The organism is Pseudomonas putida (genome assembly GCF_004357765.1).
GTDB classification, from domain to species: domain Bacteria; phylum Pseudomonadota; class Gammaproteobacteria; order Pseudomonadales; family Pseudomonadaceae; genus Aquipseudomonas; species Aquipseudomonas putida_U.
Genome location: NZ_SMTE01000007.1, coordinates 1 through 113,596, shown reverse-complemented (window position 1 = coordinate 113,596; position 113,596 = coordinate 1). Strand labels below are relative to the sequence as shown.

The window sequence follows — 113,596 nt, the reverse complement described above, 5'->3', positions numbered from 1 at the left end:
AGAACAACCAGCGATACAACAGGAACGCCACCACCACCGCCAGCACCGGCCGCAGAATGCGGTAGGCCTTCGGGTTGGCACGTTTGAACTGCTTCACACGGGTGCTGATCTTGTTGCTGAAGCGCTTGCTCCAGGCATAGGCCTGGTTGATCCCGCCCACACGCTCGTCATCGGTGTTTTGCGGCGCAGTGGCACGACCGAGGAAAGCACTGACCTTGCGGTTGATTCGGGTCATCAACGGACTGCTCAGCGGTCGCTCGATGTCGCAGAACAGGATCACCCGGGTCACGTCGGTTTCGTTCTTCACCCAGTGCACGAAGGTTTCGTCGAACATCACGTCTTCGCCATCGCGCCAGGCATACGGCTGGCCATCGACGTAGATGCGGCAGGCGTCGGAGTTCGGTGTGGACAGGCCCAGGTGATAACGCAGAGAGCCTGCGAACGGGTCGCGGTGGGGGTTCAGGTGGCTTCCGCCAGGCAATAGGGCGAACATCGCCCCCTTTACATTGGGAATACCGCTGACCAGTTCGACGGTTTTCGGGCACAGCGCCTCAGCCGAAGGCAGTGGTTTGTCGTACCACTTGAGGTAGAAGCGCTTCCAGCCCTTCTTGAAGAAGGAGCCGAAGCCTGCGTCATTGTCCTTTTCCGCCGCGCGGATGTACCCCTCATCGAACAGGCGCATGGCCTCCTCGCGGATCACCTGCCAGTTGTCCTTGAGCACATCCAGCTCGGGGAAACGCTCACGGTCCAGATAGGGCTTGGACGGCACGCCGGAAAACAGGTACATCAGGCTGTTATAAGGGGCGAACAGCGCCGAATGATTGACGAACTGGCGCAACACCGGCAGGCGGGCCTTGCCGCGCAGGTGCACGAACAGCACGCTGCCGAAGAACACCAGCAGGACACCCGCCTTGGCGACGAAGGAAAAGGTCATGCAACACTCCTTGGAAAGGAAGCAGGCCAGCGCCGCCGGCTCCCAGAAAAATCATCCGGCCATCATAAACCCATCCCGCCCCGGTAAAAACAACCTGGGCGGGATCTCACTGATGAAGATTTTGCAATGAACCCGGCCACCGAATGTTGCGCCGGATCAGCGCCACGGCTGATTACTGCTGGTTTTCCTGCTCGCTGAACAGATCGCTGAAGAGCATGCTCGACAGGTAACGCTCACCGGAATCCGGCAAGATTACGACGATCGTCTTACCCTGCATCTCCGGCTTTTCCGCCAGGCGCACCGCCGCTGCCATCGCTGCCCCGCAGGAAATACCGCACAGGATACCTTCCTCTTGCATCAGACGGATGGCCATGGCCTTGGCCTCGTCATCGGACACCGTCGCCACCTGGTCGACGATCGACAGGTCGAGGTTTTTCGGGATGAAGCCTGCGCCGATCCCCTGGATCTTGTGCGGGCTGGGGGTCAACTCCTGGCCGGCCAGGGTCTGGGTGATCAACGGCGAGCTCACCGGCTCCACCGCCACCGACAGGATCGGCTTGCCCTGGGTGTGCTTGATGTAGCGCGAAACGCCGGTGATGGTCCCGCCGGTGCCTACGCCCGCCACCAGTACATCGACCGCGCCATCGGTATCGTTCCAGATTTCCGGGCCGGTGGTCTGCTCGTGGATGGCCGGGTTGGCCGGGTTCTCGAACTGGCCCGGCAGGAAGTACTGCGCAGGGTCCGAAGCCACGATCTCATTGGCCTTCTCGATGGCGCCCTTCATGCCCTTGGCGGGCTCGGTCAATACCAGTTCGGCGCCCAGGGCCTTGAGCACCTTGCGTCGTTCCAGGCTCATCGAGGCCGGCATGGTCAGCATCAGTTTGTAGCCACGTGCGGCGGCGACGAAGGCCAAGCCAATGCCGGTGTTGCCGGAGGTCGGCTCGACGATGGTCATGCCCGGCTTGAGCCTGCCACTGCTCTCGGCGTCCCAGACCATGTTCGCGCCGATCCGGCATTTGACCGAATACCCGGGGTTGCGTCCCTCGATCTTGGCCAGGATGGTCACCCCACGCGGAGCGATGCGGTTGATCTGCACCAGCGGTGTATTGCCGATGGAGTGGGCGTTGTCTGCGTAGATACGGCTCATGGCAGGGTCCTTGAACATGAGAAGAAGCAGGGGAAAGACCTCAAGGGTAAGCCTGCCCCTTCAGCCCGTAAAGCCCCGAGAAGACCGTTCGAACTCCACCGAACGGCCGGCGGTCAACCGCTTGACCCGTTGTGGAGATTCCCCCGATGAAAGCTCGCTATCGCTGGCCGCTCGTCGGCCTGGCCGGCCTGATCGTGCTGCTGGTGGCCCTGCACCTGGCACTGCCTTATCTCGTGCGCGATTACCTGAACGACAAACTCGCCGACATGGGCGAGTATCGCGGCCAAGTCACCGACGTCGACCTGGCCTGGTGGCGCGGTGCTTACCAGATCAATGGCCTGCAGATCGTCAAGACCACTGGCAAGGTGCCCGTGCCACTGCTCGATGCGCCATTGATCGACCTGGCGGTGAGCTGGCACGCGCTGTGGTACGACAAGGCCGTGGTCGCTGAAGTGACCTTCGTGCGTCCCGAGTTGAACTTCGTCGACGGCGGCAACAAGCAAGCCTCGCAGACCGGTCAGGGCACAGACTGGCGTCAGCAGCTGGAAAAACTGCTGCCCATTACCCTCAACGAAGTGCGTATCGACGATGGCACCCTGACCTTCCGCAACTTCAACTCCAAACCGCCGGTCGACCTCAAGGCCACCCGACTGCAAGCGAGCATCCGCAACCTGACCAACGTGCGCGACGAGAAAGGGCGGCGCGACGCCAGCTTCGAAGCGACCGCCCTGCTGCTGGGCGACGCCAAGGTCGAGAGTCGGGCTACCTTCGACCCGTTCAGCGACTTCGACGATTTCGAATTCCGCCTGCGCGCCACGGGGATCGAGCTACGCCGACTCAACGACTTCGCCAGTGCCTACGGCAAGTTCGACTTCAACGCCGGGCATGGTGACGTGGTGATCGAGGCCCAGGCCGAACAGGGCCGGCTGACCGGTTACATCAAGCCGTTGCTGCGTGATGTCGACGTATTCGACTGGCAGCAGGATGTCGAGGAAAAGGACAAGGGTTTCTTCCGTTCGGTATGGGAAGCGCTGGTGGGGGCATCGGAAACAGTGCTGAAGAACCAGCCGAAGAACCAGTTCGCCACTCGGGTCGAACTCAGTGGCAGTGTGCACAATCAGGACATCAGCGCCTTCGAGGCGTTCTTGCAGATTCTGCGCAATGGCTTCATCCAGGCGTTCAATGCACGGTATGAGCAGCCCGCGCCGGATACCGATTAGACCCGCGTGACCCGGTATTCAGGGTCTGAATGCCGGGTCTGCGTTTTCAGCCGTCAAACCCCGCGTTATAGTCGGGGGCAAATCAACAAATAAGTTGTCTGTTCTGGCCCTTTCGCGGGACAAGCCCGCTCCCACAGCTTTCACCTCGGATTTCTGGAACGGTGATAGACCTGTGGGAGCGGGCTTGTCCCGCGAAAGGGCCGGGTCAGGCACCCCGCAGAGGAACCCCCCATGAAGTTCGAAGGCACCCGCGACTACGTCGCCACAGACGATCTGAAACTGGCGGTCAACGCGGCCATCACCCTCGAACGCCCACTGCTGGTCAAGGGCGAGCCGGGGACCGGCAAGACCATGCTCGCCGAGCAGCTCGCCGCTTCCTTTGGCGCCCGCCTTATCACCTGGCACATCAAGTCCACTACCAAGGCCCATCAAGGTCTTTACGAGTACGACGCGGTGAGCCGCCTGCGCGACTCGCAACTGGGCGTGGACAAAGTCCACGACGTGCGCAACTACCTGAAGAAAGGCAAGCTGTGGGAAGCCTTCGAGGCCGACGAGCGAGTCATCCTGCTGATCGACGAAATCGACAAGGCCGATATCGAGTTCCCCAACGACCTGTTGCAGGAACTCGACAAGATGGAGTTCTACGTCTACGAAATCGACGAGACCATCAAGGCCAAGCAACGTCCGATCATCATCATCACCTCCAACAATGAGAAGGAACTGCCCGACGCCTTCCTGCGCCGCTGCTTCTTCCACTACATCGCCTTCCCCGACCGCGAGACCCTGCAGCGCATCGTCGATGTGCACTACCCGAACATCAGCGAGTCGCTGGTCAGCGAAGCACTGGACGTGTTCTTCGATGTGCGCAAAGTGCCTGGGCTGAAGAAAAAGCCCTCCACCTCCGAACTGGTGGACTGGCTCAAGCTGCTGATGGCCGACAATATCGGCGAAGCCGTGCTGCGTGAACGCGACCCGACCAAGGCCATCCCGCCGTTGGCCGGTGCGCTGGTCAAGAACGAGCAGGACGTACAACTGCTCGAGCGCCTGGCCTTCATGAGCCGGCGCGGCAACCGCTGACAGGAGGCGGGCCATGTTGCTCAACCTGTTCAATGAAATGCGTGCGGCCAAAGTGCCGGTTTCGGTGCGCGAACTGCTCGACTTGCACCATGCCCTGCAAAAGCGCGTGGTGTTCGCCGACATGGACGAGTTCTACTACCTCGCCCGCGCCATTCTGGTGAAGGACGAACGCCATTTCGACAAGTTCGACCGGGCCTTCGCCGCCTACTTCAAAGGGCTGGAGAACCTCGACCGGCATATCGAGGCACTGATCCCTGAAGACTGGCTGCGCAAGGAGTTCGAGCGCTCGCTGAGCGACGAAGAACGCGCACAGATCCAGTCCCTGGGAGGTTTGGACAAGCTCATCGAAGCATTCAAGAAGCGCCTCGAAGAGCAGAAGGAACGTCACGCCGGCGGCAACAAGTGGATCGGCACCGGCGGCACCAGCCCGTTCGGTTCGGGCGGCTTCAACCCTGAGGGCATCCGCGTCGGCGATGCTGGCAAGCGCCAGGGCAAGGCTGTCAAGGTGTGGGATCAGCGCGAGTACAAGAACCTCGACGACCAGGTCGAACTCGGCACCCGCAACATCAAACTGGCGCTGCGCCGCTTGCGCAAATTCGCCCGCGAGGGCGCCGCCGAGGAGCTGGACATTGATGGCACCATCGACCACACCGCCCGTGACGCCGGGCTGCTGAACATCCAGATGCGTCCCGAACGGCGCAACACGGTCAAGCTGCTGTTGCTGTTCGACATCGGCGGCTCGATGGACGCTCACGTACGGGTCTGCGAAGAGCTGTTCTCGGCCTGCAAGACCGAGTTCAAGCATCTGGAGTACTACTACTTCCACAACTTCGTCTACGAGTCGGTCTGGAAGAACAACCTGCGCCGCACCTCAGAACGGTTTTCCACCTTCGACTTGCTGCACAAGTATGGGGATGACTACAAGGTGGTGTTCGTTGGCGACGCGGCAATGGCGCCCTACGAGATCACCCAGCCCGGCGGCAGTGTCGAACACTGGAACGAAGAGGCCGGGTATGTGTGGATGCAGCGCTTCATGGAGAAATTCAGGAAGATCATCTGGATCAACCCGTACCCGAAACAGGCTTGGGAATACACGGCCTCGACCCACTTGGTGCGCGATCTGATCGAAGACAGGATGTACCCGCTGACCCTGCAGGGGTTGGAAGATGGGATGCGCTACCTGTCCAAGTGACTGGAGGTTCTAGGTTGGTCTTGGGTTTTGCGGGGGTGCGGATATCGAGCGCCGCCGCGCGGGCGGCGCTCGATATCCGCCACACTGCAACACTCCAGCCGACCTCAGCGCCAGCTCTCTTTCACCGCCCGCCGCCGCCCACCGAGAATCACCCAGCCGATCCCCAGCAGCAGGCTCTCGACCACGAACGCCAGCACGAATCCAACACCGATGCCCCAGCCGATCGCCTCGGGCACCAGCAGGATCTGATAGCTGTAGCCCTTGAGCGTCTCTTCGCGCAATTGCGGGTCGGCCTGGGTCAGCACATGCCAGGTCCGGCTCAGCCACGAACCTTGCAACGCCTGCCACTCGTCCTCGAACAACTGGTTGCGCAGCAACAGACTCTCGATGCTGTTGGCATCGCTGATGAATACCGGGTCGTCACTGCTGCGGTAATGCCGCAGCAGTGCCTGCAGGTCGCCCTTGAAGAATCGTTCGGCAGTTTGCTTGAAACCATCGAGCGCCTGGCGCGACTCGAACAGGTGCGCCTCGACCCGCTGGCTGTAGTCGGTGATCAGCCCCGGGATCTGGATACCGGCCAGCAGGCCGAAGGTGAACAGCAGCAACCGCAGGTAACTTCTGAACATGCAGCATCCTTAGCTCTGGCCGTGGGCAACGCACTCCCCGTGCCGCCACAGGGCCCACTGGCCCGGCTCGTAGCGGTGCCAGGTCTCGTTCTCGGTGAGCGGCTCGGTGGCGATCACCGTGACCACGTCGTTGGGGGTGGTTTGCGTGTGGAAATCGACGATCAGGTCGACATCCTTCAAGCGCGCAGCGCCAAACGGGGCACGACGGGTGATGTGCACCAGTTTGCTCGTGCAGAAGCAGAACAGCCAGTCGCCGTCGCTGAGCAGGCAGTTGAAAACGCCTTTACTCCGGTAATGCGCACAAGCTTCGACCAATACCGGCAGCAGCTGTTCCACCTCGACGGGCTCGGGGAAAGCGGCGCGGATGCGGTTGAGCAGATCACAGAACGCCGCTTCGCTGTCGGTGTCGCCCACCGGCCGGTAGAAGGTCGTCTGGGCGGTGAAATCGGCCAGTTGGCCGTTGTGCGCGAAGCACCAGTTGCGGCCCCACATCTCGCGTACGAACGGATGCGTGTTGGACAGGCACACCCGACCGACGTTGGCCTGGCGGATGTGGCCGATGACCACCTCGCTCTTGATCGGGTAACGCTGTACCAGATTGGCGACTTCCGACTCGCTGCTCGCCGCCGGGTCCTGGAACAGACGCAGGCCGCGGCCTTCGTAGAAGCCGATGCCCCAGCCGTCACGGTGCGGGCCGGTACGCCCGCCGCGCTGCATCAGCCCGGTGAAGCTGAAGACGATATCGGTGGGGACGTTGGCGCTCATGCCCAGCAGTTCGCACATGGTGCTGACTCCGCTTACAAACGCGGCTCGACCCGGCCACCGACAGGCGCGGCTGCGGGCGGGTCGTCGCGGTAACGGTTGCGTGGCTCGGCGGCCAGCGGGGCGTCGACCAGCACCTGCTCATCCTCCTGCGCCCGGCGCGCTGCGGCAGCCTCGGCGTTGGCGCGGCGCTCGCGGGCGCGTTTCTCCAACGGCCAGCGCAGCAGCACGAACAGCAGGTACAGGGCAAAGGCGATCAGGCCGTACATGGCGAAGTCGGACACCGCACGCCAGGCGTTGTTGCCGACCTTGAAGGCAACGTCGAGCGTGGTGATGGCAAGGGCCGGCGCGAAGGCTTCCTTGACCGGGTCGACGATGGTCGGGGTCAGCAGCAATACCGCCACGATCACCCGCAGCGGTTCACGCAGCCAGCGCCACATCCAGCCGGTGAGTTTGAAGCTCACCCACAGGCAGCCCAGGGCGGCCACGAGGTACAGGCCCCAGGCCAGGGTATAGTCGTTCTCGGTCATGGTGTTCGTGCAAGCCAGGCAAAGAGAGGCCTATGATAAACACTTTTACGGGCGCAGGCAGTGTTTGCCTGCCCCCCGCCTACGAGATCACCGATGCCGACCAAGCCCCAGCCCCCCGTCGCCCGCCAGGAGCAGGCCGCCGATCCTTATGCCTGGCTGCAGCGCCGCGACAGCCCAGAGGTGCTCGAATACCTGCAGGCCGAGAACGCCTACCAGGAGGCCTGCCTGGCCGACCAGGCGGCCCTGCGCGAGCAATTGTTCGAGGAAATCAAGGGCCGTATCAAGGAAACCGACCTGTCGTTGCCCTCCCCGTGGGGGCCTTACCTCTATTACACCCGCACCACCGCTGGCGACGAATACCCGCGCCACTATCGCTGCCCGCGCCCAGCCGATGACTCGAACACGGTCGATGAAAGTCATGAACAGTTGCTGCTCGACCCCAACGTCCTGGCCAACGGCGGCTTCCTCGCCCTCGGTGCCTTCAACGTCAGCCCCGACCACCGACTGCTGGCCTACAGCCTGGATACCAGCGGCGACGAGATCTACACCCTCTACGTCAAGGACTTGGAAAACGGCAAGCTGACCACCCTGCCCTTCGACGACTGCGATGGCAGCATGACCTGGGCCAACGACAGCCAGACGCTGTTCTTCGCCGAACTGGATGACACCCACCGCCCCTGGCGCCTGCGTCGTCACACCCTGGGCGAAACCGGGGCCCACGACGTATTCGAGGAGCCGGACGGCCGTTTCTTCCTGCATTGCTATCGGACCAGCTCCGAACGCCAATTGGTGTTGCTGCTCAACAGCAAGACCACCAGCGAGGCCTGGGTACTCGACGCCCAGACCCCGCAAGCCGCGTTCGTCTGCCTGGCCCCCCGGGTCGAAGGCCATGAGTATTTCCCCGATCACGGTCAGCTCGAAGGCCAGTGGCGCTGGTTCATCCGCAGCAACCAGGCCGGTATTAATTTCGCCCTCTACCAGGCGCCCGCTGATCAGCCGCCGTCCCGCGAGCAGTGGCAGGTACTGGTCGCCCACCGCGACGATGTGATGCTCGAAGGTCTGAGCCTGAATGCCGAAGCCCTGACCCTGAGCCTGCGCGAGGGCGGCCTGCCGATCATCGAAGTACGTCCCGAGGGCCTGCCGGCGTACCGGGTCGAGCTGCCGGACGCGGCCTACAGCCTGTATGTCCAGGACAGCCTGGAGTTCGCCAGCCACCGTATCCGCCTGCGCTACGAAGCGCTCAATCGCCCGGCCCAGGTCCGTCAGCTGACATTGGCCACGGGAGAGCAGGCAGTACTCAAGCAAACCCCGGTACTCGGCCCCTTCGATGCCGACGACTATGTCAGCGAACGCCTCTGGGCCACCGCAGCGGACGGCACCCAGGTGCCGATCAGCCTGGTACGCCGACGCCAGGATGTCGGCCAGGCCGTGCCACTCTATCTTTATGGCTATGGCGCTTATGGCGAAAGCCTCGACCCGTGGTTCTCCCATGCCCGCCTGAGCCTGTTGGAGCGTGGCGTGGGCTTTGCCATCGCCCATGTACGCGGCGGCGGTGAACTGGGCGAGGCCTGGTACCGCGCCGGCAAGCAGGAGCACAAGCACAACAGCTTCGGCGATTTCATCGCCTGCGCCGAACACCTGATCGCCCAGGGCGTGACGAGCGCCGAGCGGCTGGCCATCAGCGGCGGCAGCGCCGGCGGCCTGCTGATGGGCGCGGTGCTCAACTTGCGCCCGGCGCTGTTCCGCTGCGCCATCGCCGAAGTGCCGTTCGTCGACGTGCTCAACACCATGCTCGATCCCGACCTGCCGTTGACCGTCACCGAATACGACGAATGGGGCAACCCCGAGGACCCTCAGGTGCATGCGCGCATCAAAGCCTACGCGCCATACGAGAACGTCAAGCACCAGGATTACCCGGCCATGCTGGTGGTGGCCGGCTACAACGACAGCCGTGTGCAGTACTGGGAAGCGGCCAAGTGGGTGGCACGCCTGCGCACCTGCAAAACCGACGACAATCTGTTGCTGCTCAAGACCGAGATGGGCGCAGGGCACGGTGGTATGAGCGGACGCTACCAGGGGCTGCGCGACGTGGCCCTGGAATATGCCTTCGTACTCAACGAGCTGGGTGTGGTGTAACGCCGTCAGTCATCGTCTTGGACCGGCGCTTTCGGCGGGTCCTGGTGCAAGCCAGGCAGAGGCTGGTCCCTGGGCGGCCCTGGGACCGGCATCGGCGGCAACAGCGGCGCTCCGGGCTGGCTGTCGTAGGCCTTGGGCGGCGTGCTCGGAGTGATCTGCGGGTAAGGCGTGGGCGTCGGAGTACCGGGTGCGCCCGGCACTGGCGTGGTGAGCCGTGGTGGCGTGGCCGCTGCCTGGGCAAATGAGACGCAAGCCACGAGCAACGCGGCGAGGATCGCACGAAACATCAGCAACCTCCTGTCGGTAACCTTCCTACAGGCTACGCCGATAATCACCTTTTCGCCTGTCCGACGGCCCGGCAAGCGCGCTAGACTCAAGCCATAACCGTCATCGCCTGAATACAACGAAGGAAACACCATGAGCTCGGCCTCCACTTCTGCCGCCACCGCCCGCCTCGACCGCATCCTCGCCGACGCCAAGCGCGACAAGGAAATGGGCTACCGCGACAAGGCGCTGAAAATGTACCCGCACGTCTGCGGCCGCTGCGCCCGCGAGTTTTCCGGCAAACGTCTGAGCGAGCTGACCGTGCACCATCGCGACCACAACCACGACAACAACCCGCAGGACGGTTCCAACTGGGAGCTGTTGTGCCTGTACTGCCACGACAACGAGCACTCGCGCTACACCGACCAGCAGTACTTCAGCGAAGGTTCCACCAGTACCCCGAGCATCGCCAAGGCCACCCACAACCCGTTCGCCGGCCTCGCTGGCCTGATGAAGAAAGACTAGCCGTCACCACAGCCCCCCGCTGGCGCCGGCCAGCCCGTATAATCGCGGTTTTTTCGTGAAGGGCCCCGGCACGTGGCAAACAAACGGTACAGCTGCATCGGCCTGTTCAACCCCAAGTCTGCAGAGAACGTCGGTTCGGTGATGCGCGCGGCGGGTTGCTACGGCGTCAACTCGGTGTTCTACACCGGCAAGCGCTATGAGCGGGCGCGTGACTTCGTCACCGACACCAAGCGCGTGCACTACGACATTCCGCTGATCGGCATCGACGATCTACAGCGCATCATTCCCTTGGGCTGCACGCCCGTCGCCGTGGAACTGGTCGAGGGCGCACGGGCCCTGCCCGAATATACCCACCCCGACCGTGCCATCTACATTTTCGGACCAGAGGACGGCACGTTGAGCGAAGAAGTGCGTGGGTGGTGCGAAGAGACGATCTACATCCCCACCGAGGGCTGCATGAACCTGGCGGCTACGGTGAACGTCGTGCTGTATGACCGGCTGGCCAAGGGTCTCAATACCCGCTCAGGGCCAAAGTTCAAGTAAACGAAAGCGGCCGACCCTTCGGTGTCGGTCCATCACCCGCCAAAAAATAGGGACCGCGTACCATTTGGCACGCCAAAGGAACGCCAGCGTCGCCCTGCAGGTCAGCTGCTTACACTTCACAAGGAGACCTCGCCATGCTGGATATCCATAGCGCTGCAACCTCGCGGGACCACAACGTCCATGGGCTGGAACGAGCAAGTTCACTGGCCGGGGGAGCCCTGATGATCAGCAAGGGGCTGCGCCACGGCGGCCTGCTGGGGCTGCTGCAAATCGCCGTGGGCGGCCTGGCTCTGGCCCGGGGCGTCAGTGGACATTGCTCGACCAAGGCTTGGTGGCAGCGCCATCGCCAGGAGTACAACGGTTTGAAAGCGGACATCGAGCGCAGTGCCGAGGAACTCAAAGCCTTGAAGGACAGCGCCAAGGCCGCGACCGAAGGGGTGACGGTGACCGGCAAGGACCCATTGCCGGGTATGTGATGGTTCAGTGCCTGTGCCCTACCGCAACACCTTGCTCTGCAACACCTCGGAGTGGCGCCCCAGCACGCTTTCGCTGATCTGCACGAACTCCTCGGTGCTGACGCTGGGCAGGCGCATCAGGGCCTGGGCCACATCGTCCAGCGAGCGCTTGGCCTGGGTATGGATACGGATTTCCTTGTCCAGCGCCTGCAACAGCAAGATGCCCCGCGCCACTTGGCCCGGGGTCGCCTGGGCGGCACGCAGTTCGGTGACTTTGGCGGCGCGCTTCTGCAGGCGCGCCTGCCACACCTCATAGCGGTCATCGCTGATGCCCCCTGCCCGGCGCAACAATTCGTTGGCGTAATAGTCGGTCAGGCTTTCGCCTAGCCAGTCGCTGCCAGTACGCGGGCGAATTTGCGCGAACAATTGCACCACTTCCCGCAGCAGAGGGCTGCTGCCGTTCTCGCTGACCATCGGCCTTGCACTGTGCAGGTACAAGGAACCATGCGCCGCCATTGCGCCGCGCCACATGCCGTCGCGCGCGCCAACCAGGAGCAGTTTCGGCGGATTGCGCGGGAATACAGCCTGCAAGTGCGGCCAGACGAAAGTGAGCAGGGTCAGGCTATCCATCCTTCGCATCCCCTGCCCCACCGGCGCCGCCACGGTGACGTCGGTATCACCCAGGCGCGCGCGACGGCTGCCCAGGTCGCCTGCCAGCATCCAGCCGGTCGGGCGGTCGAACAGCCGCGAGACGTTGTCGACGCGGAATTTGTCCTTGCCGATGCGTGGCCAGGAGGTTTCGATGCTCTTCCAATCGTCGGGCAGGTCGAAAGCCAGACGCGCTACCAACTCGGTGCCGTCCTGTTGATCGAGGCGTGCCGGTGGCACCAGTTGGTCGCCGAGGAACAGCGCCCAGTGCGGTGTGATGCGTGAGGAATAAGCGCCGCTGCGCAGGCGCTGGTCCAGCTGTACCCGGTAGCTGAGGCTGGTCTTGCCCGCTGCCGGGTGCCATACCCCACGCTCGCCCTTCTCTTGCCACTGGCCGTCGGCGAGAAAACCGCTGTAGGCCCCAGCCTTGCCCAGGTCGAAGTCCAGGCTGCGCACGGCACTGCCCTCGGACAGGGTCAGGCGGACTTCAGCCTGACCATTGGCCGGAAGCAGGCGCACTTGATAGTCCAGATCGACTTTCTTGGCCCAGGCCGGCGAACAGGCCACCAGGCAAAGGAGCAACAACCGCTGGCTACGACGCATTCAGAAACTCCTTGTTTCGCGCAGACGAAGTCCGCGCCGATCAGCTGGCGCGGAAAATCAGGTGGTCTTCCCAGTCGTCCTCGTCCACCTCATGTTCGCTGAGCATACGCCCCGACTGGGAAATACGCTGCTCATGCACTTGCGAACGATCGCCGCACACCAGGTGATGCCACGCCGGCAGGTCCTTGCCTTCGCTGACCAGGCGGTAGCCACAGGTGCTCGGTAACCACTTGAACTGGTCGGCCTTGCCGGGGGTGAGCTGAATGCAGTCCGGCACCTGGGCGAAACGGTTCGGATAGTCGCTGCACTGGCAACTCTGCAGGTCGAGCAGCTTGCAGGCGATGCGCGTGTAGTAAACGCTGTTGTCGTCCTCGTCCTCGAGCTTTTGCAAACAGCACAACCCGCAGCCGTCACACAGCGACTCCCATTCTTGCGGGTCGAGTTGTTCGAGGGTCTTGCGCCGCCAGAACGGCGCGCTGTCAGCGTTCATCACACGTATTTCCTGCGTCATCTTCAGGCCGCGGCGTGCGGCGGCGCCAGTCTAGAGCCTGGCCTGCGGCAACGCCAGACCGCTTGTCAGTGTCCGTCGGCGGCCCGCTTCCGAGTCAATAACCGCGCTCGAAGTCCACTTCCCCCCTTATCGCCTGCCCGGCCGCGAAGGCCTGCGCATTCTCGACGAACAACCGCACCATCGCCTGTGGCGAAGTCGGCGCCGAGCTGTGCCCGGTCAGCAGCAGGCCCCAGGCCGTCCAGAATGGGTGGCGCTGGGGCAGAGGTTCCTGGCGGCAGACGTCGATCACCGCCCCTGCCAGGTGCCCCTGCTTGAGTGCCTCGACCAGATCGGCGTCGACCACCGCCACCCCACGCCCGGCATTGATGAACAACGCGCTGGGGTTGAAGCACTTGAACAAGGCAGCATCGTAGAGGTCATGGGTGGCCGGGGTATCGGGCAGCAGATTGAGCACGTAGTCGACCTGGCCGACCAGACGCGGCAACGCCTCCAGCCCGGCCACCTCGACGAACGGCGCCAGCTCGCGGGCGCTGCTGGCCACGCCATACAGGGTGACGCCGAACGGCTGGAGGAACTGCGCCACGCGCTGGCCGATATCGCCGGTACCGACGATCAGTACCCTGCGCCCTTCCAGGCTGACGCCCGGTCGATCGTCCCAGCGTCGCTCCACCTGACTGACCAGACGCGACAGCACCTCGCGCTCATGACCGAGCATGTAGGTGAGCATGTACTCGGCCATCACCTGGCCAAAGATGCCCACGGCGCGGCTCAAGCGGTAATCGCGAGGCAGTCCTTGGGCCAGCAACGGGGTGATACCGGCCCAGGTCGACTGCATCCACTGGGGTTTGTGGCCTTGGCGCAGCAAGGTCGCCAGCAGGTCGGGCTGGCCAAGCCAGACCGGACATTGCGGCGCCAACTGCGCCAGTTCGGCGGAGTCGCCGCTGGTGAGGATTTCCAGGTCCGGTGCCGCCTCGCCCAGCAGGCGAGCGTAGTTGGCATGATCCTGTTCGACGATCAGAACGCGCATCGAGAAAACAACCTTGGCAGACACGACGACGGCCCGACACGCGGGCCGCCAGACAAAAGAGGTGATCCGCCGGGTCAGGCCGGATCGTTACGGCGCAGCAGCTCTTCGGGGAGGTGCTCGATGTAGTCGTCTTCCGGCGGCGGCATCTGCAGGTGGTAACCCTGCGTGTCGAGGTTCTCCAGCACCTTGGCGATGTCCTCGCGAGCCAGCTTGCGTTCGGGTGAGAGCACTAGATCGAAAGCATGGACAGGGGTGCCGAAGAACGGCAGCAAGCCTTCGGGCACGCGCTCCAGGCCCTCGGCCTTGAGCACGTAGAGGTACATCTCGTTCTTGCGGGGGCTCTTGTAGATCGAGCAAATACGTTTCATCGGGTCTCTCCGGCACCTGCCAGGTCATCGAGCAGGGCCTGGCCCATGCGCTCACGGCGCCAGCCGCGCAGCGAATCGGGCAGTTGGTAGGGGCCATTGGGATAGCCGCTCTTGAGCAGGGCTTCCAGGGCTTTCTTGCGTAGCATCAGCTCGGGGGCGATGCCCAAGCGCTCGCCTTCGGCCTGGCCGATGGCGCGCAGACGCTTGAGGATGCCGGAGGCTTCGATCGGCAGCGGCTCAGGCAACGCCTGCGGCCACTGCTCGGCAGGCAGGCTGGCGGCGTGCTTGATCAGCTTGAGCAGCGTCTCGCCGTCCTGGCGAATGGTGCGCGGGTGCATCTCGTCGATCTTGGCCAGAGCCGACAGGTTGTCCGGCTGGTACTTGGCCATGGGCCACAACGAGTGCTCCTTGAGGATGCGGTTGCGCGGTACGTCGCGGCTGCGTGCCTCGCGTTCGCGCCAGGCGCAGAGCTCGCGCAGCACTGCCAACTGTTGCGGTGCCAGCTTCCAGGCCAGCTTGACGTCGCGGTACAGGGTTTGTGGCTCGACTTCGCGGCGCAGGGCCGCGACCAGTTCGGCGCCATCCTCAAGTACCCAGGCGTATTTGTCATCGGACAGGCGCGGGCGCAGGGCAGTGAACAGTTCGGCCAGGTGCACGGCATCTTCGGCAGCGTAGCTGACCTGGGTATCGGACAGCGGGCGCTGCAACCAGTCGGAGCGGGTTTCGCCCTTGGGTAGCTCGATGCCCAGTACCTCCTGCACCAGGCGCGAATAGCCCATGGAGAACCCCAGGTTCAGGTAACCGCCCGCCAGTTGGGTATCGAACAACGGTTGCGGCAGTTTGCCGGTCAGGCGCAGCAGCACCTCGAGGTCTTCGCTGCAGGCATGCAGTACCTTGACCACACCGCTGTCTTCGAGCAAATCGGCCAGGGGCTGCCAGTTCCTGATGGTCAGCGGGTCGATAAGAAAGGCGCGCTGGCCGTCACCGACCTGCACCAGGCCGGCCTTGGGGTAGAAGGTATCGACCCGCATGAATTCGGTATCGAGCGCCACGAAGGGCAGGTCGTGCCAGGCACGGCAGTGTTCGGCCAGGCTCTGGTCGTCACGGATCCAGTGTATTTCGATGGCCACGAGGCTCTCCCACTATCATTGGCGCGCAGTATATACGGCGCAGCCACTGCGGGTGAAACCTGCGCCATCCCTTGCTTCGATAAACGGCATCCCTGCAGGCGGATGCCCCGCCCCGACACCTCAGCGATCGGCCGCCAGCCATGGCCGGCAACTGGCGAACATGTCCAACGAACGCTGGTAGACCTCGGTGCGCACCTGCAACAGCCCGAGCATCGAATGGAACAGGTTGTCCTGGGACAACGGCGCATCGCTCAGGCGAGCCAGGCAGCCGGTGTCCAGACCGAAGTCCTGTTGGTAACTGTCGGAAAACCAGGTCAACAGTGGCACATGCTTCTGCTGTTCCGGGGCCATCATGTAGGGGGTGCCGTGCAGGTACAGGTTGTACTCCCCCAGCGACTCGCCGTGGTCGGACAGGTAGATCATCGCCGTGTCGACCTTGTCCTGGTGACCGCGCAAGGTATCGATCAGCTTGGCCAGGAAGCTGTCGGTATAGGCCAGGGTATCGTCGTAGGCGTTGACGATCTCGTCCTGGCTGCACTGATCCAAGGCATTGCTGCGGCAGACCGGGGTGAACGGCTCGGCGCCAGCGGGATAGCGCTTGTAGTACTCGGGGCCATGGCTACCCATCTGGTGCAGCACCAGCACGGTGTCTTTGTCGAGGTTGTCGATCAATTCGCCCAAGCCCTGCAGGAGGATTTCGTCGTGGCACTCGCCGTCGCCGCACAGCGCCGGGTCCTTGAGGTTGCTGACATCGATGAACTGCACCCGGTCGCAAGTGCCTTTGCAACCGGACTGGTTGTCCCGCCACTGCACGGCCAGGCCGGCACGCTGGAGAATGTCGAGCAGGCCCTCGCGGTTCTTGGCTACCCGGGCGTCATAGTCCTTGCGACCCATGCCGGAGAACATGCAAGGCACCGATACAGCGGTCTCGGTGCCGCAGGAATGGACATCGGTGAATGCCAGCAGGCCTTGCTCCTGGGCCAGTTTGGGCGTGGTGTTGCGGGCATAGCCGAGCACGCCGAAGTTTTCCGCCCGCGCACTTTCACCCACCACCAGAACCGTCAACGACTTGCGTTCGTGGCGTTGCCAGGCGGCGTCGCGCCGGGCGTCCTCGCCATAGGCCTGGAACGGCCGGGCCGCCGTGCCCACGCGCTCGCTGACATAACTGAACGATGCACCGACGATGTTGCTGGGGGTGAGCATCAGGCGCAGTTCATGGTGATTGCGCAACAACGACGACAGCCCTTGATAGTTCACCAACGCCACTGCCCCCAGCGCGACCACGCAGGACGCGCTCACCACCAGCTTGCCCAGCAGCTCGCGGTGCCAGGCGCGGTAAGCGATAGGCGCCTTCCACAGCAACACCGAAGGCAATACACCGAGCAGCAGGATATAGGCGAAGAACTTGAATGATAATAAGTCCCGAACTTCCGCAACATTGGTTTCGGCAATATTGCGGAACATACCGGAATCAATCAGCACGCCGTATTGATTCATGAAATAAGCCACACCCGCGCCACTCATGAACAATAGGATCAGCACCGGCTTCAACACATATCGGAATGCCAATAAAGTGAGGATAAGGTTGAACGCGAACAGCATCATCACGGCGAACGCCAGGCTCAACCAGAGTCCGGTCAACCCGGCAGGCACGACCTGTTCCAAGTGTTGCCACAAGAACACGTTGAAGCCAATCAGCAGGTAAAGACTGGCCAACAGCGTGACCCATTCAGTCCGCAGGGATTTGAATTTGTGCATGGACATTCGCATTCGAGAGTGATTATCAACCCACGGAAAAACACGCACCGCGGAAAGTTGGGCGAACTCTAGAAAGCGTGCCATCAATATTTCGTGAAAAAGACGCCAACAAATTCGTGAGTGGCGTCTGGGTTGGATTAAATGTCGTTCATTCAGCCGGGCAGGCGCAGCTTGACGTAGCTGTCGCGGTCCATGTCGAGGACCTCGACGCACAGTTGCAGGTCCAGACCGGCCTGCGCCGGAATCGCCTCACGCAGCACGTCGAGCAGCCCCTCGGAAAGTTGTTTCTTCAGCGCCGGCGAACGCCCGCTGAGAATGGCCAGCCGCACATGAGCGAAGGCCCGCTGGACGGGCGCAGTGCCTACGCGAAACTGGCTGAAGGCTTGGGCGCGGCTCTTGATGTCCGCTTCATCGGCGAACTGGCCGCTGCCGACCAGGGCATGGTTCAGGCGCAACAGCAGAACGTCGACGTTCAGTTCGGGCAGGTTGTCGCTGTATTCCAGGTTCAGGTGGGGCATGGCGCGGGTTCCAGGCTCTGGGAGATGCGACAGCCTACCCCAGTCCCCCAGCTGCGCAAAGACGGCTATCCTCAAAGGTCAGGACACCTACCGACAACCCCTGACAGAGGTGAAGAAATGCCAGTTCCGCATGATTTGCTCGCTGACCTGCACGTTACCGCTGACCAGTTCCAGGCACTGATCGACAAGGACCCATCGCTGCATTTGCTGCACAAGGAATACAACGCCAAGGACAAGGAGGTGGTGGCCGCCGAAGGCAATGGCACCAGCGACGAAGCCGTCAATCGTCTGCGCAAGGAGCGGCTGCTGATCAAGGACAAGATCGAACGCATCATTCATCCGCCGAAGTCCTGATGGTCCTTCATTGAATTCACCGGTCCCCTCGCCCGCTTGCCGGCGAGGGGACCCACAGCTTCATCCTGCTACCGAAGCCTTGAGCGCCCCGTCCAGGTCCTCGATCAGATCCCGATAATCCTCGATCCCCACCGACAGCCGCAGCAGGTTCTCGCTGATGCCCATGGTCTGCTTCTGCGCCGGGCTCAGCGACACGTGCGACATGCTCCAGGAGTGGTTGATCATGCTCTCCACCCCGCCCAACGAATCGGCCAGGACGAAGATCTGCAGCGCCTCGACCAGGCGGTTGAGTGCCGCCCGATCGCCCTTGACCTTCATCGCCACGACCGCCCCGCCGCTGCGCATCTGCCGCTTGCACAAGGCATGCTGCGGGTGGCTCGGCAGCCCTGGGTAGTACACCTGCTCGATCTGCGCATGGCCTTCGAGGAAGCGTGCGACCTCCAGGGCATTGGCGCACTGGCGCTCCATGCGCACGTCAAGAGTCTTCAGCCCGCGTAAGGCCAGGTAGCAATCGAACGGCCCCTGCACCGCCCCCACCGCCATGCTGATACGGCGCAGACGGGCCAGCAGCGCGTCGTTGGCCGCGACCACCACGCCGCCGGTCAGGTCGGAATGACCGCCGATGTACTTGCTCGCCGAATGCATCACCAGGTCCACGCCCAAGCTGATCGGGCGCTGGTTCCAGGGCGAGCAGAAGGTGTTGTCGATGCACGTGAGAATGGAGCGGGCGCGCGCCAGGTCGCACACAGCCTTGATGTCGACCAGGTGCAGCAGCGGATTGGTCGGCGACTCGATCCAGATCAGTTGGGTTTCCGGCCTGATCGCGGCAGCGATGGCGTCGAGGTCATTGAGGTCGACATAGGTGGTAGTCAGGCCCGACGTGCGCCCACGGAAGTCTTCGAGGATGCGGAAGGTGCCGCCGTACACGCCGTTCATCACCACCACGTGGGCGTCCTTGGGCAGCAACTCGAGCACCGTGGCGGTGGCATTCACGCCCGAGGCGCAGGCCACCGCGCCAACGCCTTCCTCGAGTGACGCCACGCAGGTTTCATACGCATGCCGCGTAGGGTTGCCGACGCGGCTGTAGGAGTATTCCGGGCGATCGTCCAGGCCACGCTTGATGAACGAACTGGCGGTCACGATGGCAGGGAAGATCGCGTTGTCGGCGACGCTGAACTGCTCGCCGGCGTGAATGGTGCGGGTGGCGAACTGGCGCGGCTTGTCGGACATGGTCGGGCCCATTGGCAGGAGTGGATGTACAACTATCGCACACGCACGGGGCAGCGGGCCGGTGGAGGATATTTTTCTCCCGCTGGAGTAACCTGAAGAATATCTTTGCGACGACCAGCCCTCTCCATGGACCGTTTTGACCAGCATATCCTGACCCTGCTGCAGCGCGACGCTTCCCTTTCGCTCAAAGAACTGGCCGAGGCGGTCAACCTGTCCACCACGCCCTGCTGGAAGCGGGTCAAGCGCCTGGAGGAAGACGGCTACATTCTCGGCCGCGTGGCCTTGCTCGACCCGGCACGACTGGGCCTGGGCCTGACCGTGTTCGTCCAGCTCAAGACCCAGCGCCACGACAATGCCTGGCTGGAGCAGTTCGCCACGACGGTGCGCGGCTTCGAGGAAGTCATGGAGTTCTACCGTATGTCCGGCGACTGGGACTACATGCTGCGGGTGGTGGTGAGCGACATCGCCGCCTACGACCGCTTCTACAAGAAACTGATCACCAGCACTGAAGGGCTTTCCAACATCACCTCCAGTTTTGCCATGGAACAGATGAAATACACCACGGCGTTGCCGGTGCACCGGTCTTGAGCGGCGTTGAATGCTTCGCGGGTGAACCCGCGCCTCCCGGCAACGCAGGGTTTCCGGGAGGCGCGGCGGCCCGGGCAGCCGATCAATCAGCCGCCAGCACCGCCTCGATTCGATTCCCGACCTTGGCCTTCTCCAAGCGAATCGCCACGAACTTGGAAGTTGGCGTGTAGGTCCCGTCGCCATAGCTGTCCAGGGGCACCAGCGGGTTGGTCTCGGGATAGTAGGCCGCTGCCTGTCCGTCGGGAATGTCATAGGGCACCAGGCGGAAGCCCGACACCCGCCGCTCGACGCCATCCTCCCACAGCGACACCAGGTCCACATGCTCGCCCGGCTCGAAGCCCAGCCGGCGGATGTCCGCCTCGCTGACGAATACCACTTCACGCAGACCGAACACTCCACGGTAACGGTCGTCGAGGCCATACAGGGTGGTGTTGTACTGGTCATGTGAACGCATGGTCTGCAGGATCAGGTCCGGTTTGTCGCCGCGCGCCAGTACCTGGGCATTGACCAGTTCCTCGGGCAAGGCATGGGGCATGAAGCGGGCCTTGCCGGTGGCGGTGCGCCAGCTGCGTTCGGCGGCACTGTTGCCCAGATGGAAACCACCGGGATGTTGCAGACGCTGGTTGAAATCGCTGAAGCCTGGAATGACGTCGGCGATCATGTCGCGAATGCGGTCATAATCCGCCACCGCATATTCCCAGTCGATCGGCTGGTTACCCAGCGTGGCCTTGGCCATACCGGCAATGATCCAGGGCTCAGAGCGCATGTGCGCCGAACGCGGGCGCAGTTGCCCGTTGGAGATATGCACCATGCTGAACGTGTCTTCCACCGTCACCCCCTGCGGCCCTTCGGCCTGCAGGTCGATCTCGGTACGGCCCAGACATGGCAGGATCAACGCATCGCGGCCGGTGACCAGGTGCGAGCGGTTGAGTTTGGTGGAAATCTGCACGGTCAGCGCGCAGTTGCGCAGCGCCGCATGGGTTCGCGGGGTGTCCGGCGTGGCCTGGGCGAAGTTGCCGCCCAGACCGATGAAGACCTTGGCCCGCCCCTCCTCCATGGCCTTGATCGCCAATACCGCGTTATGCCCGTGGGCACGCGGCACACGGAACTGGAAGCGCTGCTCCAAGGCATCGAGCAGCGCCGCCTTGGGCTTCTCGTCGATGCCCATGGTGCGGTCGCCCTGCACGTTGCTGTGGCCGCGCACCGGTGACAGACCGGCCCCAGGCTTGCCGACGTTGCCGCGCAGCAACTGCAGGTTGACGATTTCCTGCACGGTCGGTACCGAATGGCGATGCTGGGTGACGCCCATGGCCCAGCACATGATGACGCGCTCGGCCTTGCGGTACATGCGCGCGGCCAGCTCGATCTCGGCCAGGGTCAGGCCCGACTGCTTGACGATATGCGCCCACGGGGTGGCATCCACCGCCGCCAGATAAGCATCGACGCCCGAGGTATGCTCAGCGATGAAGGCATGGTCGAACACTGCCGGCTCGCCCTTGGCCTGGGCCTCGCGCTCCCATTGCAAGAGGAACTTGGCCATGCCGCGCAGGGCCGCCATGTCGCCGCCAAGGGCCGGGCGGAAGTAAGCGCTGGTGGTCGGCTCGGAGCCGTTGCTGAGCATCTCCAGGGGATGCTGGGGGTGCTGGAAGCGCTCCAGGCCACGCTCCTTGAGCGGGTTGAAGCACACCACCTGAGCCCCGCGCTTGACCGCCTCGCGCAGGGGTTCGAGCATGCGTGGGTGGTTGGTGCCTGGGTTCTGACCGATGACGAAGATCGCGTCGGCCAGTTCCAGATCATGGAACACCACCGTGCCCTTGCCGACGCCGAGGGTTTCCGCCATGCCGGCACCGCTGGCCTCATGGCACATGTTCGAGCAGTCGGGGAAATTGTTGGTGCCATAGGCGCGCACGAACAACTGGTAGAGGAACGCGGCCTCGTTGCTGGCACGCCCGGAGGTGTAGAACTCGGCTTCGTCGGGCGAGTCGAGCGCGCGCAGATGGCCGGCGATCAGCTCGAATGCCTCTTGCCAGGAAGTCTCGACGTAGTGATCGGTGGCCGCGTCGTAACGCATGGGGTGGGTGAGACGACCCTGGTATTCGAGCCAGTAGTCGGTCTGGTCGCGCAGCGCGCTGACGCTGTACTTGGCGAAGAACGCCGGGTCCACCGAGCGACCGGTGGCTTCCCAGTTGACGGCTTTGGCGCCGTTCTCGCAGAACTTGACCATGTCGCTTTCCGGCGATTCGCCCCAGGCGCAGCCGGGGCAATCGAAGCCACCGTTCTGGTTGGTCTTGAGCATGGCCCGCAGGTTCTTGAAGGCATTGTCGCTGCCCAGCCAACTCTTGGTCACGCTCTTGAGTGCGCCCCAGCCGGCGGCAGGGCCCTTGTAGTCCCTGATGTGTTGGTCCTGGCTCATACGGTGGTGTCCTCACGCTCGGTGCTTTTATTCAGCCTATTGAGCGCGGGTGGAGGCCGTCCAATCGAAATACCTTACGGCGTGATAGGCGGTTTCGATCATGGGTTTTCAAAGTTTGTCATGGCATTTTCAGGGCCTGAGCGACCGAGCGCCGCCCAGGCGCTGCAAATCCTGCCTCAATCGATAGACGCCATTGATCAAGCAGTCGGAGAAAGCAATTTGACGGGTGTGGCCACAGGTTATAGCTTGGACCCAATGGTCCTGACCCCTACTCGAGCGAACACGTGGAACAGAACAGTGGCGCCCTGATCGACGGTTTCAACCGGAAAATCGACTACCTGCGGATGTCGGTCACGGATCGTTGCGACTTTCGCTGCGTCTACTGCATGGCCGAGGACATGCAGTTTCTGCCGCGCCAACAGATTCTCAGCCTCGAAGAACTGTTCCAAGTGGCCGAACGCTTCGTCGCCCTGGGCACCCGCAAGATCCGCCTGACCGGGGGCGAGCCCTTGGTGCGCCAGGGCATCGTCGATCTCTGTCAACGTATCGCCGCCCTACCGGGTCTGCGCGAACTGTGCATGACCAGCAATGGCTCGCAGCTCGACCGCCTGGCCCAGCCGCTGTTCGATGCCGGCCTCTCGCGCCTGAACATCAGTCTCGACAGCCTCGATGCCGAACGCTTCAAGCAGTTGACCCGCACCGGCGACCTCCACCAGGTGATCGCCGGCATCGACGCCGCTCGCCGCGCCGGCTTCCAGCGCACCAAACTCAACTGCGTGGTGCTCAAGGGCCGCAACGACCATGAACTGGTCGATCTGGTGCGCTTTGCCATCGACCGCGAACTGGACATCACCTTCATCGAAGAGATGCCCCTGGGTGTGATCAGCGAACATGAGCGCGGCGAGTCGTTCTGCTCCAGCGACGATGTTCGGGCGCGCCTGGCCGAGCAGTTCACCCTGATCGAATCGACCGAGTCTTCGCAAGGTCCGGCCCGTTACTGGCGGCTGGCCGAAGCCCCGCACATCCGCGTCGGCTTCATCTCACCGCACAGCCATAATTTCTGCGCCACCTGCAACCGCGTGCGCCTGACCGTCGAAGGCCGGCTCCTACTGTGCCTGGGCAACGAACATTCGATGGACCTCAAGCAGGTATTGCGGGCCCACCCAGGCGATGCCGAGCGGCTGGACAACGCCATCCGCGACTCCCTGCACCTCAAGCCCTACCGTCACCACTTCGAAGTCGGTGGCGACGTGCAGATCCTGCGCTTCATGAACATGACCGGCGGCTGACCGGCTGCCTCTGGAACACCATGATCGTCCACCCCCGCCCCGATGTGCTGCGCGTGCTGTTCACCCTCAAGGGGTCCATCGTCAAGCGCATCGCCCTGCGCTGTCTGATGATCACCTTGCTCGCGGCGCTGATCGTGCTGGTCGAGCGGCATTTCCCGGCATTCTTCTACCCGGTCAGCGCCACGCCGTTCACCTTGCTCGGGCTGTCGCTCTCGATCTTCATGAGCTTTCGCAACAACGCCTGCTACGACCGTTGGTGGGAAGGACGCAAGGCCTGGGGACAATTGATCATCGAAGTGCGCTCGTTCGCCCGCGAAAGCGTGGCGATCGCCGACCCACAGCAACGCCAGACGATACTGCGCGCCTTGTGCGGCTTTGCCCATGCGCTCAACGCACGCCTGCGTGGCGAGGACGAGCTGGCCGTGGCCCGGCCCTGGCTGGCCGAACCCTCTGCAATCGGTCCGCACAATGTCTGCGACGGCATCCTGCGCGACGTCGGCGCGCAGTGCTCGCGATTGGCCGAACAACAGTTGATCAGCGAATGGCGCTACACCCTGCTGGAACAACGCCTGGTGGGACTATCCCAGGTTCAGGCGACATGCGAGCGGATCAAAGGCACGCCATTGCCGTTTCCTTACACCCTGCTGCTGCACCGCACCATTTACATCTTCTGCCTGCTGCTGCCCTTCGCCCTGGCCGAGCCGCTCGGCTGGCTGGCGCCGCTGTTCACCACCATCGTCGGTTATACCTTCTTCGGGCTCGATGCCATCGGCAATGAGCTGGAGGACCCGTTCGGGCGAGACGAGAACGACCTGCCGACCGATGCCATGGTGCGCACCGTCGAACGGGATGTGCTGTCGGCGTTGGGAGAGGCGGCGCTGCCGCCGGCCTTGCAGCCGGTGGAGTATGTGTTGAGCTGAGCGGCGGCCCTTTCGCGGGCTTGCCCGCGAAAGGGCCGCTGCAATTCAACCCCGGCTGCCACAGGCTCCGATGGGCTTCAAGTGCTTGACGAAATTGCAAGGCCGATGCCGCGCATCAAGCTGTTCCGCAAGGATTCCTTCCCAGGCCGTGCGGCAGGCCCCGGTCGAGCCGGGCAGGCAGCACACCAGGGTGCCGTTGGCCATGCCAGCCAATGCCCGGCTCTGCACGGTGGAACTGCCGATATCGAGAATCGACAAGGCTCGAAACAGCTCGCCGAACCCATCGATACGTCGATCCAGCAAGCACTCCACCGCCTCCGGCGTGCTGTCGCGCCCCGTGAAACCGGTGCCACCGGTGATCAGCACGACCTGCACCTGGTCATCGGCAATCCAGGTAGCGACCTGGGCGCGGATCTTGTAGAGATCGTCCTTGAGCAGCGCGCGCGCCACTAGGCGGTGGCCGACTTCCAGCGAGCGGCTGGCCAACAGTTCACCGGAAGTGTCGTTGTCGTAGGTACGGGTGTCGCTGACGGTCAGCACGGCGATGTTGAGCGGTACGAAGACCGCATCAGGTTGGACGCGCACGGTGGAACTCCTTCAAGGGCATTGTCGCCACGCTAGGCCGATGGCCATGGGGCGTCCAATCGATATGACGTACCGACCGATCAATGACATCTATCGCAGAGCTGGGTTAAGGTCTGCACAACCAGACGCCAGGCATCTCCATGGACATCAAGCAGCTCAAGTTCCTCATCGCCCTCGACCAGACCCGCCACTTCGGCCAGGCCGCGGCGCTGTGCCACATCACCCAGCCGACGCTGTCGATGCGCCTGCGCAACCTGGAGGATGAACTGGACCTGGTACTGGTCAAGCGCGGCCAGCGCTTCGAGGGCTTCACCGAGGCCGGCGAGCGCATCCTGGCCTGGGCCCGCACCCTCCTCGCAGCCCACGATGGCCTGCAGGCCGAGGCCGCCAGCTGTCGTGGCCAGGTGGTCGGCAGCCTGCGCCTGGGCACGGTGCCGCTGGCCAGTTTCAATCCGATGCACCTGCTGTTGCCGCTGCGCGAAAAATACCCCGAATTGCAGTTTCAGCTCAGCTCCCACAGTACCGAACAGATCATTGATGGCCTGAGCCGCAATCAGCTCGACCTGGGTATCTGCTACCTCGACCAGGTCAATGCCAGCTTCTTCGAAGTGATCGAACTGGGTACCACCACCATGGGCCTGTTGCACGACACCCGGCACTTCTCCTTCGAGCAGGAGCAACTGCAATGGAACACCCTGACCGACATCCCGCTGGGGTTGCTGAGCAAGGGCATGCACTACCGGCAATCACTGGACCTGAGTTTCCGTAGCCGGGGTCTGGAGCCGCTTGCCGTGCTCGAAAGCGACTCCAGCTTCCAGCTGATCCAGGCCATCACCACCGGCGTCTGCTGCGCGGTGATGCCGCTGGACTGTGGCCTCGAAGACCTCAGCGAGCACCTGCGCATCATCCCCATTGCCGATGCCAGCATTCATAGCCAGGTCGGCCTGCTGTTGCGCCGCAGCGAGCCGCGTTCAGCCATCGCCGAGCAGTGTTTCGCCGAAGCCCGTACGCTGTTTCAGCCCGACTGATCGGCGGTCGCCTGGCGGTACTGGCGTGGCGTGAACCCGGTCAACTGCTTGAACTGACGGCTGAAGGCACTGTGGTCGGTGTAGCCGCAGCGCAGCGCCACCTCGGTGATCGGCAGGTCCGAGTGCAGAAGTCGATGGGCGTGCTCCAGGCGCGCCTTGTGGATCATCTGCCGAGGCGTGAGGTGAAACACCCGCTTGCAGTAGCGCTCCAGCTGAGCCACGGAGATTCCGGCGATACGCGTCAATTCGCCCATGCTGATCGGCTGGTGGAAGTGTTGGCGGATGTGCTCGTCCACCGCGGCCAGGCGCTGGTACGCCGGGTGACTGTCGGCGGCTGACTGCAGATCGACCGAGATACCTACCAAGCCAATGATCTCTCCTGCCGGGTCGCGCAGCGGTCGTTTGTGGGTGAGGCACCAGCCGGCCTCACGGCTGCCGTACAGGTGCAGTTCGAGCTGGTCCTCCAGTACCCGCCCCTCTTCCAACACTCGACGGTCCTGCTCGGTGTAACCAGGACCCAGCTGCGCCGGAAACACCTCTGCACTGGTCTTGCCCAGCAAGGGCTGCAGACGCTTGAGACCACAGCGCTGGACCAGGGTGGTGTTGGCCAGCACATAGCGGGCCTCGGCATCCTTGATGAAGATGGCCGCATTGGGGATGGCATCGAGGATCGGCAAGAGCAACGACACGCTGGCCAGCAACGCCTCCAGCGTGGTGGGACGTAGATGGTCGAGGGACTGGTATAGGGTTGCCAACGGGGGGTTGGTCATCAGCTTCATCTCGGGTGGCTGTCCTGGCCTATTCGCGGGCAAGCCCGCGAATAGGCCGGCACTAGGTATAGATCACTCAAACCCTTGCACGGTATGCCCTCCAGCCTATCTACCTACTTCCCCCAACCGCCAGTGTTTTTCGCAATTGTGCCGATTTCGTCACGCCCCCTGCCGAAAACCATCAAGAACACTGCCCCCTTGTCGGTTCACTCTATGCCCCACGCAAGCCGCCCAACACCGACGAGAGCGCGGCGCAGCAAACCGCAAAACGTGACATCAGACCTGCCTATCCAATAACCAACAAAAAGGCGAACCCATGTCAGGCAAATTCAAGAAACAGCTGTCATTGCTCGACCTCACCTTCATCGGCCTCGGCGCCATCTTCGGCTCCGGCTGGCTGTTCGCCGCCAGCCACGTCTCGGCCATCGCCGGTCCGGCGGGTATACTTTCGTGGTTCCTCGGCGGTTTCGCCGTGCTGTTGCTGGGCATCGTCTATTGCGAGCTCGGTGCCGCCCTGCCGCGTGCCGGTGGCGTAGTGCGTTACCCGGTATATTCGCACGGGCCGCTGCTCGGCTACCTGATGGGCTTCATCACCCTGATCGCCTTCTCCAGTCTGATCGCCATCGAAGTGGTCGCCTCGCGCCAGTACGCCGCAGCCTGGTTCCCCGGGCTGACCAAGGCTGGCTCCAGCGACCCCACCGTGCTCGGCTGGCTGGTGCAATTCGCCTTGCTGGGACTGTTCTTCTTCCTCAACTACCGCAGCGTGAAGACCTTCGCCAAGGCCAACAACCTGGTCAGCGTGTTCAAGTTCATCGTGCCGTTGCTGGTGATCGGCGTGCTGTTCACCTTCTTCAAGCCGGAAAACTTCACGGTCCAGGGCTTTGCCCCGTTCGGCCTGTCCGGCGTGGAAATGGCCGTGTCGGCCGGCGGCATCATCTTCGCCTACCTGGGCCTGACACCGATCATCTCGGTGGCCAGTGAGGTCAAGAACCCGCAACGCACCATTCCCATCGCGCTGATTCTCTCGGTACTGCTGTCCACCGCGATCTATGCCTTGCTGCAGTTGGCCTTCCTCGGCAGCGTACCGACCGAAATGCTCGCCAATGGCTGGGCGTCGGTGACCAAGGAGCTGGCCCTGCCTTACCGCGACATCGCCCTCGCCCTGGGCGTGGGTTGGTTGGCCTATCTGGTGGTGGCCGACGCGGTGATCTCGCCCAGCGGCTGCGGCAACATCTACATGAATGCTACCCCGCGCGTGGTGTATGGCTGGGCGCAGACCGGAACCTTCTTCAAGTACTTCACCCGCATCGATGCACAGTCGGGCATTCCGCGTCCGGCGCTGTGGCTGACCTTTGCCCTGGCGGTGTTCTGGACCCTGCCGTTCCCGTCCTGGGAAGCGCTGATCAACGTGGTCTCCGCCGCCCTGGTGCTGAGCTATGCCGTGGCCCCGGTCAGCGTCGCCGCACTGCGCCGCAACGCGCCCGACATGCCTCGCCCGTTCCGGGTCATGGGCATGGGTGTGCTGGGCCCGCTGTCGTTCATCATCGCTGCGCTGATCGTCTACTGGTCTGGCTGGAACACCGTGTCGTGGCTGCTGGCCCTGCAGATCCTGATGTTCGTGCTGTACCTGCTGTGCGCTCGCTTCGTGCCGACCCAACACCTGTCGCTGGCCCAGCAGGTGCGCTCGTCGGCCTGGCTGATCGGCTTCTACGCCGTGACCATCCTGCTCTCCTGGCTGGGCAGCTTCGGCGGCCTGGGCGTTCTCGGCCACCCGTTCGACACCCTGGCCGTGGCGGCCTGTGCCTTGGCCATCTACTACTGGGGCGCGGCGACAGGCGTGCCGGCACACCTGGTGCGCCTGGAGGGCGAAGATGAAAGCGAAGCCTCCAGTGACACCTATGCCGGCCGCCCCGCCACCGCTGCCTCCTGATTCTTCATTCAATGGACTCGCCCATGAAACAGATCCATGTCATCGACTCGCATACCGGCGGCGAACCGACCCGTTTGGTGATGAAAGGCTTCCCGGCACTGCACGGGCGGAGCATGGCCGAACAGCGCGACGAGCTGCGCGAACTGTACGACGCCTGGCGCCGCGCCTGCCTGCTGGAACCACGCGGCAACGATGTACTGGTGGGCGCCCTGTACTGCCCACCGGTGTCGGCGGATGCCACCTGCGGCGTGATCTTCTTCAATAACGCCGGCTACCTGAACATGTGCGGCCACGGCACCATCGGGCTGGTCGCCTCGCTGCAGCACCTGGGCCTGATCGAGCCCGGCGAGCACAAGATCGATACCCCGGTCGGCCAGGTCAGCGCCACCCTGCACGAAGACGGCTCAGTGACCGTCGGCAATGTGCCGTCCTACCGCTATCGCCAACACGTGGCGGTGGACGTCCCCGGCCATGGCGAGGTCAAGGGCGATATCGCCTGGGGCGGCAACTGGTTCTTCCTGGTGTCCGAGCACGGCCAACGTATCGAGCTGGCCAACCGCGAAGCCCTCACCGATTACACCTGGGCCATGCTCAAGGCCCTGGAAAGCCAGGGCATCACCGGCGAGAACGGTGCGCCGATCGACCATATCGAGCTATTCGCCGAAGACCCGCAGGCCGACAGCCGCAACTTCGTCATGTGCCCCGGCAAGGCCTACGACCGCTCGCCGTGCGGCACCGGGACCAGCGCCAAGCTTGCGTGCCTGGCCGCCGACGGCAAGCTCGCCGAAGGCCAGACCTGGGTCCAGGCGAGCATCACCGGTAGCCAGTTCCAGGGCCGCTACACCCGCGATGGCGAACGTATCCGCCCGTTCATCACCGGCCGCGCCTACATGACCGCCGACAGCCAGTTGCTGATCGACGAACAAGATCCCTTCGCCTGGGGCATCTGACCCGGCGTCTTCTCAACCCGAATACCGTTAGGAGTGACAACCATGACCCAGAATATCTTCACTGGCTGCATGCCCGCCTTGATGACGCCCTGCACCGCCGAGCGCAAGCCGGACTTCGACGCCTTGGTACGCAAGGGCCGCGAACTGATCGAGGCCGGCATGAGCGCCGTGGTCTACTGCGGCTCGATGGGCGATTGGCCGCTGCTGACCGAGGCCGAGCGCCAGGAAGGCGTGGCACGCCTGGTGGCTGCCGGCATTCCGACCATCGTCGGCACCGGTGCGGTGAACACCCGTGAGGCGGTATCGCATGCCGCACACGCAGCCCAGGTTGGCGCTGCGGGCTTGATGGTCATCCCCCGCGTGCTCAGCCGCGGCGCCTCGCTGATCGCCCAGAAGCACCATTTCTCGGCCATCCTCGCCGCTGCACCGAAGCTGCCGGCGGTGATCTACAACAGCCCCTACTATGGCTTCGCCACCCGCGCCGACCTGTTCTTCGAACTGCGTCGTGAATACCCGAACCTGATCGGCTTCAAGGAGTTCGGTGGTGGCGCCGACCTGCGCTATGCCGCTGAGCACATCACCTCCAAGGACGACGACGTGACCTTGATGGTCGGTGTCGACACCCAGGTGGTGCATGGTTTCGTCAACTGCAACGCCACCGGCGCCATCACCGGCATCGGCAACGCCCTGCCCCGTGAAGTGCTGCAATTGGTGAGCCTGAGCAAGCAGGCTGCCAAAGGCGATGCCAAGGCCCGTCGTCTGGCGCGCGAACTAGAATCGGCACTGGCGGTACTGTCGTCGTTCGATGAAGGCTGCGACCTGGTGCTGTACTACAAGCACCTGATGGTGCTCAACGGCGACCGCGAGTACAGCCTGCACTTCAACGAAACCGACGCGCTCACCGATGCCCAGCGCAACTATGCCGAGCAGCAGTACGCCCTGTTCCGCACCTGGTACGCCAGCTGGTCGGCAGAGCAGAACCTGGCCTGAGGCAAAAGCACAGGCTCTGTGGGAGCGGGCTTGCCCGCGAAGCAGACACCGCGATGGATGGCACGGGCCTCGCCCGTGTTCTCGGGACACATCGGGTCATCGAACCGCCATTCCCACAGGGTCCGCCTCAGCTTCTAGATCTTCACTTCCGAACTCAAAGGACGCTCCATGACCCTGACAGGCAACCTGCTGATCGGCCAGCGCAGCGTGACCGGCAATCAACCCTCGATCCGCGCCGTCGACCCGACCACCAACCAGCCACTGGAACCCGCCTACCCCGGCGCCAGCGGCGAACACGTGGCCGAGGCCTGCGCGCTGGCGTGGGCAGCTTTCGACAGCTACCGCGAAATCCCACTGGAGCAACGCGCCACCTTCCTCGAGACCATCGCCAGCGAAATCGAAGCGCTTGGCGATACCCTCATCGACCGCGCCGTCGCCGAAAGCGGCCTGCCCAAGGCGCGTATCCAAGGCGAACGCGGCCGCACCTGCACGCAGTTGCGTACCTTCGCCCGTGTGGTACGCGATGGCGAATGGCTCGACGTGCGGGTCGACAACGCCCAGCCGGAGCGCCAGCCCCTGCCCCGCGCCGACCTGCGCCAGCGGCAGGTGGCCCTGGGACCGGTGGCGGTATTCGGCGCCAGCAACTTTCCCCTGGCCTTTTCGGTGGCCGGCGGCGATACCGCTTCGGCCCTGGCGGCCGGCTGCCCGGTAGTGGTCAAGGCCCATGGCGCGCACCCGGGCACCAGCGAACTGGTCGGCCGGGCCGTGGCCCGTGCCGTGCAACGCTGCGGCCTGGCGGAAGGGGTATTTTCGCTCCTCTATGGCGCTGGCACCGCGATCGGCACGGCACTGGTCAGTGACCCACGGATCAAGGCCGTAGGCTTCACCGGCTCGCGCAGCGGCGGTATCGCCTTGAACCAGGTGGCCCAGACGCGGCCGGAGCCGATTCCGGTTTATGCCGAAATGAGCTCGATCAACCCCGTCTTCGTTTTCGACGCCGCACTGCACAACCGTGGCCCAGCTCTGGCGCAGAGCTTCGTCGCTTCGCTGACCCAAGGCGCCGGGCAGTTCTGCACCAACCCTGGCTTGGTCATCGCCCGCCAGGGCGCCGCCTTGCAGGGCTTTATCGAGGCCGCCGGCCAGCACCTGCGCCAGGCGCCCGCTCAAACCATGCTCACGCCCGGTATCTTCAGCGCCTATGAGGCCGGCGTCGCCGACCTGGCCGGCAACCCCAACGCCACGAGCGCAGCCAGTGGCCAGCCAGCGCACGGCCCGAACCAAGGCCAGGCGCAGTTGTTCACGACCCATGCCGACGCTTTTCTCGCCGACCCTGCGCTTCAGGCCGAGGTGTTCGGCGCCGCATCGCTGGTGGTGGCCTGCGCCAGCGATGAGCAAGTCCGCCAGGTGGCCGAGCACCTGGAGGGCCAGTTGACCGCCACGCTGCACCTGGACGAAGGCGATATCGAGCAGGCCCGCGGCCTGTTGCCGATACTGGAACGCAAGGCCGGGCGGCTCCTGGTCAACGGCTGGCCCACCGGCGTCGAAGTGTGCGATGCGATGGTCCACGGCGGGCCGTTCCCGGCCACCTCCGACGCCCGCAGCACCTCGGTGGGCACCGCAGCGATCCTGCGCTTCCTGCGTCCGGTGTGCTACCAGGATTTCCCCGATGCCCTGCTACCCACCGCCCTTCGACAGGACAACCCGCTGCACGTGCGGCGTCTGCTCGATGGCCAAAGGGAAGCCTGAACCATGGCCGATGCCCCGTTAGATACCGATGTCGCCGTGGTAGGCGCCGGCATTGTCGGCGTCGCCTGCGCCCTGCAACTGGCCCGTCAGGGACGTCGGGTACTGCTGATCGATCGCAATGAGCCTGGCCAGGGCGCGTCCTATGGCAACGCCGGACACCTGGCCACCGAGCAGGTGTTCCCGATCGCCGATCTGTCGATCCTCAAGCGCCTGCCACGCATGCTGCTCGACCCCATGGGCCCGCTGCGTCTGGACTGGAAATACCTGCCCAAGGCCATGCCCTGGTTCGTCCGGCTACTGCTCAACCTGCGCCCGGCGCCGTTCCAACGCAGCGTGGCAGGCATCCGCGCGCTGAACGAAGGCAGCCTTGGGGCTTGGCAGCAACTGCTCGAATCAATCGGGCACAGCGCATTGTTCAAGGAAGACGGCTCGCTGCTGGTATTCGAAAAGCCTGCGTCGCGCCCAGTGCTCGAGGCCCTGGCTGCGCGCATGCAAAGGCAGAATGTCGCGGTGGATCTGTGGTCGGCCGAGAGCGTGCGGGCAGCCGCCCCTCAGTTGAACCCGGCCTTGCTCGGCGGGCTGTTCTTCCCCGGCACCGGACACTTCATCGACCCGTACCGCGTCGTCTGCGAAGTGTTCGAGGCGGCCAAGGCCAGTGGGGTACGTTTCATCCGCGCCGAGGTCGACGGCGGCCAGCCCAACGCAGCCGGCGTCAGCCTCACCAGCAGCCAGGGCAGATTCCAGGCGCGCCAGGTGCTGGTCAGCTGTGGCGCTCATTCGGCACGACTGACGGCGGCGCTGACTGGTAAGCACGTGCCACTGGATACCGAGCGAGGCTATCACCTGATGTTGCCGGCTGAGCATCAGCGCTTGCCGTTCGCCGTCACGTCACTGGAGCGCAAGTTCATCATGACGCCGATGGCCGAGGGCCTGCGCCTGGCCGGCACGGTGGAGTTCGCTGGGTTGGACGCAGCGCCGAGCATGCAACGGGCTTGGCAGTTGCACCGATTGAGCACGGGGTTGTTCCGCGATGAACTGAGCACCGAGGGCGCAACGCCGTGGATGGGCTTCAGGCCGTCGCTGCCGGATTCTCTGCCAGTGATCGACCGGGTCTGTGATGGCCGTGTGCTGCTCGCGTTCGGGCATCAGCATCTGGGGCTGACCCAGGCGGCGGTGACGGCGCAATGGGTGGGGCGTTTGGCGGAGCAGTCCGCAGGGCCCGAGATGCAGGCCTACCGGCTGGATCGGTTTTGAGCGCGGGGCCGCTGTGCGGCCCCGAGCACCTCAGCGATAACGCTCGAGCCAGTGGGCGTAAGGTGCCGGCAAGGTCCAGGAAGCCTTTTCCACACCCAACTCCTTGGCTGCGAAATACGCCCAGTGCGGATCGGCCAGGTGTGCCCGGCCCACCGACACCAGATCGAGCTGGTTGGCCTGCAGCGCACCTTCTGCCAGTTGCGGGGTGCCAAAGCCCCAGGCCGAAGTCACCGGCAAGCCCGCTTCGCGGCGCACGCGCTCGGCAATCGGCCCCATGAATGCCGGGCCCCACGGGATGTTGGTGTCGGGGATGGTGAACCCGACACTGACGCTCAGCAGGTCAAGCCCGCCGGCCTTGAAGCGACGAGCCAGTTCGATCGACTCCTGCAGGGTCTGCTCGTCGCGACCGTCGTACTCCAACACACCGAAACGGGCAGTCAGCGGCAGGTTCTCTGGCCAGACTTCGCGCACGGCAGCGAGCGTTTCGAGGAGGAAGCGGCTGCGGTTGTCGAAGCTGCCACCGTAGGCATCGGTACGCTTGTTGGAGTGCTCGGAGAAAAAGCTCTGGCCCAGGTAACCATGGGCGAAATGCAGTTCGATCCATTCGAAACCGGCATCGCGGGCACGGCGTGCGGCATCGACGAAATCCTGTTTGACCCGGGCGATATCGTCCAAGGTCATCTCACGCGGCACTTTCGGCAGGTGGGCACCAAAGGCGATGGCCGAAGGCGCGATGGTGTCCCAGCCACGGGCATCGTCAGCGGCGATGTGGTCATCACCTTCCCAGGGACGATTGGCGCTGGCCTTGCGCCCGGCGTGGGCGATCTGGATGCCCGGTACCGAACCGGCAGCCTTGATGGCCTGCACCACGGGGACGAAGGCCTGGGCATGGGCATCGCTCCAGATGCCGGCGCAGCCGGGAGTGATGCGCCCTTCCGGCGCCACCGCAGTGGCCTCCACCACCAGCAACCCGGCACCGCCACGGGCCAGGCCGGCCAGGTGCACGTGGTGCCAATCGTTGATCATGCCGTCCTCGGCCATGTATTGGCACATCGGGGGAATGGCGATGCGGTTGCGCAGGGTGACGTCCTTGAGGGTGTAGGGTTCGAACAGTACGGACATGGGCAAGCTCCCGGTTGGCTTGAATACGATAGTTCGATCATAATCGAACTATGGCAATAATGGAAACCCTCGTTATCATGTCGACCATGCGAGCCTACAAACATCCCAATCCTGAAGACCTGCTACTCGAACGCGTGCTCTACGCCTTGAGCGACCCGGTGCGCCTGGGTATCGTCCGCCACCTGGCCGGCGTGACCGAGGCCAGCTGCGGCGAGCTGGACGGTGGTCGACCGAAGTCGAGCATGTCCCATCATTTTCGCGTGTTGCGTGACGCGGGGCTGGTGCATACCCGCAATGTCGGCACCACGCACATGAACTCCTTGCGCAGCGAAATGCTCGAGGAGCGCTTTCCGGGTTTGCTCGACTGCATTCTGCGTCAGCGCTGATGCCTGTTCCGGCCACGGCCAGCTCATCGATTTTCAGCCAACAAAAAAGCCACGAGGTCACCCCCGTGGCTTTCGATCACAACCGGTCGCCGCTTACAGCGCCATGTCGTTTTCAGGGTTGCTTTCAACCGGCTTGCTCAGATCGGTGCTGGTGCCGACGCTCTGGTCGATCACCGGCGGCTTCTGCAGCTGCAACACTTCGGCAGTGTAGTTCCACTCTTTCTGGGTGGCCGCTGCCGAGTCGTTCAGCTTGGTGCCGTAGCTCGGTACGATTTCCTTGATCTTGGCCTGCCACTCTGGAGTCGCGACCTTCTCCTTGAACACGGTTTCCAGCACGTTCAGCATGATCGGCGCGGCAGTCGAGGCACCTGGCGAAGCGCCCAGCAGGCCGGCGATGGTGCGGTCCTGCGAGGCCACCACTTCGGTACCCAGCTTCAGCACGCCGCCCTTCTCTGCGTCACGTTTGATGATCTGCACACGCTGGCCCGCCTGCCACAGCTTCCAGTCTTCCTTCTTGGCGTTCGGGAAGTAGGTGCGCAGCGCCTCGAAGCGGTCGTCATCCGATAGCATCAGCTGGCCGGCGAGGTACTCCACCAGCGGGTACTGGTCGATACCGACCTTGGTCATCGGCCACACGTTGTGCAGGGTGGTGCTGCCAAGCAGGTCGAAGTACGAACCGTTCTTCAGGAACTTGGTCGAGAAGGTGGCGAATGGCCCGAACAGAATCACGCGCTTGCCATCGAGCACGCGGGTATCGAGGTGCGGAACCGACATGGGTGGCGCACCGGTCGAGGCGATGCCGTAGGCTTTGGCCATGTGCTGCATGGCGATGGTCGGGTTCTCGGTGACCAGGAACGAGCCACCTACCGGGAAGCCTGCGTACTCCTTGGCTTCCGGAATGCCGGACTTCTGCAGCAGCTTCAGCGCGCCGCCACCGGCACCGATGAACAGGAACTTGGCGTCGGTGGCATGCTCGGTGCCATCCTTCAGGTTCTTGTACTCGACGTGCCAAGAGCCGTCTTCGTTGCGGCTGATGTCCTGCACTTCGCTGGAGAGCTTCAGGTCGAAGTTCTTTTGAGTCTGCAGGTGGCCGACGAACTGGCGGGTGATCTCACCGAAGTTGACGTCTGTGCCGATCGGCGTCCAGGTCACCGCGAGCTTCTGGTTCGGGTCGCGCCCTTCCATCATCAGCGGGACCCACTTGGCGATCTGCGCGTGGTCCTCGGAGTACTGCATCGGGCGGAACAGCGGGCTGGCCTGCAGCGCGTCGTAGCGCTTCTTGAGGAACTTGATGTTGTCGTCGCCCCACACGAAGCTCATGTGCGGAGTGGTGTTGATGAACGAGTGCGGGTTCTTCAACACGCCCTGGCGAACCTGCCAGGACCAGAACTGACGGGAAATCTGGAAGGCTTCGTTGATCTCGATGGCCTTGGAGATGTTGACGTTGCCGTCTTTGTCTTCCGGGGTGTAGTTCAGCTCGGCCAGCGCGGAGTGGCCGGTACCGGCGTTGTTCCAGCCGTTGGAGCTTTCTTCGGCGACGCCGTCCAGGCGCTCGACCATCTCCATCGACCAGCTCGGCTCCAGCTCGTGCAGCCACACGGCCAGGGTGGAGCTCATGATGCCGCCGCCGACCAGCAGCACATCGACTTTCTTGGTGTCTTCGGCATGCGCCTGCATGAAGCTTGCGGCGACAGCGAGGCCCAGCAAGGTTTTGCCAGCTTTCTTGAACATTGAAAAATCCAGTCAGTAGAACAGGTAGGTGGGCCTGTGGCTGGCCCAAGTGTTTCGTGTTCTTCCGCGCAGGCTTTTTGTGGTCATTGTTCAGCGGCTAGAGAACCAGAAAATGACTCAGGCTTTTGTCGAATTGACCTACAGCGCTGAATCGTTTCGGCGATTGTAACTGAAATGCCAGTACAAACAAATTGCCTGGCCGGGCGCAAGGCGACAGGTTGTCTCATGGCCACGTGCCACTTATCGGGCGATTGCAGTATTGATCAGTCGCCCCTACTATTGCGATCATTTCTCATTCGCACCAGCTATGCGCTTGCGCCGGATGCCCGCCGTGGTCTCGATACCTGAGTTGAACAGCTCCATTCACAGCCTCTACCAGAGCCATTCGGGCTGGTTGCTTGGGTTTCTCCAGCGGCGCCTCGGCAATCGCCCCGATGCCGCCGACCTGGTGCAGGACACATTCGTGCGCATCCTCCATCGACCGCGACAGTTCGACGGCCAGGCAGGTGAGCGCTCGTACCTGGCGACCATCGCCCGCGGCCTGTGCATCGACCATTGGCGCAGGCAGAAACTGGAGCAGGCCTGGCTGGAGCACCTGGCGTTGCAGTCCCCCGCCCTGCAGCCCTCCCCCGAACAACGTGCGCTGATCGTCGAGACCCTGCACGAGGTCGACGCCATGCTGCTGCGCCTGCCGTCCAAGGTCCGCCAGGCTTTCCTCCTGGCCCAGATCGACGGCCTGGGCTACCGCGATATCGCCGCGCATATCGGCGTGAGCGAACGGATGATCAAGAAGTACCTGGCCCAGGCGTTCCTGCATTGCGCCATCCTCGAGGCCGAACTCGACGGCCTGCTGGTGGAGTGACGCCATGACCCGCCAGCCCCCCACGCTCAGCCACGCAAGCCTCGAGCAAGCTGCTCACTGGTACGTGCAACTGCAAGACGAGCACGCCGATGCGCAAGTGCGCACGCAATGGCAACGCTGGCTCGACCAGCACGATGACCACCAGTTGGCCTGGCTGTACGTGCAACGGGTCGGCCAGCGCTTCGCTCCGTTGCAAGGCCCAGGCAACAGTGCCGGGCGAGTGCTGCGCGACCAGGATGCACGGCGCTTCAGCCGCCGCAGCGGGCTCAAGACCTTGCTGGTGCTGGGCGCCAGCTCGCTGCTGGGCTGGCACGCCTGGCGTGGGGCGCCGTTGTCGGGGTGGCGCGCGGACCTGGCCACGGGCATCGGTGAAACCCGAGAAACCCAACTGGCCGATGGCAGCCAGCTGTGGCTGGGCGCACAAAGCGCTGTCGACCTGGAGTTCTCGCCGCTGTCGCGGGTGGTGCACCTGCGCTTCGGTGACATCCTGGTGGAAACCGCACACGACCCTCGGCGGCCGTTCTTCGTCGAGACTACCCAAGGGCGCATGCAAGCCCTAGGGACCCGCTTCAGCGTGTTGCAGCAGGACGAGACCACCCAGCTGAATGTCTATGCCGGCGCCGTCGAGGTGTGTACTGCCCTCAGCGAGCAGCGCTGCGTGGTACAGGCCGGCCAGCAACTCGCGTTCAACGCCCGCGGCTTAGGTGCCATCGGCCCGGCACTTAGCGCGGGGGAGTCCTGGATTCACCGGCGGCTCAATGCCGAGGGCATGCCCCTGGCAGACTTGCTGCAGACCCTGGGGCGCTATCGGCATGGGCATCTTGGCTGGCACCCGGCAGTGGCGCAGCTGTCGGTGATGGGGGCGTTTCCCCTCGACGACACCGACCGTGCGCTGGCATTGCTGCAAGCGGCCTTGCCGATCCGGGTACAGCGATTGACGCCTTGGTGGGTCACTGTGGAGCCCGCGTGAACGGCGGTTCGAGAAAAAATAGCAAACGGCTGGTTCCCTTTTTCCCGTCTCGTTCGGTTTACCTCCCGTAAGCCACATCAACCCACCGTAACGATTCCAGGGATCCGCATGCCGACGCCTTTCCACCCCGCGTTTCGCCTGGCGCTTGCCGCGCCGCTTTCTCTTTGCGCCGCCGCGCCGCTGATGCTGCCGGCATCACCGGCCCTGGCCGAACAGGTAGTTCACGCCGAAACCCTGTTCGACATCGCCCCCGGCTCGCTGGCAGCCGCTCTCAACCAATTCAGCAGCCAGGCCGGCATCTACCTCGCGGGCAGCAACGAACTGGCCGCCGGCAAGAGCAGCCCTGGCCTGCAAGGTCGCTACAGTGTTGTCCAAGGACTGGCCCAACTACTCCAGGGCAGCGGCCTGCAAGCCGTGCCTCAGGGCAACACCGGTTACGTGCTGCATCCGCTCGCCGAAGACAACGCCCTACAACTGGACGCCACCGCCGTCAACGCTGCCGCACTGCTCGCCAGCAACGGTCAGGGTGACAGCGGCTATCGCGCGGTCGCTAGCAGCACCGCCAGCAAGACCAGCAGTGCCTTGGCCGACACGCCGCGCTCGGTCTCGGTGGTGACCCGCCAACGCATGGACGACCAGCAATCGCAAACCCTGACCGAGGTGCTCGGCTACGTGCCGGGGATTTTCTCGCCACCCTTCGCCGGCGGTGATGGGCAGGCGGGTGACCTGTTCTTCATCCGCGGCTTCAATGCCACCGACTATGGCTATGGACTGCTGCGCGACGGCCTGCGCGTGCAAGGCAACCGCTACGACACCAGCAGCGAACCCTATGGCCTGGAGCGGGTGGAGGTGTTCCGCGGCCCGACTTCGATCCTGTATGGCGAAAACGCTCCAGGCGGCGTAGTCAACCTGGTGAGCAAGCGCCCGACCGCCGACCCGCGGGGCGAAGTGCAACTGAGCTACGGCTCGCACAACCGCCGGCAGCTGGGTGTCGATGTGTCTGGGCCCCTGTCCGATTCAGGCAACATCCTCGGCCGTCTGGTGATGATGGGCCGCAAGTCCGACACGCAGATCGACCACCAGCCTGATGACCGCCTGTACCTCGCCCCTTCGCTGACCCTGAACTTCGACGACTTCAACAGCCTGACCGTGCTGGCCACCTACCAGCGCGACCGTACCCTGATGGAGCTCGGCTACCCGGCCGCCGGTACGCTGTTGCACAACCCCAACGGCAAGATCGACAAGGATCAGCTTTCCGGCAACCCGGACTGGGACAATTTCGAGCGTGAAACCTGGAGCCTGGGCTACGAGTTCAGCCATCGTTTCAACGACACCTGGCAATTTCGCCAGAACTCGCGCTACCTGCAGTCGCGCATCGACCGCCAGGAAATGTGGCCGGGCACCCTCGACGAGGGTGGCTTCGGTACCACGCTTACCAACCAGGCCTATGATCGCTACAACAAGTCCATCGCCTACTCCCTGGACAACCAACTCGAAGGCCACTTCACCAGCGGCGCGTTCGAAAACACCGTATTGATGGGTGCAAGCCTGGACCGCACCTCGTTCAACCAGGACTGGGACGCAGGCTTCGGCGGCACCATCGATGTCTTCAACCCGGTCTGGGGTGGCAAGCCGAGCACCCCATTCGCGGTGCAGAACGCCCTGCTCGAACAGACCATGTATGGCCTGTACAGCCAGCTGCAAACCAAGGTGGACAAGTGGGTGTTGCTGCTGGGCGGGCGCCTCGATCGGGTCAACAGCCAATTCCGCAACAAGGCCGGTACCCTCAATGCAGAAGCCGACATGGACAGTTGGGACAGCAAGTTCACCTGGCAGACCGGGGTGATGTACCAGTTCGAAAACGGCCTGTCGCCGTACTTCAGTTATTCCACGGCCTTTGCGCCGACCCAGCAGATCGAAAGCAGCAGCGGGCCGCTCGATCCGACCACCAGCGAACAGTACGAAGTGGGTATCAAGTACGAGCCCAAAGGCTGGAACACCACCGTCACCGCTTCGGTGTACGACCTGCGCAAGAAGGACGATGTGCTGTTCGACTCGGCCGTGGGCGATTACCGCCAGATCGGCGCCAGCCGCTCCAAAGGCGTGGAACTGGAACTGAACAGCGACATCACTGAAAACCTCAACCTCACCGCCGCCTACACTTACACGGATTCGCGCATCACCAAGGACGTGGCCGGGTCGCTGTACGAGGACCATCAGATGACCGGCGTGCCGCGCAACCAGGCGTCGGTATGGAGCACCTACCGATTCCGCGACGGCTTGCTCAAGGGGCTCCAGATCGGTGGCGGCGTGCGTCACTTCGACAGCACTTTCGCCTACACACCTGCAACCCTGTACGGCACGCTCGACACCGGCGACGTGACCCTGGTGGACGCCAAGGTCGGCTACGAGATCGACGAGAACTGGTCGGTGGAGGTCAATGCACGCAACCTGTTCGACAAGGAGTACGTGGCCGGCTGCAACAATGCCGGACGTTGTTACTGGGGCGAGGAGCGCACGCTGCTAGGGACCGTTTCGCTGCACTGGTAACCGGTCACTCGCGCAGCAACTACCTAAAGTGCGACAGCCCCCATGAATCATGGCTTGTGGCCTGACGGGCAACCGAAAGCACGATAATCTAGGTGCTTTCGCACTGCCCTACAGGAGTTTCCATGCTCGGCGTCACCGACTACGGCGCGTTCGTCATTGCCTTCATCATCGTCCTGGCCATTCCTGGCCCAGGCAACTTCGCCCTGATCACCGCCACCGGCAAGGGCGGTATCAAGGCTGGCATGGCCGCGACCTGTGGGGTGATCCTCGGTGACCAGGTGCTGTTGTGGCTGGCGGTGGCTGGCGTGGCAACCTTGCTCGCCGCCTACCCTGCCGCGTTCCACGTGGTGCAATGGGCCGGCGCGGCCTACCTGGCGTACCTGGGCCTGCGCATGCTGCTGAGCAAGCCGGGCGGCGCACCGCGCGCCAGCCGCATGGACCACGGCCATTACTTGCGCCAGACGATGATGATCACCTTGCTCAACCCCAAGGCGATCATGTTCTACATGGCGTTCTTTCCCCTGTTCGTCGATCCGGTCAAGCACCAAGGGTTGGTGACCTTCGGCTTCCTGGCCCTGACAGTGGCCGTGGTGACCTTCTTGTACGGGCTGCTCGCCGTGGTGCTGACCCACCTGTTGGCCGAACGCATGCGCGCCAACCCACGCATTGCGAACCTGTTCGAGCGGCTGGCGGGGGTATGCCTGCTGGGGTTTGGCATCAAGCTGGTGGCGATGCGCTGAGGCATTCCCTCGGGAATGGTATTCGGCGTTCAGCCACGCTGCACGATGCGGAAACTGTCCACCAGGCGGCGCAACTGCGCCGAGCGCCCGTCCAAGCGCTCGCACACCTGCAACGCCTGCTGCTGGCTGGCCTGCACCTGTTGATTGAGCGTCGAAATCTCGCCCACCTCGCGACTGATCGACTCGACTACCGTCCGTTGCTGCTCGGTAGCGGCAGCCACTGACTGGTTCATCTCGTCGATATCGACCAGACGCCCGATCACCGTGCCGATACCGTCGCAGGCCTGCGCGATGACCGCCACGCTGCTCTGGGCATGGGCGTGACTGGCGACCATCGCGGCAACCGACTCACGGGCACCAGCCTGCAAGGCTTCGATCATGGTGTGGATCTCCTGCGCCGAGCCTTGGCTGCGATGGGCCAGTTGTCGCACTTCGTCGGCCACCACGGCGAAACCACGACCAGCCTCCCCGGCCCGCGCGGCCTCGATGGCCGCGTTGAGGGCGAGCAGGTTGGTCTGCTTGGCAATGCCGTGGATGACCTCGAGAATCTGGCCGATGGCCTCAGTCTGGCCACCCAACTGCTCCATGCTGGCCCGGGCGCTGTCGACCTGGGCGGCCAGGGCATCCAGCGCAATCGAGCCCTCACCGAGGATGCGTTGGCCTTGCTCGGCCTGGCTACGCGCCTCGGCACTCTGCAGCGAAACGTTGGCAGCATTGCCGGCGATTTCCTGGGCGGCTGCTCCGAGCTGCTCGATGGCAGCGGCGACACTGTCGCTGCGTTGCACCAGAGCGTCTGACTGGTGCAACGTGCTCTGACTGGCCTGGACCACGCTGCGCGCACCTTCATCGACGCCGACGCTGCCGCTGGCGACCTGGCCGATGGTGCTCTGCATCCGCTCGACGAAGCGGTTGAATGCTTGCGCCAGCAGCGACAGCTCATCACGTCCGGCAGCAGGCAGACGCTGGGTCAGATCGCCTTCGCCTGCAGCGATGTCCTGCATCGCCACGGTCATGTGCAGAAGCGGCTTGAGCAGCAGGCGCAGCAACGCGCCAAGGGCCAGCATGACCAGCAGGACGGAAACCAACATGGCGATCATCGCCGAGCGACTGAAGTCACGCAGGGACTGGTAGGCGAGATCCCGATCGACCGATAGCCCGACGTACCAATCTGCCCCCGGCAGGCCCGCGACCGGAATGAAGGTATCGACACGAGCCCGGCCAGCGACTTGATGTTCCTGCAACTGCCGACTGACCTTGAGCGGCTGCGCCGGGTCCAGTTCATCCAGACGGCGGTTGATCAACTCGGTCTGCGGATGCACCAGGATCTTACCGGCACCGTTGACCAGATAGGCATAACCTTTGCCCTGCAGATCGACACTGCCGATGATCTGCACCAGGGTATCGATAGGCATGCCGGCGCCCACTGCCCCCACCAGTTCACCGGAGCGCACCACGGGGGCAGCGACGGCCATGATCATTTCCTGGGTGGCGGCGTTGACATAGGGCTCGGTCAACACACTGTCGTTGCGTGCCTGTACGCGCTGGTACCAGTCGCGCTGGCGAGCATCGTAGCCGGCAGGCATGTCCTGTTGCGGGCGGATGCTGAAACTGCCATCGGCACGCGCGAGGTAAACCATATTGAACGTACTTTTCAGGACATCCTGGTCGAACGCCTGCTCCACCGCCGCCTCGCCGGTATCGGCCGACAGACGTTGCGCCAGGCTTTCCACCAGCAACACACGGCCACCCAGCCAGTTCTGAATGCTCTCGGCAGACAGCGCACCGACTTCGCGGAGCTGGCTCTGCAGCTCGCGAGCCAGCACGCGCTGCTGCCACAGGTAGTTGAACAAGGTGAACGAGGCGAATGCACTGATCACGACCAGGGCAGCGGCCAGCAGGATCTTGTGGCTGAATTTCATCATCAAACGCTCAAAAATGGACCGCGCAGGCAGCTGCGCGGCCAGACATCCCCACCTGCACGTCAGGCGACCCGACCACCCAGGTACAACTCGCTGACTTGAGGATCGTGCATCAACTCGCGGGCGTTGCCGGTCAACGCCACACTCCCCAGCGACAGCACGTAGGCGCGGTCGGAGATCCGCAGGGCCTCCATCGCGTTCTGCTCCACCATCAGGATGGTCACGCCCTCCTGGGCGCGAATCAGCTCGATGGCTTCGAACACTTCCAGCAAGACCTTTGGCGACAACCCCGCCGAGGGCTCGTCGAGCAGCAGCAGACGCGGCCTCGGCATCAGCGCCCGCGCCAGTGCCAGAATCTGCCGCTCGCCTCCGGACATCGACGCGGCCGGGGCGTTGAATTTCTTCGCCAGAATCGGATACGCCGTGCACAGTTCCTCGATGCGTTGCTGATTGTCCTGCTTGCCCTGATGATGGCCGCCCACGTTGAGGTTCTCGGCAATGGTCAGGTTGGCGAAGACATTGTCGGTCTGTGGCACGAAGCCCAACCGGCAGCGACGGATCTTCTCGTGCACCGGCACCCGCGACACATCACGCCCCTCCAGCAGCACCTGGCCTTGGCGCGGCAGCAGGTAGCCGGCGATGGTCTTGAGCAGGGTGCTCTTGCCACAGCCGTTGGGCCCCAGCAAGGTGACGATTTCCTTCGCCTTGGCCTGCAAGGTCATGCCTCGCAGGATATCCACCTCGGTGCTGTAGCCGGCGACGACGTCCTTCACTTCGATCATGGCGCATTCTCCTCGAGGGCTTGTGGGGTATGGCGACCACCCAGGTAGGCCTGGATCACCCGCTCGTTGGAGGCGAGCTTGTCCGGCTTGCAGCTGGCGACGATCTCCCCCCGGTCGAGCACTACGCAGCGGCTGCAGACATCGCGAATGAAGTGCATGTCGTGCTCCACGATGACCAGCGTCATGCCCTGGCTGTTGAGGCGCTTGAGTGCCTGGACAAGATCACGACGCAGGTTGGGATGCACGCCGGCGGTCGGTTCGTCGAGCAGTACCAGTTCAGGCTCACCCATCAACGCGCAGACGATCCCGAGCAGTTTCTTCTGCCCACCCGACAATGCCGATGCGGGTAGATCGCGTACCGCCCCGAGCAATAAAGCGTCGATCAATCCTTCAGCCTTGATCCGAGCTTCTGCCTCGGCGCGGCGCAGCGCCGGCGTACCCAGCAATGTGGCGAACACGCCGTGCTGAGCGGCGCTGGCCGCCAGCGCCACTTCGAAGACCGACATCTTGGTGGGCATCGATGGCAACTGGAACGTGCGAGCGACACCGTGGCGGACGATCCGGTGAGCGGGCAACCGCTCGATGCGCTGACCGCCCAAGGCGATGACACCGCCATCGACCGCTTCGAAGCCGGTGATGCAGTTGAGCAAGGTGCTTTTGCCCGAGCCGTTGGGACCCAGCAGGCCGACGATTTCGCCTCGCTGCACATCGAAGCTGACGTCACGCAGCACCTGATTGCCGCCAAACGCTTTGGCGACCGAACGCACACTGAGCAGGTTGGTGCGAGAAGCACTCATGCGATCTTCCTTACTTTTTCAGGGATCAGGCCTTCGCTGCGCCACATCAGGCAGACCAGCAGGATCACACCGATCAAGCCCAGACGCAGGGCACCGGCCAAATCGGAATCGAAGCCCAGGTAGTCCTTGGCGAACGGCACTAGGCTGTAGGCAGCCTGGACCAGCAACACGCCCAGCAACACACCGCGCAGATTGCCCAGCCCGCCGATCATCAACATGGTCCAGAGCAGGAAGGTCTCGGAGGCGAGCAGGTAATCAGGGCCGACATAGCTCATGAAGTGGGCGTACAGCGAACCGGCGATGGCGGTGAGCGCGGCACCGGTCATGATCGCCCGCGACTTCAGCGACGTCAGGTCATAGCCCATGCAAGCCGCCAGTTGCGGCTCCTCGCGCATCAAGCGCAAGGCACGCCCGAAGCGTCCATCGGCCAGACGCCGGCACAGCAGCGTGGCCACGCAAAGCAACGCCAGCATCAATAACAGGAAGCCGCCGCCCTCGAACAAGGTCGGGATGGCGCCTATTCCCTGGGCACCGCCGGTCAGCCAGCCTTCGTTGGTGGCTACCACGCGTAGGATTTCGGCAATGGCCAGCGTGGCGATACCCCAGTAGTCCGAGGCCAGGCTGCGCCCCAACCGTGCCACGCATGCGCCCAGCGCCATGGCCGCCAGTACGCCGATACTCATGCCCAGCCACGCTGAATAGCCCGCCTGCACGGCGATGCCGGTGGCGTAGGCCCCGAGTCCGGCGAAGGCGATATGGCCGAAGTTGAGCAAGCCGCCATAGCCGGCCTGCAGGTTGAGCCCGAGCGCCATCAGCCCATACAGGCTGGCGAAGGTCAGCGCTGAAACGAGGAAATCAAACACGGCGGACCTCCCGATCGAACAAGCCGTAAGGCTTGAACAGCAGTGCCAGCAGCAGGATGAGGAACGCTGCACCACTGATGTACGAGACCGGCAGGAAGGCCATCTCCCGACCCACCAGCCAGCCGAAATCGAGGTTGGTGACCAGGGTCTCGGTCAGGGCGATCAACAACGCGCCTGCGACCGCGCCCAGCGGATTGCCCAAGCCTCCGAGAATGGCCGCGGCGAACACCGGCAGCAGCAGATCATGGCCAAGGTTGATATGGGCGCCGGTCGATAGCGCCAGCAGCCCACCGCCGAGCCCGGCGACGGCGCCGCTGGCGAAGGTGACCATCAGGGTGATGCGCGCAGCATGCAGGCCACAGGCATTGGCCAGTGCCGGATTGCCCGCCAGCGCCCGCATGGCGCGGCCCAGGCGGGTATGGAACAGCGCCACGGTGAACACCGCGAGCAACACCAGGGTCGTGAAGAAGAAGTACAACTGGGTATGAGTGATACGCGCATCGCCCAGCACCAGCGGCGCCTGTAGCGGCAACTGGAACATGCGCGGGAAGCTACCGGCCCAACCTTGGACGGTCGCGACCAACAGCATGGCGATTGCCAGCGAGCCGATCATGGCGATGGCCGGGCCACTTTTGAGCAGACGCTGGAACACCAGGCGCTGCAACGCCAGAGACAGTGCACCGACCAACAGTGCGGCCCCCAGCAACGCCACGGGCAGCGGCACACCGACCCCATTCAGACCGTAGGTCAGGTACGCGCCGAGCATGGCGTATTGCACATGGGCGATATTGGGAAACTTGACCAGCCCGTATACCAGACTGAGGCCGAAAGCGTTCAGCGCCAAGTCGGTTGCCCGAAGCAAGGTATCGATCAGGAACTGCAACATGGAAAGCACTCCGCAAGAGCAGGCAGAAACCGCCCGGCGGACCGGGCGGGTGTGTTGCGTAGTTATCGAGGCACGACCTTGCCGCCGTCGTACTTGAGCTTGGCGTAGGGTGGGTCGATACGCTGACGGCCATCGTCGAAGGCGACCTTGCCGGTCACGCCGTCATAACCCTTGCCCACATCCTTGAGCGCGGCCTGCACGGCAGCCGGGTCGGTGGAACCCGCTTTGTCGATGGCCTTGGCCGTCATCAGCACGGCATCGTAGGCATAACCGGTGTACGAGGTTTTCATGCCCTCCTTGTACTTGGCGGCGAACGCATCGGCGTAGGCCTTGCCGGTCGGACCGACGAAAGAGCCGACTTCCATGCCCAGTTGGCCTTGGGCGATGTTGGCCGGGGTGTCCGACAGGCTCATCGAAAGCAGGATCGCGTACCACGGTTTATCCCGCAGCCCCAGCTCCAGAGCCTCACGGTTGATGACCGCCGATTCCTGGCCATAGGCGGTGTAGATGTAGGCATCCGGTTTGGTCCGGGCGATCTGCTGCAGCTCGCGGCGGTAGGTGGACTGACCCGCGGTGTAGAGGGTCTCGTTGACGATCTTGCCGCCGAGCTTCTCGAACTCCGCACGGAAACCATGGGCTACACCCTGGCCGTAGGCATTGTTCGGAGCCAGGATGGCGACATTCCGAAAGCCCAGGTCCCAGGCGTCCTGGGAGGAGAACTTGTTGCCCTTGTCTTCCAGGCCGATCAGGTTGAACGAACTGCTGCCCAGGTCGCGGACCTTGACGCTGGTGCTGGCGATGTTGATATGCACCACGCCTTCCTTGACCAGGTACTGGCCCATCGGAATGCTGATTCCCGATGAGTACTCACCGATCACCACCGGCACTTTGTCGACACTGACCAGTTTGCGGGCAGCGTTGATGGCGGTCGTGGGGTTGCCGCCGGAGTCCTCGACGATGACTTTGAAGGGTTTGCCGAGCACACCACCGTCGGCGTTGACCTTGTCTTCGGCGAGCTTGACCGCCCGCCGCACATCCTCGCCGACGGTGGCGTTGGGCCCGGTCAGCGACAGCACCGCGCCCATCTGCACAGCATCGGCGGCATGGGCGAATGGTGTCGCCAGCCCGAGGGTGAACAACACGGACATCGAGGTAAGCATGGAGCGGAACTTGAATGGCATAACTGTCTCCTTGGAATGATCGTGACGGCGCGGGCCGTCGCTCACTGCGTCATGCAGCCCCCGGCATTTGCGGGGCAAAACAGCTCAAGTACCGGTGCTCCCCGAGTCGCTCGTGGCGAATCGCAGATGCACCGCTCCGGTCCTCCCGGGGTGCCGGGCGGGGGGAGGATCTGACGTGATCGCGTCGGGTGCTTACCAGATTGGCAAGGTGTAGCTGATGGTCAGGCGGTTGTGGTCGATGTCGCCGAGCACGTCACTGCGCAGCATCCCGTTGCGCCAGGCAACGCCTACGCCCTTGAGTGCGCCGCTCTGCACCACATAGCTGAGCACGATGTCGCGCTCCCATTCCTCGCGGTCGGAACCGACGGCGGTCTTGATCTGGTCGCCTTTGAGCCAGGTGACGCTGGCATTGAGGCCGGGCACGCCCAGGGCGGCGAAGTCATAGGCGTAACCGCCGAGAATGGTGCGCTCACCGGCGTAGGTGAAGTTCTGCACCAGGCTGTCGGTGATGACATAAGTGCTGGCGCCACCGGCCCCTTCGTTGGGCAGGCCTCCCTGGTTGAGCTGGGCAAAAATGCTGTCGTCCGAGACCTGCTGGTAGCCCAGGCTCAAGGCATGGCCACCCAAGGCGTAGGTGAACTTGGCACTCCAGGTGGTGTTGTCCAGCTCACCGTCGTTGCCACTGCCGCTGGTGGCCGCCCGATAACCGGCAGCGAGGTCGGCGTTCTTGCCATCGGAGGTGGTGCGGAAGTAGCGCAGGTCGGTCTTCAGCACGCCCGGACCCACCGGCAGGCTGTGCAATGCACCGAGGAAATGCTGGTCGTAGTAGTCCTCGAGGTTGGCAAAGTAGTACTGCAGAGTCAGGTCCTTGATACCCTTGTAGTCACCGCCGACGAAACGGAACTGGTTGCTCTGCTGGGTACCACCGGAGATCGACATTCCGGTGAAGTTACTCGACATCCGTCCAACCACGTGTTCGATCTGGCCACCGGTAAGGGTCAGGTTGTCGATCTCGTTGCTGGTGATCTGTCCACCCTCGAACAGTTGCGGCAGCATCCGGCCATCGTTGGACCAGAGAATCGGCAACTTTGGGGTGAGGATGCCGTAGCGGGCCTCGGTCTTGGAGAACCGGACTTTGCCGGTCAGCCCGCCGCGGCTGAAGTTGTCCACCGCCTCCCCGTCGGAGTCGGCCGGGAATATCGACCGTGCCCCGGGTGCATCGAGTTTGACGCCCAAGGTATAGGTGGCATCGGCGCCAAAGCCGACGGCGCCTTGGGTGAACCCTGACTGAACGTTGAGCAAGAACGCCTGCCCCCATTCGTCCTGGGTCTCGGTGTGCGTGTCGCGGAAGTCGTGGTTGAAATAGAAGTTGCGCAGCTCGAGCTTTGCACTGCTGTCTTCGATGAATCCTCCGGCCAGCACCTGCCCGCCGAAGCCCCCCATGGCCGAAAGAATGGCCAGGCTCAATAGTTTTTTCTTCATGTGAAGCGACTCTCCCTTGTGTTTCTTTTTTTTCAGGACGCACTTGTCCACAAGGCAGGCCAGCGTGGCTGCCTGGGTCAAGGATGCGGAGTGGCGACAGGTCAATCCGAAGTGCGAACTCTTCGGTTACTGCATACAGACGTGGCTTGTGGGCCGACTATTTTTCTTAGTGGTCATAGGCACACTACTCGGCGAGGTATTACCGGGTAGCACCTTGCTAGAGGATCCTAGTTTTCTGAAGGCTATAGGTGCAACCACATACTTTTTCATAGGTATAACCAAACCTACGAATCAGCCGCCATTGCACCAGTATGGCGCATGGATGATCAGGGCCAAACGTTTGCTGCTCATTGATAAGACATCATTGTTTTTATTGAACAAACTTCCAATTAAAAGATGAGTGTCAATTTGGTTGCACCAGGTTGCACCTTGATTCGCACCAGGTTTAATCTTCGCCTCATGGCAATACGCCAGACTCTTTCCAAGAAAACAAAAAGCCTATGAAGCTCCATCAACTGAAGGTGCTGATCACGATCTGCGAGAGCGGCAGCATCCAGGAAACTGCCCGGTTGTTGCATCTTTCCCAGCCCGCTCTCTCGAAAACGATCAAAGAGCTGGAAGCGTCGCTTGGCGTACCCCTGCTGGTGCGCTCCAACCGAGGTATCACCACCACCGAATACGGCGAGCGCCTGGTGCGCAGGGCACGCCTGATGCTGGAGGAGGCCCGCCGCGCCCGCGAAGAGATTGCCGTGCTCAAAGGCGAAACCGGCGGCACCGTATCGATCGGTATCTCCCCGGCAACGCCAAGAACGCAGATGATCACGGCAATCAACCAGTTCATCGAGCGCAATCCTGAAGTACGCCTGCGCATCCATGAGATGCGCCCTTCCAAGTTGATGGAGGGCCTGCGTGAAGGGCAACTGGACCTGGTGCTGTCGTGCCAGCCGGCCAGCCGCTACGCTGATGGCTTCCAGTGGACGGCGCTGTATAGCCAACCCACCGTACTGGCCGTACGCTGCGGCCACCCGCTACGCAGCGCCCATTCCCTGCGGCAGTTGCGTGACCAGCGATGGCTGCTGCAGGAGCCGCTGGACAGCTCACGGATCGGCTTGATGTTCACGCACTACCAGTTGGCGCCACCCGAGGACCTGCTCGAATGTTCAGCCGGGATCATCTTCTGTGAACTGGCCTGCAGCACGGATGTGATCAGCTACTGGCCGCTGCGCATGTTCGATTACATGAACCGCAGCGGTCCGGTGCTCGAAGCACTGACCATCGAGGAAGAGGTGCCGGGTCTGGATATATCGATGGTCTATCGGAACCGGGAGTTGATCACCCGGCCGGCCAGATTATTGGCCGATGAGTTGGAGTATGTGTTTACTCATCCGCGTACATTTGACGAGGGAGCAGACCCGACAAAGCGCAAAGGGCTGGTGTCTATTGGCCCCGCTTAGAGCCGTTTCGCTGACCTGTTCGCGCCCTCTATAACGGCTCCGTTTCCCAGCTATTCCCACCTGCTGAATGAGCCATAACAATGGCGCCAGAAATGTATATCCATGATAAATCACAGGATATATACTCCGCGCGCCTCCAGCATGGCCATTGGCCACCTATGCAAGGCGGAGCCATGCAAGGAAGCTTTCTCAAATCGATGTCAAGGAATGAAAAGTGGCTGTCGTTAACCTACAAAAAACGCTCATTGCTCTCGCGATCACCGCCGCAGCACATCCCGTCTATGCTGAAACTATCGCACTGACCAACGCGGGCGTGCAGATAGAAAACGCCTCCTATGCAGACCACGTGGAAGTCAATGGCGCGTTCTCTTCGAACAACAGCGACTTGGACGCCATCGAATTCAACAGCGTTACCTTCAACAAAGACCTGGTGATCAACGCCACCGTCAAGGCGAATGGCACTAACTCCGATGGCCTGGACCTGTCCATGGCAGGAGAGGACGAAGACCCTTCATCGTTCGGCCCGGCCACTGAAATCCTGGGCAATCTGGTGAACAAAGGCAGCATCACGATGAGCGGCGATGGTGTGTCGGCGATGCTGGTCGACCCTGCCATCATCCACGGTGACCTGATCAACGAAGGCACCCTGAGCGTTAGCGGTAATGAATTCGAAGGTGATGGCATCCGAGCCTTGGAATTCTCCGGACAGTCGGAATTGCATGGTGATCTGATCAACGCCAGTACCGGGCAGATTCTGGCGAGCGGCACCAACGCCAAGGGCATCTTGCTGGAAGGCGGCGAGATTGACGGCAAGCTGATCAACAACGGTTTGATTCAGGTCAGCGGAAAGAACGCCACTGCATTGGATGCCACTTCCAATGAGTACTTCATCTACACCGATCGGGTCGATATCGGCGGCATTGAAAACAATGGCCGCATCATCGCCACAGGCGACGACGCCGTTGGCGTAGAACTTGACGGTGTGAGCTTTACTTCTTCGTCCGCCCAGCTCATCAACAATGGCCTGATCCAGGCAACCGATGCTGCAATTGAAATCGGTGGTTTTGACCTCGATGGTGAAGCTGAAGGTAGCGCGCTCACGCTGGTCAACCGAGGCACGCTGATTTCAGAAGATGAAGCGATCGACGCATCCGAAGCGTCCGATACCGTGGTGCTGGACTGGCAGGGTGGATCGATTACCGGCAACCTGATCGACCTGGACCGCATCTATGTCACCGGTGATGCATTGTTCAAAGGCACCAACACTGATGCCGATGGCTACAACATCCGGATGTTCGACAATGGCCCGCTGATGATTGGCACCGAGGGTACAGCCGGCCATCTGCAGCTGGTCAATGCCCACACCTCTTTGCAGGGTGATCTGCTGGTAGGTAACGGTTCATCGCTGGACCTGAACCTCAGTAGCGCGACGGATGCCAGCAAAGCAGTGCTGAGCGTCGATGGCACGGCCACATTCGAAAAGGGTTCGCAAATTACCCTCGCTGCCCAAGGCAGCGATTTCAGTGCCAACGGCAGCACCTACACCTTGGTCCAGGCAGACTCGCTGGACAACCAGACCGAGGACGGCAAACTGGTCAGCAGCCGCTCCTCGCTGCTGAATGTCGACACCTATGTCATCGAAGGTAACCAGGTCGTTGCCACCGTCACCAGCAAATCGGCTTCCGAAGTCGGCGAGGTGATCAAGGACATCGGTGGCTCCAACAATGCCCAGCGCGCCGCTTCCGCATTCAGCAATGTTGCCGCCCAACTGGCTACACTGAACCCGCAGGACAAGGTGTTCCAGTCCTATGTCAATGCTTCCCAGGACGCGAAGGCACTGCGCGCACTGGCCGAACAGCTGACCCCCGAGGTCAACGGCGGTGCGACCCAGGCGGCCACTACCGGCCAGACCCTGATCAGCAACGTCACCGGCGCCCGCACCTCCGGCGCACGCGGTATGTCTTCTGGCGAAGGCTTCAAGGAGACCGGGGTCTGGGTGCAAACCCTGTACAGCGATGCCAGCCAGGATCTGCGCGACAACGTCGCCGGCTATAACGCCTACAGCCGTGGTATTGCAGTGGGTGCCGACGGCAAGCTCAACGATCAGGTGACCTTGGGTGTGGCGTACAGCTACCTGAACACCGATGTCAACGGAAAGACCGGTGACAAAACCAAGGTCGACGGACACGCCTTCACCCTGTACGGCGGTTTCGAGCAGGGCAACTACTTCGTTGATGCCAGTCTGACCTATGGCTTGAACGACAACGAAAGCAAACGCAGCATTGCCGGCACAACCGCCAAAGCGGACTACGACAGCAATCTGTTCGGTGTAAATCTGGTCGGTGGCTACACCTACCACATCTCCCCTTCGGTTCTGGTCGAGCCACGCCTTGCCGCGCGATACAGCCTCGTGGATATCGACGGGTACCGTGAAAAAGGCAGCTCCGCCGCACTGAAGGTCGAAGATCAGCGTTTTGAAGTGGCGGAATTGGGTGCGGGTCTGCGCGTTGCCGGCAGCTTCCCCCTGGGCAATGGTACATTTGAGCCGCAAGCCAAAGTCATGGCCTACCACGACTTCATCGGTGACGAAGTCAGCAGCACCTCGACCTTCGTCTCGGGTAATACGCCTTTCGTGACCAGCGGTGCCAGTGCCGTACGCAACAGCTATGAAGCGGGTGTAGGCGCCGATTATCATCTGGGCGCTGTCACGGTCGGCTTGAACTACGACTATGTCGGCAAGTCGGACTTCGAAGCCAACACCTTCACAGCCAAAGTGCGCTACGACTTCTGATGCCCCTTGCAAAACTCGGCCCACTGCGCTGGGTTGGGATTTGCCTGCAAGGCACGGCACTGATGTTCAGTGCCGTGCTGAGCGGATGCCAGTCGCCTCAGCAGGCACTTCAGGCGCTGGCAGCCAATCATGGCCAGCATCTGGAAATTTTGGCCACCCGCCCTTTTCCTCTGGCGATGGTCGCTGCGGTCAAGCAAGAGGCCCCCACCCACCTACGCATTTATCTGGAAGGTGATGGCCGCGCCTGGGCGACAGCAACGCAGCCAAGTACCGATCCCAGCCCCCGACAACTGATGGTCACGCGATTGGCGCTGAATGATCCAACGCCATCAATCTATCTTGCCCGTCCCTGTCAGTTCGTCAGCGTACCGACATGTACGAACGAGATGTGGACAAACCAGCGATTCTCCGAAGAGGTCGTTGCCAGCCTTGACCAAGCGCTCGATCTGTTCAAAGCGCGTTATCACAACAAGAGTTTCGAACTGGTTGGCTACTCCGGTGGCGCCGCAGTGGCTCTGCTACTGGCCGCCCGACGCGATGATGTCAGTCAGATACAAACACTGGCCGGCAACCTTAGCCCGACAGAATGGGTTCGAATACACCAACTCTCACCTCTGACCGGCTCACTTGAGCCCTTGCAGTACCGCCAGCGCTTGGCCAAGATTCCCCAAAGACACTTGTCAGGCGCTGACGATCGGGTGGTTCCTGCAGCGATCGAAGTCTTCTATCGCCAACGATTAGAGCCTGCCGCATGCCTCGAAACCGTCGTGATACCCGGTGTCACGCATGAAAGCGGATGGGATCGAGTGTGGCAGTACTGGCGAGAACAATCGATCCAGTGCGATGGACGACCGAAAGGGCAGTGACCCCCAGAGAGCAATGAGTAACTGCTCAAAGCGTCCACAACGGATCGTTCGCCATCAATGCCGCCACCCAATCTGTGAACGCCCTCACCCTGGCCGAAAGGTGCCGGGTTTGTGGATACACGATGGAAAGCGGCATGCTCGCCATCTGCCAATCAGGCAATACCTCGATCAGCGTACCGCTTCGGAGATATGGCCGGGCGTGCGCAGTAGGCAAGAATCCGATACCCAGTCCGGCGAGCAACGCTGCTGCCGTGGCGCCTCCGTTGTTGAAGTAAAGAAAAGGCGGCAGGTCCAGGTCAAATCGGACCTCCCCGGATGTGAGAGTGGGAACATAGCGCCTGCCGGTGGCCGGAAACTTGAAACCGAAGTGTTTATGGGTCGCCAGGTCCGCAGGCGTGCGAAGAACACCTGCGCCTTCGAGGTAAGCAGGAGCGGCACAGAGCGAAAAACGCATCCGACCTATGGGCCGGCATACCAGATCCTGGTCGGCGATCACGCCGCCACGAATCGCACAGTCGACGCCTTCCTGGACCAGATCGACGACACGTTCGCTGCAACCGATGTCCAGATGGATCTGCGGAAATCGAGCAATGAAGTCACCCAGGCCAGGCACTACACAGAGCACGCCCACAGGCGAAGGCATTTCGATGCGCACCCGCCCATGCACCATGTTTCGGCTATGCGACACCGAGGCTTCCAGCTCATCGACTTCATCGATGACCGTACGGGCCCTTGCGTAGTACGCCGCGCCTTCGGTCGTCGGCGAGACTTTCCGGGTGGTGCGATGCAGCAGCTTCATGCCAAGCAACGCCTCCAGCGCCTGCACTTGCCCTGAAATCGTGGTTTTGGCCACCCCCAACGACTGTGCGGCAGCGTTGAAGCTGCCAACTTCCACGATCCGGCAAAACGCGCGCATTGCCTCCAATCGATCCAGCGCCATTATGCGAAAACCCGTACAAATAAACCGAGATCAGCCAGTTTATCCGAGATCTTGTTTTACCTACAGTGCGCTCAGCCGAGGCTTTCCAATCAACTGCTGGAGAACACTGATGAACAATGCCCGCATCAATTATTACGAAGCTGCGCCTGACGCCATGAAAGCGATGATTGGCCTTGAGAAAGCCGCCTCCCAATCCGTCTTGCCTGCCGCGCTTCGCGAACTGGTGAGGATCCGCGCTTCGCAGATCAATGGCTGCGCCTATTGCATCGATCTGCACACCAGCGATGCGATCAAGGCTGGAGAAACGCCCCGGCGCCTGATGGCCATCACCGCCTGGAAGGAAACACCTTTCTTCGACGCCCGCGAACGCGCGGCCCTCCTGTGGACCGAAACGCTGACACTGGTGGCACAGCGGCAAGCGCCTGATGACATCTACGAAGAAGTGGCCGCGCAATTCGATGAACAGGAATTGTCGGAGTTGACCTTTGTGATCGCAGCGATCAACGCGTGGAATCGCTTCGGTGTTGGGTTCGCCATGCAGCCCAAGTAGGTCGCAGGAAAGAGCAAGCTCCCGACAGGCAGGCCGCGAACACTGCGATAAGTGATGTGTCGTTTGGGCAGGCCCGCGAAGGGCGCTGCTCGACGATGCCGAAATCGGACTCGTGAGATCAAACACCCAATAACGAAAAAGCCCCGCAGACGTTAATCTGCGGGGCTTCTAGATGTATGGCGGAGAGATAGGGATTTGAACCCTAGGTACTGTTGCCAGTACAACGGATTTCGAATCCGTCCCGTTCGACCACTCCGGCATCTCTCCAATGCCGCGCATCATACCAGCGAAATCTGAAAACGCAAACCTTTATTTGCAAAAAAATCGCGTGGTATCAGGCGCTTGCGTGAACCAACCGCTTACAGCGGCACGCCCAGGCGCTTGGCAACTTCTTCGTAGGCTTCGATCACATCACCCAGCCCCTGACGGAAGCGGTCCTTGTCCATCTTCTTGCGGGTTTCCTTGTCCCACAGGCGGCAACCGTCCGGGCTGAACTCGTCGCCCAGCACGATCTGGCCATGGAACACACCGAACTCCAGCTTGAAGTCGACCAGCAGCAGGCCTGCGTCGTCGAACAGCTTGCTCAGCACTTCGTTGACCTTGAGCGACAACTTCTTCATCTCGGCCAACTGCTCGGCGGTACCCCAACCGAACGCCATGACGTGGGATTCGTTGATGAACGGATCGCCTTTCTCATCGTTCTTCAGGAACAGTTCGAAGGTGGACGGCTCCAGCTTGATGCCCTCTTCCACACCCAGGCGCTTGACCAGGCTGCCGGCGGCATAATTACGCACCACGCATTCGACCGGGATCATGTCGAGCTTCTTCACCAGGCACTCGTTGTCGCCCAGCAGCTTGTCGAACTGAGTCGGCACGCCGGCTTCTTCGAGCTTTTGCATGATGAAGGCATTGAACTTGTTGTTCACCATGCCCTTGCGATCCAGCTGTTCGATGCGCTTGCCGTCGAACGCCGAGGTGTCGTTACGGAACAGCAGGATCAAGCGGTCGGCGTCGTCGGTCTTGTAAACCGATTTGGCCTTGCCGCGGTAGAGTTCGTCGCGTTTTTCCATGATGGGCTCCGCTTGCTTGAGTGGTTGGGCTAGGCGATTTCGCGCCAGTCGAGCCCGTGTTCCTGATTTGCCACCTGGAGCCAGTCCGGGTCGCACCCGAGGGTGTCGACAAAGCACTGGCGAGCCAACTGTGGCAGGTTGTTCTTGCTACTGAGATGGGCCAGCACCAGGTGCTGCAGGTTGCTCCAGCCCAACTCCTCCACCAGACGCGCGGCCTGGTGATTGTTCAAATGCCCTTGGGCCCCGCCTACCCGCTGCTTGAGGAAGTAGGGGTAATGCCCTCGGGCGAGCATGTCGCGACAGTGATTGGCCTCGATCAGCAATGCGTCCAGCCCCTGATAGCGCTCGAGCAACAACGCATCGTACGAGCCCAGGTCGGTCAGCATGCCGAAACGGCGCCGGCCATCGCTGAACACGTATTGCAAAGGCTCGTAGGCATCATGCTCGACGCGTGCGGCGCTCACTTGCAGCTCGCCGATTTCCAGGCGATCGCCACAGGCAAGAAAACCGGCGACCTCGACCGGCTTGCGCAAACCACGCAAGGTCCCTTGGCTGAGGTAGACCGGTACATTGTAGCGCCGCGCCAGCAAGCCCACCCCATGCACGTGGTCGGCATGTTCGTGGGTGACCAGCACCGCGCTCAGTTGCGAGGCCTGTACCCCGAGCAGCGCCAGGCGCCGCTCGGTTTCACGCAGGGAAAACCCGCAATCGACCAGGATGAACGTGTCACCCCGAGCGATCAGCGTGCCGTTTCCCTGGCTGCCGCTTCCTAGTACCGCGAAGCGCACTTAGCCCAGGTGGTCCTGAATGGCGCTCAGCACACGGCGGGCGACATCGGCCGGGGCCACGGTGTTGATGTTCTTCTCGACGGTGACCTGCACGGTCTCGCCAACCTTGGCCAGACGCACCTGATAACGCTCGGCACGGGCCTCCAGCTCTTCCTTGGTCGGCTCGCTGCCGAACAGACGGCTGAAGAAGCCAGGCTCGTTCTGCTTGTCTTCAGGTTTTTCGGACAGGTTGATGTAGTACAGGCCCAAGCTGCGGTTGATGTCCTCGACCCGCCATTGGCCGCCCTCTTCCAAGGCGCGACCTACGCTGGACCAGGCGCGATCCAGGTCGGCGCCGACGAACAGCACCGGGTTGCCGCTGCCGTCCTCGCTCAAGGTAACGCGGCTCGGTGCATCGAAATCGCGCGCGGCCAGCAGGGAAACCGAACCGCCCTTCTCGGCGCTGCGGTTCATGCTGGCGAGCATTTCGTCGACCAGCAGGGCGTCTGCGCCCGTGTTGGTCGACGTGGATGGGAATGCAGGCTCGGCGGTGCTGCCAGCCGGCCGCTCGACGCTGACCACATACACCTCGGAGGTATTGCGCTGTACGCCAGGCTCCATGCGGACACGCACGCGGACCTCGCTGTCGCCGCTGCTGGCGGTGCTCGCCAGGCGCTGACCGAGGGCGGCCGAGAGTTCGTCGAAACGCTGCCAGGTGGTGCTGAATTCACCGGTCTGCGGACGTTCTTCGGCAATACGGAAGCCGTTGTCCTCGAAGAACTGGTGGGCCACCGGCCAGACTTCGGCTGGCGAGCGCTGGGCCAGTACCCAGCGGCTGGAACCGCTGCGCTGCAGACTGAAATCGCTGACTTCGGCAACACTCGAAAGCGGCTGCGGGCGCGGCACCTCGAACTCGCCGGTGGCGTGGTCGTCGGCAACGTTACGCGGAATCGGCAACAACGGGTCAAGACGCTTGACGTTGCTGGCGTCCGGCGGCAGTTGCATCGGCGCGGTCGGGTGCGCCTGCAGGTAATCGCTGCCGCGGTCGCGGAAATAACCCTCGTCGCCCCACAACCAGCCACACCCGCTGGTGCTGGAGATGATCAGGGCAAGGGCGGAAAGACCAGCCAGTCGCTTCATGCGGTGTACTTCCTCGTTTAAACCAGTACGCCGGACTGGCGCAAGGCAGTACGGACTTTTTCGTGACAACCTTCGCTCAGCCAGGTCAGCGGCAGGCGAATGCCCTTGTGCATAAGGCCCATTTCGACGAGCGCCCACTTCACCGGGATCGGGTTGGCTTCGCAGAACAGGTCTTTATGCAGCGGCATGAGTTTTTCGTTGATGGCGCGGGCCTTCTCGGCGTTGCCCTCGAGGGCGGCCTCGCACATATCGGCCATTTCGCGCGGGGCGACGTTGGCGGTAACGGAAATGTTGCCCTTGCCACCGAGCAGGATCAGCTCGACAGCGGTAGGGTCATCGCCGGACATGACGATGAAGTCCTTGTCGACGCCGTCGATGATGGCCTTGGCACGGACCAGGTCGCCGGTGGCTTCCTTGATGCCGATGATGTTCTTGACCTTCGACAGGCGGATCACAGTCTCGGCCTGCATGTCGCAGGAGGTGCGGCCGGGTACGTTGTAGAGGATCTGCGGAATGTCGACGGACTCGGCGATGTGCTTGAAGTGCTGGTACAGGCCTTCCTGGGTCGGCTTGTTGTAGTACGGGACCACCAGCAGGCAGGCATCGGCGCCGGCGTTCTTGGCATTCTGGGTCAGGTGCACGGCTTCGCTGGTGGAGTTGGCACCGGTGCCGGCGATGACCGGGATACGCCCGGCGACACGCTTGACCACGAATTCGATGACCTTGATGTGCTCTTCGACGTCCAGGGTGGCGGACTCACCGGTGGTGCCGACAGCGACGATCGCGTGGGTGCCCTTTTCCAGGTGGAAGTCTACAAGTTTGCCCAGGCTGTCCCAATCAAGACGCCCTTGTGCATCCATGGGTGTGACCAATGCCACCATACTGCCCGCAATCATGTAACTGCTCCTGCCGGAAAAAGAGAGCGGTAATGGTACTGGCGCCTTCGACCTTGCACAAGCGAAGCAGGCAGGCGGAGCATTCCCCTCGGCGCCTTATTTCGCTACCCTTGATCCTTTGATCGGTGCAGCGCGGCCCGCCGGGCCGTCGACCCCGCTCCGGGCCAGCGTCCTCCCCCTCGCATGCGAGCCCCGGGCCCTGCCGACTGGAGGCTTTCGCCCGTCCTGCGCCGACCGCTCATCGCTTTAGGAATGCTGCATGTCCACCCCCACCGTCCGCGAACAATTTCTCGTCATCAGTGCCTTGGGGCCGAACCCCATGGAACTGGCCAACGTCCTCAGCCGTGCTGCGTTCGAAAACCGCTGCGCGGTCATTACCTCGCGCCTGAGCCGCCACGGCGAGACCAGCGCGCTGGTACTGCAGGTCGGCGGTAGCTGGGACGCCCTTGCGCGTCTGGAGTCCACCCTGCCGGGCCTGGGCAAGAAGCATGGCCTGACCCTCGACGTAGTGCGCAGCGCCGACCAGGAAGTCCGCCCCCAAGCCCTGCCCTACGTGGCCTACGTCAGCGCCGCCTACCGACCGGACATCATCAACGAGCTGTGCCAGTTCTTCCTCGACCACCGCGTCGAGCTCGAGGCGATGACCTGCGATACCTATCTGGCGCCGCAGACCGGTAGCAGCATGCTCAACGCCCAGTTCACCGTGATCCTGCCGGCAGGCACCCAGATCAGCTGGCTGCGCGACCAGTTCCTCGACTTCGCCGACGCCCTGAACCTGGACGCGCTGATCGAACCCTGGCGCCCACAGAACCCCGTGTAAGGAAGCCACCATGGCCGTAGAACTGAACCAACCCGTCGCCGACTTCCAGGCCCAGGCCACCAGCGGCCAAGCCGTGAGCCTCGCTGAACTCAAGGGCCGCCAGGTGGTGCTGTACTTCTACCCCAAGGACAGCACCCCGGGCTGCACCACCGAAGGCCAGGGCTTCCGTGACCAGCACGCGGCCTTCGAGGCGGCCAACACCGTGGTGTTCGGTGTCTCCCGCGATGGCCTGAAGTCGCACGAGAACTTCAAGGCCAAGCAGGGCTTCCCCTTCGAGCTGATCAGCGACAAGGACGAGGCTCTGTGCCAACTGTTCGACGTGATCAAGCTGAAGAAGCTGTATGGCAAGGAGTACATGGGCGTCGACCGCAGCACCTTCCTGATCGACAAGAATGGCGTGCTGCGCCAGGAATGGCGCGGAGTGAAGGTGCCGGGGCATGTCGATGCGGTGCTGGAAGCGGCGCAAGCCCTGAACAAGGCTTGAGAGCGATGGGGCCGCAACGCGGCCCCTTTTCATTCAGAGCAACGGCGAAACGCTAGGCTCCTGCCTCGGCCAGGCATCGAGCACCGCCTTGATCAGCGTCGCCAGCGGGATGGCGAAGAAAATCCCCCAGAACCCCCATAGCCCGCCGAACAGCAGCACTGCGCAGATGATCGCCACCGGATGCAAGCTCACCGCCTCGGAGAACAGCAGCGGTACCAGCACGTTGCCATCGAGCGCCTGGATGATCGCGTACACGGTCATCAAGTAGATGAACTGGTCGCCCCAGCCCCACTGGAACAGGGCGATCAAAGTCACCGGCACGGTTACCACCACCGCCCCGACGTACGGCACCACCACCGAAAGCCCGACCAGCAACGCCAGCAAGGCGGCATAGTTGAGCCCCAGACTGATGAAGGCGATGTAGGTGGCGATCCCGCAAATCAGGATCTCGATGCCCTTACCGCGGATGTAGTTGGCAATCTGCCGATTCATCTCGCTGCCCACTCGGTTGAGCAAGGCGCGCTGGCGTGGCAGGTAGCCACTGACCCAACGCCCGATCAGTTCACGGTCCTTGAGGAAGAAGAACACCAGGATCGGCACCAGCACCAGGTAGATCATCGCGTTGACCAGCAGCGGTAGGCTCGACAAGGAAAAGGTCAACGCCCATTGGCCGAACTTGCCGATCTCCCCGCGCACCGATTCGATGGCATGCAGGACCTGCTCGTCCGAAACCAGGTGCGGGTACCGCTCCGGTAACAGCAACAGCAGCGACTGCCACTTGCCGAGCATCCCGGGCAGTTCGTTGAACAGGGTGATCAACTGATGCCAGAGTAACGGCACCAGCACCAGCATGAACACCGCCAGCGCCCCGACGAACAGGGCGAATACCACCACCACCGCGACTCGAGTAGGAATGCGCAGCCGCTCCAGGGCATTGACCAAACCCTGCATCAGGAACGCCAGGACCATACCCGCCAGCACGGGCGCGAGCATGCCGCCCAGGGTGAGGACCACGGTGAACGCCACCGCCAGCAACACTGCCAGCACCACTGCCTCCTCGTCGGAGAAGTAGCGCTGCATCCAGTCGCGAAGCACTTTGAACATTGACGATCCTTGGTTGGGGCTCAGGCCTTGCGCAGCCAGTAGGTGTAGGTGCCGGCCTCGGCGGTTTCATGCAGCAGGGTATGACCGGAGAGCTTGGCGAAAGTGCGGAAATCGCGCTGCGAGCCGCCGTCGGTAGCGGTTACCTTGAGCACCGCGCCGCTGGCCAGGCGATTGAGTTCCATCTTCGCCTTGAGCAGCGGCAGGGGGCAGTTGAGCCCGCTGGCGTCGAGTTCGGCGTCGCAGGTCGGGGTATCACTCATTACAGATCTCCACAGGCGAACAAGCCAGTCGGCTTTCAGGCTCGCTAGGATAGCGCCACTGGTCCCCAAGGTGCGAGCGGGCTACAGTAGTGGCTTTGATCCGACGCGAGCTTCACGCATGAATCTACTGCGCCCTACCCTGTTGACGCTGGCCTGCCTGATGGCCCTCCCCGGCCATGCCGACGACCTGCCGTCCCTGGGTGACGCCAGTTCCGCGATCGTTTCGCCGCAACAGGAACACCAGCTAGGCCGAGCCTGGCTGAGCCTGCTGCGCGGGCAGGTCAACCAGCTGAACGATCCGCAGCTCAAGGACTACGTCGAAACCAGCGTATACAAACTGGCCGAGACCAGCCAACTGCAGGATCGGCGCCTGGAATTCATCCTCATCGACAGCCGTGAGCTCAACGCCTTCGCCGCCCCTGGCGGCATCGTCGGGGTCAACGGCGGCCTGTTCCTCAACGCCCAGACCGAAGGCGAGTACGCCTCGGTCCTGGCCCACGAACTGGCGCACCTGTCGCAACGCCACTTCGCCCGCGGCGTCGAGGCCCAACAGCGCATGCAACTGCCGATGATGGCGGCGTTGCTGGCCGGCATCGTGCTGGCTGCCGGTGGTGGTGGCGATGCCGGTATCGGTGTGATCGCCGGCACCCAGGCGGCGGCGATTCAGGAGCAGCGGCGATTTTCGCGGCAGAATGAGCAAGAGGCCGACCGTATCGGCATCCAGAACCTCGAACGCGCTGGCTACGACCCACGTAACATGCCGACCATGTTCGAGCGTCTGGCCCGGCAATACCGCTATGACGCCAAGCCACCGGAGTTTCTGCTGACTCACCCGGTCACCGAATCGCGTATCGCCGACACCCGCAACCGCGCCGAGCAGGCTCCCAAGGGTGGCATCGAGGACAGCCAGCGCTACCAACTGATCCGCGCCCGCGTGGCCCTCACCTACGAAGGCACGCCGGGCCTCGCCGCCAAGCGCTTCCGCGCGCAGCTCGACGAAAACCCCAAGCTCGATGCCGCCCGCTACGGCCTGGCACTGGCACAGATCAAGGGCGGCCAGCTCAACGAAGCCCGGGAGAATCTCAAGCCGCTGCTCGCCGCAGCGCCAAACGACATCACCTACAACCTGGCGCAGATCGACCTGGACATTACCAACAACCGCCTGGCCGACGCCATGCAACGTGCCGAGCGCATGCGCGGGCTGTACCCGAACAACTACCCTCTCAAACAGGTGCGAGCGGACCTGCTGGTCAAGCAGAACAAACCGGCAGAGGCGGAAAAGGTACTCGACGACCTGCTCAAGAGCCGACCTGACGACCCGGACGTGTGGTACGACGTGGCAGAAGTTCGGGGCCTGTCGGGCAATACCATCGGGCTGCACCGGGCACGGGCCGAATACTTCACGCTGGTGGGCGACTTCGACCAGGCGATCCAACAACTGGATTACGCCAAACGTCGGGCAGGGGGCAACTTCCCGCTGGCATCGCAGATCGACCAGCGCCAACGGGAAATCATGGAACAGCAGCGAATGGTGCGGGACCTGATGGGACGGTAGACCGTGTGGGCCGCCCAGCGGCCCCAACGGTATCAGGCGTTACCCGACAACTTCAGGCGCGCTGCCAGGGTAAAGTCGAGCATGCGATTGAGTGGCTTGATCGCCTTGGGTACCAGTGCAGGATCGACGAAGATCTCGTTGCTGCCCTTGCGCAGGCAATCGAGCACCCGCTCCAGGGTATTCATCGCCATCCATGGGCAATGCGCACAACTGCGGCAGGCCGCGCCGTTCCCCGCCGTAGGCGCTTCGACGAACACCTTGTCCGGGCACAGCTGCTGCATCTTGTAGAAGATGCCGCGATCGGTGGCGACGATGAAGGTCTTGTTCGGCAGAGTCTGCGCCGCCTTGATCAGCTGACTGGTCGAACCCACTGCATCGGCCAGCTCGATGACCGCTTCCGGCGATTCGGGGTGGACGAGGATCGCCGCGTCCGGATACAGCGCCTTCATGTCCGCCAGCTGGCGCGACTTGAATTCTTCGTGGACGATGCAGGCTCCGTCCCACAACAACATGTCGGCGCCAGTCTGCTTCTGGATGTAACGACCCAGGTGTTGGTCGGGCCCCCAGATGATGGTCTCGCCGTTGTCCATCAGGCTTTCGACGATTTCCAGCGCACAGCTGGAGGTCACCACCCAGTCGGCCCTGGCTTTGACCGCTGCCGAGGTATTGGCGTAGACCACCACGGTGCGCTCGGGGTGCTTGTCACAGAAGGCCGAGAACTCTTCTACCGGGCAGCCCAGGTCGAGCGAGCAAGTCGCTTCCAGGGTGGGCATGAGCACGCGCTTCTCGGGGGTGAGGATCTTGGCGGTCTCGCCCATGAACCGCACGCCAGCGACGATCACCGTTTCGGCGGGATGGTTCTTGCCAAAGCGGGCCATTTCCAGGGAGTCGGACACGCAACCGCCGGTTTCCTCGGCGAGCGCCTGGATGACCGGGTCGCAATAGTAGTGGGCTACCAGCACAGCGTTTTGCGCCTTGAGCTCGGCAGCGATCGCCGCACGGTAATCGGCCTCCTGCTCGGCGGTCAGCGGATTGGGCTGCTTGGCGTCAAGATGCGCCTGAACCAAAAGGCGTTCGGAAATCTGGGTCATGATCGCTGGACCTGCGGGCGCGCATGCGCGTCTGTCGAGTGTACCACCCGGCCCTGACAGATCGGCTAGGGGTGCCGGACGGCTGGCGCGCCATCACGGCCCTCTGCGGGCACGGATTATTATCGGAGGCCGAAGGCTACAGACAATCGAGGGAATTCAAAAGCGGTTTTTATACACCCGGTAGCGGCCCGCCAACGAGAGGGCCGCCATGGGATCAGAACATCAACCCTGCGGCTGCAGCGCTGCCACGTGGGCGTTGAGCAGCGCGACGAACTCGTCCAGGGTCATCTTCTTGCCGTTGAAATCGACCATGCCATCGGCATAGTGCAGGCTGGACACCACATCGCTGCCCTGAACGGTCGCCATGCCACTCTGCACCGCCAACATGCCGACCATCTCGCCGGCCTGGCCGGCTTGCTGGGCAATGGTCTGCGCATCGCTCTGTCCCTGCACGAGAGCTCGCAGCGTGGCGAGGTCGCCGATCATTGGCTTGGACAGGGTCAACTGGCTCTTCACCTGGGTAATCAACTGCTTGGCCAACTGATCGGCTGGCAGGTCGAAGGAAGTCGGGCTGGCGAAGTCCATTCCCAGGTTGAAGCGGCTTTCGCCATTGGCGGTTTTCAGCGAGAAATTGTCGATCGCCATTTTCGGTTTCGCCGCCAACAGCTTGTGCAGGTCGCTGTGGAAGCGGGCCTTTTCTTCCGCGCCCATGTCGATCTCGGGGAACGGCTGACCAGCGGCGGCAGCCTGCTCGAACTCATGCTGATGGACCTGGTACCACTGCGATAGCGCTTGCAATGCCGGCGCATTGAGCGACTGCAGACTGACGCCCATCTGCATGCTGCCGACCGCGTGATCATCCCAGCTGATGTCGGCGATCTTGTAGTCCACCCGCCCACCCAGGGTTTCGGCACCATCAAACGCCTGCGAGGCATTCTGCTCCAGCCCCTTGAGCAGCAGCACCTGTTGCTTGGGCCCCAAGGTGGCCTTGGCTTCACCCAGGTGGAGGTCGACGTTGCCCACATATACGGCATCGTACTGGGTCGTGGCCAGCTTGCCGTCGACTTTCAGGCCTTTGAGTTCGAGGGTAGCCGGGGGATGATCGGCGCCCACCAGCTTGAATACGAAGCTGTCGGCGCCACCCTTGAAGGTCGACGCCCCTTCCCGGTCCTCGGAGGCCTGCAGGTGCATGCCGGAGAATTCGATGCGGGTGCCGGTATCATCCTGAATGCTTACCGGTGCCACCTGCATGTCGCTGTCGACGCTGCCATCGAAGCCCAGGCTGGTCTGCGCCGACAGTGGCGCCTGCCCGCCCGCGGCTTCGAACCAGGCGGCGGTCGTGTCGTCTTTTTCCAATGCGCTGTTGCTGGTGGCCAGCACTGGCAGCAGCTTGAATGCCTTGACCCGCGACCAGGGGAACGGGCCGTGTTCGATCTGATCGATCACGCCCACTTCGAAATCGAGCGTCTGGCCGTCCTGTAGCGGGATGTCATCGACTTTGACGCGGTAGTGCGCCGTGCTGGTGAAAAAGTGCTGATCCAACGAGGCGAGTTCGAACGTCACACTGCCACCGACACCGACCAGCGCCCGACGCATGTCCTGGTTGACGCCCGCGATGGAGCGTTCGAGCTCTGCGGGCAGCTGCTTGCCGGTGTACCAGGCGCCAGCGGTGGTTGCGACGGCGATGGCGACGGCCAGGCCGGAAAGAATGCGGATTGATTTCTTCATGAATAGAACCGATTGCTGTCCGTAGGGGCTTCCACACAGCCGGGTTGCCACGTGGGGCTGGAAGAATATCACCCTCGCGAACGTGCAGTGGTGGCCGGGCAGCGCAAAGCAGCCATTTGGGAATCGCCCGACATCGGATACGGCACAATTCCGCATCGTAAATTTTAACGGACACTCGAATCGTTCAAAATCGCAAAAAAACGCAGAAATATCGAACAAATCAAGCCTTCAGCCGATAAATATTTCAGTATTGCAACATCTTGTCATGTTTAACTTGACACGGATCGGCCCATCGTTTTTTATTTTCATCACTTTGCACAGCGCCCGATCCACCAAGAAAAACAGTCGCGCCACGATGATGCCCAAACAGCCCTATCCGCTCGCTTCGCCCTCCTAGCACCATCCCGCCGGACCCCGACACGGGCGCGCTGCTCGCGCCTAACTCAGCTCCAACAAAAAAGGTGAACAACATGGAGCCCATCCGCTCGCCCTTGCCGCATGCGCAGCTCAGCACGCCCGCCGTCCACGCCTACGTTCAGGAGCCGCGCCAGCATGCAGCTTGACCACAGCGCTCCGGACAACACCCAGTTCCGCAAATCCCTGCGCCTGTGGCACGTGGTGATCATCGGCCTGGCCTACCTTACGCCGATGACCGTCTTCGACACTTTCGGCATCGTCTCCGGGATCACAGCCGGTCATGTGCCCAGCGCCTATATCCTGGCCCTGGTCGGCATCCTGTTCACCGCCGTGAGCTACGGCACCTTGGTGCGCCGCTTCCCGCAATCTGGATCGGCTTACACCTACACCCAGCGTGCCATCAACCCGCATGTGGGCTTCCTGGTCGGATGGTCGTCGCTGCTGGACTACTTGCTGCTGCCGATGGTCAATGCCCTGCTGGCCAAGCTTTACCTGTCCGCCATGTTCCCCGAAGTGCCGGAGTGGATGTGGGTAGCGGGCTTCGTCACGCTGATCAGCCTGATCAACATGCGCAGTATCAACCTGGTTGCACACTTCAACCTGCTGTTCGTGATTGTCCAGGTGGCAATCATCGCGGTGTTCATCTACCTCTGCGTACGTGGTCTGGATCAAGGCGAAGGGCTGGCCACTACCTGGAGCATGATCCCGTTCGCCGATGACCAGACCCAGTTCGCCGCCCTCGCCGCTGGCGCGACGATTCTCTGCTTCTCGTTCCTGGGCTTCGACGCGGTCACCTGCCTGTCGGAAGAAACCCGCGACCCAGGCAAGACGATTCCACGGGCCATCTTCCTCACCGCCCTGATCGGCGGCGTGGTGTTCATCCTGGTGTCGTACTTCATCCAGGCATACTTCCCGACCATGGCTCGCTTCCATGATCAGGAAGCGGCCCTGCCGGAAATCGCCCTGTACGTGGGCGGCAAGCTGTTCCAGTCGATCTTCATCGCCTGCACGGTGATCAACACCATCGCTTCGGGCCTGGCGTCGCAGACCAGCGTCTCGCGCCTGCTGTATGTGATGGGTCGCGACAATGTGATTCCGAGCGGTGTGTTCGCCCGGCTGCATCCGCGCTTCAAGACACCGGTGGTGAACATTGCGGTGGTCGGCCTGGTGTCGCTGTCGGCGATCTTCTTCGACCTGGTCACGGCCACCTCGATCATCAACTTCGGCGCACTGGTGGCCTTCAGCTTCGTCAACCTGTCGGTCATCACCCACTGCTATCTGCGCGAAGGCAACCGCAACGGCTTCGCCGACCACGTCAAGTACCTGGTGTTGCCCACCATCGGCTTCTGCATCATCGCCTCGCTGTGGCTCGACCTCAACGAGCATTCGCTGATGTTCGGCGGTCTCTGGGCTGCCCTCGGGTTGCTGTACCTGGCCTGGCTGACCAAGGCATTCCGGGTCGCCCCCCCGAACTGCCTGGCTGACTGACCCCTGCCACCGAACAACGCCCGCCTGAACGCGGGCGTTGTCATTGATCGAAAAGGAAAGCCCATGCCGCTGCGTCGCCTCTCCATCCAGTGGAAGATCACCCTGCTCGCCGGCCTATGCCTGCTGGCCATCGTCGCCCTGCTGGTCGCCACCTCGCTGCTTCAGTCGGTGCGCAGCGCTGCTCTGGTCAACCAGGCCAATACCGAAATGCTCGACCGGAGCGCACGCCTGCGTTTGCAGGCACAGGCCGAAGTCCAGGCCCTGCGGGTGCAGCGTTACTTCATGGACGCCTACCAGTACAGCAATGGTTTCGCCCACTTGGTCCAGGTGCTCAAGGCCAAAGGGAGCGACGACCTGCGCGCAGAATTGACCCGCGAGGCCCGCGCCAGTCTGGCGGGCAATCCAGCAATCATCGGGCTGTACGTGGTCTTCCAAGCCAACGCACTGGATCATCAGGACAGTCGGTTCGTCGGTCAGGCAAGCGTCGGCAGCAACGACAGCGGGCGCTTCTCGCTGTATTGGTCGCAGCCCAGCCCCGGCACCCTGGAACAGGAGGCGATGCCTGAATCGATGCTGGCCGACGCCACCCTGGGCAGCAACGGCATTCCCGGAAATCGCTGGCTGACCTGCCCTGAAGAGACCGCCGCGACCTGCGTAGTGGAACCGTACCTTGACGAGGTCAATGGCCGTCAGGTCCTGATGACCAGCATCGCCCTGCCCCTGCTGGAGCAAGGCAAGGTGGTCGGCGTGGTCGGCGTGGACATTGGCCTTGCCAATCTGCAGCAAGTCAGCCTCGAGGGGCGCCAGCAACTGTTCGACGGTCAGGGCCAGGTCAGCATCGCCAGTCCTACCGGCTTGCTGGCAGGGCACAGCCGTGATGCCAGCCGCCTGGGCAAACCGCTGGATCAGGGCATCGCGCCAGACACGCTGCGTGTCGCCCGTGCCTTTGCGCCAATACCGGGCGCAACGCCCTGGCAGGTGCTGCTGGAAGTGCCGGAGGCTGTCCTGCAAGCACCCGCGCGGGCCCTCAATCAGCGGCTCGACACGCACAATCAGAACGCCAACCTCACCAGCCTGCTGATCGGCCTGGGCGCCGCGGTGCTCGGGCTGCTGCTGGTCTGGCTGACCGCCCGGGGCGTGACCCGGCCAATCCTCGCCGTGGCTGCAAGGTTGCAGGACATCGCCAGCGGCGAGGGCGACCTGACCCGACGCCTGGACTACGCACGCGTGGATGAACTCGGGCAACTGACCGGCTGGTTCAACCGTTTTCTCGACAAACTGCAGCCGGTGATTGCCCAAGTGAAAAGCTCGCTGCAGGATGCCCGCGGCACCGCCGATCAGTCTGCAGCCATCGCCAGCCAGACGAGTAGCGGCATGCAACAACAGCAGCGCGAGATCGAACAAGTGGCCACCGCCGCCAACGAGATGAGCGCCACCGCCCAGGATGTCGCCCACAACGCCGCGCAGGCGGCCCAGGCTGCAAGAGGCGCCGACCAGGCCAGCCGCGAAGGCCTGCAACTGATCGCCAGTACCCGCCAAAGCATCGATCGACTGGCTGTCGACATGAGCAACGCCATGACCGAAGCCCGCGCCCTGGAAAGCCGCAGCGAACAGATCGGCTCGGTATTGGAGGTGATCCGTGCAATCGCCGAGCAGACCAACCTGCTGGCGCTCAATGCCGCCATCGAAGCCGCTCGAGCCGGTGAGGCAGGCCGTGGCTTCGCCGTGGTCGCCGACGAAGTCCGTAGCCTGGCCCAGCGCACCCAGGTATCGGTAGGTGAGATTCGTCAGGTGATAGAAGGCCTGCAGCAAGGTACACAGGACGTGGTCGGTGCCATGCACGAGGGTCAACGCCAGGCACAGGACAGCGCCACGCGCATGGAACAGGCGGTCCCGGCGCTGCAGCGCATCGGCGAAGCCGTGACAGTGATCAGTGACATGAACTTGCAGATCGCCTCGGCCGCCGAGGAACAAAGCGCCGTGGCCGAGGAAGTGAACCGCAACGTGGCAGGTATCCGCGACGTGACCGAGGCGCTGTCCGGTCAGGCCGACGAATCGGCGCGTATCAGCCAGGCCCTGAATCGCCTGGCCAACCAGCAACAGGCATTGATGGAGCAGTTTCGCGTCTAGCCTGTAAAGCCAGGGCGCCTGCTTCGCAGGCACCGGCAATCTACCTTCTCACCGAGTTCTACCCATGGAAACAACCCGCAAACCGCCCTTCTTCGACATCGCCAGCGAGCAGGGTCTGCTGCGCACCTCGATCGCCGTGACCCTATTCATCGCCACCATCGGCATCGGCTTCGGCCTCGCGTCCGGCTCGTTCTCGATCGTCTTCGACGGCGTCTATTCGCTGGTCGATGCCAGCATGAGCGGTCTGTCGCTGGTGGTGGTACGCCTGATCACCTCGCACACCACCAGCCTGCATCTGTCGCGCAAGCTGCGCGAACGCTTCACCATGGGCTTCTGGCACCTTGAACCTATGGTACTGGCGCTCAATGGCATCCTGCTCAGCGGTGTGGCCATCTACGCGCTGATCAACGCCATCGCCAGCGTACTCGAAGGCGGTCGTCACCTGGAGTTCGGCATTGCCATTGGCTATGCAGTGCTCACCGTGATCGCCTGCGTGACCATCGCCGTGATCGAAGCACGTGCCAACCGCAAGCTGCGCTCGGATTTCGTGAGCATGGACGTCAAGGGCTGGGTGATGTCGGCCAGCATCACCGCCGCGCTGCTGATTGCCTTCTGCTTTGGCTATGCCGTGCAGGGCACGCCATGGGAGTGGATGTCGCCCTACATCGACCCAGCCGTTCTGGCACTGGTCTGCCTGGTGATCATTCCCCTGCCGTTATCAGTGGTGCGCCAAGCGCTGTCGGAAATATTCCTGGTCACTCCCGGCGACCTGAAAGTCCACGTCGACGAAGTCGCCCGCGCTTTCGTCGCCCGCCACGGCTTGCAGTCGTATCGCGCTTATGTGGCCAAGGTTGGCCGCTCGCGCGAGATCGAGCTGTACTTCATCGTACCCAAGAGCATGGGCGCCAAGAGCATCGAGGAATGGGACGCACTGCGCGACGAAGTCGGCGAGGCGGTGGGCGGCGAAGGGCCTAATCGCTGGCTGACCGTGGTGTTCACGGGCGACCCGGAATGGGCCGAGTAAACGGCCCGAGCAGCAACGAAAAAGCCCGCCACCGTTACCGGTCGCGGGCTTTGACTTACTGCATATGGTGGGTCGTGTAGGATTCGAACCTACGACCAATTGGTTAAAAGCCAACTGCTCTACCAACTGAGCTAACGACCCGTTGGATGGCGCGTATAATACTGATTTCTAACGGGAAATCAACACTTCACAGGCAATTTTTTCAAAAATAACGTGTTGGGTCCTCCACGCCGGCGGCCTTGAAGCCTTCGGCGCGCAGGCGGCAGCTGTCGCATTTACCACAGGCACGGCCTTCGTCATCGGCCTGATAGCACGAAACGGTGAGGCTGTAATCGACGCCTCGTGCCAGGCCGGCCTGGACAATCTGAGCCTTGCTCATGTTCTGCAGCGGCGCCTGGATACGGAAGCCCTGTCCTTCCACGCCAGCCTTGGTGGCAAGATTGGCCATGCGTTCGAACGCTTCGACGAATTCAGGGCGGCAGTCGGGATAACCGGAGTAATCCACGGCGTTTACGCCGATGAAGATATCACGCGCCTCCAGCACCTCAGCCCAGCCCAGGGCCAGAGACAGGAACACGGTGTTTCGCGCCGGAACATAGGTCACGGGAATCCCATCGCCCGGCGTCTCCGGCACATCGATGCTGCTGTCGGTCAAGGCCGAGCCACCGATGCCGTCGAGGTTCAGACCGATCACCTTGTGCTCGACTACACCCAGGTCACGGGCCACACGGGCCGCAGCGTTCAACTCGGCACGATGACGCTGGCCATAGTCGAAACTCATGGTGTAGCAGCTGTAGCCTTCGGCCTTGGCCATGGCGACGACAGTAGCCGAGTCGAGGCCACCGGACAGCAGGATTACCGCGCGTTTCTCAGTCATGTCTGTTTACTCTCAATCAACGTCCGGGTTCGTCGTTCCACAGCAGCTTGTGCAACTGCAGCTGCAGACGGACGGGCAGGTTGTCGGCGACGATCCAGTCGGCCAGGTCGGTAGCGCTCACCTGATGATGGCTCGGCGAGAACAGTACCTCACCCGCGCGCTCGGCCAGGTTGTACTGGATCAGCTTGGACACTGCCCAGTCGTAGTCTTCGCGCGAACAGATGACGAACTTGACCTGGTCGTTGCGGGTCAGCAACTCGATGTTCTCGTAGCGGTTGCGGTGCGACTCTTCCGACCCAGGGGTCTTGAGGTCGAGCACACGGCTGACGCGCACATCGGTGCCGGCGATATCGAGCGCACCACTGGTTTCCAGTGACACTTCGTAGCCGGCGTCGCACAAACGCTGCAGGAGTGGCAACGCATTCGGCTGAGCCAGTGGCTCACCACCGGTGACGCAGACGTAGCGCGGCTTGAAGCTGGCCACCTGCTCGAGGATCGAGTCGAGGGTACGTAAAGTGCCGCCACTGAACGCATACGCGCTGTCGCAGTATTGGCAGCGCAGGGGGCAACCGGTGAGGCGCACGAATACCGTGGGCAGCCCCGCCGTTCGTGTTTCACCCTGCAACGAGTAAAAGACTTCGGTGATGCGTAATGTATCTTGCATGATCGCCACGGGCGTGACAGCTAAACAGGCTGTCCGCCTCCGTCAGGCACCACCCCAGACTCGACATCGCGTTATCCGGGGCAGCGTGTTGAACAAAAAGGGCACAGATTCTAACGAAAAAACCCGCGACAAGCGCGGGTTTCTTTCAAATGGCTTAACTCTTTCCTACAAACTCAGAGTTTTTGCAGATCACGTTGCGCCAACTGCGCAGCGGAAGTGCCAGGGTATTGAGTAATGACCTGCTGCAAAATGCCCTTCACCTTGTCGGTATGGCCCATGCGACGCTCCACGTCCGCCAGCTTGTACAGCGAATCAGGCACCTTGCTGTGTTTCGGGTACTTCTGGCTGACTTGAGCGAAGGCCTGGCTGGCGCCTTGCAGGTCACCCTTGGCCAGATTGACCTCACCCAACCAGTATTGGGCGTTGCCGGCGTACTGGCTATTGGGATATTTGCGCAAGAAGGCATTGAACGCCTGGCTGGCCTTGTCGAAGTCTTTCTGTTTGATCAGGTCGAAAGCAGCATCGTAATAGAGCTTCTCTTTCGCCGGATCACCCGGCTCGCTGCTGGCGGCCGGTTGTTGGGCAGCGGCGCCGGCGGCACCTGCTGCTGCACCGGCGGCATCGGAAGCACCACCGGCGGAAGAATTATCAGGGTTCGCGGCAGGCGCGCCACCACTGTTGATGCGACGATCCAGATCCTGGTAACGCTCCAGGTTTTCCTGCTTCATTCGGGCGACATCGTTCTGCAGCTCTTCGATGATGCCCTGCTGGCGGGAGATCTGATCCTGCATCTGTTGCAGCTGCATGAACAGCTGACCCTGTGCAGAGGCAGGGGCCGAAGCCCCTGACCCGGCATAGGCGCCGCTCGTGCCATAACCCGACGGCGGATAACCACCGGCGTTGTCATCTACTACAGGAACCGCAGCCCACGCCGAAAACGGAAGGCTGAGTGCGAGGACGGTTACAACACGACGGCACATACGCATAAGAACTTACTTACGCAGTTCTACGCGACGGTTCTGAGCCCAGGACTGCTCGTCGTTGCCGGTGGCAACTGGACGCTCTTCGCCGTAGGAAACCAGTTCCAGCTGAGCAGGGGAAACGCCCTGCAGAACCAGGTAGCGCTGAACGGCCTTGGCACGGCGCTCACCCAGAGCCATGTTGTACTCGCGGGTACCACGCTCGTCGGTGTGGCCTTCCAGGACAACGCGGTTGCCGTTGGCTTTCAGGTCCTTGGCGTGAACGTCCAGGGCGCGCATGGCTTCTGGCTTCAGATCCGAGCTGTCGTATTCGAAGTAGAAGGTGGTGATTGCGCGCAGGGCAGCTTCTTCGCTCAGGGAACCGTCAACGGCACCGGTGTTTGCACCGTAGCCAGCGTTCGGATCGACAGCAGCGCCTTCACCAGCGTTGTCGCCGCCCTTCGAGGAGCAACCTACAGCTACGGCCATGGCCAGAGCCAGCGCAGCGAATTTACCAAACTTCAGCATTTCCATCGTGAAACTCCTAATGAAACCCCAGTGTGTTAAGCAAAACGTATTACGCCGCAATCAGTTCAGGTAAGGGGACCAGGACGGTTCTCTGACTTCGCCTTGAGCGGTAGGAAGTGGGAGCCTCACGCGTCCATTAAGCGACACGAGCATCAAGACTCCCCGGCCCTGCTGGCGGGTGGCGTAGATTAGCATGGTGCCGTTTGGCGCAACAGTGGGAGACTCATCAAGACTGGTCTCGGAGAGAATCTTTACACTTCCGCGCTGCAAGTCCTGAGCCGCCACCTTGAAGTTGGTGAAACCTTGTTGGCGATGAATCATTACTAGAGTCTTTTCATCGGCCGAAAGTTTCGGGTTGGCATTGTAGTTACCGACGAACGTCACACGCTCGGCACCACCCCCGCTGACCGATTGTTTGTAGATCTGCGGTTTGCCACCACGGTCGGAGGTGAAGTACAGGGTGTTGCCATCCTTGCCCCAGAACGGCTCGGTGTTGATACCGGGACCGGCAGTGACACGGCTGATCTGGCGCGAACCCATGTTCATCACATAGATGTCCGGGTTACCGTCCTTGGACAGCACGAACGCCAGGCGCGAACCATCCGGCGACCAGGCAGGTGCACCGTTGAGCCCCTCGAAGTTGGTGATCTGCTCGCGACGACCGGTGTCGATGTTCTGCACGAAGATGCGAGGACGCTTCTGCTCGAACGAGACATAGGCGATGCGCTTGCCATCCGGGGCGAAACGCGGCGACAGAATCGGTTCACGCGACTGCAGCAGGGTCACCGCACGTGCGCCGTCGTAGTCCGAACGCTGCAGGGTGTAGCGAGTGTTGTTGGCGGAAAAACGCTCGGCGGTGACATAAAGGATGCGCGTGGAGAACGCGCCCTTGATACCGGTGAGCTTCTCGAAGGACTGGTCGGCAATGTAGTGCGCCATGTCGCGCAACTGGTCGGTACCGCCGGTCACGCTGCCGGTCAGCACTTGCTGCTCGGTGGCGACGTTGAACAAGGCGTACTGCACCTGGAGCCGGCCGCCCGCAGGCACGATATTGCCGACCATCACGTACTGGGCGCCCAGGGCTTTCCAGTCACGGAAGATCACTTCGCTGGCCTGGGTCGGCTGGCTGATCATGTTCTGCCGCGGAATCGGCGAGTAATAGCCCGAGTTACGCAGGTCGTTGCCGATGATATCGGCCATGTCTTCCGGCAGCACGCTGCCACCCTGCATCCCGAACGGCACGACCGCGATGGGCGTGGCCCGATCGCTGCCGCTGGTGACCAGGATGTTCTTTTCCTCTGCCATGGCCATGCCAGCCACGCAGCAGAGCATGACCAGCATTCCTCGAAGGAGTTTAATCACAACGCTAGATCCTCAGGTGTAAATGTCATCTTGAACGAACGGTACGGATTGAACTCGTTCGGTTTCAAGCCCTGCATCTCGGTCAAACGACCAATGTTTCTCACGGCTGCAACCGCCGAACTGTCGAACGGACCATCGCCACTGGAGCGCGATACGCTGACATTGGTGATTGTGCCATCCGGCAGCATGTTGATCTGCAGGACTACCGTCATGCCCTTGCGCGCTGAAGGCGGACGTGCCCAGCCTTCGGCGGCGCGCATGCGGATCAGGTCGTCGAAGTCGCCGGCCACCTGGTCACCCTGCTCGTCAGCCAAGGCCTGCTGGCGCTCGGTGGTGTCGGACAACAGCTCGGCCAAAGCCTGGGCTTTCTTGTCTTCCGCCGCCTTGCGGGCTGCTTCCTGTGCCTTTTTCTTCTGGGCATCTGCAGCGGCCTTTTTCTTGGCCTCTTCAGCTGCCTTCTTCTTCGCTTCCTCGGCCGCCGCTTTCTTCTTGGCGTCCTCGGCTGCTTTTTTCTTCGCTTCTTCAGCGGCCTTCTTCTTGGCCTCTTCTGCAGCTTGTTTCTTGGCTTCTTCGGCGGCCTCTTTCTTGGCCTGCTCCTCGGCTTTTTTCTTGGCGATGTCAGCCTGCTGCTTCTCGGCGGCCTTCTTCGCCTCCTCGGCCTTCTTGGCTTCGGCAGCTTTCTTGGCTTCAGCAGCCTTGGCGGCCTCTTCGGCCTTCTTCGCCTCGGCGGCCTCACGCGCTTGCTCGGCCTTTTGAGCGGCATCGGCCTTCTTTTGTTCCGCGGCCTTGATGGCCTCCTGCTCGACCTTCTTCTGCTCCAGCTGCTCGACTTCAGTCTGGCGCGAGGCGGTTTTCTTCGCTTCCCCGGCAATCTTCTGATTGGTCTGGGTAGTCGCCTGGCTCTTGGACTTGAGCTGATACAGGGTAGCCTGAACGATCGGCTTGGAAGGCGGCAGCTCCGGCGTCATGGCGAAACTGACGAACAGCATTGCGAACACCAGCACATGCAGGCCGATGGCCCAGACAGTGGGCCAGAAGTAGCTTTCCGAGGCGGATGGCTCTCGCTGTTGCATCAGGGCGCCTCGGTAATCAGGCCAACGTTACCGACACCGGCTTTCTGCAACCCGCCCATGGCACCCATGACCGCGCCGTAGTCGACAGCCTTGTCGCCACGAATGAAGACCTGAGTCTGCTTGCCCTGGTCGCGACCGGCGGCAATGATCTTGGTCACTGCGCTGGTCATTTCCGGCAAGGTCATGGCCTTGTCCATCTGCTTGTCGGTATCGACTTCGCTGCCGAGGTTCCAGTAGTAGGTCTTGTCGGCCTTGATGGAGATGGTGAGGATCTGGACGTTGTTGTCCTGCGGCAGGGCTTCGCTGGAAACCTTGGGCAGGTCGACCTTCACGCCCTGGTTGAGCATGGGAGCCGTCACCATGAAGATGACCAGCAGCACCAACATCACGTCGATGTAGGGCACCACGTTCATCTCGGCGACCGGCTTGCGTTTTTGGCGAACTCGGGCCATGGGGTTAATACCTGCTTACTCTTCGCTGGTGTGCACTTTACGGTGCAGGATCGCCTGGAACTCGTCGGCGAAGGTGTAGTAGCGACCGATCAGCACTTCACTGCGTGCGGAGAATCGGTTGTAGGCAATGACCGCGGGAATAGCCGCGAACAGGCCGATGGCAGTGGCGACCAGGGCTTCGGCAATACCCGGAGCAACGGTGGCCAGGGTCGCCTGCTGGGCGCTGGCCAGCCCGCGGAACGAGTTCATGATGCCCCATACGGTACCGAACAGGCCGATGTACGGGCTGGTCGAACCCACGGTTGCCAGGAACGGCAGGCTCTGCTCGAGCTTTTCTTCCTCACGCGAGATGGCCACGCGCATGGCACGGCCAACGCCTTCCATCACCGCATCCGGATCGACGCCCGGTTGCTGACGCAGGCGCGAGAACTCCTTGAAGCCGGCGCGAAACACTTGCTCGACACCAGAGTCCGGGTCCGGATTGCTCCCGGCCTGGCGGTACAGCTTGGACAGGTCGATGCCCGACCAGAAGCGTTCCTCGAAGGCATCCAGCGCTCGACGACCGGCGCGCAGCATGGTGCTGCGCTGGAAGATCATGATCCATGAGGTGACCGAGGCGGCCACCAGGGTCAACATCACCAGCTGCACTACCACGCTGGCATTGCTGACCAGACTCCACATGGAGGTATGGTCGACGACGTTAGCTTCCACGCTTATTCTCCTGCATTCGATTGAGTACCCAAGCCGTCTGCCGCAAAGGCGTCGCGCAGCTCCGGGGGTATGGCTCGGGGTTTGAAAGTATCGGCGCGCACGGCGGCCACCAGGAACTGCCCTTCGCAAAGCAGCGTTTCATCCTTCTCCCGCCACACCTGCTGCACGAAGCGCAGGCTGGCGCGATTGAGTTCAAGAACTTGCGCGGTTACCCGAAGCTCGTCGTCCAGGCGCGCCGGCGCGTGATAGCGCGCCTCGCTGGAATGGACCACGAACAACAGATTGTCCTCGGCCAACTGCGACTGGGAAAAGCCCAGGTGCCGCAGGCGTTCGGTGCGCGCGCGCTCCATGAATTTCAGGTAGTTGACGTAATACACCACGCCGCCCGCATCGGTGTCTTCGTAATAGACGCGACAACGGTGAGCGAACGGTTCCAGGCCTTTTTGCGCGCGCATACTCTAGTGCTTACTCCTCAGATTGCCAATCCGCTGCGGCAACTGTTTTTTCTTCATCAATGTCGTATTGCCAGCACCTTTGCGGCATGCCAGCGGTAGGACCACGAAAAGCCGATTTCGATCTGTCATTCATCGCCCTGATCGGAAAAATCTCCCCCTTCGCCCAGGCGACCGGGCACATTCAAACCGAAGTGCAGATAGGCATGCCGAGTCACCACGCGACCGCGTGGGGTACGCATGATGTAGCCCTGCTGGATCAGGTAAGGCTCCAACACATCCTCGATGGTATGGCGCTCCTCGCTGATGGCCGCGGCAAGGTTGTCGACGCCCACCGGGCCGCCGTCGAACTTCTCGATCATGGTCAGCAGCAGACGGCGGTCGGAGTGGTCGAAACCGCGCTCGTCGACATCCAGAAGGTTCAGCGCCATGTCGGCGACCGCCTTGGTGATCTGACCCTTGCCCCGCACCTCGGCATAGTCGCGCACGCGGCGCAGCAGCCGGTTGGCGATCCGCGGCGTACCTCGGGCACGGCGGGCGATCTCGAAGGCGCCCTGATCCTCGATGGCCAGGCCCAGAATGTTCGCCGAGCGGCTGACGATGGTGGCAAGGTCGGCGTTGCTGTAGAACTCCAGGCGCTGGACGATACCGAATCGGTCGCGCAGCGGATTGGTGAGCATACCGGCACGGGTAGTGGCACCAACCAGCGTGAACGGCGGCAGGTCGAGCTTGATCGAGCGGGCCGCAGGGCCTTCGCCGATCATGATGTCGAGCTGAAAGTCCTCCATGGCCGGGTACAGCACCTCCTCGACCACCGGAGACAAACGGTGAATCTCGTCGATGAACAGCACGTCATGGGGCTCGAGGTTGGTCAGCATCGCCGCCAGATCACCCGGGCGCTCCAGAATCGGGCCCGAGGTACTCTTGACCGAAACACCCATTTCCTGGGCGATGATGTTCGCCAGGGTCGTCTTGCCAAGGCCGGGCGGGCCGAAGATCAGGGTGTGGTCGAGGGACTCGTTGCGGCCACGGGCAGCCTGGATGAACAGCGCCATCTGCTCGCGCACGACCGGCTGGCCGATGTATTCGTCGAGGCGCAGCGGACGGATAGCCCGGTCCTGGACCTCTTCACGGTCGCGCCCGCTGGCGGCGATCAGGCGGTCAGCTTCGATCACTTGGAAATCATCCCTTTAAGGCTGCGACGAATCAGTTCTTCGCTGCTCAGACCCGCCTTGTCCTTGATCGCCGACACGGCCTTGCTGGCCTCTTGCGGTTTGTAGCCCAGGGATACCAGGGCACTGACCGCATCGGCCTCGGCCGTAGAGCCACTGCTGACGGGCAGCGGGCCGTCGGATACCAAGGTGAACATGGCCGGAGAGGTTTCCCAGGCCTTGAAGCGATCCTTGAGCTCGACCAGCAGGCGCTCGGCGGTTTTCTTGCCGACGCCGGGCACACGCACCAGGGCCGAGGTGTCCTGGGCCTGCACGCAGCGCACCAGCTCGTCGACTTCCAATCCGGACATCAGCGCCAAGGCCAGTTTCGGCCCCACCCCATTGAGGCGGATGAGCTCACGAAACAGCTCGCGCTCGCGTTTTTCGGCGAAACCGTAGAGCAGGTGGGCGTCCTCGCGTACCACCAGGTGGGTATGCACGGTCACTGGTTCGCCGACCTTGGGCAGGCGATACAAGGTCGTCATGGGCACTTCCAGCTCGTAGCCCACGCCATTGACGTCGATAATCAGGTGCGGCGGCTGTTTCTCCGCCAGGGTGCCGCGCAAACGTCCAATCACGTTCCGATCCTTCCTCTCGGGGAGCCGGTCGAAGACCGCTCAACCCTATCAGCAAATGCAACGGGTGAACGCTTCACCCGGACAAAATGTGTATCAGCGCATGAAGCGCTCAAAGACGCAAGCGCCCGCCGCGCCGCCGCGCCGTGGCCAGGCCATGGGGTACCAGGCTGGAACGGGTATGGGCATGGCACAGGGCGATGGCCAGCGCGTCGGAGGCATCGATCTGGGGCTTCTGGGTGAGTTTGAGCAGGTGCATGACCATCATCATCACCTGCTCCTTGTTCGCACCACCGGTGCCGGCGACAGCCTGCTTGACCTGGGTGGCACTGTATTCGGCGATTTCCAGACCAGCCTCGGCGGCAGCGACGATGGCTGCTCCCCGGGCCTGGCCCAACTTGAGCGCCGAATCGGCGTTGCGCGCCATGAACACCCGCTCGATGCCCATGGTCATCGGGCCATGCAGACGGATGATCTCGCTGACTCCACGAAAAACGATCTGCAACCGCTCGTGCAGCTCGCCGCTGCCGGTGCGGATGCAGCCCGACGCCACGTACTCGCAACCACGGGCAGTCTGGCGTACCACGCCATAACCGGTGATGCGCGAGCCGGGGTCGATACCAAGAATCAGAGTCATAACGCCTGTTTTTTCAATATGTAATGGCCTATTCGCGGGCAAGCCCGCTCCCACAGGGGCAGCACTCAATCTGACATCGGCGCAGTACCTGTGGGAGCGGGCTTGCCCGCGAATAGGCCCTTAAGGCCAAACGCAAAATCTTAGCCGAGATTCTCCATGATCTCGTCAGAAATCTGCGCATTGGAGTAGACGTTCTGCACGTCGTCCAGGTCTTCGAGCATGTCGATCAGCTTGAGCACCTTCTCGGCACCCTCCTGATCCAGCTCGGCACTGGTGGTCGGCTGCATGACGATTTCAGCGTCCGCGGCCTTGAAGCCGGCTTCTTCCAGAGCGTTGCGCACCGCATAGAAGCTGTTGAACGAGGTGAACACCTCGAACGAGCCGTCTTCGTTGGCCACTACGTCGTCGGCATCGGCCTCCATCGCCGCCTCCATCAATGCGTCCTCATCGACGCCTGGGGCAAAGCTCAGCTGCCCTTTGCGCTCGAACAGGTAGGCCACCGAGCCATCGGTCCCCAGGTTGCCGCCACACTTGGTGAAGGCATGACGCACGGCAGCGGCGGTACGGTTGCGGTTGTCGGTCATGGCCTCGACCATGATCGCCACACCACCTGGGCCGTAGCCTTCGTAGCTGAGCTCTTCGACGTTGTCGCTTTCATTGGTACCGGCACCACGGGCCACGGCGCGATCGATGATGTCGCGGCTCATGTTGGCGCCCAAGGCCTTGTCCAGGGCCAGGCGCAAGCGCGGGTTGGAAGCCGGATCACCGCCACCCTGCTTGGCAGCGACGGTCAGCTCGCGAATCCACTTGGTGAAGATTTTGCCTCTCTTGGCATCCTGGCGCTCTTTGCGGTGCTTGATGTTCGCCCACTTGGAATGACCAGCCATAACGACTCCGAATCCTTTGAAACACAAACAACTGCGCCCCTGACGGGGCGCAACGAAAAATCCTGCGCCGTAACGCAAAGGCGCATCCATGTGGATGCGCCCGGGGCCCGCTTACTCGACCTTGGTCTGCTCACGCAGGCGGATATGCAGCTCACGCAGGGCCTTGGCGTCGACCATACCCGGGGCCTGGGTCATGACGCAGGCGGCGCTCTGGGTTTTCGGGAAGGCAATCACTTCACGAATCGACTGGGCGCCAGTCATCAGCATGACCAGGCGGTCCAGGCCGAAGGCCAGACCACAGTGGGGTGGAGCACCGAACTTCAGGGCATCGAGCAGGAAGCCGAATTTCTCTTCCTGTTCAGCCGCCTCGATACCCAGCAGACGGAATACCGCCTGTTGCATCTCCTTGCGGTGGATACGGATCGAACCGCCGCCGAGCTCGGTACCGTTGAGCACCATGTCGTAGGCACGCGACAGCGCGGTGGCCGGGTTGGCCTCGAGCTCCTCGGGGGTGCACTTCGGCGCGGTGAACGGGTGGTGCAATGCGGTGAAGCTGCCGTCCTCGTTCTCTTCGAACATCGGGAAGTCGACCACCCACATCGGTGCCCATTCGCAGGTCAGCAGCTCGAAGTCGTGACCCAGGCGGATACGCAGCGCGCCCAGGGCTTCGCTGACGATCTTGGCCTTGTCGGCGCCGAAGAACACGATGTCACCGTCAACGGCACCAACGCGATCGAGGATGGTGTTGAGGTTCGCCTCAGGGATGTTCTTGACGATCGGCGACTGCAGGCCTTCGACGCCCTTGGCACGCTCGTTGACCTTGATGTAGGCCAGACCTTTGGCACCATAGATGCCGACGAACTTGGTGTACTCGTCGATCTTGCTGCGCGGCATGCTGGCACCACCTGGCAGGCGCAGGGCGGTGACGCGGCACTTCGGATCGTTGGCAGGACCGGCGAAGACCTTGAAGTCGACGTCCTTGAGCTGATCGGCAACGTCGACCAGTTCCAGCGGGATACGCAGGTCCGGTTTGTCGGAGCCATAGCGGCGCATGGCCTCTTCGTAGGTCATGTGCGGGAACTCGCCGAACTCCAGGTCCAGGACTTCCTTGAACAGCTTGCGGATCATGCCTTCGGTCAGGCCCATGATCTCGCTTTCATCGAGGAAGCTGGTCTCGATGTCGATCTGGGTGAATTCGGGCTGGCGATCGGCACGCAGGTCTTCGTCACGGAAGCACTTGGCGATCTGATAGTAGCGGTCGAACCCGGCGACCATCAGCAACTGCTTGAACAGCTGCGGCGACTGCGGCAAGGCGAAGAAGCTGCCGGCGTGGGTACGGCTCGGTACCAGGTAGTCGCGAGCGCCTTCCGGGGTAGCACGGGTGAGGATCGGTGTCTCGACGTCGAGGAAGCCGTTCTCGTCCAGGTAGCGGCGGATACTGCTGGTGATGCGCGAACGCAGACGCAGCTTGTCGGCCATTTCCGGACGGCGCAGGTCAATGAAGCGGTAGCGCAGGCGGGTTTCCTCGCCAACGTCGGAATATTCGTTCAGCGGGAACGGCGGGGTCTCGGCTTCGTTGAGCACGTTCAGCTGGTAGCCGAGGATTTCGATGGCACCGGAGGCCATGTTGGCATTCACCGCACCGTCGGGGCGCTTGCGCACCTTGCCGGTGATCTGCACGACGTACTCGCTGCGAACGCGGTCGGCGGCAGCGAAGGTCTCGGCGCGATCGGGATCGAACACGACCTGGGCCATGCCCTCGCGGTCACGGATGTCGAGGAAGATCACCCCGCCGTGGTCGCGGCGACGATGGACCCAGCCGCAAAGGGTGACTTCCTGGCCGTCCAGGCTCTCGTTCAGTTGGCCGCAATAATGGCTGCGCATCATGATGGTGGTTTCGCTTCTCGTGATTCGTGTAAATCGGTAAGGCCTTGGCCGCCCCTTGGGACTGTTACTGCAAGACCCGGCTAATGCACTTCAAGTCAGTCGGCGCTGTCGCCGCCTGCCAGATTCTTCTTCGCCCCGGTCTTGAAGTCGGTTTCATACCAACCGTTGCCGCTCAAGCGAAAGCCGGGTACCGACAGTAGTTTTTTCAATGCCGGCGCCTGACACGCCGGGCAGTCGGTCAACGGTGCGGCGCTGATCTTCTGCAGTACTTCCATCCTGTGATCGCAGGATGCACATTGATAGTCATAAAGGGGCATGGGTGTCTCTCGTCAACCACAACGCTGGCTGCCAAGGCAGCAAAAAGCGGGATTATATATGGTTAAGGAGCGCTGCGCAGCCCGCCCGGCGATTAGCGCAAATGGGGTGGGTCGAGCAGCCAGGCAACGCAGATCACCCGGATCAGTCCGCTGAAGTTGCGGACACCACCCTGGCGCAGATGCACCTCTCGGTCAATGTAGGACAGCACGGCACTGACCGAACAGCGGTTGACCTCGGCAATGCCCTCGAGAATACGCCAGTAGACGGTTTCCAGGCGCAGACAGGTGGAAAAACCGTTGAGCCGCACCGAGCGCGACACCGGCAGAGCCTGACGCATGTCGAAATCGGCGTCGAAGGGATCGACGCACTGACGCCCAGGCCAAGGCCCCTGTCCGCCCCTTCCTTTATTCGTTTGTACTTTGCATTCCACCAGCGCTCTCCATGATCAGCGGTTACAGTCCGCTCATGAAGCGCCCTGGCTCGTCCCGAGTGCAGCGGCAAAATGTTCCCGCTCAGGCAAGAGCGCCCGGAGTAACCGGACGCTCGCAGCGTGACGAAAACGCCACTCACTGGTCTTCGAGCAACACCCTCAGCATCCAGGCGGTCTTCTCGTGCACTTGCATGCGCTGCGTCAGCAGATCGGCGGTCGGCTCGTCACTGACCTTGTCGACCGCCGGGAAGATGCTTCGCGCAGTGCGCACGACCGCCTCCTGGCCCTGAACCAGTTGCCGGATCATCTCCTGCGCAGGCGGCACACCAGGTTCTTCCTCGATGGAGGAATGCTGGGCATAGAAGGCATAGGAGCCCGGGGCCGGAAAGCCCAGCGCGCGAATGCGCTCGGCAATCGAGTCGACGGCCAGGGCCAGTTCGTTGTATTGCTCCTCGAACATCAGGTGCAGGGTGCGGAACGAAGGGCCGGTGACGTTCCAGTGGAAGTTGTGGGTTTTCAGGTATAGGACATAGGTGTCCGATAGCAACCGGGAAAGCCCGTCGACGATGGATTTGCGATCTTCTTCACTGATACCGATATCAATTGCCATGAAGCGCTCCTTTCCATATGGCTTGGTGATCAAGCGGGCATCGCACACTGTAGCAACAGATGCCAACCCCTGCCCGTGACCTGAGGCAACGCGACCGCAACTGGGGCATCGGTTTGAGAAGCCCCCGGCTTTGCGGTTAAATAGGCACCGTGCCACCCGTGCGGACTGTAAATGCCGGGTGCATAGGCTGGCCCATCACGTTTTCGCGCGTCTATACCTCATGCGCACCGTGCCGCCAGCTTTTTTCTGTGACCGGCCTTATCGAGTGTGAGCCAATCCCATGTTCAAGATCGTCCATCTAGTGACGGGCGTAGCGGCCTTGCTGCTGTCGCTCATTCCCAGCCTGAAAACCGATGCTTCACCTTTTCTGCAGCAACCCGAGGCGGTGTACCTGGCCCTGCTGGGCCTGCTCAACCTGCTGCTCGCCCCCGTGGTTCCTCTTTACTACCGTGGCGCACGGCAACAGCTGCAACATTTGGCCAGCGCGCTGCTGGTCGTGGCGGTGGTGTTGCAGACCCTGACCCTGCTGGCCCGCCCGGAACTGGGCAACCTCGCCGCACTGCTATGTGCTGCCCTGGCGGTGTTCCTGCATCTGGCAGCCAGCTTCACCCGCACCGGGCGCAAGGCCCGCGCCACCCAAAGCACGCCGCAGGAAGCCGGCAAACGCGATACGGGCACGGTGAAGTGGTTCAACACATCCAAGGGTTTTGGCTTCATCTCCCGCGACTCCGGTGACGATATATTCGTGCACTTTCGCGCCATCCGCGGCGAGGGCCACCGCATCCTGGTCGAAGGCCAGCGCGTGGAGTTCTCCGTGATGCACCGCGACAAAGGCCTGCAGGCCGAAGACGTCGTGGCGGTACCGCGCCGCTGATCCCATCCGGCCCCGGAGCGAATCCGGGGCCTTCCGCTGCCAATGCCCGCCCGCACTTGCAGCGCCTGCATCAATAATGAGGCGGCGGCGCTTCCTCACCTTCCTCGCCCGCGCCATACTGACCGACCACTTCCTCATAGCGCCTGATCAGTTCGGATACCTGCATCTGCAGCCGCACGATCGCCTCGCCTTGCGCGGCAATCACGTCATTGAGCGCCTGGATGGTGTCGTCCTGAAATGCCTGACGCATCTCCAGTTCGACGATACGATCTACCTCTGCCACCTCAAGCCTCCTCGAAGCGCGCATCGAGTACCGCACGCAGGCGCTGACGAATGCCCTCGACTTGTTCATCGGTGTATGCCCGGGCCTCACATCTGCCCCATACCGGTGCGGGCCACGCCGCATCGTCGCGATAACGCACGATCACATGCATGTGCAACTGGCCGACCACGTTACCCAAGGTAGCGACGTTCATCTTGTCAGCGCCAAACGCCGCCGCAAGCGCCTTGGCCAGGTAACTGGTTTCATTCCACAATTGCTGCTGATCCTCGGCATCAAGGTCGAACACCTCGCTGACTTCGGCACGCTGCGGCACCAGAATGAACCAGGGGTAATTGGCATCTCTGCTCAGCAGTACCTGGCACAACGGAAAACTGCCCAACACCAGGGTATCCTCCTGCAAACGCGAATCCAGGACGAACACGGGAAACCTCCTTGAGGAAAATCTGGCCAGCGACACTGGCGACCTGCGCGCAAGGATACTCCTCTGTGGGCGATTAGGGAGGGGCGTGCACGAAGGCGGTAACACAGCGCTACTTTTCGCACCAAAATGAGGCCTCGGTGAGGCCCTGACTGCATTTACCGCCACATTCCCCACGACGAATCAACAGTTTGCGGTAACACATTGAGTTAGCTGGAAGCTTTACCAGGAAAGCAAGCAAGCTAACTATGGCACACCATCAGACAAGCAAAACCCCGTGTTTTCGGTGGGTTTACCCACTTGCGCCCCCATTTTGTGAAAATTTCATGAAACGTTGGGTATTTTGAGCACGCTTGTTGCATTCCTTTCACGCCAAGTCGGCACGACACCTGCATTGTCAGGTGAACGCGACAAATGACTACAGCGTCGTCGGTTACCCAGGGAGTTTTCCGAGCCCGAAGCGTTCTTTACAGTTTCGTTACGGTGGAAGAAACAGCGCTGGCGTTATGCACCCGCTAACTAAGGGTGTGATTTGCGACATGGAAATACCTGAATGCGACATGCGAATAAACTTACCGAAAGGATCTTTTTCGTCATATCGCCAATAACAGTCAGCGTGCTATAAATCTTCGCCGACATAACAAGAAAGAGCTGCCCCTATAACTAAAACATGTTGGGTGCAGCGGTACTCTTCCTAAAAACCAAAGGAGCAAATCACGATGCGCGTGATGAAGTGGAGCATGATCGCCCTGGCAGTATCGGCAGGGACCTCGCAGCTGGCATTCGCCTCTGCTCAGGATGAATCCAAAGGTTTCATCGAAGACAGCACGCTGAGCGTCAAAACCCGCATGCTGTACTTCAGCCGTGACCGTCGCAACAACGACACCGGCCCAAGCCGCAGCGAAGAGACCGGTCTGGGCTTCCTCGGCACCTACGAGTCGGGCTTCACCCAGGGCACCATCGGCGTAGGTCTCGATGCCATCGGCATGCTCGGCCTGAAACTGGACAGCGGCAAAGGCCGCGCCGGTACCGGCCTGTTCCCGACCGGCTCTGACGGCCGCTCGCAAGACGACTACTCCAAAGGCGGTGCGGCGGTCAAATTCCGCATTTCCGACACCGTACTGAAAGTCGGCGATCAATTCACCGCGCTGCCTGTGTTCGCCACTGACGACAGCCGCTTGCTGCCAGAAATCGCACAAGGCGCATTGATCACCAGCAGCGAGATCAAGGGCCTGACCCTGAACGCCGGTCGCTTCACCAGCCTGACCGCGCAAGAGCAAACCAACCGCGACAGCCTTCAGTTGAAGAGCGCCGACGTATTCGGCGGCACCTATGCCTTCACTGACAACCTGTCCACCAGCCTGTACTACTCCAAGGTCGAAGACTACTGGCGCAAGTACTACGCCAACATCAACTGGGCCCTGCCGATCTCCGATGATCAAGGTCTGGTGTTCGACTTCAACATCTATGACACCAAGAGCGATGGCCAGGGCCTGCAGCGCGCCGCCAAAGACGACGCGACCAAGCTCGACAACCGCGCCTTCAGCCTGTCCGGTGCCTATAACATCGGCGCCCACACCTTCACCCTGGCCTTCCAACGTGTCACCGGTGATGGCGACTACGGCTATGGCGTAGACGGCGGCGGCACTGTATTCCTGGCCAACTCCGTGGCCCGTTCCGACTTCAACGCCGAAGACGAAAAATCCTGGCAGGCTCGCTACGACCTGAACTTTGCCGAGTACGGCATCCCAGGCCTGAGCTTCATGACTCGTTACGTTCGTGGTACTGGCGCCAACACCGCCACTACCAACAACGGCAAGGAATGGGAGCGCGACGTCGACATCAAGTACGTGCTGCAGGAAGGCCCGGCTAAAGACCTGAGCTTCCGCGTGCGTCAGGCTACCTACCGCTCCTCCGATGGCGTCTACTACGGTTCCTCGTCCATCGACGAACTGCGCCTGATCGTCGAGTACCCGCTGAGCATCCTGTAAGCCTGGCTTATAGTGCCCCGCACCTGAAAGAGCCCGGCTATCCCGCCGGGCTTTTTCTTGGCTGACAAGCGCCCCGCCCTGGGGCATCCTGTACGCCTTCGTTTCGCCCCCGTACAATGCGGGGTCATTTCAATGTCTTAGGCAATCGACACGGCCCACCATGCGCACCAGTCAATATTTGCTCGCCACCCAGAAAGAAACCCCTGCCGATGCAGTGGTCATCAGCCACCAGCTCATGCTGCGCGCCGGCATGATCCGCAAACTGGCCTCCGGCCTGTACACCTGGCTGCCGATGGGCTTGCGGGTCATGCGCAAGGTCGAGAACGTGGTCCGCGAGGAAATGAACGCAGCGGGCGCCCTGGAAGTGCTGATGCCGAGCATTCAGCCTGCCGAACTGTGGCAGGAATCCGGTCGCTGGGAGCAGTATGGCCCAGAGCTGCTGCGCCTGAAGGACCGCCACCAGCGCGACTTCTGCGTAGGCCCGACCCATGAAGAGGTCATCACCGACCTGGCCCGCAACGAGCTGTCCAGCTATAAACAGCTGCCGCTCAACATGTACCAGATCCAGACCAAATTCCGTGACGAGATCCGCCCACGCTTCGGCCTGATGCGCGGACGCGAATTCATCATGAAGGACGCCTACTCCTTCCATGCCGACCAGGCTTCCCTGCAGGAAACCTACGACCGCATGCACCAGGCTTACACCAACATCTTCACCCGCCTGGGCCTGGACTTCCGCCCGGTGCAGGCCGATACCGGCTCCATCGGTGGTAGCTACTCCCACGAGTTCCACGTGCTGGCCGAATCCGGCGAAGACGACGTGATCTTCAGCGACAGCTCCGACTACGCCGCCAACATCGAGAAGGCCGAGGCCATCCCGCGTGAAACCGTACGCCCGGCGCCTACCGAGGAGCTGCGTCTGGTCGACACCCCAGATGCCAAGACCATCGCGCAACTGGTGGAAAACCACGGCCTGCCAATCGAAAAGACCGTCAAGACCCTGATCGTGCGCGGCGCCGAGGAAGGCAAGCTGGTCGCCCTGATCGTCCGCGGCGACCACGAGCTGAACGAAATCAAGGCTGCCAAACTGGAGCAGGTCGCCGACCCGCTGGTCATGGCCACCGATGCCGAGCTGCGCGAGGCCATCGGTGCCGGCGCAGGTTCGCTGGGCCCACTGAATTTGCCTCTGGAGTGCGTGATCGACCGCTCGGTCGCCCTCATGAGCGACTTCGGCATCGGCGCCAACATCGACGACAAGCACTACTTCGGCGTCAACTGGGAGCGTGACCTGCCAGTTCCTCAGGTCGCCGACCTGCGCAACGTCGTGGAGGGCGACCCGAGCCCGGATGGCCAGGGCACCCTGGTAATCAAGCGCGGCATCGAGGTTGGCCACATCTTCCAGCTCGGCACCAAATACAGCGAGGCGCTCAAGTGCCAGGTGCTTGGCGAAAACGGCAAGCCGGTTACCCTGTCCATGGGCTGCTACGGCATTGGCGTATCGCGCGTGGTCGCCGCCGCCATCGAGCAAAGCTACGACGACAAAGGCATCATCTGGAACGACGCTCTGGCACCGTTCCAGATCGCCCTGGTACCGCTGCGCTACGAAACCGACGTGGTCCGCGAGGCGACCGACAAACTGTACGCCGAACTGACCGCCGCCGGTTACGAAGTACTGCTCGACGACCGCGACAAGAAGACCAGCCCCGGCATCAAGTTCGCCGACATGGAGCTGATCGGCATCCCGCACCGCATCGTCGTCAGCGACCGCGGCCTGGCCGAAGGCAACCTGGAGTACAAGCATCGCACCGAGCAGGACGCCCAGGCGCTTGCGCTCAATGAGGTGCTGACCTTCCTGCAGGCCCGCGTCCGCCGCTGATAATCAATGCACGAGTGATCATGTCCAAGCGAAGTACCTTTACCCTGGGGGGGGCCGCCTTGTGCGGCACCCTGCTCGTCAGCGGCTGCGCCAACCAGATGTCCCAGCGCAGCGAGCATGAGGAGCGCGTCGAGCGCAAGCTGCTCGAACATACCCTGCAGATCGATGTCGGCGAGCCGAAGGTAATGGAGCTCCCGCAACGGCGCGTGCGTGTCCATGAGGAAAAACGCTTCGAAGTCACCGAGTTCGAAGTGACCCGACGCTACGATCGCTACACGCCTTACCAGCCCTGGCGCGAGATCTACGAGATTCCGCTGGGCGCGGTGGCCGTGGTGGCCGGTGTCGGCGCCAATGTGGTCAACGTGTTCGCTTTGGGGAACCTGCCGGAAAGCGTGACCCATGACTGGCTGAGCTATGGTGTGGCTGGACTCAACCCGTTCATGAACGTGCAGTCCAATGGCCGCGCCCAGCAGAACCTGGCTGCGGTCAGCGAAGTGCAGAAGGACAAGCGTGAGGAGTCCAGCAGCCTGCCGTGGAGCGAGCGACTGGTGGAGGTCAAGGCTGGCAAGATGACCCACGAGCTGACGACCGACCGTAATGGCGTGCTGCGCCTGAACCTGCTCGACAGCCCGTTCTCCGAGCAGAACCTCAACCACGTCGGCACCTTGCATCTACAGGTACTCGACGAGGACAACGCGGTACGTGGCGATGCCAGCCTGCTGGTCAGCGCCAACTTGCGAAACAAGCTGCTCGAAGCCCATGAACTGATCTTCGATGATCTCGAAGACGACGACGTGGGACAGTGGGTGCACAGGGTCAAGCGTCTGTCCGAGCTGGGTCTGGAAGAGGAAGCCAGCGAGATGGAGCAAAGCCTCATCGAACTGACCCGCAACGACCCGGAACTGCAGGAGGATTTCCTGCAGGCCTTGACCAAGGCCACCGGGCGCCTGGTAGCTGATCCCGGCATGCAATGATCAACGAGGGCCGCGATGCGGCCCTTTTCATTTATAAGGAAACAGCTCCAACTGCTCATGCGCCCCGCGCAGATCGCGCAGCCTCACCCCCACGCCGAGCAAGCGCACCGGTTTGCCGCCTCGGGCGAATGCCTGCCCCAGCAACTGCCGATAGCTTTCCAAGTCGCGACCGGCCCCGGCCTGTTCCAGGGTCGTCTGGCTGAAATCATGGAACTTGACCTTGACGAACGGCTTGTCCGGACGGTAGCTGCTGTCCATGCGTTCGATCCGCTCGTTCAGGCTGGCCAGAAGATCCGGCAGGCGCTCCAGGCAACTGGCCAGGTCTGGCAGGTCAGCGTCATAGGTGTTTTCTACACTGACCGATTGTCGACGGCTGTCATTGTGTACGGCACGCTCATCAATGCCCCGCGCCAATCCCCATAAACGCTCGCCAAAGGTGCCGAACTCCCGCACCAGCGACAATCGCGGCCAGTCACGCAACTGCAGGCAATTATCGATGCCCAGCCGCGCCAGCTTGTCGGCCGTCACCTTGCCCACGCCGTGCAGCCGGGCGACCGGCAAAGCAGCGACGAAGGCTTCGACCTCTCCCGGGGTGATCACGAAAAGGCCATTGGGCTTACGCCAGTCACTGGCGATCTTGGCCAGGAACTTGTTAGGCGCCACCCCCGCCGAGACGGTGATATGCAAGGTCCGGGCAACCCGCCGACGGATGTCCTCGGCAATGCGTGTAGCACTACCGGAAAACCACTGACTGTCGCTGACGTCGAGGTAAGCCTCATCCAGCGAAAGCGGCTCGATGATCTCGGTGTAGTCGCGGAAGATCGCATGGATCTCGCGGGAAGCCTCACGGTAGGCATCGAAACGTGGCTTGACGATCACCAGGTCCGGACACAACTTGAGCGCATGCCGAGAGGACATCGCCGAACGCACACCATAAGCGCGCGCCTCATAGTTGCACGTGGCGATCACGCCACGGCGGTCCGCCGAGCCGCCCACCGCCATCGGGCGGCCCGCCAATTGCGGGTCATCGCGCATCTCGATCGCGGCGTAGAAGCAATCGCAGTCGACATGGATGATTTTGCGCAATGACATGGATGCTCGCCAGCACTGTAAATTCATACAGATAGTACCGCATGGAGCTATTGCCAAGACAGTCCACGCACAGCGCGGCACGACAATCGGCCTACAAGCCCCGTGGCGCCTGAGCTGCAAGCCAGATTTCGGCGCTAAGTTTCTGAACGAAAAAGGTTTTTTTCACATTAACGCTTGACACCCCAGCGGAAATCCGTAGAATTCGATTCCACAGGCGCGGGATGGAGCAGCCTGGTAGCTCGTCGGGCTCATAACCCGAAGGTCGTCGGTTCAAATCCGGCTCCCGCAACCAGATTCAAGAAAAGGCCACTGTTCAGACAGTGGCCTTTTTCTTTGCCTCGCCAAAAGGCGCAAAAAAAAATAGCGAAAAATCAACAGTTAGCGCTTGACACCCATCAGCCAAACTGTAGAATGCGCACCACTGACGCGGGATGGAGCAGCCTGGTAGCTCGTCGGGCTCATAACCCGAAGGTCGTCGGTTCAAATCCGGCTCCCGCAACCATATCGTCAGAACAACGCCCACACTGTGAAAACAGCGTGGGCGTTGTTGTTTTCGTCATTTGAAAATCCCACGCCCCTCTGCCCAGCACCTGGCTTGAAGATCTGCCCTGAGCATGAACTATCTTTAACCCGGGCGGACAGCTGAAAGCGTCTCCGCCAGGAGTAATATCTGGATACGTTTTCCAAAGGGATTTTCAATTGGCCGCACCCTCCCCCAACCTCGCGCTTCAGGCCCGGGGTAACCCATGACTTCCAATCAACCAGAACATACGACGCCCTTGGCTGCCGCGCTTCCTGCAGTTGCTCAACGCCTGCCATTGCTCGAGCGCGTCAGTCGCTACCGGCAACCCATCGGACTGGCAGTCACCTTGCTGCTGTTCGCCCTGGCGTTGATCGCCTGCCGTCACCTGCTCAGCGAACTTGACCTGGACGCCTTGCACGACGCCATGCTCAGCGTGCCGAGCGCATCGCTGCTGGGCGCCTTCCTGGCTACCTTGGTCGGCTTCGCGATTCTGCTTGGTTATGAATGGTCGGCCAGCCGTTATGCCGGGGTGAAGCTGCCCACGCGCAGCCTCCTGCTGGGCGGCTTCAGCGCCTTCGCTATCGGCAATGCCATTGGCTTGTCGATGCTTTCCGGTGGATCGGTACGCTATCGCCTGTATGCGCGCCAAGGTCTAGGCGCTGCAGAGGTCGCACGCATGACCGTGTTCGCCAGCCTCTCGCTCGGCTGCGCACTGCCGCCACTGGCAGCCCTTGCAACCCTGAGTAACCTGCCGGCAGCCGCTGCAGCATTGCGCCTACCCGCCAGCGTGCTGGCCGGCATCGCCATTGCCGTACTGGTCGCCACTGCCGCACTGGTTATCGGCCTGTACCGGAGGCGTCTGACCGAACAACCACTCAGCGACACCCTGCTGGTGCAACTGGGCCGGCGCACGTTGCGCCTTCCGGGGGCACGTTTGGCCGCATTGCAGCTGCTGATCACCGCCCTGGACGTCGCCGCCGCCGCCACCGTGTTGTATCTGCTTCTGCCCGAAGCGCCACCGTTCGGCGCCTTCGTGCTGGTCTACCTGCTGGCCCTGGCCGCTGGGGTGCTCAGCCATGTGCCCGGGGGCGTCGGCGTTTTCGAGGCGATCCTGCTGGCTGCTTTTGCCGACCAGCTGGGTGCCGCGCCGCTGGCTGCGGCCTTGCTGCTGTACCGCTTGATCTATGTCGTGTTGCCTCTGCTGGCGGCGTGCGTGTTGCTGCTCGCCAACGAGGCCCGGCGCCTGCTGTTCACCCACCAGGCGATCAAAGCGGCATCGGGCCTGGCGGCACCGATCCTGGCGATCCTGGTGTTTCTTTCCGGTGTGGTGCTGCTGTTCTCTGGCGCTACGCCGGAAATCGACACACGCCTGGAGCATATGGGCTTCTTGGTGCCGCATCGGTTGATTGATGCTTCGCACTTCGGCGCCAGCCTGATCGGCGTGCTTTGCCTGCTGCTCGCCCAAGGCCTGCGCCGTCGCCTGTCCGCCGCCTGGCTGTTGACCACTGTGCTGCTGCTGGTCGGGGCACTGCTTTCGTTGCTCAAGGGCTTCGACTGGGAAGAGGCCTGTCTACTGACCTTCACCGCCGCCCTGCTCGCCTTGTTCCGCCGTTCGTTCTACCGCCCCAGCCGCTTGCTCGAACTGCCCTTCTCGCCGGTGTACCTGGTGGCCAGCGCTTGTGTGGTCGGTGCTTCGGTGTGGCTGTTGCTGTTCGCCTATCAGGATGTGCCTTACAGCCATCAGCTCTGGTGGCAGTTCACCCTGGACGCAGACGCGCCACGCGGCCTGCGAGCGGCGATGGGCAGCGCCGTGCTGCTGGTGATCGTCTCGCTGACCTGGCTGCTGCGCACCGCACGACCGACCATCCACCTGCCCGATGACGATGAGCTGCATCGGGCCAATCGTATTCTGCTGGCCTCGGACCAGCCCGACGGCGGCCTCGCCCTGAGCGGCGACAAAGCCTTGCTGTTCCACCCCAACGACAACGCCTTCCTCATGTATGCCCGCCGTGGTCGCAGCCTGGTGGCGCTGTACGATCCCATCGGCCCGGCCCAGGAGCGGGCCGAGATGATCTGGCAGTTCCGCGACCTGTGCGACCTGCACCATGCACGCCCAGTGTTCTACCAGGTACGGGCGGAGAACCTGCCGTTCTACATGGACATCGGCCTGACTGCGCTCAAGCTAGGCGAAGAAGCACGGGTCGATCTGCGCCGCTTCGACCTGGAAGCCAAAGGCAAGGAGATGAAGGACCTGCGCTACACCTGGAATCGCGGCGGGCGGGATGGTTTGACGTTGGAAATCCATGAACCCGGCCAGGCTCCTCTGGACGCACTCAAGGAAATATCCGATGCCTGGCTCGGCGGCAAGAACGTCCGCGAGAAAGGCTTTTCGCTGGGACGCTTCAGCCCCGATTACCTGCAGCACTTCCGTATCGCCCTGATCCGCTTCCAAGGGCGGCCGGTGGCCTTCGCCAACCTGCTGGAGACCCATGGCAACGAACTGGCCAGCCTCGACCTGATGCGGGCCCATCCCGAAGCGCCGAAGTCGACCATGGAGTTCATGATGATCGGCCTGATCCTGCACTACAAGAACCACGGCTACGCACGCTTCAGCCTGGGCATGGTGCCGCTGTCGGGCCTGCAACCCCGGCGCGGCGCCCCGTTGACCCAACGCCTGGGCTCGATGGTGTTCCGCCGGGGCGAACAGCTCTACAACTTCCAAGGCCTGCGGCGCTTCAAGGACAAGTTCCAGCCGGACTGGGAACCTCGCTACATGGCCGTGCCAGCCGGGTTGGACCCATTGGTGGCACTGGCTGACACCGCCGCCCTGATCGCTGGCGGCCTGACTGGACTGGTGAAACGTTGATGATCCGACGCTATTGGCTGTATGTACTGATCCCCCTGCTGCTGGCTGCTGCGGCCGGTGCCGTGGCCTTTTGGCTATGGACCCGCCCGGCTCCCGAGGCACACCTCGAACAACTGACCGTCAACGGCCTGCAAATGACCCGCGTGACGCCGGGTGTGCACGCCAAGGCCCGGGTGGCGATAGGCGTCCCCCAGGAACAGGCCTTGACCGACAAGCAACTGCTCGATTTGAGCCAGGCTGGCGAAGCGCAACTGGTACAGGTGATCCTGCCGCCCAACGACTGCATGCAGCAACAGCAGGCCGTGAACCAGGCGATCGGCCAACTGGCGGGCCAGCCGACCGTGGTCGCCGGCATCGGCGCAGGCGCGTCCCAGGCCTGGCGCTGGTTGACCAGCCAGTCCGACGACAAGGCCCGGGCCATTTCCGTGGACTTCAGCCTCGAGCAACCGGGCTGCACCGCAGCGCTGCCAAAGGCGGCGGCGCACGGCCATTGGAACGTGGCCTGGAACGACAACCCGGACGACGCCAGTGCCGCTTTCGTGCGTGACCAGGCCAACGCTGAAACCAGCATCAGCGACTACGACATTCATCTGCCACAGGTGCTCAAGGCCCAGCTGACCCAAGCGCTGGTCGGCCGTGACGGCAATGCCTTGGCCATTCCGGTGGTAGAGGTGCCCGCCGGTCAAACCACCGACACCGTGACCCTGTTTCTCTCCGGCGATGGCGGCTGGCGCGATCTGGACCGTGACGTGGCCGGCGAAATGGCCAAGCTCGGCTATCCGGTCGTGGGCATCGACACCCTGCGCTATTACTGGCAACACAAGACCCCAGAGCAAAGCGCTGCCGACCTGTCAGAGCTGATGCAACACTATCGTCAGAAGTGGGGCACCAAGCGCTTCGTGCTGGCGGGCTACTCGTTCGGTGCCGATGTGCTACCGGCGATCTACAATCGTCTGCCGACCGAAGACCAGCAAAGGGTCGACGCGGTCGTGCTGCTGGCGTTCGCCCGCAGCGGCAGCTTCGAGATCGAAGTGGAAGGATGGCTGGGCAAGGAAGGCCAGGAGGCCCCCACCGGACCGGAGATGGCCAAGCTGCCGGCGTCCAAGGTGGTGTGCGTGTACGGGGTCGAGGAAGCCGACGAGAGTGGCTGCACCGACAAGACCGCAGTGGGTGAACGGCTGAAGTTGCCCGGTGGCCATCACTTCGACGAGAACTACCCGGCGCTGGCCAAACGCCTGATCGGCGAAATCGATACCCGCCAGGGCAAATCCAGCGTGGCCGAGCAGAACTGAGCGCAGCCGGTCGTCGGCAAAGCCGGCACCTACACGGACGCTGAACATCCTGTAGGAGCCGGCTTGCCGGCGATCACGGCATCACCTAGATCTCGACCTGGGTTCCCAATTCGATCACCCGGTTCAACGGCAGGTTGAAGAAACGCAGATTGCCGTTGGCATTCTTCAACAAGAAGGCGAATAGATTCCCGCGCCAACGCGACATGCCTTCCAATCGTGAAGCGATCACCGTTTCCCGGCTGAGGAAATAGGTGGTGCGCATAGGGCTGAAGTCCAGTTCCTCCAGATGGCACAACTTCAAGGCCGCCGGTACATCCGGCTCGTCCATGAAGCCGAAGTGCAGCAGCACGCGGAAGAAGCCGTCACCGTATGCCTCGACCTCGAAACGCTCCTGCTCCGGCACGCGTGGCCGATCTTCGCTCACCACCGTCAAGAGCACCACCTGGCTGTGCAATACCTGGTTGTGCAGCATGTTGTGCAACAGCGCATGGGGCACGGCATCGGGCCGCGCGGTCAGGAATATCGCCGTGCCCTCGACCCGGTGCGGCGGCTGCACACGGATGCTGGCGATGAAAACCGGCAGCGGCAGTGCAGCTTCATCGATGCGCTCGACCAGTATCTGTTTGCCACGCTTCCAGGTACTCATCAACAGGAACAGCACACCGCCAGCCAGTACCGGGAATGCGCCGCCCTGGGCGATCTTCGGCACGTTGGCGGCGAAGAACAGCCCATCGACCAGCAGAAAACCCAGCAGGATCGGCACCGCCAGCAGCGGCGGCCATTTCCATTGCAGCAACATGACCGAGGCCACCAGGATCGTGGTCATCAACATGGTGCCGGTCACGGCCACGCCATAAGCTGCCGCCAGGGCGCCGGACGATTCGAAGCCGATCACCAGCAGTATCACGCCGACCATCAGTGTCCAGTTCACTGCACCGATGTAGATCTGTCCCTGCTCGGCACTCGAAGTGTGCTGGATCTGCATGCGCGGGATGTAGCCAAGCTGAATCGCCTGACGGGTCAGGGAGAAAGCCCCGGATATCACCGCTTGGGAGGCGATGACCGTGGCCATGGTCGCCAGCCCGACCAGCGGCAGCAGTGCCCAGCTCGGTGCCAGCAGATAAAACGGGTTGCGCGCGGCCTCTGGGTCTTGTAGCAGTAGCGCTCCCTGACCGAAATAGTTCAGCACCAATGCCGGTAACACCAGGGCGAACCAGGCGCGGGCGATCGGCTGGCGGCCGAAGTGCCCCATGTCGGCGTACAGGGCCTCGGCGCCGGTCAGCGCCAGCACCACGGCGCCGAGAATCGTCACGCCCAGGCCGGGATGCACCACGAAGAAGTTAACCGCCCACGCCGGGTTGAACGCCTTCAATACTTCAGGGCTCTGGGAGATGCCATGCACTCCCAACGCGGCCAGCACCAGGAACCAAGTGACCATGATCGGGCCGAACAGCTTGCCGATCTGCTCGGTGCCGTGTTTCTGCACCAGGAACAATGCGACCAGCACCAGCAGCGACAGCGGCACGACCCAGTGGTCGATCCCATCGACGGCCAGACCCACCCCTTCGATTGCCGAAAGTACCGATACCGCTGGGGTGATCATGCTGTCGCCGTAAAACAGCGAAGCGCCGATCAGACCGCAGATGACCATCAACCCGCGCAGCCGCGGGTGGGCCGCCGTCGCGCCGCGGGCCAGGGCGGTCAGTGCCATGGTGCCGCCCTCCCCCTGGTTATCGGCGCGCAGGATGAACATCACGTACTTGAAAGACACCACCCACAGCAGCGACCAGAGAATCAACGAAAGGATGCCAAGCACACCATCATGATTCACCGGCACGCCATAGCCGCCGGTAAAGACCTCCTTGAGGGTATAGAGAGGGCTGGTCCCGATATCGCCATATACGACCCCTACCGCTGCCACGAGCAGGCCGATCGACCGCGCCCCACTGTGCTTCCCAGCCTGCCCGCCTTCGGCGTGACTGCTTGCCTGAACCATCGACCACTCCCGCAGACGGCCATCAAGGCCCTTGAAATTCTCCTGTCGCCGAGGCCTTGCAGAACCCTGGGCGCAGTGCCGCGAAGCATAGCGCAGCGTTCGTCGTAATTCTGCTGGTCAAGCGGCCGTTGCCCTGCCAAATCAAAGCGCTTAGCAAATCGTTGCATACTCCTGAGGGACGCCCTAAAATCTCTGTACGCCAATGGCGCACACAAAGGGACTGCATGATCTTCATCGAAACGCCGGTTTTCACCTCAGAGGTGAAGGAACACCTGGATGATGAAGCGTATCGGGCATTGCAGGCATACCTTGCAGAGCATCCGGAGGCAGGGTCGCTCTTAGAGGACACAGGTGGTCTTAGGAAAATCCGTTGGGCTGCCAAGGGCAAAGGCAAAAGCGGCGGTGTTCGAGTGATTTACTACCATGTCACAGCAGCCCATCAGATTCGAATGATTCTGATCTATCGCAAGGGGATCATGGATACCTTGACCAATAGTCAGAAAGCGCAACTTCGCGCGCTCAACAAAGGGTGGAAATAATGGAGAAGAATCTCTTCGATCGTCTTGTGGAAAGCATGACTCAGATGGATGAGATCGATCGGGGTGAGCGTCAGCCATCGCGTGAATTCCACGTAGACGCGCTTCAGGTCAAAAAGATTCGTCAAGCTACCGGCCTTTCCCAGGCTATGTTCGCCAAACGTATCGATGTCGCAGTAGGGACATTGCGTAATTGGGAACAAGGCCGTCGCGAGCCTGAAGGTCCGGCTCGGGCCTTACTCCGGGCGATTCATAACGATCCTGTGCATGTACTTGCGGCCTTGAGCTAGGTACTCAAAAGCCCGCAGTCGCGGGCTTTTTCATGCATCCAATTACAACTGTCGGTTCAGTTCTGCCGTTTAACCATAAGCCTCGAACACAGCGGGTTCCCAGTTAGTTATTACTCATTCGCCGGCTGAGTTCCGCTTTCTTTCTCGCAGGCTACCGTTGCACGGCGGCGCGACCAAAGCGGCAGCACGGTATATCCAGCCGTTGTGATAGTCGGAGTATGCACGCCGCTGCAGCGGCTCAGCGTTCGTCGTAATTCTGCTGGTCAAGCGCCCTCCTGCTCGCTAGAATTGCGCACTTTTTGATCAGAGGCGCCAGCAGCGCCCGTCGAGATCGCCCCCGTCAGCGGCCGGGCGACCTGCATTCAATACCGAGGTTAGCCATGTCCACCACTCCCGCCACGCCGAAGGTCGGCTTCGTTTCCCTGGGTTGCCCGAACGTAACTGAATCTATACCTCAGGTCTCGTCGCTGCTGTTTTCCGCTTCGGCGCGTAGTCTCCGTCCATTCAGCTCACGCTGATCGAGCGAATCGGCATCGAGGCCCGCCCTTTAGGCACCCCCAGCGCACTTGGCATCGCGCGGAGCGGTAGCCAGGCAAACGCATGCTCATACTTATTTACAGTTTGCATTACTAACCTCCCGACTCATTACTTTTACGTTTAAATATATCCTTTACCTTGTCCAACGAATTACTCAATACAGCAACTGTCTCCAGCATGTGATTAAAATCATTTCGCGTAGTAGCTTGATAGCTCGGCCATTTGACGTCCTCATGCAAGATCTCAAGCATCTTATCTCTAGCACCCACCCCTCCAGAATCAAATTCTTTTAGCGCGTAAAAACTCAATAAATAGCGGTCATATACAGACCTAACTCGCAAACATGACATCGATACATCAACATAGTAACGATACTGTTTAAAAAACCACGCAGCTAGAAATTCGATCACGAGAAATGTAGTCGAACAGGCGATCATACCAATATACAAAAGATGCTCTACCGGGCTTGCCAACTTCGCATAAAACTGCCAAGCAACAATAGCTACGACATAAAAGAGCAACCCGCCCGCCATAAATGCCACACCCTTTTCAAGCAACTTAGCAGCTGTCTCCTCTGATCTGGATGCGTAACTAGACAATGACTTTAATATTCCTGTTATATATCTTTCAAAGAGAGTATCTTGCGACCCCGCCTCATAATCGAAGGGATGCATGATCTTGTCGATAGCTTCACTTACACTTCTGTCATAGATCTTATTTTCACCATCAGCAGAAGCCGCATTGCTCTTTTGAAAATAAAAATCCCTAGCTAACTCCTTAGTCATCTTCAAGTTGGAGCCGGCGAAATCAGACTTACCTAAGAACGATATCCACACACCAAACACAATGAAAATAATTCCACCGCCCAACCCTAAAGCAAGAACTGCTGATTTATTTGAAGTTAATAAAACTAACTTAGCCGGATCATAAAATGACAAATACCCGTAGGTAATCAGGCTGGTTGCGACAAACGAAATCACAGTAGAGATTAACGCGATACCTAGAGCGCGCCATGCTGATGTCCTTTTTTTCATCCTCCATCCTTCCCTGTTCTTGAGCTCTTCCCATGACGGCAACCCCATAACTTTCCCTCGTGCGTATGACAGTCAATAACTATAATAATTATGCACGTTTCTCGGCCTCCATACAGACCAGGACCTCTCAAGTTCCGCCTAGACCTTGGAGCGCCATATGGGGGCGACTCACGCAGCGCCATCATACGGCATATGTGTCGCGGAACCATGACTCGTATGCATATCGGTGAGTATGCCGCTGTGCAACGCTCAACTGATACCGACCGTGCTGACAAGCACGTGGCATGGGGCTCACGCGTTGAGCGCTCAACGAAATCAGTGCGGCTAGGTAGGGGTTGATTGGAGCCGAACGAATTTTCAAAATTGCCCTGACAGGGGGTTTTAGCCAAGTAATGCAGGGGTTCCTGGATCTCATTTTTTTTGGGATGGACATGGAGACCAATGCAAGCTCGTGACATTTCCTTGCATAACCTTGCACACAGTGCAATGCGGATACTCGCGCCTGGGCCCTCAACCAGCCTTGCCGCGCCCCACGTTGCAACCAAGCTAAGCTTTGCACTATTTCGCGAGGGAAAGCGCGTCGGCGGGAGGGGGATAAGTGTTTCGTTCCCTTGATTTTTCTTGCGGGTCAGATTTTCACGAACGGAAGCCTACCTTATGCTTAACGCCCGAACCAGCTCGTGATCGTCTTCCAATTCTGATACATCGAATTCTTATCCAGTCCAGTGGGGGACCAATCCACAGCGATTACTGCCAGGAATACTTGCATCACAACCAGCAAAAACATGATGAGCGAGTAGCGCTTCATCCAATGTAAATTGGAAACCTGTACCTCAGCATTAGCTATATCGTGTCGAGCCCGTATCGTCTCTCGCAGGCCCTTTGCATGGATGCACAACAAGTTAAGATCGCGTCGATTCAGTTCAACATACTCTCTATCAAACCAGTGCTCCCCCTTGCGCAACGCTTCGATATGCTCTTCTATCAACGTCAAGGTGAGCCCCTGACGGATAAGCGTTTCTAAATGTTTTTTACTGTCATAACCACTACCACTGAAAGACTCAATAACTTCATCACCACAGGCAGCTAGCTTTTTTTTGAGCAACAATGTGTATAGCATTCCAGCGTATTTATCCTGCCCGCCCTGCTCTGACATCAAATACCCATCGGATCTTGGAGTGATCGAGTAATCCTCACTGTGAACAAAAATCGCATCAACTCCAATTTCCGCAGGAGCATCATAGGTCAGCCATTCCTCATTCGCAGTATTCGATGGATTAGAGACGAGACTTATCCTAGAGGGATTTACAACCTGGTAATGATCTAAGCCAAGCTCACGATCTCGAGAAAAATAGGGATGCGCGGAGTCCCGAGAAAAATCCGCAACCGTTGCCAACTCCACTGGTTTTTTCTTCACACCCCATGACCGCAGCATAACAAGCACCGCGTCAATTGCATCCTTAGTAACACCCAAGGCTGCACCAGCGATATAATCATGAACAGCATTTCTCTTATCATGAAGTATGACGGTACCAAAACCTGCAAAGGGATTGAATGAGTCGTACTCCTTATAGCTTTTAATAAACGAAACATCGACACTAGTAATCCTGCTCGAAACAACAACATCTAGCCGGACATACATACTTAGATACATCGCACCACTGGTTAGCGTCAGCAGGGTAACATTGCAGTAGCTAGGAGCATCTGACTTAAGTGCAACCTGCATAGCCGGAAACATCAATTCATTCTTAAAGTCGACTACTCCCAGAGTACGCCAAGCACTGTAAAAGTACCCCGTATCTTTCTTGGGCGGACGACGCAGAGCGTATGGACTAGTATGTTTCGAGAACGACTTTTTAACTCGCTTCGCCTCATCATTACTCACAGGGACAAGCACATGCACTCCACGCCAGATCGTTCTTTCATCTAACAGGCTTGCCTTGGTTAAAGCCCCCTCATCCTCCTCTATTCGGAGGCGAGTTGCGGATTTAGAGTTATGGAATCTAGCTGCGCGCCCCAATCTCGACGGGAAAAGATATGGAAAGCGATTAACCAATTTTAGAATTCTATCAGTAATCTTTGCTTTTAGTGGGACCATAGTACACACCCTAAAACTGTCGTAACGCCTACACTGCTAGAATTTATCAGAAATGGCAAGAGGCCAGCTTCTTCGTTTCGCTCTTTCATCAATGACCACCCATGAGAAAAAATCACCCTCATAGACACCTTAAGCCTTCAGAAGAACACGCCCAAGACTTCTAGCGTCGGCTCAGTTAGAAACTAAATATTTAAACAACCTCTTAATATTAAACAGATGTTTAAGCCTGTTTATGAATCACGTTGCGCGAGAGTAATTGACTGCGAAGACAGACCCGTCGACCTATTGCCAGATCGCTTCAGATCAGGCAAGCACCGGACGTCACCGGTGGATATCGATGTTTTTTGCCACCGCTACTGAACCCTTCGTCCAGAAGCCCTAGGCAAACGAGACGCCGGCAAGTACTGTATGCCCATACAGCAACCCAGGAACACCCACCATGACCGAAATGACCCCGCCTCGGATGTCAACTGATGAGTGGCATCTGCTGCTAAACAACACTGCGGCATTGCTTCAAGCACCAATAAAACACCACCGCGAGCTGCTGCATCAGGCCTATGCGCTCCGGGATGCGCATGACGTCGACGCCGACACCCTAGCCGAAATGTTGGAGCTCGCAGACGAAGCGTTGATGTATGCCCACGATGTCCAAACTGATCAGCACTGGTAGGCAAAGAATCGTTAAGAAGGGTTAAGAAAGGCTAAGAAAATGCACGTTCCTGGTGGTATAGTCCGCCCACCGCAATCAGTCGTCAAAGTCGACAAAAGAGACGTCGGCTCTGTAGGGGAACGCTAGTGGCATATATGGACTGGGAGAATCTGAAAAGATTCTGGCGCATAGAAGTAATGGGTGACGAAAACAAAAGCTTTAAGCTGAAGAGGATACTTCGACGCCTCCAACAAAAAGAACAAGAACATTACCTGTTCTGGTTTAGACTTGCGCAATACTTCCATCGCCGCCCCAAAGGCATATTAAATTACCCCAAAATTGCTCGGCGAATTCATGCCAGGTTGGTGCGAATCCACGGCATCGACATAATGCTGGCTGCAGAGATCGGCCCTGGCCTGAGCTTCGCCCACCGAGTAGGCATCGTTATCGCCGACGCTGCGCGGATCGGAGAAAACCTATTCATCCGGCAGAACACGACCATTGGCGTGAAAACCAGCGGGCAGAAAGGCCTCATCTACATCGGCGACAATGTAGAGTTAGGTGCCAATGTCTGCATCATCGGTGATGACATCAAGATCGGAAATAATGTACACATTGGGGCCATGGCCTTCGTCAACAAAGACGTTCCCGATAACAGCACCTGCTACACTAAGCACGTAGCTACTGTCATCCAGAACTAAAAAAGCGGGGCCGAATAATTCAGGCCCCGCTCTTCAAATCCTCGACCAGGTCGTTCAAACCAACTACGCAGTAATTGGCTTTAGCTGCATGCCCAGGGCTTGGGCTGCAGCCCCTGCGGCAGTGAACGCGGCAGCATTGGTGGGCGCAGGGCTGGAGCCATGAACGTGACCAGCGACCTGAGCGTTCATCTGCTCTACCAGGTCCAGAAGGTCGCACAGCACCTGCAGCACGTTCACTCCTTCTGAGCCCAACCAGGTCTTGGGCGCCTGCAGGTGCTGGCTGACATTGGTCACACTCCGACGTAAGCCCTGGATCTGCTCCTGCATGTCACCACCGACCGTGGAGTTGTACTTCTGCCCCACTACCAGGTTCAGATCGCGCCCAGTCGCCTGGTGCAGGTCATCGACCGAGGCCAGGCTGGCCGAACCTCCTGAGAGCAGTTTGAGCGCGCCCAAGGCCTCGATCTTCTTAACCCCGCCCACCGACTCGGTCGAGTGGTCGTCGACGCTGGTGGTGTGGCTTTGATACCGCTCAGTGTTGGTCAGCGACTCCACCTCTCGCTCGAGCGCCTTGTCCTGGATCTTTCCATCCGTCTGGCGCAGCCAGTTGCCATCCGCGTCGACGCGCTGTTGGCAGGCCTCGCTGTGCTGCCAGACCAGATCTCCCTTAGGAACCCGAGGAAGGCTCAGGCCATGAGGCAGGATCTGCTGGATGAAGGGTTTGTGCGGCAGGCCATAGGCAAAGGACACCACCACGGTAGTGCCCTCCTCGGGGAAGCCGAACATACCGGCCTCCTGGCCGCCCATCGGCGCCGGTAGCGGCAGGCTGTTGAACACCGGCAGGTCAGGGTCAGGCTCGCCGTCTGGCAGCAAGATCTGCACGTCCACGCCGAAGCGCGGGCGGAAATCGTCGCAGAGGCCTTGCGCCTGCGGCGCGTCCGGTACCGCGACAACGCGGCCAAAGCGTGGCAGGTGGTAGCCGCCGGTAATTTCGGGGAATTGGCGCTCTACTGCGCGGCGGATTGCGTCTTCCATCGGATAGCCATCTGGTTGCCGGTACACGCGTTCACCTGGGCTGGTTGATGCGCTAGGTGAAAGCCCGGAAGGGCTGCAATTTTCGCGCTCTGGTTGCCTTGGAGCCGTCCAAAAAAGGAAGCAGTAGGGTGCCCCCGGGAAAGAGCTGTCCCAAGAGCTGCCCCGAGCATCGGACAGTCGCTCTGCCGTATACGCAAAGCGCCATAGCTGCAGCCTACGACGGACGAGGAATAATAAGTCGAGTTCCGCCTGTCCGCAGAGTTACGAACGTTCTCTGAAGAGCGAAGCTTCAGCGACATGGAAGAATGCGACATACGAATGACGCATACAAAGCCACGGCAGCGTCGTGCTTCCAACTGTAGAGATAGTCAGACCGCACGCCTGGCTGCAGCGGCTCAGCGTTCGTCGTAATTCTGCTGGTCAAGCGCCCTCCTGCTCGCTAGAATTGCGCACTTTTTGATCAGAGGCGCCAGCAGCGCCCGTCGAGATCGCCCCCGTCAGCGGCCGGGCGACCTGCATTCAATACCGAGGTTAGCCATGTCCACCACTCCCGCCACGCCGAAGGTCGGCTTCGTTTCCCTGGGTTGCCCGAAGGCCCTGGTCGATTCCGAGCGCATCCTGACCCAGCTGCGCATGGAAGGCTATGAAGTCGTGCCCACCTACGAGGACGCCGACGTGGTGGTGGTCAACACCTGCGGCTTCATCGACAGCGCCAAGGCCGAGTCGCTGGAAGTGATCGGCGAAGCGATCAAGGAAAACGGCAAGGTCATCGTCACCGGCTGCATGGGTGTCGAGGAAGGCAATATTCGTGACGTGCACCCGAGCGTGCTGTCGGTCACCGGCCCACAGCAGTACGAGCAGGTGGTCAACGCCGTGCACGAAGTCGTGCCGCCGCGCCAGGACCACAACCCGCTGATCGACCTGGTGCCGCCACAGGGCGTCAAGCTGACCCCGCGTCACTACGCTTACCTGAAGATATCCGAAGGCTGCAACCACAGCTGCAGCTTCTGCATTATCCCGTCCATGCGCGGCAAGCTGGTCAGCCGTCCCGTCGGCGAAGTGCTCAGCGAGGCCGAACGCCTGGTCAAAGCCGGCGTCAAGGAGATCCTGGTGATCTCCCAGGACACCAGCGCCTATGGCGTGGACGTCAAGTACAAGACCGACTTCTGGAATGGCCGCCCGGTCAAGACCCGCATGCTCGAGCTGTGCGAGGCCCTGAGCAGCCTGGGCGCGTGGGTGCGCCTGCACTATGTGTACCCTTACCCGAACGTCGACGACGTGATCCCGCTGATGGCCGCCGGCAAGATCCTGCCGTACCTGGACATCCCGTTCCAGCACGCCAGCCCCAAGGTGCTCAAGTCGATGAAGCGTCCGGCTTTTGAGGATCGCACCCTGGCGCGTATCAAGAACTGGCGCGAACAGTGCCCGGAGCTGGTGATCCGCTCCACCTTCATCGTCGGCTTCCCAGGCGAGACCGAGGAAGACTTCCAATACCTGCTCGACTGGCTGACCGAAGCCCAGCTCGACCGCGTCGGCTGCTTCCAGTATTCGCCGGTCGAAGGCGCACCGGCCAACGACCTGGGCCTGGAGGAAGTACCTGATGACGTCAAGCAGGATCGCTGGGACCGCTTCATGGCCCACCAGCAGGCGATCAGCGCCGCACGCCTGCAACTGCGCATCGGCAAGGAGATCGACGTGCTGATCGACGAAGTCGAGGAGCAAGGCTCGGTTGGCCGCAGCTTCTTCGATGCACCGGAGATCGACGGCAGTGTGTTCATCGATGGCAACCATGGCTTCAAGCCAGGCGACAAAGTCCGCTGCCGCGTGGTCGATGCCGACGAATACGATATGTGGGCTGAGCCTATCTAAGCCGGTAGCCGGACTGAAAAGCCCCTGGCCCCGCACGCTTGAACAAAGCGGTGCGGGACCAGGGGCTTTTCCGTGTGGACCCGACCCATTGCATCAGAATGTATGGAACAGCATCAGGCCGCCCTCGCCATCCGGGCTCGCATCGGAAAAGCCCTTGACCGCGTACAACTGGATCTTCCACTGCTGGTTGAGCTTGTGGGTGAGAAACAGGGTCAGTTCCTTGATCTGTGATCCTGTGGAAACCACTTTCTGCCGCCAATCGTAAGAAGCGCCTGCCGTGGTGCCAGCCACCAGCGGAAAGGCGAAGCCCAGGCTGGCGAAGATCGGATCATCGAAATCACTGCCGGGCGGATCGCCGTATTTCTTCCAGCCCAAGGTGGCGAAGCCTGTCACCGGGCCAAACGCCTTGGCGAGATCGACCTGGGCGGTGTAGTCGTATTCACCGGTACCCAGGCACTGATCCTCATCTGCTGTGGGAAACTTGACCTTGCCAATGAGGTCGAGAAAAACGCCATTGCGGTTGCCATCGAGCAGTGCATAAGCGGCGCTGGCGACAGTGTCACCCAGTCCACTTTCGACATCCCGACAGCCCCCGGGCAGTGGATCGCCATCGGGCCCGACTTCAGGATTGGTGATGTGCAGCCAAGGTACGGTGACTTTATAGGTCATGGGACCGGTTTCGTACTTCGCCACCACTGGCAGGTACCAGATTTCCGACGTGGTGCCAGTACCATAGTCGCCACTGGAATAATCCAGGCCTACAGCGGTGCTGAAGGTATCGGCGGAGGCCGACAGGCCGATGCCCGACAACAGGCCGGCCAACAGAGGAAGCATGGGTCTCATCTGCACCTCGATATCCTGTCAGGAAGTGGTGTCGGATGTACCCAGCCTAGTTGCTAATCGCTGGCCTGGAAGGCGTCGCCAGGTAGAAACTAACGCCCGGATCGTTCGGGTCGCTCGAGCTTTTCGTTTTTTTCGACCTTGTCAGGCCTTTCGACTTTTTCCACCTTCTCGACTTTCTCTACCTTTTCAACTTTCTCCACCTTCTCGGGCTTTTCTACTTTCTCTACTTTCTCTACTTTCTCTACTTTCTCGACTTTCTCGACTTTCTCTACCTTCTCAACTTTCTCGACTTTTTCAACCTTCTCGGCCTTTTCCGCTTTTTCGACCTTTTCCGCTTTTTCGAACTTCTCGGCTTTCTCGATCTTTTCCGCCTTCTCAACTTCCTTGCGTTCGGCCTTCTCGATCTCCTCCGCTTTCTCGACCTCGACCTTTTCCCCCCTTTCAGAACGACCACTTCCGCTGCTTCCAGAGTGATCTACAGCCTCGGGGTGCCCAGAACGACCCGATGTGTCCCCGATTTCTGACGGGCCATGATCGTCATCCACGTCCTGCGAGCGTCCATCCACGTGCCTCTCACTGCTGCCACTGTGCGCACTGTGACCACTGCCACTAGCACCGCTGTTGCTCGAGTGGTCCGAACTCCTGTCATCCTGCTCGCCTTGGTGCCCGCCCCGGCCTCTTGCCGAACCGTCGATACGGGCTTCATGGAACTCCACGCGCGTGGCGCGAATTTCCCGCGAACCACTGAACACTCCGCTGATCCGCAATCGTTGATCGACGGCTAGGGCGGCGGCGTGCTTGCCAACGAATACAGTGTCGCGCCCCAATGTCACTTGAACCCCAGCGACCACCAGTTGGCCATCTTGGCGGCGCTGTACCAGGCCTTCGATGACCGCCTGATGCACACGACCGGTGAATGGCAGGCTCGGGTCGGGACGGCTTTGCGCGACCTGTAGCTGGCCGCCGGTCCACTGCCCGCGGACCAGCACGTCAGCCGTCGGCGCGACTCGGCTTCCCAGTTTCAGACCCTGGAGGGTTCCGCTACGGTCGACCGAACCAATGGCGCTGGCCTGTTTGAGCCCTGGTGCTCGGGCGATACGACTCGCCACCACAGCACCACTGGCATCGCGTAGACCACTGACTTTGACGGGATCGCCCGGGCGTAGCCCTTCGGCGACCCGCGCCCCTGGCGCAAGCCGCACCGGCTGGCCCATCACCCGCAGCGGAGCCGAAGCATTGGGCATCGAGGTCAGGGGCCCCTCGAAGACGTTCAGGATGGAAATACGCCCCGCTTGCAGACCACGATTGCTGGCAAACGCTTCCACTGCGACCACCTGCCCTATCGCCAGGTGATCAGTGCTGGAAGCGACGCCATTCTCACTGACCGGCACATCCTTGCCGAAGTGCACTTCCAGGCCGTTCACACAGATCGAAGCAAACCCGGTGATGGTGCCGACGATACCGGTACCGCCTGTGCCGCCTGGGCTGAGGATGGGTGCACCGGTGCCGCCGACTCCGCCGTTGTCACGCTCGTAGACACCATCATCCACACCCTCGGCCACCGCCCCGGTACCGCCGGTGCCACCAGGACGTTTGCGCAATGGAGCGCCAGTGCCACCCACGCCATCATTATCAGTACGCGCGCCCGTACCGCCGCTACCGCCCGGATACTGCATCTGAGCGGCTCCTGCCATGCCTAATTCGTCACGACTGACGCATACTGGCGCGGCCTGCGCAGCCATGGGCGCCCCCAGGCTTACCCCAAGAACCAGGGTCAGGAAGGCGACACTGAGGCGGCGCAGCAGGGCATTCATGGGTTAGGCGACTTCGACGACACTGAGTCGGTCGGTTCGGAATAGAAATAGAGCCCGATGGTGATGCGCTGGCGTTGCTCTGGTGCCGGTACATCGGCGCTTTCGAGGTCCGCAGCGCTGCGGCTGAAATCCAGCAACATGCGCATGCCGTCATGGGCCACGGCCTCACGCAGGATAGCCACACTGGCAGGTGTCAATGCATCGTAGTGCACGCTGCGCTCGAAAAACGGCGGGCCTTCATCGCTCAGGTTGTGCACCGCCGCGCTGGCGTGATCATGCAGGTTGTGGCCGAAATAGGCAGCCTTTTCATCGAAGCCCTTCTGCGGAACGAAGGCCTGGGCCTCGAGGTGTACGCAGTCCTGATCATCGACCCGCACAACACCCAGTCGCAACCATTCATCGAGCACCACCCGCCCACGGATATCCGTGCTGATCCTGGCCACCAAGGCATCGAAAGAAAAGTCCCCACCGACACTGCTCAACCGCGGGAGCGGCAACGCTTGGCCGGCCTCGTTGCAAAATGGTCGGCAGGTGGTCCAGGCAGTCACAAGTTGGGCGCCGAGGGTGATGTTTTCCGGCAGCGTCTCAGGCGCAGCGTCACCCTCGGCGCGCAAGCGCCGGACATCCTTGCGATGTACCCCGGTAAGCAGGCTGATGCGGCTATCACTCGGGACCTTGTCATCCAGACGAAATTCACGGTGGGCCACATCGACGAATACTTCCTTGAGCAGGTCGGCGAACATCGTGTAGGTGACCCCTTTGCGCAACATGAGCCGCACCAAAGGTCGAACGACCCGGCGCAGCGCACTTAACATAGAGGGAGATTGCGTAGGCGGTTGCATTGAGCGCGTTCCTTGACAGACGAAAGCAGTATATGTCGCGGGAAAACATCCCACACGATATGTATCCACTTCCCTCCATAGTTTAGGAATAGGTCGTCAGCGCTCACTGCACTTGTGGTCCAGGCGGCCACCGCCCATCACGGCCTGTCAGCTCCGGCTGTTGTCGTCCCCGGCTTCGCCCCCGGCATGAGCACCGCGGTCATCGCCCGGTTCGCCGCCCACATGATTGCCATGATCATCACCAGGTTCACCACCCACGTGATTGCCATGGTCATCGCCAGGCTCACCGCCAACATGATTGCCATGATCATCACCGGGTTCACCGCCAACGTGGTTGCCATGGTCGTCACCGGGTTCACCACCGACGTGGTTGCCATGGTCGTCACCGGGTTCACCACCGACGTGGTTACCGTGATCATCACCACGCTCAGCATGATTGCTGCTGCGCCCAGAGTTGGAGTTACCGTCGTGGCCGCGGCCCGAATCGTGACCACCGCCACTATCGCCCGAGCCGGCGTGACCACTGCCTCCGCCACTCCCACCGTGACCGCCACTTCCGCTGCCACCGCCGTGGCCACCGCCACCGCTGCCACCGCCATGGCCACCGCCACCGCTGCCGCCGCCATGGCCACCGCCGCCGTGGCCACCACCACCGCCGCCGCC

General features: G+C 61.7%; 107 protein-coding genes, 4 tRNA genes and 2 pseudogenes (1 of these 113 cut by a window edge). 47 read left to right on the top strand and 66 right to left on the bottom strand.

From position 1 onward, the window contains the following. Positions 1-934, bottom strand: the 5' portion of a protein-coding gene (locus tag E2H86_RS12120; protein ID WP_133328032.1) for an aspartyl/asparaginyl beta-hydroxylase domain-containing protein. The gene continues 2 nt to the left of window position 1, outside the view; the window shows 934 of its 936 coding nt (coding positions 1-934); its start codon is at positions 932-934; only part of the stop codon is in view: it crosses the left edge, with 1 base visible at position 1. On the opposite strand from E2H86_RS12120, the gene E2H86_RS26410 reads away from it, so the two are divergent. After that, the gene (locus E2H86_RS26410) at positions 933-1,064 is read left to right on the top strand and encodes a hypothetical protein (RefSeq protein WP_261241437.1); all 132 of its coding nucleotides are present in this window, start codon (positions 933-935) and stop codon (positions 1,062-1,064) included. The two genes, E2H86_RS12120 and E2H86_RS26410, sit on opposite strands and share 2 nt — an antisense overlap. Before the next feature lie 42 nt (positions 1,065-1,106). Here E2H86_RS26410 and cysK read toward each other — a convergent pair whose 3' ends face one another. After that, positions 1,107-2,081, bottom strand: coding sequence for a cysteine synthase A (cysK, locus tag E2H86_RS12115; protein ID WP_133328030.1), 975 nt, complete (start codon positions 2,079-2,081; stop codon positions 1,107-1,109). A 146-nt stretch (positions 2,082-2,227) separates the two neighbouring features. Between cysK and E2H86_RS12110 the strand changes: the two genes are divergently transcribed. From E2H86_RS12110 to E2H86_RS12100, 3 genes are all read left to right on the top strand, one after another. Then, the gene (locus tag E2H86_RS12110; RefSeq protein ID WP_133328028.1) at positions 2,228-3,301 is read left to right on the top strand and encodes a DUF748 domain-containing protein; all 1,074 of its coding nucleotides are present in this window, start codon (positions 2,228-2,230) and stop codon (positions 3,299-3,301) included. Positions 3,302-3,532: 231 nt separating this feature from the next. Beyond that, the gene (locus E2H86_RS12105) at positions 3,533-4,378 is read left to right on the top strand and encodes an AAA family ATPase (protein WP_133328026.1); all 846 of its coding nucleotides are present in this window, start codon (positions 3,533-3,535) and stop codon (positions 4,376-4,378) included. Between the two features lie 13 nt (positions 4,379-4,391). Then, positions 4,392-5,570, top strand: coding sequence for a vWA domain-containing protein (locus E2H86_RS12100; RefSeq protein WP_133328024.1), 1,179 nt, complete (start codon positions 4,392-4,394; stop codon positions 5,568-5,570). A 104-nt stretch (positions 5,571-5,674) separates the two neighbouring features. Here E2H86_RS12100 and E2H86_RS12095 read toward each other — a convergent pair whose 3' ends face one another. From E2H86_RS12095 to E2H86_RS12085, 3 genes are read right to left on the bottom strand one after another with little or no spacing between them, the layout of a single operon-like run. Further along, positions 5,675-6,196, bottom strand: a complete 522-nt coding sequence (locus E2H86_RS12095; protein WP_133328022.1) for a DUF2937 family protein — start codon at positions 6,194-6,196, stop codon at positions 5,675-5,677. 9 nt (positions 6,197-6,205) lie between these two features. Then, positions 6,206-6,979, bottom strand: coding sequence for a class II glutamine amidotransferase (locus tag E2H86_RS12090; RefSeq protein ID WP_133328020.1), 774 nt, complete (start codon positions 6,977-6,979; stop codon positions 6,206-6,208). A gap of 14 nt (positions 6,980-6,993) precedes the next feature. Further along, positions 6,994-7,488 (bottom strand): MFS transporter, encoded by a 495-nt coding sequence (locus E2H86_RS12085; RefSeq protein ID WP_133328018.1) that lies wholly within the window; start codon positions 7,486-7,488, stop codon positions 6,994-6,996. A 93-nt stretch (positions 7,489-7,581) separates the two neighbouring features. On the opposite strand from E2H86_RS12085, the gene E2H86_RS12080 reads away from it, so the two are divergent. Continuing rightward, positions 7,582-9,624 (top strand): S9 family peptidase, encoded by a 2,043-nt coding sequence (locus E2H86_RS12080; RefSeq protein WP_133328016.1) that lies wholly within the window; start codon positions 7,582-7,584, stop codon positions 9,622-9,624. A 5-nt stretch (positions 9,625-9,629) separates the two neighbouring features. Here the strand turns inward: E2H86_RS12080 and E2H86_RS12075 are convergent, their stop codons facing one another. Continuing rightward, the gene (locus E2H86_RS12075; protein ID WP_133328014.1) at positions 9,630-9,911 is read right to left on the bottom strand and encodes a hypothetical protein; all 282 of its coding nucleotides are present in this window, start codon (positions 9,909-9,911) and stop codon (positions 9,630-9,632) included. A 130-nt stretch (positions 9,912-10,041) separates the two neighbouring features. Here E2H86_RS12075 and E2H86_RS12070 point away from each other — a divergent pair, with 130 nt between their 5' ends. The 3 genes from E2H86_RS12070 (at position 10,042) to E2H86_RS12060 (ending at position 11,432) form a co-directional block, all read left to right on the top strand. Then, entirely contained in the window at positions 10,042-10,413 is a 372-nt protein-coding gene (locus E2H86_RS12070) for a YajD family HNH nuclease (RefSeq protein ID WP_133328012.1), read from the top strand. 72 nt (positions 10,414-10,485) lie between these two features. Continuing rightward, complete coding sequence (locus E2H86_RS12065; RefSeq protein WP_133328010.1) at positions 10,486-10,956, top strand: RNA methyltransferase; 471 nt, start codon at positions 10,486-10,488, stop codon at positions 10,954-10,956. A 134-nt stretch (positions 10,957-11,090) separates the two neighbouring features. Continuing rightward, positions 11,091-11,432, top strand: a complete 342-nt coding sequence (locus tag E2H86_RS12060) for a YgaP-like transmembrane domain (RefSeq protein WP_133328008.1) — start codon at positions 11,091-11,093, stop codon at positions 11,430-11,432. Between the two features lie 18 nt (positions 11,433-11,450). Here the strand turns inward: E2H86_RS12060 and E2H86_RS12055 are convergent, their stop codons facing one another. The 7 genes from E2H86_RS12055 to E2H86_RS12025 all read right to left on the bottom strand — a co-directional run bounded on the left by E2H86_RS12055 (position 11,451) and on the right by E2H86_RS12025 (position 17,974). Next, entirely contained in the window at positions 11,451-12,662 is a 1,212-nt protein-coding gene (locus E2H86_RS12055) for a hypothetical protein (RefSeq protein ID WP_133328005.1), read from the bottom strand. Between the two features lie 40 nt (positions 12,663-12,702). Continuing rightward, positions 12,703-13,152 carry a YcgN family cysteine cluster protein gene (locus E2H86_RS12050; RefSeq protein WP_133328003.1) on the bottom strand — a complete coding sequence of 150 codons (450 nt, stop codon included), beginning with the start codon at positions 13,150-13,152 and terminating at the stop codon, positions 12,703-12,705. A gap of 115 nt (positions 13,153-13,267) precedes the next feature. Beyond that, positions 13,268-14,200: a D-2-hydroxyacid dehydrogenase gene (locus tag E2H86_RS12045; RefSeq protein ID WP_133328001.1), complete on the bottom strand. Its 933-nt coding sequence runs from the start codon at positions 14,198-14,200 to the stop codon at positions 13,268-13,270. Between the two features lie 74 nt (positions 14,201-14,274). Beyond that, positions 14,275-14,568: a YcgL domain-containing protein gene (locus tag E2H86_RS12040; protein WP_133327999.1), complete on the bottom strand. Its 294-nt coding sequence runs from the start codon at positions 14,566-14,568 to the stop codon at positions 14,275-14,277. Further along, positions 14,565-15,698 carry a ribonuclease D gene (gene rnd, locus E2H86_RS12035; RefSeq protein WP_133327997.1) on the bottom strand — a complete coding sequence of 378 codons (1,134 nt, stop codon included), beginning with the start codon at positions 15,696-15,698 and terminating at the stop codon, positions 14,565-14,567. The genes E2H86_RS12040 and rnd overlap by 4 nt, the downstream gene beginning before the upstream one ends. Positions 15,699-15,818: 120 nt before the next feature. Then, positions 15,819-17,456: a phosphoethanolamine transferase gene (locus E2H86_RS12030; RefSeq protein ID WP_133328402.1), complete on the bottom strand. Its 1,638-nt coding sequence runs from the start codon at positions 17,454-17,456 to the stop codon at positions 15,819-15,821. 152 nt (positions 17,457-17,608) lie between these two features. Next, positions 17,609-17,974 (bottom strand): 5-carboxymethyl-2-hydroxymuconate Delta-isomerase, encoded by a 366-nt coding sequence (locus E2H86_RS12025; RefSeq protein WP_133327995.1) that lies wholly within the window; start codon positions 17,972-17,974, stop codon positions 17,609-17,611. 117 nt (positions 17,975-18,091) lie between these two features. Between E2H86_RS12025 and E2H86_RS12020 the strand changes: the two genes are divergently transcribed. Beyond that, the gene (locus tag E2H86_RS12020; protein ID WP_133327993.1) at positions 18,092-18,328 is read left to right on the top strand and encodes a YdcH family protein; all 237 of its coding nucleotides are present in this window, start codon (positions 18,092-18,094) and stop codon (positions 18,326-18,328) included. 60 nt (positions 18,329-18,388) lie between these two features. Here E2H86_RS12020 and E2H86_RS12015 read toward each other — a convergent pair whose 3' ends face one another. Beyond that, on the bottom strand, positions 18,389-19,570 hold the full coding sequence (locus E2H86_RS12015; protein ID WP_133327991.1) for a trans-sulfuration enzyme family protein: 1,182 nt from the start codon (positions 19,568-19,570) through the stop codon (positions 18,389-18,391). A gap of 114 nt (positions 19,571-19,684) precedes the next feature. On the opposite strand from E2H86_RS12015, the gene E2H86_RS12010 reads away from it, so the two are divergent. Further along, complete coding sequence (locus E2H86_RS12010; protein WP_133327989.1) at positions 19,685-20,146, top strand: Lrp/AsnC family transcriptional regulator; 462 nt, start codon at positions 19,685-19,687, stop codon at positions 20,144-20,146. Positions 20,147-20,228: 82 nt separating this feature from the next. On the opposite strand, the gene E2H86_RS12005 is transcribed toward E2H86_RS12010, so the two are convergent. Continuing rightward, positions 20,229-22,559: an FdhF/YdeP family oxidoreductase gene (locus E2H86_RS12005; RefSeq protein WP_133327987.1), complete on the bottom strand. Its 2,331-nt coding sequence runs from the start codon at positions 22,557-22,559 to the stop codon at positions 20,229-20,231. A gap of 284 nt (positions 22,560-22,843) precedes the next feature. Here E2H86_RS12005 and moaA point away from each other — a divergent pair, with 284 nt between their 5' ends. Beyond that, positions 22,844-23,848, top strand: coding sequence for a GTP 3',8-cyclase MoaA (gene moaA / locus E2H86_RS12000; protein ID WP_133327985.1), 1,005 nt, complete (start codon positions 22,844-22,846; stop codon positions 23,846-23,848). Between the two features lie 20 nt (positions 23,849-23,868). After that, positions 23,869-24,768, top strand: a complete 900-nt coding sequence (locus E2H86_RS11995) for a bestrophin family protein (protein ID WP_133327983.1) — start codon at positions 23,869-23,871, stop codon at positions 24,766-24,768. A gap of 45 nt (positions 24,769-24,813) precedes the next feature. Here E2H86_RS11995 and moaB read toward each other — a convergent pair whose 3' ends face one another. Continuing rightward, positions 24,814-25,353: a molybdenum cofactor biosynthesis protein B gene (moaB, locus tag E2H86_RS11990; protein ID WP_133327981.1), complete on the bottom strand. Its 540-nt coding sequence runs from the start codon at positions 25,351-25,353 to the stop codon at positions 24,814-24,816. Positions 25,354-25,493: 140 nt separating this feature from the next. Here moaB and E2H86_RS11985 point away from each other — a divergent pair, with 140 nt between their 5' ends. Further along, positions 25,494-26,381, top strand: a complete 888-nt coding sequence (locus E2H86_RS11985; protein ID WP_133327979.1) for a LysR family transcriptional regulator — start codon at positions 25,494-25,496, stop codon at positions 26,379-26,381. Here the strand turns inward: E2H86_RS11985 and E2H86_RS11980 are convergent. Next, positions 26,369-27,151, bottom strand: a complete 783-nt coding sequence (locus E2H86_RS11980; protein WP_133328400.1) for an AraC family transcriptional regulator — start codon at positions 27,149-27,151, stop codon at positions 26,369-26,371. The genes E2H86_RS11985 and E2H86_RS11980 overlap by 13 nt on opposite strands. A 316-nt stretch (positions 27,152-27,467) precedes the next feature. Here E2H86_RS11980 and E2H86_RS11975 point away from each other — a divergent pair, with 316 nt between their 5' ends. The 5 genes from E2H86_RS11975 to E2H86_RS11950 all read left to right on the top strand — a co-directional run bounded on the left by E2H86_RS11975 (position 27,468) and on the right by E2H86_RS11950 (position 34,021). Beyond that, positions 27,468-29,081 carry an APC family permease gene (locus E2H86_RS11975; RefSeq protein WP_133327977.1) on the top strand — a complete coding sequence of 538 codons (1,614 nt, stop codon included), beginning with the start codon at positions 27,468-27,470 and terminating at the stop codon, positions 29,079-29,081. Between the two features lie 23 nt (positions 29,082-29,104). Beyond that, positions 29,105-30,031 carry a 4-hydroxyproline epimerase gene (locus E2H86_RS11970; protein ID WP_133327975.1) on the top strand — a complete coding sequence of 309 codons (927 nt, stop codon included), beginning with the start codon at positions 29,105-29,107 and terminating at the stop codon, positions 30,029-30,031. A gap of 42 nt (positions 30,032-30,073) precedes the next feature. Continuing rightward, entirely contained in the window at positions 30,074-31,021 is a 948-nt protein-coding gene (locus E2H86_RS11965) for a dihydrodipicolinate synthase family protein (protein ID WP_133327973.1), read from the top strand. A gap of 168 nt (positions 31,022-31,189) precedes the next feature. Then, on the top strand, positions 31,190-32,767 hold the full coding sequence (locus E2H86_RS11955) for an aldehyde dehydrogenase (NADP(+)) (RefSeq protein ID WP_133327971.1): 1,578 nt from the start codon (positions 31,190-31,192) through the stop codon (positions 32,765-32,767). A gap of 3 nt (positions 32,768-32,770) precedes the next feature. Continuing rightward, on the top strand, positions 32,771-34,021 hold the full coding sequence (locus E2H86_RS11950) for an NAD(P)/FAD-dependent oxidoreductase (RefSeq protein WP_133327969.1): 1,251 nt from the start codon (positions 32,771-32,773) through the stop codon (positions 34,019-34,021). Positions 34,022-34,051: 30 nt separating this feature from the next. Here E2H86_RS11950 and xenA read toward each other — a convergent pair whose 3' ends face one another. After that, positions 34,052-35,143: a xenobiotic reductase XenA gene (gene xenA, locus E2H86_RS11945; protein WP_133327967.1), complete on the bottom strand. Its 1,092-nt coding sequence runs from the start codon at positions 35,141-35,143 to the stop codon at positions 34,052-34,054. A 50-nt stretch (positions 35,144-35,193) separates the two neighbouring features. On the opposite strand from xenA, the gene E2H86_RS11940 reads away from it, so the two are divergent. Next, on the top strand, positions 35,194-35,529 hold the full coding sequence (locus E2H86_RS11940) for an ArsR/SmtB family transcription factor (protein ID WP_133327965.1): 336 nt from the start codon (positions 35,194-35,196) through the stop codon (positions 35,527-35,529). Positions 35,530-35,622: 93 nt separating this feature from the next. Here the strand turns inward: E2H86_RS11940 and mqo are convergent, their stop codons facing one another. Next, on the bottom strand, positions 35,623-37,260 hold the full coding sequence (gene mqo / locus E2H86_RS11935; RefSeq protein ID WP_165976058.1) for a malate dehydrogenase (quinone): 1,638 nt from the start codon (positions 37,258-37,260) through the stop codon (positions 35,623-35,625). Positions 37,261-37,591: 331 nt separating this feature from the next. On the opposite strand from mqo, the gene E2H86_RS11930 reads away from it, so the two are divergent. From E2H86_RS11930 to E2H86_RS11915, 4 genes are all read left to right on the top strand, one after another. After that, a complete protein-coding gene (locus E2H86_RS11930; RefSeq protein WP_243744050.1) occupies positions 37,592-38,122 on the top strand; it encodes a sigma-70 family RNA polymerase sigma factor in 531 nt (176 codons plus the stop codon). Positions 38,123-38,126: 4 nt separating this feature from the next. Next, a complete protein-coding gene (locus tag E2H86_RS11925; RefSeq protein WP_133327959.1) occupies positions 38,127-39,092 on the top strand; it encodes a FecR domain-containing protein in 966 nt (321 codons plus the stop codon). 108 nt (positions 39,093-39,200) lie between these two features. Then, a complete protein-coding gene (locus E2H86_RS11920) occupies positions 39,201-41,642 on the top strand; it encodes a TonB-dependent siderophore receptor (RefSeq protein ID WP_133327957.1) in 2,442 nt (813 codons plus the stop codon). Positions 41,643-41,764: 122 nt separating this feature from the next. Then, entirely contained in the window at positions 41,765-42,382 is a 618-nt protein-coding gene (locus E2H86_RS11915; RefSeq protein ID WP_133327955.1) for a LysE family transporter, read from the top strand. 29 nt (positions 42,383-42,411) lie between these two features. Here E2H86_RS11915 and E2H86_RS26790 read toward each other — a convergent pair whose 3' ends face one another. From E2H86_RS26790 to E2H86_RS11880, 8 genes and pseudogenes are all read right to left on the bottom strand, one after another. Continuing rightward, positions 42,412-43,275 carry a methyl-accepting chemotaxis protein gene (locus E2H86_RS26790; RefSeq protein WP_419183282.1) on the bottom strand — a complete coding sequence of 288 codons (864 nt, stop codon included), beginning with the start codon at positions 43,273-43,275 and terminating at the stop codon, positions 42,412-42,414. 6 nt (positions 43,276-43,281) lie between these two features. Continuing rightward, a pseudogene (locus E2H86_RS26785) lies at positions 43,282-44,301 on the bottom strand (cache domain-containing protein); the annotation flags it as partial. Between the two features lie 62 nt (positions 44,302-44,363). Further along, on the bottom strand, positions 44,364-45,083 hold the full coding sequence (locus E2H86_RS11905) for an ABC transporter ATP-binding protein (protein WP_133327951.1): 720 nt from the start codon (positions 45,081-45,083) through the stop codon (positions 44,364-44,366). Next, on the bottom strand, positions 45,080-45,880 hold the full coding sequence (locus E2H86_RS11900; RefSeq protein WP_133327949.1) for an ABC transporter ATP-binding protein: 801 nt from the start codon (positions 45,878-45,880) through the stop codon (positions 45,080-45,082). Before E2H86_RS11900 ends, E2H86_RS11905 begins: the two co-directional genes overlap by 4 nt. Next, positions 45,877-46,743 carry a branched-chain amino acid ABC transporter permease gene (locus E2H86_RS11895; RefSeq protein WP_133327947.1) on the bottom strand — a complete coding sequence of 289 codons (867 nt, stop codon included), beginning with the start codon at positions 46,741-46,743 and terminating at the stop codon, positions 45,877-45,879. The genes E2H86_RS11900 and E2H86_RS11895 overlap by 4 nt, the downstream gene beginning before the upstream one ends. Then, positions 46,736-47,629 (bottom strand): branched-chain amino acid ABC transporter permease, encoded by an 894-nt coding sequence (locus E2H86_RS11890; protein WP_133327945.1) that lies wholly within the window; start codon positions 47,627-47,629, stop codon positions 46,736-46,738. The genes E2H86_RS11895 and E2H86_RS11890 overlap by 8 nt, the downstream gene beginning before the upstream one ends. A gap of 62 nt (positions 47,630-47,691) precedes the next feature. Continuing rightward, positions 47,692-48,810, bottom strand: coding sequence for an ABC transporter substrate-binding protein (locus E2H86_RS11885; RefSeq protein ID WP_133327943.1), 1,119 nt, complete (start codon positions 48,808-48,810; stop codon positions 47,692-47,694). Positions 48,811-49,002: 192 nt separating this feature from the next. After that, positions 49,003-50,292, bottom strand: a complete 1,290-nt coding sequence (locus E2H86_RS11880) for an OprD family porin (protein WP_133327941.1) — start codon at positions 50,290-50,292, stop codon at positions 49,003-49,005. Between the two features lie 500 nt (positions 50,293-50,792). Here E2H86_RS11880 and E2H86_RS11875 point away from each other — a divergent pair, with 500 nt between their 5' ends. The 3 genes from E2H86_RS11875 to E2H86_RS11865 all read left to right on the top strand — a co-directional run bounded on the left by E2H86_RS11875 (position 50,793) and on the right by E2H86_RS11865 (position 55,403). Further along, on the top strand, positions 50,793-51,746 hold the full coding sequence (locus E2H86_RS11875) for a LysR family transcriptional regulator (RefSeq protein ID WP_133327939.1): 954 nt from the start codon (positions 50,793-50,795) through the stop codon (positions 51,744-51,746). Positions 51,747-52,092: 346 nt separating this feature from the next. Then, positions 52,093-54,537 (top strand): autotransporter family protein, encoded by a 2,445-nt coding sequence (locus E2H86_RS11870; RefSeq protein ID WP_243744049.1) that lies wholly within the window; start codon positions 52,093-52,095, stop codon positions 54,535-54,537. After that, on the top strand, positions 54,537-55,403 hold the full coding sequence (locus E2H86_RS11865; RefSeq protein ID WP_133327935.1) for an alpha/beta hydrolase: 867 nt from the start codon (positions 54,537-54,539) through the stop codon (positions 55,401-55,403). The genes E2H86_RS11870 and E2H86_RS11865 overlap by 1 nt, the downstream gene beginning before the upstream one ends. Positions 55,404-55,428: 25 nt before the next feature. On the opposite strand, the gene E2H86_RS11860 is transcribed toward E2H86_RS11865, so the two are convergent. Next, the gene (locus E2H86_RS11860) at positions 55,429-56,343 is read right to left on the bottom strand and encodes a LysR family transcriptional regulator (protein ID WP_133327933.1); all 915 of its coding nucleotides are present in this window, start codon (positions 56,341-56,343) and stop codon (positions 55,429-55,431) included. 109 nt (positions 56,344-56,452) lie between these two features. Here E2H86_RS11860 and E2H86_RS11855 point away from each other — a divergent pair, with 109 nt between their 5' ends. Beyond that, a complete protein-coding gene (locus E2H86_RS11855) occupies positions 56,453-56,893 on the top strand; it encodes a carboxymuconolactone decarboxylase family protein (protein ID WP_133327931.1) in 441 nt (146 codons plus the stop codon). Between the two features lie 177 nt (positions 56,894-57,070). On the opposite strand, the gene E2H86_RS11850 is transcribed toward E2H86_RS11855, so the two are convergent. The 5 genes from E2H86_RS11850 to dapA all read right to left on the bottom strand — a co-directional run bounded on the left by E2H86_RS11850 (position 57,071) and on the right by dapA (position 60,766). Then, a tRNA-Ser gene (locus E2H86_RS11850) sits at positions 57,071-57,160 on the bottom strand. A gap of 92 nt (positions 57,161-57,252) precedes the next feature. After that, complete coding sequence (gene purC / locus E2H86_RS11845; RefSeq protein WP_133327929.1) at positions 57,253-57,963, bottom strand: phosphoribosylaminoimidazolesuccinocarboxamide synthase; 711 nt, start codon at positions 57,961-57,963, stop codon at positions 57,253-57,255. 29 nt (positions 57,964-57,992) lie between these two features. Beyond that, complete coding sequence (locus E2H86_RS11840) at positions 57,993-58,751, bottom strand: MBL fold metallo-hydrolase (RefSeq protein ID WP_133327927.1); 759 nt, start codon at positions 58,749-58,751, stop codon at positions 57,993-57,995. Continuing rightward, on the bottom strand, positions 58,752-59,870 hold the full coding sequence (bamC, locus tag E2H86_RS11835; protein ID WP_133327925.1) for an outer membrane protein assembly factor BamC: 1,119 nt from the start codon (positions 59,868-59,870) through the stop codon (positions 58,752-58,754). Between the two features lie 17 nt (positions 59,871-59,887). Further along, positions 59,888-60,766, bottom strand: a complete 879-nt coding sequence (gene dapA, locus E2H86_RS11830) for a 4-hydroxy-tetrahydrodipicolinate synthase (RefSeq protein ID WP_133327923.1) — start codon at positions 60,764-60,766, stop codon at positions 59,888-59,890. A gap of 259 nt (positions 60,767-61,025) precedes the next feature. Between dapA and E2H86_RS11825 the strand changes: the two genes are divergently transcribed. Further along, positions 61,026-61,586, top strand: a complete 561-nt coding sequence (locus E2H86_RS11825) for a glycine cleavage system protein R (RefSeq protein ID WP_133327921.1) — start codon at positions 61,026-61,028, stop codon at positions 61,584-61,586. Positions 61,587-61,596: 10 nt separating this feature from the next. Then, complete coding sequence (locus E2H86_RS11820) at positions 61,597-62,070, top strand: peroxiredoxin (RefSeq protein ID WP_133327919.1); 474 nt, start codon at positions 61,597-61,599, stop codon at positions 62,068-62,070. A 33-nt stretch (positions 62,071-62,103) separates the two neighbouring features. Here the strand turns inward: E2H86_RS11820 and E2H86_RS11815 are convergent, their stop codons facing one another. Both E2H86_RS11815 and E2H86_RS11810 read right to left on the bottom strand, forming a co-directional pair. Continuing rightward, complete coding sequence (locus tag E2H86_RS11815; protein WP_133327917.1) at positions 62,104-63,174, bottom strand: AI-2E family transporter; 1,071 nt, start codon at positions 63,172-63,174, stop codon at positions 62,104-62,106. A 20-nt stretch (positions 63,175-63,194) separates the two neighbouring features. Next, positions 63,195-63,434 (bottom strand): sulfurtransferase TusA family protein, encoded by a 240-nt coding sequence (locus E2H86_RS11810; RefSeq protein WP_133327915.1) that lies wholly within the window; start codon positions 63,432-63,434, stop codon positions 63,195-63,197. Positions 63,435-63,552: 118 nt separating this feature from the next. Between E2H86_RS11810 and E2H86_RS11805 the strand changes: the two genes are divergently transcribed. Continuing rightward, complete coding sequence (locus E2H86_RS11805; RefSeq protein WP_133327913.1) at positions 63,553-64,989, top strand: M48 family metalloprotease; 1,437 nt, start codon at positions 63,553-63,555, stop codon at positions 64,987-64,989. A gap of 32 nt (positions 64,990-65,021) precedes the next feature. Here the strand turns inward: E2H86_RS11805 and nadA are convergent, their stop codons facing one another. Together nadA and E2H86_RS11795 are read right to left on the bottom strand one after the other, a co-directional pair. Further along, positions 65,022-66,080 (bottom strand): quinolinate synthase NadA, encoded by a 1,059-nt coding sequence (gene nadA, locus E2H86_RS11800; protein ID WP_133327911.1) that lies wholly within the window; start codon positions 66,078-66,080, stop codon positions 65,022-65,024. Between the two features lie 222 nt (positions 66,081-66,302). Then, positions 66,303-67,808, bottom strand: a complete 1,506-nt coding sequence (locus E2H86_RS11795; protein ID WP_133327909.1) for a YdgA family protein — start codon at positions 67,806-67,808, stop codon at positions 66,303-66,305. A gap of 552 nt (positions 67,809-68,360) precedes the next feature. Between E2H86_RS11795 and E2H86_RS11790 the strand changes: the two genes are divergently transcribed. The 4 genes and pseudogenes from E2H86_RS11790 to E2H86_RS11780 all read left to right on the top strand — a co-directional run bounded on the left by E2H86_RS11790 (position 68,361) and on the right by E2H86_RS11780 (position 72,867). Then, on the top strand, positions 68,361-69,713 hold the full coding sequence (locus E2H86_RS11790) for an APC family permease (RefSeq protein WP_133327906.1): 1,353 nt from the start codon (positions 68,361-68,363) through the stop codon (positions 69,711-69,713). Positions 69,714-69,776: 63 nt separating this feature from the next. Next, positions 69,777-70,985 (top strand): annotated as a pseudogene (locus E2H86_RS26780) (PDC sensor domain-containing protein); the annotation flags it as partial. Positions 70,986-71,087: 102 nt separating this feature from the next. After that, positions 71,088-71,843 (top strand): methyl-accepting chemotaxis protein, encoded by a 756-nt coding sequence (locus E2H86_RS26775; RefSeq protein ID WP_397465981.1) that lies wholly within the window; start codon positions 71,088-71,090, stop codon positions 71,841-71,843. 64 nt (positions 71,844-71,907) lie between these two features. Further along, a complete protein-coding gene (locus E2H86_RS11780; RefSeq protein WP_133327902.1) occupies positions 71,908-72,867 on the top strand; it encodes a cation diffusion facilitator family transporter in 960 nt (319 codons plus the stop codon). 65 nt (positions 72,868-72,932) lie between these two features. Here E2H86_RS11780 and E2H86_RS11775 read toward each other — a convergent pair. From E2H86_RS11775 to E2H86_RS11690, 18 genes are all read right to left on the bottom strand, one after another. Further along, a tRNA-Lys gene (locus tag E2H86_RS11775) sits at positions 72,933-73,008 on the bottom strand. Positions 73,009-73,069: 61 nt separating this feature from the next. Beyond that, positions 73,070-73,744, bottom strand: coding sequence for a 7-cyano-7-deazaguanine synthase QueC (gene queC, locus E2H86_RS11770; RefSeq protein WP_133327900.1), 675 nt, complete (start codon positions 73,742-73,744; stop codon positions 73,070-73,072). 16 nt (positions 73,745-73,760) lie between these two features. Next, on the bottom strand, positions 73,761-74,408 hold the full coding sequence (gene queE, locus E2H86_RS11765) for a 7-carboxy-7-deazaguanine synthase QueE (RefSeq protein ID WP_133327898.1): 648 nt from the start codon (positions 74,406-74,408) through the stop codon (positions 73,761-73,763). 173 nt (positions 74,409-74,581) lie between these two features. Then, a complete protein-coding gene (gene ybgF, locus E2H86_RS11760) occupies positions 74,582-75,394 on the bottom strand; it encodes a tol-pal system protein YbgF (protein WP_133327896.1) in 813 nt (270 codons plus the stop codon). A gap of 6 nt (positions 75,395-75,400) precedes the next feature. Beyond that, the gene (pal, locus tag E2H86_RS11755; protein WP_043209505.1) at positions 75,401-75,901 is read right to left on the bottom strand and encodes a peptidoglycan-associated lipoprotein Pal; all 501 of its coding nucleotides are present in this window, start codon (positions 75,899-75,901) and stop codon (positions 75,401-75,403) included. A 54-nt stretch (positions 75,902-75,955) separates the two neighbouring features. Beyond that, positions 75,956-77,227, bottom strand: coding sequence for a Tol-Pal system beta propeller repeat protein TolB (gene tolB / locus E2H86_RS11750; RefSeq protein WP_397465978.1), 1,272 nt, complete (start codon positions 77,225-77,227; stop codon positions 75,956-75,958). Between the two features lie 26 nt (positions 77,228-77,253). Next, entirely contained in the window at positions 77,254-78,330 is a 1,077-nt protein-coding gene (gene tolA / locus E2H86_RS11745) for a cell envelope integrity protein TolA (protein ID WP_133327892.1), read from the bottom strand. Then, entirely contained in the window at positions 78,330-78,782 is a 453-nt protein-coding gene (tolR, locus tag E2H86_RS11740; protein ID WP_133327890.1) for a protein TolR, read from the bottom strand. The genes tolA and tolR overlap by 1 nt, the downstream gene beginning before the upstream one ends. Before the next feature lie 15 nt (positions 78,783-78,797). After that, a complete protein-coding gene (gene tolQ, locus E2H86_RS11735; RefSeq protein ID WP_133327888.1) occupies positions 78,798-79,493 on the bottom strand; it encodes a protein TolQ in 696 nt (231 codons plus the stop codon). A 2-nt stretch (positions 79,494-79,495) separates the two neighbouring features. Continuing rightward, positions 79,496-79,948 (bottom strand): tol-pal system-associated acyl-CoA thioesterase, encoded by a 453-nt coding sequence (gene ybgC, locus E2H86_RS11730; RefSeq protein ID WP_133327886.1) that lies wholly within the window; start codon positions 79,946-79,948, stop codon positions 79,496-79,498. A 125-nt stretch (positions 79,949-80,073) separates the two neighbouring features. Beyond that, positions 80,074-81,120, bottom strand: coding sequence for a Holliday junction branch migration DNA helicase RuvB (ruvB, locus tag E2H86_RS11725; RefSeq protein WP_133327884.1), 1,047 nt, complete (start codon positions 81,118-81,120; stop codon positions 80,074-80,076). Then, positions 81,117-81,734: a Holliday junction branch migration protein RuvA gene (gene ruvA, locus E2H86_RS11720; RefSeq protein ID WP_133327882.1), complete on the bottom strand. Its 618-nt coding sequence runs from the start codon at positions 81,732-81,734 to the stop codon at positions 81,117-81,119. Before ruvA ends, ruvB begins: the two co-directional genes overlap by 4 nt. 109 nt (positions 81,735-81,843) lie before the next feature. Beyond that, positions 81,844-82,368, bottom strand: a complete 525-nt coding sequence (gene ruvC, locus E2H86_RS11715; RefSeq protein WP_133327880.1) for a crossover junction endodeoxyribonuclease RuvC — start codon at positions 82,366-82,368, stop codon at positions 81,844-81,846. Positions 82,369-82,508: 140 nt separating this feature from the next. Further along, entirely contained in the window at positions 82,509-83,255 is a 747-nt protein-coding gene (locus tag E2H86_RS11710) for a YebC/PmpR family DNA-binding transcriptional regulator (protein ID WP_133327878.1), read from the bottom strand. 111 nt (positions 83,256-83,366) lie between these two features. After that, a complete protein-coding gene (gene aspS, locus E2H86_RS11705; RefSeq protein WP_133327876.1) occupies positions 83,367-85,142 on the bottom strand; it encodes an aspartate--tRNA ligase in 1,776 nt (591 codons plus the stop codon). 95 nt (positions 85,143-85,237) lie between these two features. Then, positions 85,238-85,459, bottom strand: coding sequence for an FmdB family zinc ribbon protein (locus E2H86_RS11700; protein ID WP_133327874.1), 222 nt, complete (start codon positions 85,457-85,459; stop codon positions 85,238-85,240). Between the two features lie 92 nt (positions 85,460-85,551). After that, on the bottom strand, positions 85,552-85,797 hold the full coding sequence (locus E2H86_RS11695) for a ribbon-helix-helix domain-containing protein (RefSeq protein ID WP_230385359.1): 246 nt from the start codon (positions 85,795-85,797) through the stop codon (positions 85,552-85,554). A 229-nt stretch (positions 85,798-86,026) separates the two neighbouring features. Beyond that, positions 86,027-86,500 (bottom strand): Dps family protein, encoded by a 474-nt coding sequence (locus tag E2H86_RS11690; RefSeq protein ID WP_133327870.1) that lies wholly within the window; start codon positions 86,498-86,500, stop codon positions 86,027-86,029. A gap of 280 nt (positions 86,501-86,780) precedes the next feature. On the opposite strand from E2H86_RS11690, the gene E2H86_RS26405 reads away from it, so the two are divergent. Beyond that, on the top strand, positions 86,781-87,374 hold the full coding sequence (locus tag E2H86_RS26405) for a cold-shock protein (RefSeq protein WP_133327868.1): 594 nt from the start codon (positions 86,781-86,783) through the stop codon (positions 87,372-87,374). 70 nt (positions 87,375-87,444) lie between these two features. Here the strand turns inward: E2H86_RS26405 and E2H86_RS11680 are convergent, their stop codons facing one another. Both E2H86_RS11680 and E2H86_RS11675 read right to left on the bottom strand, forming a co-directional pair. Continuing rightward, entirely contained in the window at positions 87,445-87,657 is a 213-nt protein-coding gene (locus E2H86_RS11680; protein WP_196172179.1) for a SlyX family protein, read from the bottom strand. 1 nt (position 87,658) lies between these two features. Further along, positions 87,659-88,078 (bottom strand): HIT domain-containing protein, encoded by a 420-nt coding sequence (locus tag E2H86_RS11675; protein WP_133327864.1) that lies wholly within the window; start codon positions 88,076-88,078, stop codon positions 87,659-87,661. A 716-nt stretch (positions 88,079-88,794) separates the two neighbouring features. Between E2H86_RS11675 and E2H86_RS11670 the strand changes: the two genes are divergently transcribed. The 3 genes from E2H86_RS11670 to E2H86_RS11660 all read left to right on the top strand — a co-directional run bounded on the left by E2H86_RS11670 (position 88,795) and on the right by E2H86_RS11660 (position 92,916). Further along, positions 88,795-90,066: an OprD family porin gene (locus E2H86_RS11670; protein WP_133327862.1), complete on the top strand. Its 1,272-nt coding sequence runs from the start codon at positions 88,795-88,797 to the stop codon at positions 90,064-90,066. A gap of 160 nt (positions 90,067-90,226) precedes the next feature. Then, positions 90,227-91,942 (top strand): proline--tRNA ligase, encoded by a 1,716-nt coding sequence (locus tag E2H86_RS11665; protein ID WP_133327860.1) that lies wholly within the window; start codon positions 90,227-90,229, stop codon positions 91,940-91,942. 20 nt (positions 91,943-91,962) lie between these two features. Beyond that, positions 91,963-92,916 (top strand): hypothetical protein, encoded by a 954-nt coding sequence (locus E2H86_RS11660; protein WP_133327858.1) that lies wholly within the window; start codon positions 91,963-91,965, stop codon positions 92,914-92,916. 27 nt (positions 92,917-92,943) lie between these two features. On the opposite strand, the gene dinB is transcribed toward E2H86_RS11660, so the two are convergent. Beyond that, positions 92,944-94,002, bottom strand: a complete 1,059-nt coding sequence (dinB, locus tag E2H86_RS11655; protein WP_165976063.1) for a DNA polymerase IV — start codon at positions 94,000-94,002, stop codon at positions 92,944-92,946. Positions 94,003-94,223: 221 nt separating this feature from the next. Between dinB and E2H86_RS11645 the strand changes: the two genes are divergently transcribed. The 4 genes from E2H86_RS11645 to E2H86_RS11630 all read left to right on the top strand — a co-directional run bounded on the left by E2H86_RS11645 (position 94,224) and on the right by E2H86_RS11630 (position 98,689). Next, a tRNA-Met gene (locus E2H86_RS11645) sits at positions 94,224-94,300 on the top strand. Between the two features lie 133 nt (positions 94,301-94,433). After that, positions 94,434-94,510: transfer RNA gene (locus E2H86_RS11640), tRNA-Met, on the top strand. A gap of 244 nt (positions 94,511-94,754) precedes the next feature. Continuing rightward, positions 94,755-97,397: a bifunctional lysylphosphatidylglycerol flippase/synthetase MprF gene (gene mprF / locus E2H86_RS11635; protein WP_133327852.1), complete on the top strand. Its 2,643-nt coding sequence runs from the start codon at positions 94,755-94,757 to the stop codon at positions 97,395-97,397. Beyond that, the gene (locus E2H86_RS11630; RefSeq protein ID WP_133327850.1) at positions 97,397-98,689 is read left to right on the top strand and encodes a virulence factor family protein; all 1,293 of its coding nucleotides are present in this window, start codon (positions 97,397-97,399) and stop codon (positions 98,687-98,689) included. The genes mprF and E2H86_RS11630 overlap by 1 nt, the downstream gene beginning before the upstream one ends. A gap of 85 nt (positions 98,690-98,774) precedes the next feature. Here E2H86_RS11630 and E2H86_RS11625 read toward each other — a convergent pair whose 3' ends face one another. Beyond that, positions 98,775-100,685: a potassium transporter Kup gene (locus E2H86_RS11625; protein ID WP_133327848.1), complete on the bottom strand. Its 1,911-nt coding sequence runs from the start codon at positions 100,683-100,685 to the stop codon at positions 98,775-98,777. 224 nt (positions 100,686-100,909) lie between these two features. Between E2H86_RS11625 and E2H86_RS11620 the strand changes: the two genes are divergently transcribed. Next, positions 100,910-101,224 (top strand): hypothetical protein, encoded by a 315-nt coding sequence (locus tag E2H86_RS11620; RefSeq protein ID WP_133327846.1) that lies wholly within the window; start codon positions 100,910-100,912, stop codon positions 101,222-101,224. Beyond that, entirely contained in the window at positions 101,224-101,511 is a 288-nt protein-coding gene (locus E2H86_RS11615; RefSeq protein WP_133327844.1) for a helix-turn-helix domain-containing protein, read from the top strand. Before E2H86_RS11620 ends, E2H86_RS11615 begins: the two co-directional genes overlap by 1 nt. A gap of 629 nt (positions 101,512-102,140) precedes the next feature. On the opposite strand, the gene E2H86_RS11610 is transcribed toward E2H86_RS11615, so the two are convergent. Next, positions 102,141-103,130 (bottom strand): hypothetical protein, encoded by a 990-nt coding sequence (locus tag E2H86_RS11610; RefSeq protein ID WP_133327842.1) that lies wholly within the window; start codon positions 103,128-103,130, stop codon positions 102,141-102,143. Between the two features lie 613 nt (positions 103,131-103,743). Beyond that, a complete protein-coding gene (locus E2H86_RS11605; protein ID WP_133327841.1) occupies positions 103,744-105,180 on the bottom strand; it encodes a hypothetical protein in 1,437 nt (478 codons plus the stop codon). A 439-nt stretch (positions 105,181-105,619) separates the two neighbouring features. Between E2H86_RS11605 and E2H86_RS11600 the strand changes: the two genes are divergently transcribed. Further along, positions 105,620-105,850: a hypothetical protein gene (locus E2H86_RS11600; protein WP_243744048.1), complete on the top strand. Its 231-nt coding sequence runs from the start codon at positions 105,620-105,622 to the stop codon at positions 105,848-105,850. 125 nt (positions 105,851-105,975) lie between these two features. Then, positions 105,976-106,530: a serine acetyltransferase gene (locus tag E2H86_RS11595; RefSeq protein WP_207955626.1), complete on the top strand. Its 555-nt coding sequence runs from the start codon at positions 105,976-105,978 to the stop codon at positions 106,528-106,530. Positions 106,531-106,593: 63 nt separating this feature from the next. Here the strand turns inward: E2H86_RS11595 and E2H86_RS11590 are convergent, their stop codons facing one another. Then, positions 106,594-107,565 carry a hypothetical protein gene (locus E2H86_RS11590; RefSeq protein ID WP_133328394.1) on the bottom strand — a complete coding sequence of 324 codons (972 nt, stop codon included), beginning with the start codon at positions 107,563-107,565 and terminating at the stop codon, positions 106,594-106,596. Positions 107,566-108,102: 537 nt separating this feature from the next. Here E2H86_RS11590 and rimO point away from each other — a divergent pair. Next, positions 108,103-109,434 (top strand): 30S ribosomal protein S12 methylthiotransferase RimO, encoded by a 1,332-nt coding sequence (gene rimO, locus E2H86_RS11585; RefSeq protein ID WP_133327839.1) that lies wholly within the window; start codon positions 108,103-108,105, stop codon positions 109,432-109,434. A 93-nt stretch (positions 109,435-109,527) separates the two neighbouring features. Here rimO and E2H86_RS11580 read toward each other — a convergent pair whose 3' ends face one another. From E2H86_RS11580 to E2H86_RS26245, 4 genes are all read right to left on the bottom strand, one after another. Beyond that, a complete protein-coding gene (locus E2H86_RS11580) occupies positions 109,528-110,277 on the bottom strand; it encodes a hypothetical protein (RefSeq protein ID WP_133327837.1) in 750 nt (249 codons plus the stop codon). Positions 110,278-110,366: 89 nt separating this feature from the next. Further along, entirely contained in the window at positions 110,367-112,091 is a 1,725-nt protein-coding gene (locus E2H86_RS11575; RefSeq protein ID WP_133327835.1) for a DUF5666 domain-containing protein, read from the bottom strand. Further along, a complete protein-coding gene (locus E2H86_RS11570) occupies positions 112,088-112,933 on the bottom strand; it encodes a DUF6502 family protein (RefSeq protein WP_133327833.1) in 846 nt (281 codons plus the stop codon). The genes E2H86_RS11575 and E2H86_RS11570 overlap by 4 nt, the downstream gene beginning before the upstream one ends. A gap of 147 nt (positions 112,934-113,080) precedes the next feature. After that, positions 113,081-113,596, bottom strand: a 516-nt coding sequence (locus tag E2H86_RS26245) for a hypothetical protein (RefSeq protein ID WP_243744047.1), incomplete at its 5' end; no start/stop codon positions are given.

Bases quoted from the DNA above. Each gene is read 5' to 3' on its own strand.
- E2H86_RS11865 (WP_133327935.1), top strand. From the start codon at position 54,537: ATGCCCCTTGCAAAACTCGGCCCACTGCGCTGGGTTGGGATTTGCCTG.
- E2H86_RS26405 (WP_133327868.1), top strand. From the start codon at position 86,781: ATGTTCAAGATCGTCCATCTAGTGACGGGCGTAGCGGCCTTGCTGCTG.
- E2H86_RS11600 (WP_243744048.1), top strand. From the start codon at position 105,620: ATGACCGAAATGACCCCGCCTCGGATGTCAACTGATGAGTGGCATCTG.
- E2H86_RS12045 (WP_133328001.1), bottom strand. From the start codon at position 14,200: ATGCGCGTTCTGATCGTCGAACAGGATCATGCCAACTACGCTCGCCTG.
- E2H86_RS11900 (WP_133327949.1), bottom strand. From the start codon at position 45,880: ATGAGTGCTTCTCGCACCAACCTGCTCAGTGTGCGTTCGGTCGCCAAA.
- E2H86_RS12040 (WP_133327999.1), bottom strand. From the start codon at position 14,568: ATGAAACGTATTTGCTCGATCTACAAGAGCCCCCGCAAGAACGAGATG.
- E2H86_RS11695 (WP_230385359.1), bottom strand. From the start codon at position 85,797: ATGCGTCAGGCTCTGCCGGTGTCGCGCTCGGTGCGGCTCAACGGTTTT.
- queC (WP_133327900.1), bottom strand. From the start codon at position 73,744: ATGACTGAGAAACGCGCGGTAATCCTGCTGTCCGGTGGCCTCGACTCG.
- E2H86_RS11620 (WP_133327846.1), top strand. From the start codon at position 100,910: ATGATCTTCATCGAAACGCCGGTTTTCACCTCAGAGGTGAAGGAACAC.
- E2H86_RS11580 (WP_133327837.1), bottom strand. From the start codon at position 110,277: ATGAGACCCATGCTTCCTCTGTTGGCCGGCCTGTTGTCGGGCATCGGC.
- tolR (WP_133327890.1), bottom strand. From the start codon at position 78,782: ATGGCCCGAGTTCGCCAAAAACGCAAGCCGGTCGCCGAGATGAACGTG.
- E2H86_RS12005 (WP_133327987.1), bottom strand. From the start codon at position 22,559: ATGAGCCAGGACCAACACATCAGGGACTACAAGGGCCCTGCCGCCGGC.
- E2H86_RS11980 (WP_133328400.1), bottom strand. From the start codon at position 27,151: ATGACCAACCCCCCGTTGGCAACCCTATACCAGTCCCTCGACCATCTA.
- E2H86_RS11615 (WP_133327844.1), top strand. From the start codon at position 101,224: ATGGAGAAGAATCTCTTCGATCGTCTTGTGGAAAGCATGACTCAGATG.
- E2H86_RS11665 (WP_133327860.1), top strand. From the start codon at position 90,227: ATGCGCACCAGTCAATATTTGCTCGCCACCCAGAAAGAAACCCCTGCC.
- E2H86_RS12080 (WP_133328016.1), top strand. From the start codon at position 7,582: ATGCCGACCAAGCCCCAGCCCCCCGTCGCCCGCCAGGAGCAGGCCGCC.
- E2H86_RS11975 (WP_133327977.1), top strand. From the start codon at position 27,468: ATGTCAGGCAAATTCAAGAAACAGCTGTCATTGCTCGACCTCACCTTC.
- E2H86_RS11790 (WP_133327906.1), top strand. From the start codon at position 68,361: ATGCAGCTTGACCACAGCGCTCCGGACAACACCCAGTTCCGCAAATCC.
- dapA (WP_133327923.1), bottom strand. From the start codon at position 60,766: ATGATTGCGGGCAGTATGGTGGCATTGGTCACACCCATGGATGCACAA.
- E2H86_RS12050 (WP_133328003.1), bottom strand. From the start codon at position 13,152: ATGAACGCTGACAGCGCGCCGTTCTGGCGGCGCAAGACCCTCGAACAA.
- E2H86_RS11805 (WP_133327913.1), top strand. From the start codon at position 63,553: ATGAATCTACTGCGCCCTACCCTGTTGACGCTGGCCTGCCTGATGGCC.
- E2H86_RS11995 (WP_133327983.1), top strand. From the start codon at position 23,869: ATGATCGTCCACCCCCGCCCCGATGTGCTGCGCGTGCTGTTCACCCTC.
- E2H86_RS11950 (WP_133327969.1), top strand. From the start codon at position 32,771: ATGGCCGATGCCCCGTTAGATACCGATGTCGCCGTGGTAGGCGCCGGC.
- E2H86_RS11610 (WP_133327842.1), bottom strand. From the start codon at position 103,130: ATGGGGTTGCCGTCATGGGAAGAGCTCAAGAACAGGGAAGGATGGAGG.
- E2H86_RS12015 (WP_133327991.1), bottom strand. From the start codon at position 19,570: ATGGGCCCGACCATGTCCGACAAGCCGCGCCAGTTCGCCACCCGCACC.
- E2H86_RS12025 (WP_133327995.1), bottom strand. From the start codon at position 17,974: ATGCCCCACCTGAACCTGGAATACAGCGACAACCTGCCCGAACTGAAC.
- mprF (WP_133327852.1), top strand. From the start codon at position 94,755: ATGACTTCCAATCAACCAGAACATACGACGCCCTTGGCTGCCGCGCTT.
- E2H86_RS11955 (WP_133327971.1), top strand. From the start codon at position 31,190: ATGACCCTGACAGGCAACCTGCTGATCGGCCAGCGCAGCGTGACCGGC.
- E2H86_RS12085 (WP_133328018.1), bottom strand. From the start codon at position 7,488: ATGACCGAGAACGACTATACCCTGGCCTGGGGCCTGTACCTCGTGGCC.
- E2H86_RS12100 (WP_133328024.1), top strand. From the start codon at position 4,392: ATGTTGCTCAACCTGTTCAATGAAATGCGTGCGGCCAAAGTGCCGGTT.
- E2H86_RS12075 (WP_133328014.1), bottom strand. From the start codon at position 9,911: ATGTTTCGTGCGATCCTCGCCGCGTTGCTCGTGGCTTGCGTCTCATTT.
- E2H86_RS11660 (WP_133327858.1), top strand. From the start codon at position 91,963: ATGTCCAAGCGAAGTACCTTTACCCTGGGGGGGGCCGCCTTGTGCGGC.
- E2H86_RS12110 (WP_133328028.1), top strand. From the start codon at position 2,228: ATGAAAGCTCGCTATCGCTGGCCGCTCGTCGGCCTGGCCGGCCTGATC.
- E2H86_RS11590 (WP_133328394.1), bottom strand. From the start codon at position 107,565: ATGGAAGACGCAATCCGCCGCGCAGTAGAGCGCCAATTCCCCGAAATT.
- purC (WP_133327929.1), bottom strand. From the start codon at position 57,963: ATGGAAAAACGCGACGAACTCTACCGCGGCAAGGCCAAATCGGTTTAC.
- nadA (WP_133327911.1), bottom strand. From the start codon at position 66,080: ATGACCCAGATTTCCGAACGCCTTTTGGTTCAGGCGCATCTTGACGCC.
- E2H86_RS11700 (WP_133327874.1), bottom strand. From the start codon at position 85,459: ATGCCCCTTTATGACTATCAATGTGCATCCTGCGATCACAGGATGGAA.
- E2H86_RS11875 (WP_133327939.1), top strand. From the start codon at position 50,793: ATGAAGCTCCATCAACTGAAGGTGCTGATCACGATCTGCGAGAGCGGC.
- tolA (WP_133327892.1), bottom strand. From the start codon at position 78,330: ATGCAACAGCGAGAGCCATCCGCCTCGGAAAGCTACTTCTGGCCCACT.
- ybgF (WP_133327896.1), bottom strand. From the start codon at position 75,394: ATGCGTATGTGCCGTCGTGTTGTAACCGTCCTCGCACTCAGCCTTCCG.
- E2H86_RS11810 (WP_133327915.1), bottom strand. From the start codon at position 63,434: ATGAGTGATACCCCGACCTGCGACGCCGAACTCGACGCCAGCGGGCTC.
- E2H86_RS11890 (WP_133327945.1), bottom strand. From the start codon at position 47,629: ATGTTGCAGTTCCTGATCGATACCTTGCTTCGGGCAACCGACTTGGCG.
- xenA (WP_133327967.1), bottom strand. From the start codon at position 35,143: ATGTCCGTACTGTTCGAACCCTACACCCTCAAGGACGTCACCCTGCGC.
- E2H86_RS12030 (WP_133328402.1), bottom strand. From the start codon at position 17,456: ATGCACAAATTCAAATCCCTGCGGACTGAATGGGTCACGCTGTTGGCC.
- E2H86_RS11780 (WP_133327902.1), top strand. From the start codon at position 71,908: ATGGAAACAACCCGCAAACCGCCCTTCTTCGACATCGCCAGCGAGCAG.
- E2H86_RS11920 (WP_133327957.1), top strand. From the start codon at position 39,201: ATGCCGACGCCTTTCCACCCCGCGTTTCGCCTGGCGCTTGCCGCGCCG.
- E2H86_RS11825 (WP_133327921.1), top strand. From the start codon at position 61,026: ATGTCCACCCCCACCGTCCGCGAACAATTTCTCGTCATCAGTGCCTTG.
- E2H86_RS12070 (WP_133328012.1), top strand. From the start codon at position 10,042: ATGAGCTCGGCCTCCACTTCTGCCGCCACCGCCCGCCTCGACCGCATC.
- E2H86_RS11915 (WP_133327955.1), top strand. From the start codon at position 41,765: ATGCTCGGCGTCACCGACTACGGCGCGTTCGTCATTGCCTTCATCATC.
- E2H86_RS12090 (WP_133328020.1), bottom strand. From the start codon at position 6,979: ATGTGCGAACTGCTGGGCATGAGCGCCAACGTCCCCACCGATATCGTC.
- E2H86_RS12010 (WP_133327989.1), top strand. From the start codon at position 19,685: ATGGACCGTTTTGACCAGCATATCCTGACCCTGCTGCAGCGCGACGCT.
- E2H86_RS11795 (WP_133327909.1), bottom strand. From the start codon at position 67,808: ATGAAGAAATCAATCCGCATTCTTTCCGGCCTGGCCGTCGCCATCGCC.
- pal (WP_043209505.1), bottom strand. From the start codon at position 75,901: ATGGAAATGCTGAAGTTTGGTAAATTCGCTGCGCTGGCTCTGGCCATG.
- rimO (WP_133327839.1), top strand. From the start codon at position 108,103: ATGTCCACCACTCCCGCCACGCCGAAGGTCGGCTTCGTTTCCCTGGGT.
- aspS (WP_133327876.1), bottom strand. From the start codon at position 85,142: ATGATGCGCAGCCATTATTGCGGCCAACTGAACGAGAGCCTGGACGGC.
- E2H86_RS12095 (WP_133328022.1), bottom strand. From the start codon at position 6,196: ATGTTCAGAAGTTACCTGCGGTTGCTGCTGTTCACCTTCGGCCTGCTG.
- E2H86_RS11575 (WP_133327835.1), bottom strand. From the start codon at position 112,091: ATGAATGCCCTGCTGCGCCGCCTCAGTGTCGCCTTCCTGACCCTGGTT.
- E2H86_RS11965 (WP_133327973.1), top strand. From the start codon at position 30,074: ATGACCCAGAATATCTTCACTGGCTGCATGCCCGCCTTGATGACGCCC.
- E2H86_RS12020 (WP_133327993.1), top strand. From the start codon at position 18,092: ATGCCAGTTCCGCATGATTTGCTCGCTGACCTGCACGTTACCGCTGAC.
- E2H86_RS12105 (WP_133328026.1), top strand. From the start codon at position 3,533: ATGAAGTTCGAAGGCACCCGCGACTACGTCGCCACAGACGATCTGAAA.
- E2H86_RS11855 (WP_133327931.1), top strand. From the start codon at position 56,453: ATGAACAATGCCCGCATCAATTATTACGAAGCTGCGCCTGACGCCATG.
- E2H86_RS11690 (WP_133327870.1), bottom strand. From the start codon at position 86,500: ATGGCAATTGATATCGGTATCAGTGAAGAAGATCGCAAATCCATCGTC.
- E2H86_RS11925 (WP_133327959.1), top strand. From the start codon at position 38,127: ATGACCCGCCAGCCCCCCACGCTCAGCCACGCAAGCCTCGAGCAAGCT.
- E2H86_RS11885 (WP_133327943.1), bottom strand. From the start codon at position 48,810: ATGCCATTCAAGTTCCGCTCCATGCTTACCTCGATGTCCGTGTTGTTC.
- tolB (WP_397465978.1), bottom strand. From the start codon at position 77,227: ATGCTCTGCTGCGTGGCTGGCATGGCCATGGCAGAGGAAAAGAACATC.
- E2H86_RS26775 (WP_397465981.1), top strand. From the start codon at position 71,088: ATGCAACAACAGCAGCGCGAGATCGAACAAGTGGCCACCGCCGCCAAC.
- E2H86_RS11710 (WP_133327878.1), bottom strand. From the start codon at position 83,255: ATGGCTGGTCATTCCAAGTGGGCGAACATCAAGCACCGCAAAGAGCGC.
- mqo (WP_165976058.1), bottom strand. From the start codon at position 37,260: ATGTTCAAGAAAGCTGGCAAAACCTTGCTGGGCCTCGCTGTCGCCGCA.
- cysK (WP_133328030.1), bottom strand. From the start codon at position 2,081: ATGAGCCGTATCTACGCAGACAACGCCCACTCCATCGGCAATACACCG.
- E2H86_RS11820 (WP_133327919.1), top strand. From the start codon at position 61,597: ATGGCCGTAGAACTGAACCAACCCGTCGCCGACTTCCAGGCCCAGGCC.
- bamC (WP_133327925.1), bottom strand. From the start codon at position 59,870: ATGAAGCGACTGGCTGGTCTTTCCGCCCTTGCCCTGATCATCTCCAGC.
- E2H86_RS11625 (WP_133327848.1), bottom strand. From the start codon at position 100,685: ATGGTTCAGGCAAGCAGTCACGCCGAAGGCGGGCAGGCTGGGAAGCAC.
- E2H86_RS11985 (WP_133327979.1), top strand. From the start codon at position 25,494: ATGGACATCAAGCAGCTCAAGTTCCTCATCGCCCTCGACCAGACCCGC.
- E2H86_RS11860 (WP_133327933.1), bottom strand. From the start codon at position 56,343: ATGGCGCTGGATCGATTGGAGGCAATGCGCGCGTTTTGCCGGATCGTG.
- E2H86_RS26410 (WP_261241437.1), top strand. From the start codon at position 933: ATGCAACACTCCTTGGAAAGGAAGCAGGCCAGCGCCGCCGGCTCCCAG.
- queE (WP_133327898.1), bottom strand. From the start codon at position 74,408: ATGCAAGATACATTACGCATCACCGAAGTCTTTTACTCGTTGCAGGGT.
- E2H86_RS11815 (WP_133327917.1), bottom strand. From the start codon at position 63,174: ATGTTCAAAGTGCTTCGCGACTGGATGCAGCGCTACTTCTCCGACGAG.
- E2H86_RS26790 (WP_419183282.1), bottom strand. From the start codon at position 43,275: ATGCAGAGCACCATCGGCCAGGTCGCCAGCGGCAGCGTCGGCGTCGAT.
- ybgC (WP_133327886.1), bottom strand. From the start codon at position 79,948: ATGCGCGCGCAAAAAGGCCTGGAACCGTTCGCTCACCGTTGTCGCGTC.
- E2H86_RS11605 (WP_133327841.1), bottom strand. From the start codon at position 105,180: ATGGTCCCACTAAAAGCAAAGATTACTGATAGAATTCTAAAATTGGTT.
- E2H86_RS12055 (WP_133328005.1), bottom strand. From the start codon at position 12,662: ATGCGTCGTAGCCAGCGGTTGTTGCTCCTTTGCCTGGTGGCCTGTTCG.
- E2H86_RS11570 (WP_133327833.1), bottom strand. From the start codon at position 112,933: ATGCAACCGCCTACGCAATCTCCCTCTATGTTAAGTGCGCTGCGCCGG.
- E2H86_RS11905 (WP_133327951.1), bottom strand. From the start codon at position 45,083: ATGATCGAAGTGAAGGACGTCGTCGCCGGCTACAGCACCGAGGTGGAT.
- E2H86_RS11630 (WP_133327850.1), top strand. From the start codon at position 97,397: ATGATCCGACGCTATTGGCTGTATGTACTGATCCCCCTGCTGCTGGCT.
- E2H86_RS11880 (WP_133327941.1), bottom strand. From the start codon at position 50,292: ATGAAGAAAAAACTATTGAGCCTGGCCATTCTTTCGGCCATGGGGGGC.
- ruvC (WP_133327880.1), bottom strand. From the start codon at position 82,368: ATGACTCTGATTCTTGGTATCGACCCCGGCTCGCGCATCACCGGTTAT.
- E2H86_RS11970 (WP_133327975.1), top strand. From the start codon at position 29,105: ATGAAACAGATCCATGTCATCGACTCGCATACCGGCGGCGAACCGACC.
- E2H86_RS11670 (WP_133327862.1), top strand. From the start codon at position 88,795: ATGCGCGTGATGAAGTGGAGCATGATCGCCCTGGCAGTATCGGCAGGG.
- E2H86_RS11940 (WP_133327965.1), top strand. From the start codon at position 35,194: ATGGCAATAATGGAAACCCTCGTTATCATGTCGACCATGCGAGCCTAC.
- E2H86_RS12060 (WP_133328008.1), top strand. From the start codon at position 11,091: ATGCTGGATATCCATAGCGCTGCAACCTCGCGGGACCACAACGTCCAT.